The sequence below is a fragment of the Streptomyces europaeiscabiei genome (assembly GCF_001550375.1).
In the GTDB taxonomy this organism is placed as follows: domain Bacteria; phylum Actinomycetota; class Actinomycetes; order Streptomycetales; family Streptomycetaceae; genus Streptomyces; species Streptomyces europaeiscabiei.
In genome coordinates this window covers 1-115,343 of the sequence record NZ_LRTR01000829.1, presented here as the reverse complement: position 1 = coordinate 115,343, position 115,343 = coordinate 1, and the positions used below count along the sequence as shown (strand labels likewise).

The 115,343-nt window shown below is 68.7% G+C and carries 96 protein-coding genes and 17 pseudogenes; 48 read left to right on the top strand and 65 right to left on the bottom strand.

Translation table 11 applies throughout. The annotated features are described in order from the left end of the window. Positions 1-26: 26 nt before the first annotated feature. A complete protein-coding gene (locus AWZ10_RS41805) occupies positions 27-224 on the bottom strand; it encodes a hypothetical protein (RefSeq protein ID WP_060893712.1) in 198 nt (65 codons plus the stop codon). A 116-nt stretch (positions 225-340) separates the two neighbouring features. Between AWZ10_RS41805 and AWZ10_RS52005 the strand changes: the two genes are divergently transcribed. Then, the gene (locus AWZ10_RS52005; RefSeq protein WP_159058552.1) at positions 341-3,646 is read left to right on the top strand and encodes a hypothetical protein; all 3,306 of its coding nucleotides are present in this window, start codon (positions 341-343) and stop codon (positions 3,644-3,646) included. A gap of 578 nt (positions 3,647-4,224) precedes the next feature. On the opposite strand, the gene AWZ10_RS52000 is transcribed toward AWZ10_RS52005, so the two are convergent. The 3 genes from AWZ10_RS52000 to AWZ10_RS41765 all read right to left on the bottom strand — a co-directional run bounded on the left by AWZ10_RS52000 (position 4,225) and on the right by AWZ10_RS41765 (position 6,234). Continuing rightward, positions 4,225-4,545 (bottom strand): hypothetical protein, encoded by a 321-nt coding sequence (locus tag AWZ10_RS52000; RefSeq protein ID WP_159058551.1) that lies wholly within the window; start codon positions 4,543-4,545, stop codon positions 4,225-4,227. Positions 4,546-4,849: 304 nt separating this feature from the next. Continuing rightward, entirely contained in the window at positions 4,850-5,335 is a 486-nt protein-coding gene (locus AWZ10_RS41770; RefSeq protein ID WP_244172737.1) for a hypothetical protein, read from the bottom strand. A gap of 506 nt (positions 5,336-5,841) precedes the next feature. Further along, complete coding sequence (locus tag AWZ10_RS41765) at positions 5,842-6,234, bottom strand: nuclear transport factor 2 family protein (protein WP_060893704.1); 393 nt, start codon at positions 6,232-6,234, stop codon at positions 5,842-5,844. 124 nt (positions 6,235-6,358) lie between these two features. Here AWZ10_RS41765 and AWZ10_RS41760 point away from each other — a divergent pair, with 124 nt between their 5' ends. Then, positions 6,359-6,934: a PadR family transcriptional regulator gene (locus AWZ10_RS41760; RefSeq protein ID WP_060893703.1), complete on the top strand. Its 576-nt coding sequence runs from the start codon at positions 6,359-6,361 to the stop codon at positions 6,932-6,934. Between the two features lie 72 nt (positions 6,935-7,006). On the opposite strand, the gene AWZ10_RS55380 is transcribed toward AWZ10_RS41760, so the two are convergent. The 6 genes and pseudogenes from AWZ10_RS55380 to AWZ10_RS56120 all read right to left on the bottom strand — a co-directional run bounded on the left by AWZ10_RS55380 (position 7,007) and on the right by AWZ10_RS56120 (position 10,679). Continuing rightward, a complete protein-coding gene (locus AWZ10_RS55380; RefSeq protein ID WP_279616674.1) occupies positions 7,007-7,138 on the bottom strand; it encodes a hypothetical protein in 132 nt (43 codons plus the stop codon). 280 nt (positions 7,139-7,418) lie between these two features. Continuing rightward, the gene (locus AWZ10_RS41755; RefSeq protein ID WP_060893702.1) at positions 7,419-8,225 is read right to left on the bottom strand and encodes an SGNH/GDSL hydrolase family protein; all 807 of its coding nucleotides are present in this window, start codon (positions 8,223-8,225) and stop codon (positions 7,419-7,421) included. Between the two features lie 298 nt (positions 8,226-8,523). Beyond that, positions 8,524-8,888, bottom strand: a pseudogene (locus tag AWZ10_RS41750) (hypothetical protein). A gap of 37 nt (positions 8,889-8,925) precedes the next feature. Beyond that, positions 8,926-9,216, bottom strand: a complete 291-nt coding sequence (locus AWZ10_RS41745; protein ID WP_060893701.1) for a hypothetical protein — start codon at positions 9,214-9,216, stop codon at positions 8,926-8,928. Between the two features lie 76 nt (positions 9,217-9,292). Then, positions 9,293-9,991 carry a hypothetical protein gene (locus AWZ10_RS41740; RefSeq protein ID WP_244172736.1) on the bottom strand — a complete coding sequence of 233 codons (699 nt, stop codon included), beginning with the start codon at positions 9,989-9,991 and terminating at the stop codon, positions 9,293-9,295. 331 nt (positions 9,992-10,322) lie between these two features. Beyond that, positions 10,323-10,679 carry a hypothetical protein gene (locus AWZ10_RS56120; RefSeq protein ID WP_060893700.1) on the bottom strand — a complete coding sequence of 119 codons (357 nt, stop codon included), beginning with the start codon at positions 10,677-10,679 and terminating at the stop codon, positions 10,323-10,325. 41 nt (positions 10,680-10,720) lie between these two features. On the opposite strand from AWZ10_RS56120, the gene AWZ10_RS56115 reads away from it, so the two are divergent. After that, on the top strand, positions 10,721-10,936 hold the full coding sequence (locus AWZ10_RS56115) for a hypothetical protein (RefSeq protein ID WP_060893699.1): 216 nt from the start codon (positions 10,721-10,723) through the stop codon (positions 10,934-10,936). A gap of 85 nt (positions 10,937-11,021) precedes the next feature. Beyond that, complete coding sequence (locus tag AWZ10_RS41725) at positions 11,022-12,521, top strand: hypothetical protein (RefSeq protein WP_060893698.1); 1,500 nt, start codon at positions 11,022-11,024, stop codon at positions 12,519-12,521. 31 nt (positions 12,522-12,552) lie between these two features. Here AWZ10_RS41725 and AWZ10_RS41720 read toward each other — a convergent pair whose 3' ends face one another. The 4 genes from AWZ10_RS41720 to AWZ10_RS41705 all read right to left on the bottom strand — a co-directional run bounded on the left by AWZ10_RS41720 (position 12,553) and on the right by AWZ10_RS41705 (position 17,363). After that, positions 12,553-13,707 carry an IS630 family transposase gene (locus AWZ10_RS41720; protein ID WP_244172735.1) on the bottom strand — a complete coding sequence of 385 codons (1,155 nt, stop codon included), beginning with the start codon at positions 13,705-13,707 and terminating at the stop codon, positions 12,553-12,555. Positions 13,708-14,045: 338 nt separating this feature from the next. Next, a complete protein-coding gene (locus AWZ10_RS41715) occupies positions 14,046-14,690 on the bottom strand; it encodes a response regulator (protein ID WP_060893697.1) in 645 nt (214 codons plus the stop codon). A gap of 4 nt (positions 14,691-14,694) precedes the next feature. Beyond that, positions 14,695-16,050 (bottom strand): sensor histidine kinase, encoded by a 1,356-nt coding sequence (locus AWZ10_RS41710; RefSeq protein ID WP_244172734.1) that lies wholly within the window; start codon positions 16,048-16,050, stop codon positions 14,695-14,697. Positions 16,051-16,139: 89 nt separating this feature from the next. After that, entirely contained in the window at positions 16,140-17,363 is a 1,224-nt protein-coding gene (locus AWZ10_RS41705) for a hypothetical protein (protein ID WP_060893696.1), read from the bottom strand. A gap of 509 nt (positions 17,364-17,872) precedes the next feature. On the opposite strand from AWZ10_RS41705, the gene AWZ10_RS51995 reads away from it, so the two are divergent. Next, positions 17,873-18,289, top strand: coding sequence for a hypothetical protein (locus tag AWZ10_RS51995; RefSeq protein ID WP_159058550.1), 417 nt, complete (start codon positions 17,873-17,875; stop codon positions 18,287-18,289). Here the strand turns inward: AWZ10_RS51995 and AWZ10_RS41695 are convergent. Beyond that, positions 18,207-18,896, bottom strand: a complete 690-nt coding sequence (locus tag AWZ10_RS41695; protein WP_244172733.1) for an IS5 family transposase — start codon at positions 18,894-18,896, stop codon at positions 18,207-18,209. The two genes, AWZ10_RS51995 and AWZ10_RS41695, sit on opposite strands and share 83 nt — an antisense overlap. A gap of 47 nt (positions 18,897-18,943) precedes the next feature. Between AWZ10_RS41695 and AWZ10_RS51990 the strand changes: the two genes are divergently transcribed. From AWZ10_RS51990 to AWZ10_RS41685, 3 genes are all read left to right on the top strand, one after another. Next, positions 18,944-19,240, top strand: coding sequence for a hypothetical protein (locus AWZ10_RS51990; protein WP_159058549.1), 297 nt, complete (start codon positions 18,944-18,946; stop codon positions 19,238-19,240). 224 nt (positions 19,241-19,464) lie between these two features. Next, complete coding sequence (locus AWZ10_RS56110; protein WP_107417601.1) at positions 19,465-19,707, top strand: dsDNA nuclease domain-containing protein; 243 nt, start codon at positions 19,465-19,467, stop codon at positions 19,705-19,707. Further along, a complete protein-coding gene (locus tag AWZ10_RS41685) occupies positions 19,707-20,993 on the top strand; it encodes an IS256 family transposase (RefSeq protein WP_079104655.1) in 1,287 nt (428 codons plus the stop codon). Before AWZ10_RS56110 ends, AWZ10_RS41685 begins: the two co-directional genes overlap by 1 nt. Positions 20,994-21,287: 294 nt before the next feature. Here the strand turns inward: AWZ10_RS41685 and AWZ10_RS41680 are convergent, their stop codons facing one another. After that, positions 21,288-21,695, bottom strand: coding sequence for a nuclear transport factor 2 family protein (locus AWZ10_RS41680; RefSeq protein WP_060893692.1), 408 nt, complete (start codon positions 21,693-21,695; stop codon positions 21,288-21,290). Between the two features lie 56 nt (positions 21,696-21,751). Between AWZ10_RS41680 and AWZ10_RS41675 the strand changes: the two genes are divergently transcribed. Continuing rightward, a complete protein-coding gene (locus tag AWZ10_RS41675; RefSeq protein WP_159058548.1) occupies positions 21,752-22,378 on the top strand; it encodes a TetR/AcrR family transcriptional regulator in 627 nt (208 codons plus the stop codon). Between the two features lie 166 nt (positions 22,379-22,544). After that, positions 22,545-23,813, top strand: a complete 1,269-nt coding sequence (locus AWZ10_RS56105; RefSeq protein ID WP_079104654.1) for a CocE/NonD family hydrolase — start codon at positions 22,545-22,547, stop codon at positions 23,811-23,813. A gap of 116 nt (positions 23,814-23,929) precedes the next feature. Here AWZ10_RS56105 and AWZ10_RS41660 read toward each other — a convergent pair whose 3' ends face one another. The 3 genes from AWZ10_RS41660 to AWZ10_RS41650 form a co-directional block, all read right to left on the bottom strand. Continuing rightward, positions 23,930-24,799, bottom strand: coding sequence for a helix-turn-helix domain-containing protein (locus AWZ10_RS41660; protein WP_060893688.1), 870 nt, complete (start codon positions 24,797-24,799; stop codon positions 23,930-23,932). Positions 24,800-25,196: 397 nt separating this feature from the next. Then, a complete protein-coding gene (locus AWZ10_RS41655; protein ID WP_046707777.1) occupies positions 25,197-25,958 on the bottom strand; it encodes a DJ-1/PfpI family protein in 762 nt (253 codons plus the stop codon). Beyond that, entirely contained in the window at positions 25,955-26,941 is a 987-nt protein-coding gene (locus AWZ10_RS41650) for a GlxA family transcriptional regulator (RefSeq protein ID WP_408996020.1), read from the bottom strand. The genes AWZ10_RS41655 and AWZ10_RS41650 overlap by 4 nt, the downstream gene beginning before the upstream one ends. Positions 26,942-27,869: 928 nt before the next feature. On the opposite strand from AWZ10_RS41650, the gene AWZ10_RS41645 reads away from it, so the two are divergent. The 6 genes and pseudogenes from AWZ10_RS41645 to AWZ10_RS51090 all read left to right on the top strand — a co-directional run. Next, positions 27,870-28,898, top strand: a complete 1,029-nt coding sequence (locus AWZ10_RS41645; protein ID WP_244172740.1) for a tyrosine-type recombinase/integrase — start codon at positions 27,870-27,872, stop codon at positions 28,896-28,898. Continuing rightward, positions 28,895-29,221: a helix-turn-helix domain-containing protein gene (locus tag AWZ10_RS41640; protein WP_060893686.1), complete on the top strand. Its 327-nt coding sequence runs from the start codon at positions 28,895-28,897 to the stop codon at positions 29,219-29,221. The genes AWZ10_RS41645 and AWZ10_RS41640 overlap by 4 nt, the downstream gene beginning before the upstream one ends. Positions 29,222-30,219: 998 nt before the next feature. Further along, a complete protein-coding gene (locus AWZ10_RS54690) occupies positions 30,220-31,527 on the top strand; it encodes a hypothetical protein (RefSeq protein ID WP_244172731.1) in 1,308 nt (435 codons plus the stop codon). A 229-nt stretch (positions 31,528-31,756) separates the two neighbouring features. After that, on the top strand, positions 31,757-32,500 hold the full coding sequence (locus AWZ10_RS41630; RefSeq protein WP_244172730.1) for a HEAT repeat domain-containing protein: 744 nt from the start codon (positions 31,757-31,759) through the stop codon (positions 32,498-32,500). After that, positions 32,494-33,531: a MerR family transcriptional regulator gene (locus tag AWZ10_RS41625; RefSeq protein ID WP_060893684.1), complete on the top strand. Its 1,038-nt coding sequence runs from the start codon at positions 32,494-32,496 to the stop codon at positions 33,529-33,531. Before AWZ10_RS41630 ends, AWZ10_RS41625 begins: the two co-directional genes overlap by 7 nt. A 757-nt stretch (positions 33,532-34,288) precedes the next feature. Beyond that, positions 34,289-34,452, top strand: a pseudogene (locus AWZ10_RS51090) (aminopeptidase); the annotation flags it as partial. A gap of 46 nt (positions 34,453-34,498) precedes the next feature. Here the strand turns inward: AWZ10_RS51090 and AWZ10_RS41620 are convergent. Next, positions 34,499-38,632, bottom strand: coding sequence for an nSTAND1 domain-containing NTPase (locus AWZ10_RS41620; RefSeq protein ID WP_060893683.1), 4,134 nt, complete (start codon positions 38,630-38,632; stop codon positions 34,499-34,501). Between the two features lie 5 nt (positions 38,633-38,637). After that, the gene (locus AWZ10_RS41615) at positions 38,638-38,985 is read right to left on the bottom strand and encodes a CU044_2847 family protein (RefSeq protein ID WP_046703198.1); all 348 of its coding nucleotides are present in this window, start codon (positions 38,983-38,985) and stop codon (positions 38,638-38,640) included. A gap of 78 nt (positions 38,986-39,063) precedes the next feature. Between AWZ10_RS41615 and AWZ10_RS51085 the strand changes: the two are divergent. Continuing rightward, positions 39,064-39,871 (top strand): annotated as a pseudogene (locus AWZ10_RS51085) (IS5 family transposase). On the opposite strand, the gene AWZ10_RS41610 reads toward AWZ10_RS51085, so the two are convergent. Beyond that, complete coding sequence (locus tag AWZ10_RS41610; protein ID WP_244172729.1) at positions 39,863-40,345, bottom strand: hypothetical protein; 483 nt, start codon at positions 40,343-40,345, stop codon at positions 39,863-39,865. The pseudogene AWZ10_RS51085 and the gene AWZ10_RS41610 overlap by 9 nt on opposite strands. 21 nt (positions 40,346-40,366) lie before the next feature. Between AWZ10_RS41610 and AWZ10_RS41605 the strand changes: the two are divergent. Next, positions 40,367-40,822: pseudogene (locus AWZ10_RS41605) on the top strand (IS701 family transposase); the annotation flags it as partial. A gap of 582 nt (positions 40,823-41,404) precedes the next feature. Here AWZ10_RS41605 and AWZ10_RS41600 read toward each other — a convergent pair. Further along, positions 41,405-41,845, bottom strand: coding sequence for a YybH family protein (locus AWZ10_RS41600; RefSeq protein ID WP_060893682.1), 441 nt, complete (start codon positions 41,843-41,845; stop codon positions 41,405-41,407). Positions 41,846-41,920: 75 nt separating this feature from the next. After that, entirely contained in the window at positions 41,921-42,457 is a 537-nt protein-coding gene (locus AWZ10_RS41595; protein ID WP_199845821.1) for an allene oxide cyclase barrel-like domain-containing protein, read from the bottom strand. Between the two features lie 273 nt (positions 42,458-42,730). Here AWZ10_RS41595 and sigJ point away from each other — a divergent pair, with 273 nt between their 5' ends. Then, positions 42,731-43,669: an RNA polymerase sigma factor SigJ gene (gene sigJ, locus AWZ10_RS41590; protein WP_060893681.1), complete on the top strand. Its 939-nt coding sequence runs from the start codon at positions 42,731-42,733 to the stop codon at positions 43,667-43,669. A gap of 56 nt (positions 43,670-43,725) precedes the next feature. On the opposite strand, the pseudogene AWZ10_RS41585 reads toward sigJ, so the two are convergent. After that, positions 43,726-44,190, bottom strand: a pseudogene (locus tag AWZ10_RS41585) (IS6 family transposase); the annotation flags it as partial. Positions 44,191-44,499: 309 nt separating this feature from the next. On the opposite strand from AWZ10_RS41585, the gene AWZ10_RS41580 reads away from it, so the two are divergent. From AWZ10_RS41580 to AWZ10_RS41570, 3 genes and pseudogenes are all read left to right on the top strand, one after another. Further along, positions 44,500-45,399: a GNAT family N-acetyltransferase gene (locus AWZ10_RS41580; RefSeq protein ID WP_046703194.1), complete on the top strand. Its 900-nt coding sequence runs from the start codon at positions 44,500-44,502 to the stop codon at positions 45,397-45,399. 284 nt (positions 45,400-45,683) lie between these two features. Then, positions 45,684-46,556: pseudogene (locus AWZ10_RS56100) on the top strand (IS701 family transposase). 191 nt (positions 46,557-46,747) lie between these two features. Beyond that, positions 46,748-47,221 (top strand): hypothetical protein, encoded by a 474-nt coding sequence (locus AWZ10_RS41570; protein ID WP_060893680.1) that lies wholly within the window; start codon positions 46,748-46,750, stop codon positions 47,219-47,221. A gap of 57 nt (positions 47,222-47,278) precedes the next feature. Here AWZ10_RS41570 and AWZ10_RS41565 read toward each other — a convergent pair. From AWZ10_RS41565 to AWZ10_RS54675, 4 genes and pseudogenes are all read right to left on the bottom strand, one after another. Beyond that, positions 47,279-47,560, bottom strand: a pseudogene (locus AWZ10_RS41565) (transposase); the annotation flags it as partial. Further along, positions 47,499-47,660: a hypothetical protein gene (locus AWZ10_RS52670; protein WP_162948226.1), complete on the bottom strand. Its 162-nt coding sequence runs from the start codon at positions 47,658-47,660 to the stop codon at positions 47,499-47,501. The pseudogene AWZ10_RS41565 and the gene AWZ10_RS52670, both read right to left, overlap by 62 nt. A gap of 431 nt (positions 47,661-48,091) precedes the next feature. Next, positions 48,092-48,517 (bottom strand): hypothetical protein, encoded by a 426-nt coding sequence (locus tag AWZ10_RS54680; protein ID WP_244172728.1) that lies wholly within the window; start codon positions 48,515-48,517, stop codon positions 48,092-48,094. Positions 48,518-48,891: 374 nt separating this feature from the next. Continuing rightward, complete coding sequence (locus AWZ10_RS54675; protein ID WP_244172727.1) at positions 48,892-49,629, bottom strand: hypothetical protein; 738 nt, start codon at positions 49,627-49,629, stop codon at positions 48,892-48,894. 519 nt (positions 49,630-50,148) lie between these two features. Here AWZ10_RS54675 and AWZ10_RS41555 point away from each other — a divergent pair. The 6 genes from AWZ10_RS41555 (at position 50,149) to AWZ10_RS41530 (ending at position 54,504) form a co-directional block, all read left to right on the top strand. Further along, positions 50,149-50,634 carry a WapI family immunity protein gene (locus AWZ10_RS41555; protein WP_060893678.1) on the top strand — a complete coding sequence of 162 codons (486 nt, stop codon included), beginning with the start codon at positions 50,149-50,151 and terminating at the stop codon, positions 50,632-50,634. Positions 50,635-50,762: 128 nt separating this feature from the next. Continuing rightward, positions 50,763-51,218: a hypothetical protein gene (locus tag AWZ10_RS41550; protein ID WP_240439442.1), complete on the top strand. Its 456-nt coding sequence runs from the start codon at positions 50,763-50,765 to the stop codon at positions 51,216-51,218. 116 nt (positions 51,219-51,334) lie between these two features. Continuing rightward, positions 51,335-52,366, top strand: a complete 1,032-nt coding sequence (locus AWZ10_RS41545; protein WP_060893677.1) for a hypothetical protein — start codon at positions 51,335-51,337, stop codon at positions 52,364-52,366. A 66-nt stretch (positions 52,367-52,432) separates the two neighbouring features. Continuing rightward, positions 52,433-53,266: an IS5/IS1182 family transposase gene (locus AWZ10_RS41540; protein ID WP_060893676.1), complete on the top strand. Its 834-nt coding sequence runs from the start codon at positions 52,433-52,435 to the stop codon at positions 53,264-53,266. 523 nt (positions 53,267-53,789) lie between these two features. Then, a complete protein-coding gene (locus AWZ10_RS41535) occupies positions 53,790-54,095 on the top strand; it encodes a GntR family transcriptional regulator (RefSeq protein WP_159058547.1) in 306 nt (101 codons plus the stop codon). Between the two features lie 148 nt (positions 54,096-54,243). After that, positions 54,244-54,504, top strand: a complete 261-nt coding sequence (locus AWZ10_RS41530; protein ID WP_060893674.1) for an ImmA/IrrE family metallo-endopeptidase — start codon at positions 54,244-54,246, stop codon at positions 54,502-54,504. A 199-nt stretch (positions 54,505-54,703) separates the two neighbouring features. Here AWZ10_RS41530 and AWZ10_RS41525 read toward each other — a convergent pair whose 3' ends face one another. Then, a complete protein-coding gene (locus AWZ10_RS41525; protein WP_060893673.1) occupies positions 54,704-55,396 on the bottom strand; it encodes an endonuclease/exonuclease/phosphatase family protein in 693 nt (230 codons plus the stop codon). Between the two features lie 389 nt (positions 55,397-55,785). On the opposite strand from AWZ10_RS41525, the gene AWZ10_RS41515 reads away from it, so the two are divergent. Beyond that, positions 55,786-56,247, top strand: a complete 462-nt coding sequence (locus AWZ10_RS41515; RefSeq protein WP_079104652.1) for an Lrp/AsnC family transcriptional regulator — start codon at positions 55,786-55,788, stop codon at positions 56,245-56,247. A 72-nt stretch (positions 56,248-56,319) separates the two neighbouring features. On the opposite strand, the gene AWZ10_RS41510 is transcribed toward AWZ10_RS41515, so the two are convergent. The 5 genes from AWZ10_RS41510 to AWZ10_RS41490 all read right to left on the bottom strand — a co-directional run bounded on the left by AWZ10_RS41510 (position 56,320) and on the right by AWZ10_RS41490 (position 61,960). Continuing rightward, positions 56,320-57,750, bottom strand: coding sequence for an aldehyde dehydrogenase family protein (locus AWZ10_RS41510; RefSeq protein WP_079104651.1), 1,431 nt, complete (start codon positions 57,748-57,750; stop codon positions 56,320-56,322). Beyond that, positions 57,743-58,831 (bottom strand): homoserine dehydrogenase, encoded by a 1,089-nt coding sequence (locus AWZ10_RS41505; RefSeq protein WP_060893670.1) that lies wholly within the window; start codon positions 58,829-58,831, stop codon positions 57,743-57,745. Before AWZ10_RS41505 ends, AWZ10_RS41510 begins: the two co-directional genes overlap by 8 nt. A gap of 246 nt (positions 58,832-59,077) precedes the next feature. Further along, entirely contained in the window at positions 59,078-59,737 is a 660-nt protein-coding gene (locus AWZ10_RS41500) for a HisA/HisF-related TIM barrel protein (RefSeq protein ID WP_060893669.1), read from the bottom strand. Positions 59,738-59,780: 43 nt separating this feature from the next. Next, on the bottom strand, positions 59,781-60,770 hold the full coding sequence (pdxA, locus tag AWZ10_RS41495) for a 4-hydroxythreonine-4-phosphate dehydrogenase PdxA (protein ID WP_060893668.1): 990 nt from the start codon (positions 60,768-60,770) through the stop codon (positions 59,781-59,783). Beyond that, the gene (locus AWZ10_RS41490) at positions 60,767-61,960 is read right to left on the bottom strand and encodes a four-carbon acid sugar kinase family protein (RefSeq protein WP_060893667.1); all 1,194 of its coding nucleotides are present in this window, start codon (positions 61,958-61,960) and stop codon (positions 60,767-60,769) included. Before AWZ10_RS41490 ends, pdxA begins: the two co-directional genes overlap by 4 nt. Positions 61,961-62,070: 110 nt before the next feature. On the opposite strand from AWZ10_RS41490, the gene AWZ10_RS41485 reads away from it, so the two are divergent. After that, the gene (locus tag AWZ10_RS41485; RefSeq protein WP_060893666.1) at positions 62,071-62,964 is read left to right on the top strand and encodes a LysR substrate-binding domain-containing protein; all 894 of its coding nucleotides are present in this window, start codon (positions 62,071-62,073) and stop codon (positions 62,962-62,964) included. Between the two features lie 44 nt (positions 62,965-63,008). Here AWZ10_RS41485 and AWZ10_RS41480 read toward each other — a convergent pair whose 3' ends face one another. The 13 genes from AWZ10_RS41480 to solA (AWZ10_RS41420) all read right to left on the bottom strand — a co-directional run bounded on the left by AWZ10_RS41480 (position 63,009) and on the right by solA (AWZ10_RS41420) (position 76,959). Then, on the bottom strand, positions 63,009-63,743 hold the full coding sequence (locus AWZ10_RS41480) for an SDR family NAD(P)-dependent oxidoreductase (protein WP_046703182.1): 735 nt from the start codon (positions 63,741-63,743) through the stop codon (positions 63,009-63,011). Between the two features lie 53 nt (positions 63,744-63,796). Then, the gene (aspA, locus tag AWZ10_RS41475) at positions 63,797-65,209 is read right to left on the bottom strand and encodes an aspartate ammonia-lyase (RefSeq protein WP_046703181.1); all 1,413 of its coding nucleotides are present in this window, start codon (positions 65,207-65,209) and stop codon (positions 63,797-63,799) included. 162 nt (positions 65,210-65,371) lie between these two features. Further along, a complete protein-coding gene (locus AWZ10_RS41470) occupies positions 65,372-66,043 on the bottom strand; it encodes a haloacid dehalogenase type II (RefSeq protein WP_046703180.1) in 672 nt (223 codons plus the stop codon). A 39-nt stretch (positions 66,044-66,082) separates the two neighbouring features. After that, on the bottom strand, positions 66,083-67,021 hold the full coding sequence (locus AWZ10_RS41465) for an aldo/keto reductase (protein ID WP_060893665.1): 939 nt from the start codon (positions 67,019-67,021) through the stop codon (positions 66,083-66,085). Positions 67,022-67,023: 2 nt separating this feature from the next. Then, complete coding sequence (locus AWZ10_RS41460; protein ID WP_052769496.1) at positions 67,024-68,487, bottom strand: aldehyde dehydrogenase family protein; 1,464 nt, start codon at positions 68,485-68,487, stop codon at positions 67,024-67,026. After that, positions 68,484-69,437: a succinylglutamate desuccinylase/aspartoacylase family protein gene (locus tag AWZ10_RS41455; protein ID WP_046703177.1), complete on the bottom strand. Its 954-nt coding sequence runs from the start codon at positions 69,435-69,437 to the stop codon at positions 68,484-68,486. The genes AWZ10_RS41460 and AWZ10_RS41455 overlap by 4 nt, the downstream gene beginning before the upstream one ends. A 126-nt stretch (positions 69,438-69,563) precedes the next feature. Continuing rightward, positions 69,564-70,430 carry an ABC transporter permease gene (locus AWZ10_RS41450; protein WP_060893664.1) on the bottom strand — a complete coding sequence of 289 codons (867 nt, stop codon included), beginning with the start codon at positions 70,428-70,430 and terminating at the stop codon, positions 69,564-69,566. After that, entirely contained in the window at positions 70,427-71,323 is an 897-nt protein-coding gene (locus AWZ10_RS41445; protein ID WP_046703175.1) for an ABC transporter permease, read from the bottom strand. Before AWZ10_RS41445 ends, AWZ10_RS41450 begins: the two co-directional genes overlap by 4 nt. Positions 71,324-71,326: 3 nt before the next feature. Next, positions 71,327-72,466, bottom strand: a complete 1,140-nt coding sequence (locus AWZ10_RS41440; RefSeq protein ID WP_046703174.1) for an ABC transporter ATP-binding protein — start codon at positions 72,464-72,466, stop codon at positions 71,327-71,329. Beyond that, entirely contained in the window at positions 72,459-73,562 is a 1,104-nt protein-coding gene (locus AWZ10_RS41435) for an ABC transporter substrate-binding protein (RefSeq protein ID WP_046703173.1), read from the bottom strand. Before AWZ10_RS41435 ends, AWZ10_RS41440 begins: the two co-directional genes overlap by 8 nt. A gap of 83 nt (positions 73,563-73,645) precedes the next feature. Beyond that, complete coding sequence (locus tag AWZ10_RS41430) at positions 73,646-74,617, bottom strand: succinylglutamate desuccinylase/aspartoacylase family protein (RefSeq protein WP_046703172.1); 972 nt, start codon at positions 74,615-74,617, stop codon at positions 73,646-73,648. A 19-nt stretch (positions 74,618-74,636) separates the two neighbouring features. Then, positions 74,637-75,773, bottom strand: a complete 1,137-nt coding sequence (gene solA / locus AWZ10_RS41425) for an N-methyl-L-tryptophan oxidase (protein WP_046703171.1) — start codon at positions 75,771-75,773, stop codon at positions 74,637-74,639. A gap of 43 nt (positions 75,774-75,816) precedes the next feature. Beyond that, a complete protein-coding gene (gene solA, locus AWZ10_RS41420) occupies positions 75,817-76,959 on the bottom strand; it encodes an N-methyl-L-tryptophan oxidase (RefSeq protein ID WP_046703170.1) in 1,143 nt (380 codons plus the stop codon). Positions 76,960-77,230: 271 nt separating this feature from the next. Here solA (AWZ10_RS41420) and AWZ10_RS41415 point away from each other — a divergent pair, with 271 nt between their 5' ends. The 3 genes from AWZ10_RS41415 (at position 77,231) to AWZ10_RS41405 (ending at position 80,028) form a co-directional block, all read left to right on the top strand. Next, positions 77,231-77,974: an IclR family transcriptional regulator gene (locus AWZ10_RS41415; RefSeq protein WP_046703212.1), complete on the top strand. Its 744-nt coding sequence runs from the start codon at positions 77,231-77,233 to the stop codon at positions 77,972-77,974. A gap of 359 nt (positions 77,975-78,333) precedes the next feature. Further along, a complete protein-coding gene (locus tag AWZ10_RS41410) occupies positions 78,334-79,077 on the top strand; it encodes an IclR family transcriptional regulator (protein ID WP_046703211.1) in 744 nt (247 codons plus the stop codon). 201 nt (positions 79,078-79,278) lie between these two features. After that, positions 79,279-80,028, top strand: coding sequence for a DUF6585 family protein (locus AWZ10_RS41405; RefSeq protein WP_159014965.1), 750 nt, complete (start codon positions 79,279-79,281; stop codon positions 80,026-80,028). A 695-nt stretch (positions 80,029-80,723) separates the two neighbouring features. On the opposite strand, the pseudogene AWZ10_RS41400 reads toward AWZ10_RS41405, so the two are convergent. Together AWZ10_RS41400 and AWZ10_RS53240 are read right to left on the bottom strand one after the other, a co-directional pair. After that, positions 80,724-81,245: pseudogene (locus tag AWZ10_RS41400) on the bottom strand (winged helix-turn-helix domain-containing protein); the annotation flags it as partial. Positions 81,246-82,037: 792 nt separating this feature from the next. Continuing rightward, complete coding sequence (locus tag AWZ10_RS53240) at positions 82,038-82,199, bottom strand: hypothetical protein (RefSeq protein ID WP_208618649.1); 162 nt, start codon at positions 82,197-82,199, stop codon at positions 82,038-82,040. 40 nt (positions 82,200-82,239) lie between these two features. On the opposite strand from AWZ10_RS53240, the gene AWZ10_RS54670 reads away from it, so the two are divergent. The 3 genes and pseudogenes from AWZ10_RS54670 to AWZ10_RS51060 form a co-directional block, all read left to right on the top strand. After that, entirely contained in the window at positions 82,240-82,872 is a 633-nt protein-coding gene (locus AWZ10_RS54670; protein ID WP_244172726.1) for a hypothetical protein, read from the top strand. Between the two features lie 341 nt (positions 82,873-83,213). Next, positions 83,214-84,437, top strand: a complete 1,224-nt coding sequence (locus AWZ10_RS41385) for an esterase/lipase family protein (protein WP_060893659.1) — start codon at positions 83,214-83,216, stop codon at positions 84,435-84,437. Positions 84,438-84,551: 114 nt separating this feature from the next. Next, positions 84,552-84,677, top strand: a pseudogene (locus tag AWZ10_RS51060) (IS256 family transposase); the annotation flags it as partial. 385 nt (positions 84,678-85,062) lie between these two features. Here AWZ10_RS51060 and AWZ10_RS56095 read toward each other — a convergent pair. Then, positions 85,063-85,320, bottom strand: a pseudogene (locus AWZ10_RS56095) (NucA/NucB deoxyribonuclease domain-containing protein); the annotation flags it as partial. 218 nt (positions 85,321-85,538) lie between these two features. Between AWZ10_RS56095 and AWZ10_RS41375 the strand changes: the two are divergent. The 3 genes and pseudogenes from AWZ10_RS41375 to AWZ10_RS41370 all read left to right on the top strand — a co-directional run bounded on the left by AWZ10_RS41375 (position 85,539) and on the right by AWZ10_RS41370 (position 88,300). Beyond that, entirely contained in the window at positions 85,539-86,276 is a 738-nt protein-coding gene (locus tag AWZ10_RS41375; RefSeq protein ID WP_046703167.1) for a hypothetical protein, read from the top strand. 679 nt (positions 86,277-86,955) lie between these two features. Continuing rightward, positions 86,956-87,042, top strand: a pseudogene (locus tag AWZ10_RS54665) (hypothetical protein); the annotation flags it as partial. Between the two features lie 247 nt (positions 87,043-87,289). Then, a complete protein-coding gene (locus AWZ10_RS41370) occupies positions 87,290-88,300 on the top strand; it encodes a transposase (protein WP_060893661.1) in 1,011 nt (336 codons plus the stop codon). Between the two features lie 75 nt (positions 88,301-88,375). On the opposite strand, the gene AWZ10_RS41365 is transcribed toward AWZ10_RS41370, so the two are convergent. From AWZ10_RS41365 to AWZ10_RS41350, 4 genes are all read right to left on the bottom strand, one after another. Beyond that, positions 88,376-88,672 carry a hypothetical protein gene (locus AWZ10_RS41365; protein WP_005477573.1) on the bottom strand — a complete coding sequence of 99 codons (297 nt, stop codon included), beginning with the start codon at positions 88,670-88,672 and terminating at the stop codon, positions 88,376-88,378. Next, the gene (locus AWZ10_RS41360; RefSeq protein ID WP_234360654.1) at positions 88,669-88,866 is read right to left on the bottom strand and encodes a toxin-antitoxin system HicB family antitoxin; all 198 of its coding nucleotides are present in this window, start codon (positions 88,864-88,866) and stop codon (positions 88,669-88,671) included. The genes AWZ10_RS41365 and AWZ10_RS41360 overlap by 4 nt, the downstream gene beginning before the upstream one ends. Before the next feature lie 125 nt (positions 88,867-88,991). Next, positions 88,992-90,290, bottom strand: a complete 1,299-nt coding sequence (locus tag AWZ10_RS53235) for a hypothetical protein (protein WP_060893662.1) — start codon at positions 90,288-90,290, stop codon at positions 88,992-88,994. 408 nt (positions 90,291-90,698) lie between these two features. Continuing rightward, a complete protein-coding gene (locus AWZ10_RS41350) occupies positions 90,699-95,270 on the bottom strand; it encodes a hypothetical protein (protein WP_060893733.1) in 4,572 nt (1,523 codons plus the stop codon). Between the two features lie 690 nt (positions 95,271-95,960). Between AWZ10_RS41350 and AWZ10_RS41345 the strand changes: the two genes are divergently transcribed. Next, positions 95,961-96,191, top strand: a complete 231-nt coding sequence (locus AWZ10_RS41345) for a YrhB domain-containing protein (protein WP_267893517.1) — start codon at positions 95,961-95,963, stop codon at positions 96,189-96,191. A gap of 184 nt (positions 96,192-96,375) precedes the next feature. Here the strand turns inward: AWZ10_RS41345 and AWZ10_RS56090 are convergent. After that, positions 96,376-96,729, bottom strand: a pseudogene (locus AWZ10_RS56090) (toll/interleukin-1 receptor domain-containing protein); the annotation flags it as partial. 226 nt (positions 96,730-96,955) lie between these two features. Between AWZ10_RS56090 and AWZ10_RS56085 the strand changes: the two are divergent. After that, positions 96,956-97,309: pseudogene (locus tag AWZ10_RS56085) on the top strand (toll/interleukin-1 receptor domain-containing protein); the annotation flags it as partial. A 184-nt stretch (positions 97,310-97,493) separates the two neighbouring features. Here the strand turns inward: AWZ10_RS56085 and AWZ10_RS49270 are convergent. Beyond that, complete coding sequence (locus AWZ10_RS49270) at positions 97,494-97,724, bottom strand: YrhB domain-containing protein (protein WP_267893517.1); 231 nt, start codon at positions 97,722-97,724, stop codon at positions 97,494-97,496. A 690-nt stretch (positions 97,725-98,414) separates the two neighbouring features. Here AWZ10_RS49270 and AWZ10_RS41340 point away from each other — a divergent pair. The 4 genes from AWZ10_RS41340 (at position 98,415) to AWZ10_RS41325 (ending at position 105,309) form a co-directional block, all read left to right on the top strand. Next, on the top strand, positions 98,415-102,986 hold the full coding sequence (locus tag AWZ10_RS41340) for a hypothetical protein (protein WP_060893733.1): 4,572 nt from the start codon (positions 98,415-98,417) through the stop codon (positions 102,984-102,986). Between the two features lie 408 nt (positions 102,987-103,394). Continuing rightward, positions 103,395-104,693 (top strand): hypothetical protein, encoded by a 1,299-nt coding sequence (locus AWZ10_RS53230; protein WP_060893662.1) that lies wholly within the window; start codon positions 103,395-103,397, stop codon positions 104,691-104,693. Positions 104,694-104,818: 125 nt separating this feature from the next. Further along, complete coding sequence (locus AWZ10_RS41330) at positions 104,819-105,016, top strand: toxin-antitoxin system HicB family antitoxin (RefSeq protein ID WP_234360654.1); 198 nt, start codon at positions 104,819-104,821, stop codon at positions 105,014-105,016. Then, entirely contained in the window at positions 105,013-105,309 is a 297-nt protein-coding gene (locus AWZ10_RS41325; protein ID WP_005477573.1) for a hypothetical protein, read from the top strand. The genes AWZ10_RS41330 and AWZ10_RS41325 overlap by 4 nt, the downstream gene beginning before the upstream one ends. A gap of 75 nt (positions 105,310-105,384) precedes the next feature. On the opposite strand, the gene AWZ10_RS41320 is transcribed toward AWZ10_RS41325, so the two are convergent. The 3 genes and pseudogenes from AWZ10_RS41320 to AWZ10_RS41315 all read right to left on the bottom strand — a co-directional run bounded on the left by AWZ10_RS41320 (position 105,385) and on the right by AWZ10_RS41315 (position 108,146). After that, entirely contained in the window at positions 105,385-106,395 is a 1,011-nt protein-coding gene (locus AWZ10_RS41320) for a transposase (protein ID WP_060893661.1), read from the bottom strand. A gap of 247 nt (positions 106,396-106,642) precedes the next feature. Beyond that, a pseudogene (locus tag AWZ10_RS54660) lies at positions 106,643-106,729 on the bottom strand (hypothetical protein); the annotation flags it as partial. Positions 106,730-107,408: 679 nt separating this feature from the next. Next, on the bottom strand, positions 107,409-108,146 hold the full coding sequence (locus AWZ10_RS41315) for a hypothetical protein (protein WP_046703167.1): 738 nt from the start codon (positions 108,144-108,146) through the stop codon (positions 107,409-107,411). A 218-nt stretch (positions 108,147-108,364) separates the two neighbouring features. Between AWZ10_RS41315 and AWZ10_RS56080 the strand changes: the two are divergent. Then, positions 108,365-108,622 (top strand): annotated as a pseudogene (locus AWZ10_RS56080) (NucA/NucB deoxyribonuclease domain-containing protein); the annotation flags it as partial. Between the two features lie 385 nt (positions 108,623-109,007). Here the strand turns inward: AWZ10_RS56080 and AWZ10_RS51020 are convergent. The 3 genes and pseudogenes from AWZ10_RS51020 to AWZ10_RS54655 all read right to left on the bottom strand — a co-directional run. Continuing rightward, a pseudogene (locus tag AWZ10_RS51020) lies at positions 109,008-109,133 on the bottom strand (IS256 family transposase); the annotation flags it as partial. 114 nt (positions 109,134-109,247) lie between these two features. Beyond that, positions 109,248-110,471: an esterase/lipase family protein gene (locus tag AWZ10_RS41305; protein WP_060893659.1), complete on the bottom strand. Its 1,224-nt coding sequence runs from the start codon at positions 110,469-110,471 to the stop codon at positions 109,248-109,250. 341 nt (positions 110,472-110,812) lie between these two features. Beyond that, positions 110,813-111,445, bottom strand: a complete 633-nt coding sequence (locus AWZ10_RS54655; RefSeq protein ID WP_244172726.1) for a hypothetical protein — start codon at positions 111,443-111,445, stop codon at positions 110,813-110,815. Between the two features lie 40 nt (positions 111,446-111,485). Between AWZ10_RS54655 and AWZ10_RS53225 the strand changes: the two genes are divergently transcribed. Continuing rightward, positions 111,486-111,647, top strand: coding sequence for a hypothetical protein (locus AWZ10_RS53225; protein ID WP_208618649.1), 162 nt, complete (start codon positions 111,486-111,488; stop codon positions 111,645-111,647). A 792-nt stretch (positions 111,648-112,439) separates the two neighbouring features. Next, positions 112,440-112,961: pseudogene (locus tag AWZ10_RS41290) on the top strand (winged helix-turn-helix domain-containing protein); the annotation flags it as partial. Between the two features lie 695 nt (positions 112,962-113,656). Here AWZ10_RS41290 and AWZ10_RS41285 read toward each other — a convergent pair. Together AWZ10_RS41285 and AWZ10_RS41280 are read right to left on the bottom strand one after the other, a co-directional pair. Then, on the bottom strand, positions 113,657-114,406 hold the full coding sequence (locus AWZ10_RS41285) for a DUF6585 family protein (protein WP_159014965.1): 750 nt from the start codon (positions 114,404-114,406) through the stop codon (positions 113,657-113,659). Positions 114,407-114,607: 201 nt separating this feature from the next. Beyond that, positions 114,608-115,343: IclR family transcriptional regulator (locus AWZ10_RS41280; RefSeq protein WP_208618648.1), on the bottom strand; the 736-nt coding region annotated here is incomplete at its 5' end.

The following is a 115,343-nucleotide window of genomic DNA, read 5'->3' as shown; positions in this document are numbered from 1 at the left end:
ACCGAGTGTCCTTCACTGCCCTTCCGCTACCGCAAAACCGCGGCGAACGCTGCAGTGAGGGCGGCAACCAACGTGACGGTGCCGGTGAATGCAGTGGCCGCGTGGACCAGAGCCGTGGGATAGGTGGCGCCGTCGATGCGGGCCAACTTGCCCGCCGCAGCAGCGATCAGCAGAGCGACGATGACGACCACAGCGGTGGTGAGGACGACGGCAGTTGCAGTCAAGGCATGCTCCCGAGTGAGACGGTTCGTTGACGTCGCCCAATGTCGTGGAAAACGTGTTCGTCAGGGTTCGGGCTGAACGAAGATGAACCCTGATGAATCGTGCGGAGAGCGGGGGCGTGGTGGACGAGCAGGAGGGCCGAATCGCAGACGCGCTGGTCGGACTTAGATCGCGGCTTCAGGATGCGGTGGCGCGGGCAGGCCTGTCCCGTGACCAGCTCGTGTCGAAGACGGAGTTGAGTCGTACGACCCTGCACCACGCCTTACGCGACGGTGGGCATGTGCCATCGGCTCAAACGGTCGCGACGTTGGCGAAACAGCTTGAGCTTCCGGTACAGGAGTTGCTCAGGCTGAGGCGACTGGCAGTCGGCGAGCCGCGGTCGGACGACGCAAGCGCCGGACCCGGAAAGCCAATCGGACAGTTCGACCCTCACGCCTTGGAGGTGCACCCCGCCGGCCCCCGGGAGCTAGGGCTCCCCCGCTACGTGTGGCGGGATCACGACGATGTGCTCGAGGGCACCGTCTCGCAGGCTGCCGAGGGACGGAGCGGCTTGCTGATGCTGGTGGGCACTTCCTCCACCGGCAAGACCCGGGCCTGCTGGGAAGCCATCCAGCCGCTGAAGGAACAAGGGTGGCAACTGTGGCACCCATTCGACCCGACACGGTCAGAGGCGGCCCTCGCCGCCCTGGGGCAGGTCGGGCCCTACACCGTGGTGTGGCTGAACGAAGCCCAGCACTACCTGAGCGCTGGCTCCGGGGAGCGGATCGCCGCCGCGCTGCATACTTTGCTCACGGACCCCGAACGCGGTCCGGTCCTGGTCTTGGGCACGCTCTGGCCGGAGTACGCAGACGCGTACACCACAGTGCCTCGGCCAGGTCAGCCGGACCCGCACACGCGGGTACGCGAGCTGCTGGCCGGACGACTCGCAGCGGTTCCAGCCGGGTTCGACGATGCCGCTGTCGCTCAGGCGGAAGCGTTCGCCGCGGCCGGAGACAAGCTTCTCGCTCAAGCGGTGAGCAACGCTCGTGACGGTAGACTCCCCCAGATCTTGGCCGGAGCCCCGCAGTTGCTGCAGCGTCAAGCCAGCGCCTCTCCAGGTGCCAGGGCCGTGCTCGATGCGGCCATGGATGCCCGTCGCCTCGGCATCGGCCTGCACCTGTCCATGGGGTTTCTCAGCGAAGCGGCTGAGGACTATCTCCGCGACGACGACTTCGACCGGCTCAGCGACAACTGGTTCGAGCAAGCCCTGGCCGAACTGGGCACTCCCGTGCACGGCGACCTCGCTCCCCTGCGACGCGTGCGTCGACGGCGAATCGATCGGCTAGTGGAGGACGCCAACCGCTTCGGTGACTTACCACCGGAGGGACCGGCTTACCGACTCGCCGACTATCTTGAGCAGCACGGCCGAGAAACCCGTCGCCGACTGTGCCCTCCCGCCTCCTTTTGGGAAGCTACACACCGAAACATCGTCAGCCCCGACGACCTTGCCCAGGTCGCTCAGGCCGCCTACAGCCGCCATCGAACGCAGTGGGCTCACCGCCTGCGGAACAAGGCCGCTCTCGCAGGCGACGTAGGCGCCATGACTTGGCTGTTCGCCGAATACGAGAAGACCGGTGACCAGCAAGCGGCCGATGCGCTCCTCCAACGGGCTGCGGCCAGCGGTGACCCCGATGTTCTGAATTGGCTGTCCCGCCGACGAGAAGAAGCAGGGGATCACGACCGGGCGGTGCGGCTAGCCGTCGAAGCCGGGAAGGCTGGCGACACGCAGGCTCTCGTCTGGCTCGGGCACAGGAGAAGGCGAGCAGGTGACCGGCCAGGAGCAGAAGCGCTCTATCGGCAGGCATGGGGCTTCGGAGACATCCACTGCCTGCGTCATCTGGCTGGACTCAGCGAAGAAGCAGGAGACCACGACGGAGCTGATCTGCTCGCTGCGAAAGCCGCGGCCGTCGGCGACAGTAGGGCAGTGGCGTGGTTAGCCGACGTTCGTGAACGAGCCCAACCCGTCGAGGACACTGAGGAAATCCGCAGAACCGAGCCGGAGCCCACGACATCCGACAGAGTGCTGTGGTTGGTAAAAGCAAAAGCGAGGGCGGGAAACCACGAAGCGGCCCAGCGTCTTGCCGTGGAAGCCGCTGACCGCGGCGACATGCAAGCTTTGCGCTGGCTCGCGCAGTGGATGGATGACTGGAGTGATCACCAACTGGCCGAACCCCTCTACGAGCGAGCCGCAGAGGCAGGCGACGGGCAAGCCTCATGGTGGCTGGGGCACAGACGGGAAGAGTCAGGCGACGACCGGCAGGCTGAGTCCCTCTATCTAAGAGCCGCGCAAGCAGACGTCCCGGATGCGCTGCACGACCTCGCCCGCATGCGTGAAGAAGCCGGTGACCCAGGCCAGGCGGAGCAGCTTGCCTGCCAGGCAGCCGAGGCCACAGAGGAGTCGGCACGCTCCAGTCGCCTGAGGATGTACCACCATCCCAGCCCTCGACATCAGCTCGGGACTGCCCTTCATGCCGACGCCCTGTACGACGAAGCCGTCGCCTACAGGCCGAATACGAGAACATTGCTCTGGCTAGCCCGACGGCGATATAGGGCCGGTGACCACGACCGAGCCGAGCATCTCGCGCGTCATGCCGCCGAGTACGGCAATGTCACCGTGTGGTTCTGGCTCGCGCGCCTACAAGAAGAGGCAACAGCCTATGCGGAAGCGGAGCGCCTTCTCCGAGAAGTTGGAGAGCAACCCGACATCGACATGACGCCTTGGCTGGTTCGGCTGAAGGAGAAGTCTGGTGAGCGAGAACACGCTGAACAGCTCGCGTTGGGCAACCTCGTCGCCGGCCGACACGATGCACTGCAATGGCTTGCCGGTCGGCGAGACGATTCGAATGACTTTGAGACAGCCGATTGCCTTGTCCTCCGAGCCGCAGAGGCTGGCCTACCTGGCCCGCTGCAGGACCTTGTGCTGCGACGAGGAGCAATGGGCAAGCTCCAAGAGGCAGAACGTCTCGCCCTCAGAGCAGCTGATGCGGGCGGCCTCCTGTACCGACTCGCGAGCACTATCCGCCATAAATACGACGGCGACATTCGAGCCTTGCTCGAACGAGCTGCAGAGCTCGGCAGCATAAAGGCCCTGTGCGACCTTGCGATAGCAGAAGAGAAGGCAGGAAATTACGAACGTGCCGAGCGCTTGGCCCTCCAAGCTGCAGAGGCGGGCAACACACGGGGGTTGGAAGACCTCGCGAAATCACGCGAGGTAGCGGGCGACAGACGGGGCGCCGAGCGCTGCGCTCTCAAGGCTGCCGACGCCGGCAACTCGGCCGTCGTTGTCTGGCTGTCTCGCAGGCGGAGAGATACGACCGCCGACCAGGCTGAGCGTCTGTGGCCGTACGGCCTCAATCCGGACGGGACTCCAACCGCCCCCTGGTGAATCATAGGTGCGACGCGGATCGTGCTGAGCGGAAGTACTGCAGGGAAGCTTCACCTTGAACCGTACGCACAGCTTGGTGTCCGTGCTGGTGTCCATCGACGACCAGGTGAAGGACACCGTTTTGCCGACGCGCACCGCCTTTTGCGCGTCGGCAAACTGCCGGCCGTTCATGAACAGCCGCACCGTCCGAGCCCTCACGCTCTTGGGCGGGTTCACCCAAATCGCGGTGACCGAGTTCCACGAATTCCGGCCCTCCAGCCGGATGCAGACCTGCGGACCGCTCCAATGGTGCGTGCACGAGCTGGAGTCGGCCGACGCCGGCGCCGCCGTCGACACCACCCCCGTGAACGCCAGCACCAGAGCCATCACCAACCGCCGCCGCTGTCTCATGCCCGGCAACCCCCATAGGCACCCCGCGCGTCACGGCCAGCCCTCGAAGATCACCCGGCCGTGGCCACCCGAGAGCTGTCGCAGTACGACAACCGCGCGCCGAACGTGGCCTCTCGGACAGGCTCAACGCTCGGCGCGCGGTCCGACCGGCCATACACCTGACCGGCCGGGATGCACGAGCCTCAGCCTCAGCCGCGGTCACCTCGCAGATAGCTGACAGCCTTCAGAATGACGGGGATCACACCCACAATGAGCGTCATCACCGAGATCAACGAGATGGAGAGGGAGGAGTTCGAGAAGGCGACGTAGGCAATGACCACGGCAGTCACAAAGAGCAACATCACCATAGCGACAAGAATGTACAGAAACATGGTGATTGGTGAGGCCGCTCTCCGAACCTTCGCCCCTGACTCCTCTGGACTCGTCGACGTGTCTTCACCAGGCGCTTCGGCGACGCGCGGCGCGATGAGCTTCGACTGGGCTCGCGCACCGAAGACCGCGATCGGCACCGCGTAGATCAGCCCCGCGACGAACCGGACGACCAGGAGCCGGGCAAGCCACCGCTTTTACATGGCCAACCGCATGCCGACCGGCGGGCATCGTCGTTGTGCTCGACCTCAGAGGCTGGCGAGGAGGGAGGGGAGCCGGGCGGGGCCACGGAGCACCGGCGGCCGGGACCGTCCGGGGCCCGGACCGTATTGCCACCGTCACGGACGCGCCCGCGTGAGCAGACCACCCCACCGGTTACGGTGGCTGGGAGCACCAGCTGCCGCGATGTGGCTGAGACCGTCCACGGTTGATCGCTGGGGCCGATCAGCTCGTCAGGGTCGCCGGACGTTCGGCCCCGGCGAGAGCCGCACCGTTTGGCCTCCGGACCACCCTGCGGGCATCGGCTAGTTTGCACAGCAGCACCCGAGCCCGCACACGTACGTCCGGAACCTTCTTCGCCCTGGCCCCCCACCGGGTAACGGGCCGAGTGCTGCGGGAACGCACGATCTGCTCCACCGCCGGTGTCGACAGTCCTCGCTCCGTCATCTCGCAGTCGTCCAGCGCGAACCACTCGGTTTCCCGCGCGAACGCCTCGGTGCCGATACGAACCCGGCGGGCGGTTCCTTCACTGTCCAGCCGAATGCGATGGCCATACCAGCGATCGATCAGCGTGTCCCGGTCCACCGGCACCGACACCCCGAGCACCGGCTCGCGGTCGTCCTGGTCCCACGACGGCTCCACCGCCTGGTCCAAGTGCACCCGCAGCCCGCCACCTCGGAATCGGATGTCCACCACCGAGCCGATCGGCACCCCCTCCGGCCGCACGAACTCGACATCGGCCTCTTCGCCCCGGCTACGGAGCCAGTCGGCGGCCGCGGACTTCGCATTCCCTGTCAAGTCCGTTTGTTCAGTTGGGCGGACTGACTAGGAGTTGGCTGGACACTGCTGTTTGCCAGCAAGGCGCCGCCCTCGTCGGCGAGGGTGCCCAGCCCGGCCGGGCGCAAGACGTACCGCACGTATGCCGAAAGGCGTCCACGGCGCCGGCCCAGTCGGCGGGCAGGGTCACATCGTGCGGCCGGGTACCACGGCGCGATACAGGTGGTGCTCCTGGACGATCTACAGTGAGTCAGCGACGCCGAGCTTCTCGAACGGCCCGCGCAGCGTGTACGGCTGGCCTTCCGGCCGCCTCTGGACAGCTGGTGCAGCGCCGTCTCGACCTCGAAGCGGCCTCGTCGAAGGGTGGTGGCGCAGCCGCCGGGGACGTTGTGGCGCTCCGCCAGGAGGGTTGCTCAGTCCGTCGAAGTCGGTCGTCGTGGTTACTGTTCGGCGGCCTCTCGGGCGATCTGCTCGAACTGGGCGCCCATGGCCTCGCCGAGCGCCTGGGCGGCGGAGAGCGGGCGCACCATCACCGTGATCTCGTCGATTTTCCCGTCGTCGTCGAAGTGCAGGAAGTCGCATCCCTGGATCTGCTTGCCGGTGACAGTGGCGGTGAAGACGAAGGTGTGATCGCGGCCGTCGGGGTTGGCGATCTCACGGATGTAGGTGAAGTCCTCGAAGACGCGGAGCACGCCGCGCAGGATCGCCGCGGTGATGGCCTTGCCCGGGTACGGCTTGAAGGTGACGGGGCTGGTGAAGACGACGTCGTCGGCCAGCAGAGCGGCCACGGCGTCCAGGTCGCCGCTCTCGACAGCCTTGCGGAAGGGATGCATGAGCCCACCCCGTATAGTCAAAAATGTTAATAGGGTGGTAGAGAATAGAGGGGCCGTTAGGGCTTGTCTACAAGGGAGGGGCAACTGTTAGTCATGTTGTTGATTAATCTGTTAGCGCGCATCCATGGCTTTGCGGAACGCGGTGATGGCCGCGCTGTTGGAGGGCGAGGCGTCCGGGTACGACCTCGCGAAGGCGTTCGACGCCACCGTCGCCAACTTCTGGATGTCGACGCCCCAGCAGCTCTACCAGGAGCAGGATCGCATGGAGGCCGAAGGACTCGTCACGGCCCGCGTCGTCGAGCAGAAGCGCCGCCCCAACAAGCGACTGTTCTCCTTGACGGAGGCCGGACGGACGGCCGTCCATGCCTACACCGCCGAACCCTTGGGTAAACCGGCGGTGATCCGGGACGAGTTGCTTGTCAAGGTGCAGTGCCTGGACGCGGGCGACATGGAAGCGGTCCGGGCCGCCATCGCCGAGCGCATGGAGTGGGCCACCGCCAAGCTGGCCCGCTACGAGCGGCTCCGGCAGCGTCTGCTCGACGGGCGCTCCGAGGAGGCGTACTTCGCCGAGGCCGAGCGCATCGGCCCGTATCTCACCCTGCTGCGCGGGATGGCGTTCGAGCGGGAGAACCTCCAGTGGGGGGACTTGGCGCTGCGCAGGCTCGAACAGCGCACGGCCGCGCTCCGGGCCGACGGCTGACTGCGGCGGTCCGACTCAACACGGTTAGTCAACAAAGTGATGACCCGGGGCCGGTGTGAGCAGCCCGGCCTCTCAGGGGTCGTCGGTCTGTGTCCGAGCCAGGACCGGCTGCGGTTCCTTGTCGGCGGGATTGCGGTGCAGTCCCTTGCGGTCGGAGAACCGGGTCACGTCGGAGCCGGAGAGGCACGCGACCGCGAGTCCCAAGCCCAGAGATCACCCAGCGTCGGGGCAGTCCGGCGTCGCCCTGGGCGTCGTTGTGGAGGATGGAGCGGACGACGCCGGTGATCTGACGCAGGGGCTGGAACTCGCCGAGGGTGCGGTGTAAGCCGGGGAGTGCCTGGCGGGGGCCGTGGCGCCGGACGTCGGTGCCGCCATGGCGATGTAGAAGATCGTGATGAACAGCTATCCCCGGCATGAGCGTGCGCACCCCCGGTGAAGCGCAGTTCAGCACGAGGAGCCGCCGGCGTCGTCGCAAACCAGAGCATCACACCGATGGGGAGGTGTCCCCGGCGGGCGCGGCCACCGGAAGTAGCGCCGGCCGCTTGGCCTGGCGGCCGTCGCCGGAGGAGCGGCCACGCAGGCGGCGGCCGACCCAAGGGCCGAGGAAGGTGCCGGCCCAGCGCAGTTCGGCACCCACGGTCCTCCAGGCAGGGATGTCTGTCCCCTCGGCCGGAAGGGGAAGGGTCCACGTGTCGTCGCTGCCCGGCAGACCGAGCGCGTGGGCCATGGCAGCCGCGATGCGCGTGTGTCCCAGCGGGCCGGCGTGCAGCCGGTCAGCACTCCACAACCGCGGATCGGTCGCCGCCGCGTGCGCGGCCGTCTCCGCCACCACCACGCCGTGGCGGTCGGCGGCCTCCCGGATGCGCGCGTTGAGTGCGAGAACACGGTGACCGATCGGGCGGGCCAACGGCGTGATGCGCCCGACATCGGGAACCATGAGGGTCGCGACGGTGGCGCCCTGCGCGGTGAGGGCGGCGAACATCGCCTCGACATGGCCGGCCACCTCGTCGAGGTCGCAGCCCGGGCGCAACGCATCGTTGACCCCAGCCACCACGGTGGCAAGGTCGGGCCGCATCGCGAGAGCCGGAGCGAGCTGCTCGGCGCGCACCTGGCCGGCCTTACGGCCGCGCACCGCGAGGTTGGCGTAGAGCAGGCCGGGGCTGTGGCGGGCGACCTGCTCGGCGAGCCGGTCCGCCCAGCCCCGAAGACCACGGACGTCGTCGCCGTCCCCGAGTCCCTCGGTGTGACTGTCACCCAGGGCGACATAGCGCAGATACCCACCGCTCGACACGGGGCTGCCCGCCTCTCGTCAACGCTGCTGATGGAAGTGGCCACGGCCACCGCTAACCAACTAGACACCTAGTCATATTGTTGAGTATGAGGATAGCTGCAGGCTCACCTTCCTGCAAAGTGACGCCGCTCATGCAGGTGCTGAGGCCGTCGAGGGCGGTCCACCGCCGTCCACCGCCTTGGTCCGCCCCGCAGATCGTGTGGCAGTGGGTCGCATCGTCGGCGATGTGGCTGATCAGGGCTCTGGCTTGATGCGCCTGGCGCCACCTGGGCATCGCCCTCGAAGCGGGCCCGCAGCGTCATTCCTTGGACGGACGGAAGGCAACGACGTTGTCTGGGACCTGCGAGCGGGGGCCGACTGGCTTTGCTGGTGGGTGAGGACCGCAGCGGCGAGGGTGAGACGGGTGACCAGCTCCCGTAGTTCCTTGATCTCCCTTCGCTGGTTCGAGACGGTCTCTTTGAGCTTGACCACGGACTCGCGCAGTCGGCGCTCTGCTTCGGGGACCTGCTGCGCTTCGGTGCGTACCCGCTCGTAGAATTCGTTCTTCAGATCCGCGTGCCGCTTCATCAGCGCCATGCGGTGGACGTCGGCCTCGACGGCGAGGGCCGCGATGGTGAGACTCCCGTTGGAGGCGGTGGCCTGCCCGGCCAGGAGACGGTCCATCGCCTCGCGGATCCGCGTGCGCTCGTGGGTTGCTCGGTCATCTCAGGGCCTCGGCGGTCTCGGCGGTGGCGGCGTGGGTGACGGCGGCCTGGCGGAGTCGGGCGGCGTTGGCCCGCAGCCGGTTGCCGATGTGCATGGGTGCGTGTATGGCGAGCTGGTCGATCTCGTCGGCGCGATCACGCAGTTGACTGGCGTGGGTGTCGGTGCGGGCCATGTTTCCGCAGCCTGCCCGGCAGGCGAGCACATTCGGCGAGGTCGCGTTCGGTGCCGGTTCGCACAATGCCGTCTCGCGCTTGACTGCGCAGATCAGGAGGGCGTCGACGGTCACGCTTCCCCATGGGGATGGCGGTTGCGAGTGGATGGCCAACGGCAGGGAAAGGCCCAACCCCGCCTCTCCCTGCCGTTCACATGAACAGCAGGTCGACCGGCGGCCATGGGTAGCCCAGTTGCTCGGCATCATGCGAACCTCCCCAGACCTCGGCGGTGGCACGGGGATCGCCTGCGGTCAGCCGCGCTCCAAGGCGCTCGGCTTGGACCGATGGGGCGTCCGCGGAGATCGGGAGGGTCATCCCGAACTGGAGCCAGGGCAGATCTGCATCGGCCCGGTTACGGGGATGCCTCAGGACGACGTGAATTCGATCGGGTTCCTTGCGGAAGGCCCAGACGCCTTCCAACTCGCAGTCCCACCTGACGAGCCAGTCCCTGCGTCCCCTCAGCCCCGCCTCAAGCAGCCGCGCAACCGCTCCTGCCGGCCACTCCCAACTGCGGTCCTCTCCCGCTCGCAGGACCTCGGCCCCGTACTGACCTGCGGTGAACCGAAGCTCCGGCAGGTCGAAGTCCTGATTGGCCAGGTCGCGCCAGCCCGCCCAGACAACATGATCCCCGATACGCGTGACCGTCATGTACAGCGCGCCACAGCACTCCTCCACGCCGCACCCGGACCAAGCGAGACGAACCTCGTGGGGCGTCGCCGTGGCATGCAACGGCCCGTCCTGGCCCAGCAGATCCCTGGGGCCTACTCCCAGGTACCGGGAGCCTCCCACGCCACCGGGGACCACCTCGGCCAGAAGATCCCGGCCATTGACGATCGGGCGGACCTCCACGCCGCTCTCGTCGGGTGGAGGGCACGCGATGTTCAGACGGAGAAGGTCCGGTCTCGTGGTCATCGGCCAATGATCGGGGAGCTGGCTCGCAACTGTCATATGAATGCGCGTGGCCTCCGCTCAGGGCGGTAGTTCGGGCCGCCTTCAGGCACGCTGGCCCCGGACACCCCTCCGGAACGACGGGATGGCAGCCTGGGGAATTACGTGACCGTCCACAATGAGAACTGACAACGCTGGAACCGCCGTCACCCCTGCTGTCCCTGCCTTAGTGGTCGGCTCCGTAAGTCCTTCGGGGGTTGACGTCGGAGGCAGTTCTGTGTCTGGCGTCTGCTCAGATGTCGGGGGCGGCGAGGTGGAGATGGCAGGCACAGTCGAGTGCGTCTGTCCGGGCTGCCGGGGCCGCCGGTTCCGGAGCGAGGTCCTCGCGGTGCGCTACGACGGGTACGACATCGCGGAGGTGCTGGCCGCGACGGTGGACGAGGCGCTGACCGTCTTCCGGGGCGTACGGCAGATCGCGGCCCGGCTGCAACGGCTCTCGGACGTGGGCCTCGGCTATCTCCCGCTGGGCCAGCCCGCCACCACCATCTCCGGCGGCGAGGCCCAACGCCTCAAGCCGGCAAAGGAGTTGGGGCGCCGTGCGACCGGCCGCACCCTCTACCTCCTCGACGAGCCGACCACCGGCCTGCACGCCACCACACCGCCCGCCTGCTCGACGTACTCCAACGCCTCGTGGACGCGGGCCACTCGGTCGTCACGAGCGAGCACAACCTCGACGTCATGCGCGCCTCGGACTGGATCAACGACCTCGGCCCGGCGGGCGGCGCCGGGGGAGGGCGGGTGGTGGCCGAGGGAACACCGGAGCAGGTCGCGCGGGCGGCGGAGGAGGAGGACGGGGGCGGTTCCCGGACGGGTGGGTTTCTGCGCGAGTTGGAGCCCGATGTCTGAGCCCGATGTCTGAGGCCACACTGCTTCGATTCGACGGGACAATAAATGCCTGAAAGCCAGGGCCTGTTGCGGTCACAATGCTCCTGTGAAGCATGCCCATGTCCTGAGCGGGCTTGCCGCCAACGCCTCCCTTCCGCCCGAACTCGTCGACCGTCTGATCGAACTCGCGGTCGCCGACACCGACGCCGACTTCACCGATGACCTCGCCGAACGCCCCGACCTCACCCACGCGCAGGCGCTCGCGCTGTACGTACGCGTCCCGGAGAGCGGCCCACAGCTCGCGTGCGAGGGCCGGCTGACCGTCGCCGACGTCGATCCGGCAGCCGATCCGGACACCGCTCTCGCGCTGCTCGGCGAGGGGCGCGGCGATCCGGTGTGGGGCCGGGTCCTCGTGGCGGACCCGGATTTCTGGCGTCGGCAGCGGCTGGCCCGGTGTGTGGGCCTGCCGCCCGATGTCGTCGAGACGCTCGCCGCCGGTCCGGATGTGCGGGTGGTGGGGGAACTCGCCCTGTGGACGACGGATCGGGCGCTGGCCACGAGGCTCGCGGGGCATCCGAACGCCGAGGTCCGCAAGTACGCGGCCTGGAACGAGGCAACGCCACCGGCCGTACTGGCGGCACTCCTCGACGACAAGGAACTGCCTCCCGTACAGCGGTGCTCGGTCTGCGGCGTCGAGGAGACCGGCTGCGAGGTGCTGTCGTACGAAGTCTGTGGCGGCACGCACGAGACCGCCGTGTACGCCGTACGTCACGGGGCCCTGAGCAACCCCGCCACCCCCATCGAGGCCGCGATCCCCTTCGCCGACCACCCGTCGGAGAACCTGCGCTTGGCCCTCGCCGAGCACCCCGACCTGCCCCCGGAGGTGAGCCGACGGCTCGCCACGGACCCCGACGTGCGCATCCGGGCCTGCATCGCCGAGAAGGCGGCCGGCGACGACGCCCTGATGCGCGTACTGGCCGAGGACGAATGCCCGGACGTACGGCGCCGACTCGCGCACAACCCCAACGTGCCCCTCGACGTCCTCGTTCGCCTCATCGCCACCACGAAAATCGGCCCCACCCTGCTACCCCGCGTCGAGGCCGCGTCCCCGGCCGAGGTCGGGAAACTGGCCCACTCGACCGACTCGACCGTGCGGATGCTCGTGGCCCTGCGCCGCGACCTGCCCGCCGAGATACGCGACGCCCTCGCCACCGACCCCGACGCGAAGGTGCTCAAGAGCATCGCCCCGCACCCCGGCCTCTCCGAGGCGCGACTGCGGGCCATGGTCGACCGGCACGGAGTCCAGGTCCTGGCGGCGGTGGCGGCCAACCCGGACGCGTCCGGGGCACTCCTGGAACACCTCGCCCACCACCGTCCGCCGGTGCACAAGGCGTTCCGCGCAATCGCCGTCCACCCCCACGCGACCCCGCGGGCCCTGCTCGCCTGCCTGACGGACGGCCAGGCGAGGCCCATTGCCGCGGGCCATCCGGCCCTCCCGCCCCAGGGGATCGTGGAGTTGCTCGCCGACGATGACGGTCATGTGGCGAAGGCGGCGGCGGGCAATGCTTCGCTGCCGGGTGCGGTGATGCGAAATCTGGTGCCTTAGCGGTCGGCTCCGTAAGTCCTTCGGGGGTTGATCAGGTAGCTGGCTCGGCGGAGGATTCTTCGTGGTGATCGGTGGTGTGCCGGTCGAGCCTGGCCAGCAGATCGTCCAGGTCGGAGGTGGTGAACTTCCACTGGAACGGCTGTGCTGTGGCGTTGTAGCGGTCTTCGAAGGCCCCAAGCCGGTCGGCGACCTGGGCGAGGTCGGTGAAGTCGTTGGGTGAGACGACCTTGCGCTGTACGACGGAGAAGTAGATCTCCACCTGGTTCAACCACGAAGCATGCACGGGGGTGTGGACCATCACCGCGTTGGGGAAGGCGGCGGCCAGGCGGTCGGCGGCCTTCTTGCCGCGGTGGGAGGAGCCGTTGTCCACGATCCAGAACACGCGCTTCGCGCTGGCGTAGGGCTCGGTGCTCATGACCTGGGCGACCATGTTCATGAACGGGTCGATGCCGGTGCGTGGCTCGGTGCGGCCGGACACTTTCGCGGCGTGGACGTCGTAGGCGGCGAGGTAGGCCAGGGCGCCGCCGCGTCCGTAGGTGTGGTTGACGCGCATCGCGCGGGCCTGGCCGGGGGCGAGGGTGGGGTGGCAGCGGCAGCGGGCCTGGATGGAGGTCTTCTCGTCCGCGCTGATGACGTACTCGTCCTCGCCGAGCCGGACGCCTCGCCAGGTGCGGGCGTACAAGCCGAGCACCCGCTCGGCCTTGGTCCGGAAGCCGGGGTCGGTGATGAAGATCCAGGACTGGTGCTGCCAGGGCTTGAGCGCGTCGTCGGTGAGCCAGCGGCGCACGGTGGAGGCGGAGACCCAGCAGGCGATCGCCTGGGCGACGACCTCACGGGCCAGTTCCGGGCACGACCAGCCCGCCAGCGGCACGCCGCTCTCGGCTGGCAGCCGGCAGGCCAGGGCCTTGACCTGGGCCACCTGCAACGCGGTGAACGACGGAGGCCGCCCTGACCGCTCGCGGTCGGACAGACCGGCCGGACCGTGCTCGACGAACCGGCCGCGCCAGCAGCGGACCGTGTCCAGATGCAGCCCCGTCTCACGGGCGATGCGCGCGTTGGAGCGTCCGCGTGCGGCGTGCAGTACCACCTGCGCGCGCATCCGCAGCCGGTGCTCGGTCTTGTGGCCGTAGGCCATCTTCTTCAGTCGCTCGCGCTCGGCGGCGCAGGAGACCGGCCACCTGGTCATCACGACCGCGCGCGCGATTCTCGACGCCCTCGCCGACACGGCGCCCGCCACCACCTGAGCAACGCCCGCCGGGGGCCCGCCACCGGGCCCCCGGCCCTCCCCGAACGCACCCACTGAAAGGGGCACGAGATGTTCACTCCCCGCCGCATCGGACCGACCCTGGTCGACGCGCTGCCGCACGTGCGGGCCAAGAACCTGCAGCCCGGCGACCTGATCGCCCACCGGGGCCGTCCCGGATTCGACGAGGCCGGAGGCCGCCCCGTCATCCGCATCGACCCCTCCAAAACCGAAGGGCGAGTCCGCAGATGTCTCAGCTGCTCGGGACCGGGGGCCGGGCGTCAGCCGTGCAGCCCCGCTTCCTGTGCCAGCACCGCCGCCTGGACGCGGTTGGTGCAGCCGGTACGCGTGAGGATGCTGCTGATGTGGGCCTTGACCGTGCCTGAGCTGAGGTGAAGCTGTGCTGCGATCTCGGCGTTGGAGAGGCCGGTGCCCAGTAGCCGGAGGATGTCCCGTTCGGCCGGTGTCAGGTCCGCGATCCGACGTGACGCGGCGTCGCTGCCGTGGCCCGACCGGGTCCGGAAGTCGATGAGTTGGCGGGTGACCTGCGGGGCGAGGACCGGTTCTCCGGCGGCGGCGCGGCGTACGGCGGCGATGAGGTCGCGGGGTCCGGTGTCCTTGAGGAGGTAGCCCACGGCTCCGGCGCGCAGGGCGCGGGTGACGCTCGGTTCTTCGCCGAAGGCTGTCAGCATGACCACTCGGGTGCGGGGCGAGAGGCGGGCGATCTCGGCGGCGCCGGAGATGCCGTCGCCGGGCATCCGGATGTCGAGGAGCGCGACGTCGACGGGGTGGGCTCGGCAGGCTTCGACGGCCTCGCGGGCGTCCTGCGCCTCGGCCACGATACGGACCTCGTCGTCGTTCTCCAGGATCAGCCGGATCCCGGTGCGCATCAGCGCCTCGTCATCAGCGATCAGGACTCGGATCATCGGCTCAGTGTAGGACCGCCATGATCAGCAGGGCGAGGGTGCCGCCGACTGTCGGGAGCAACACCAGCATCGCTGCGCAGCCCCCGCCCAGGAGGCGGGGCCAGGTGAGGACCTCCGTGGACAGGGGGGGCCGGGAGCCCGCCCATGCGGACACCGGCTCGGACGAAGTGGCGTACACGGGCGGCACATCGGGCCGGGCGGGCATACGGGCGGAAAGGACGAAGCCGCCCTCCGGACGCGGTCCGGCCTTGAGGGCGCCACCGAGCAGGGTGATCCTCTCCTGGAGCCCGACGAGCCCGCTCCGGTTCCCGTCCCCGGGCGGACTGGCCACCGGTGGGGCATCGTTGACGACGGTGACCGTCACTGTGTCCCCCTCGTCGTGGAAGGTCACGCGGACAGGCGCTCCGGGCGCGTGCTTCAGGGAGTTGGCGAGTCCTTCGCGGGTGACACGGTGGACGGCCTGCCGAGTGCGGGCGTCCGCGTCCGCCGGCCCGGTCGCGTGCCAGTGCAGTTCGGCGTCGGCCCCCGCGCTCCGGGAGTCCGCCACGAGGGCCGAGAGATCCTCGCGGGTCCCTCGCTCGGCGGTCTCCTTGTCCGACTGGTGGCGGAGGACGCCGAGGATGCCGCGCAGCTCTTCCATGGCGGTTCCGGCGGTGGTGTGCAGGAGTTCGGCCTGGGCGACCAGCGGGGGCGCCTGTCGTTCGGCAGCGAGCTGGAGGGCTCCGGCGTGCATCGAGATGAGGCCGATGCGGTGGCCGAGCAGATCGTGCATTTCCGCGGCGATGCGCGCCCGTTCCTCCATACGGGCCGCCTCGTCGGTGAGGAAGCGGGCCTGTTCGAGGTAGGCGTTGCGTTCCCGCAGCAGACCGGTCAGCGGACGGCGACGCCCCAGCATCAGGCCGGACAGCGCGGGCAGCACGATGAACAGCGCGCTCATGCCGACGCCCGCGGCCAGGTACGGCATCTTCGGGAGTCCGCTGAGGGATTGGGCGGCGATCGACGCGAGCACGGAGCCGGCAGTGCTCGCCCCGATCACCCTCCAGGTGCGCAGTGCGGGGGCGATGCGGCGTGTGGCGGACCACACGACGCACGGCACCACCATCGTCGCCCACATGTTGTCCCCGGCCATCAAGGGCACGCAGCCCAGGACCGCCAGGGCCGGGTACATACGCCGTGCGGGCACGAGTAGCGCCGCCCACACCCCCAGGAGAGCAGAGGAGACCGGATGGACCGGCGGTACCAGCGGAAACGGCGCCAGAGTCCACAGCAGGACCAGGCCGGCGAGTACGGACTCGGCGACGACTGTCCGCCGGGGCGCGGCGCGCACCGCGTCCTGGATCGCGGTGGCCTCGCGGCGCATCCGCCTCCATGGTCGCAGTGCCGGGATCATGGTTTTCCTCCGTATGGGCGCTGTTCTCATCGGCTGTTGTCGGGCGAACCGCTGCGGGCTCAGGCAGTTCGGGCCGTTCCTCCGGGGACCTGGAGCTCGGGCTCCGCCCGCAGGCCGGCGACGTCCACCCCGCTCTCGGTCAGTACCCGCTCGATCTCCGCCGCGGACTCCGCATCCGTCCCGGTCTTGTCCAGCAGGGCGGCCAGCAGGTGGGTCGTGCCGACCGTGGGCGAGTTCTGAGCGGAAGCGGTGAACTGTGTGACATGCAGGAGCCGTTGTTCGAAGTCGGCGGCGCCGGGGATCTCCGGGGGCTCCCCCTCCGCGACCCCGGTGGAGGGAACCAGCACTCGGGTGACAGCATCCTGCCGGGCGCCGTGTCGGCGCAGCAGTTCCGCCCCCTGGTTCGCTCCTGTCAGCTCATCGGGCAGCTCACGTCCCGCGATGGTCAACGACCGGTCCAGCGTCAGGATTCCCAGCAGTGTATCGATGGGCTCCTGCTCCGGCGCCCCGCGCCGCACTGCCCCCCGTAGCGCCTCCGCGCGCACCGCGCTCACGACCGAGGAACCGAATCCCGCGCCGCCCCCCAAGATCCAGGCGGTGAACTTCCGGGTCAGCGGATTTCCGCTCTTCCCGAACGTCCCCGACTGGCGCAGCATCACCACCGAACCGGGCTCCGGCGTGCTGTCGCTCCCGCGCAAGGCGTCGAGCGCAGCAGAGGCGGCGGAGACGTCCAGCTTTTCGACCACCATGGCCTCGCGAGCACGCGAATCGGGCAGCTTGACCAGTGCGTGCGCCACATGGCGGACGCGCACCGCAAGGGTGCCCTCCTCCCGTGCGGTCTCCAGCGCCTTGCGCAGGCAGCTCCGCAACGCACCGGTCATCGGCGGGAGTTCGATGCCTCGCTGTTCCTCTTCCTTCTTCTTCCGGTTCTTCCAGCGCAGCCTCTTAGCCTGCTCCTGCCGGACCTCCCGCCAGAATGCGTCGATCTCCCGCGCGTCGTCCGGGGCTTCCGCCGCACCGTCACCCGCGTCGTCACTGACCCACACGGAGGTCCCCCGGCTCCCGATCGACCCGCCGAGCGAGCCGGCGGCCTTCATTCCGGGGGCGATCGCGGAACCTGCGGCCGAGTCGCCCGACACCAGCGCGTTCAGCACGCTTTCCGTACCGACGTCCTCGCGTTCCTCCTTGGCCACCTGGCTCATCGTCGCCAGCAGCAGCTCGACGACGTCTCGCTCGAACTCGGTGGTCGCGCCGGCGTTGCGGTCGGAAGTTCGCTGATCCATCGGGGCTTCCTCTCCCTGGTGTTGCTTGGTGAGAAGGACGCTAGCCCGCGTACTCCCGGCTCCGCGACGGCCGACCGGCCATGCTTCCCGTCCGATCGGCCGGGTTCTCTCGTCCTGGCGGGCGAGGCCCTGCGGATCCGACACGGCACCTCGGGCGGATATTTCGTGAGCATCTGCCAAAGTCTGCGCCGGCACCGGGAACGCACCTGTGACCAGGCATGTACGTCTGCGCAGAGTCAGTGCGTTGTGGCAAAGGGAGTCCCTGTTCGGTGAGCAGGGGCTTCTTCGTGTGCGGGGAATGATCGCGGAGGGGTGGGGGCAGGCAGCGGACGGCTTGCTGTTGATCGAGGAGGGTGCGATGCCGTCGGTGCTGGGGCTGATGGAACGGCGTGAGGCGCGGGCGAGGCAGGATCTGGAGTCCTGGACGGAGGTCCTGGAGCAGGCTCAGGCCGGAGGTGGATGCCGCGCGGGAGCGGGTCGAGCGGGCCCGGGTGGGGCGTGAGGAGCTCGTGTCGGTGCTGGCCGAGGCGAGCCCGGTGAATACGCCGGCTTCCGTGCCGTCTGGTGGTGAGGCGGCTGCCGCTGGGGGATCGAGCGGCTCCGGTGCGGGCCATGGTGAGCGGCCGCCGGTGTGGCGGTCGGGCATGGGTGAGGAGGTGCTCGGCGGTGTGTATCGGGAGGTGTTCGCCGCTGCGGTGGCTGCTTCGGGGCCGGTGAACGGGGTGGAGCTGACGCGGGTGGTGGGCCGGGAAGCGGAGATCAAGAACGAGGTGGAGAAGATCCGTCACCGTGCCTACGTGCTGGAGAAGCGGGGCTGGCTGGTGCGGGCGAAGGACGGACGGTTCATGCCCGCGCCCGGGGCAGCCGGCCGGGGCGCTTCTCCGGCCAGCGCGGAGCGTCTGCGGCCAGACGCTGGGACAGCCTGATGACAGCAGCCCACCACACCATCTGGGCGTGGTGGTCGGGGCGGCGTTCGTGGTCGCGGTTGAGGCGGCGTGAGCGGGCCAGCCAGCTCAGCGTCCGCTCCACCACCCACCTGCGGGCCAGTACGACAAATCCGCGTTGCCCGTCGCAGCGGCGCACGACCTCGATCCGGACTCCGTGGCGGGCGAACGCCTTCGCCAGCGCCGGACCCTGGTAGGCACTGTCGACCCACACCAGCTTCAGCAGCCGGCCCGGCTGGTCCATGAACGTCTCCAGCAGCGCGGGGGCGGCCCTGGAGTCGTGCACATCGGCCGTGGTCACGGTCACCTCCAGGAGCAGGCCCTCGGTATCGGTCAGGATGTGACGCTTGCGCCCGTCACGTGACTTGCCGCCGTCGTATCCGCGACTGTCCTCGCCGACAGTCTCGGAGGCGTCCACCGACTGACTGTCGATGACTCCCGCACTGGGCTCGGCGTTGCGGCCGATGCGTTCCCTCGCCGAACATCGCAGGCGTTCGTACAGCTCACGCACGTAGTTGTAGGACCGCAGCGGCGGAAGAAGTCGTAGACCGCCCGCCAGTACGGAAAATCGACCGGCAGAGCCGTCCACTTCACGCCGTTGTCGACCAGGTAGCGCACCGCGTCCAGCATTGTCTGGTGGCAGTACGCCTCGGGGCGCCCGCCCCGCTTCAGGAGCCAGGCCGGCACCGGCATCGCGGCGCCGGGGTGCCGGTGATCCTGCTGGAGATCGCCCCCCGTACTGAGGACGCCGACGACCTGGTGCACAAGCTGCGCCGGTATTGGGAGTGGGGACGGCCGCTGGCACCGGACGCGGACAAGCACACCGTGAACCTGGTTCGCTCCCGACCGGACGCGATCGCGAGCATCCGCGGTTCGGCGCCGGCGAATTCACGGGCGGCGCCGACGTCGTTGGCCTGGACGGCCCGGAGGTAGTTGAAGGGAACGGCTGGTCCGTGCCTCCTGAACCGCTCGGAGGTAACGACCGTCAAGGGCGGTGAGACGGGTAACTTTGTCGCTGATCGTCATGCGTATTGCCACACTCTGTTACTGGGTGGTGCACTTGGCCGCCTTGGATGATCTAGGGGTGTGGGTGCGAGCCACAGGGTCGTCAGTCAGTTCTGTGTCGCCTTACGGGCGCCTGACGTATCGGGGCGCCGATGTCTGCAGCGCCGGCTGACGGCGGACGCCGAAGTCGGCGCGGCTTCGCCTACCAAGACGCGGTGACGCTTCTGGACTGCCTCGACATGCACGAGGGCCTGTGGACTCAGGTCTCTTGGGAGGACCTGGAAGACATCGTCTGTAGGGACGGTGACGCGCCCGCATACCGTCAGGTGAAGACCATTGAGGAAGCGGGTCTGCACGGTGAGCGGTGTAACTCCCGAGCTGGAAGCGACAGTTGATGACTGACGTGACGAGTGACACCGAGGCCGGGAAGGCCGCTGTGGGTGCGACGAGTGCCGTGGATGACGGGCTGGTCGCCGAGTTGGTTGCCCGGGCTCAGGCCGGTGGGGTGAAGCTCACCGGGGAGGGCGGCCTGCTGCAGCAGCTGACGAAGCGGGTGCTGGAGTCGGCGCTGGAGGGCGAGCTCACGGATCATCTGGGGCACGAGCCCGGTGAGCGGGCCGAGGGCGGCAGGGAGAACTACCGCAACGGGCACCGGTCCAAGACGGTGATCACCGAGTCGGGGCCGGTCGAGATCGCGGTGCCGCGGGACCGGGCGGGGTCGTTCGAGCCGCAGCTGGTCAAGAAGCGTCAGCGGCGTCTGGGCGGGGTGGATGAGATGGTCCTGTCGTTGTCGGCGAAGGGGCTGACGCACGGGGAGATCTCCGCGCATCTCGCCGAGGTGTACGGCGCGGAGATCTCCAAGTCCACGATCTCCACGATCACCGACAGCGTGATGGCCGGCATGACGGAATGGCAGAACCGTCCGCTGGACAGCGTCTACCCGGTCGTCTTCATCGACTGCGTGAACGTGAAGGTCAGGGACGGGCAGGTCGCCAACCGGCCTGTCTATATGGCGGTGGCGGTCACTGCCGAGGGGCACCGGGACATCCTGGGCCTGTGGATCGGCGACGGCGGGGAGGGCGCGAAGTACTGGCTCCAGGTCCTGACCGAGGTCAAGAACCGCGGCGCGGCCGATGTCCTGATGTTGGTCTGCGACGGTCTGACCGGCCTCCCGGACGCCGTGAATACGGTCTGGCCTGCGACGATCGTCCAGACCTGTGTCGTTCACCTGCTGAGGAACAGCTTCCGTTACGCGGCGCGCCAGGACTGGGAGAAGATCGCGAAGGCGCTCAGGCCCGTCTACACCGCGCCGACCGAGGAGGCCGCGCTGGAGCGGTTCGTGGAGTTCACCGACGCCTGGGGCGGGAAGTATCCGGCGATCGTCCGGCTCTGGGAGAACGCCTGGGCCGAGTTCGTGCCCTTCCTCCAGTTCGACGTCGAGATCCGCAAGATCGTCTGCACCACCAACGCGATCGAGAGCATCAACGCGCGGATCCGCAAGGCCGTCCGGGCCCGGGGACACTTTCCAACCGACCAGGCCGCCCTCAAGTGCGTCTACCTGGCCGTCATGAGCCTGGACCCGACCGGCACCGGACGCAAACGCTGGACCATGCGCTGGAAGGCCGCGCTCCAAGCCTTCGACATCACCTTCGACGGCCGGCTCACCGCCGGACGCCGCTGAACTAAATCGACTGAGTTCCACCGTTCGCTACACAGACCCGCCGTTCGATGAGAACTCATTGCCCTCGGGATCGCGCAGCGTCACCCAGCCGCGGGCCCCGGGACCGCGGGATCTTCGTAGATGGTGGCGTCGAGGCCGTCGACCCGTTCGACTTCGTCATTGCGGGATCGCCCGTCGGGCTTCCCATCGAGGTGGATCCCGGTTCGTGGCCGCGCGCGGCTCGGACGAACAGCGGGCACCGGGGGGGGTAACGGGCATGCTTCGCCGGCCGAGGACTGGGGCGGCCTGGTGAAGTCAAGCGCCGAGCGCCGACAGCATCCGCCGCACGTCCCAGTACCCGCGCATCGAGACGATCCGCCGGTCGTCGCCGATCGTGTAGACGAAGACGCCGTCGTAGTCCGCGACAGCGCCGTCGGCGAAGGTGACGGTGACGGTGGCGACGACGGCGGCCTCGGCCCCCGCGGCGTGCACCGCTGCGATATCGAAACGCACCCGGTTCGGAGCGATAGCCACCTGCCAGAAGCCGTCGAGCGCATCCCGGCCACGCAGGCCGGAGCCTTGCGGGTCCAGGGGCGAGCCGCCGACCGGGTCATGGAGCACCGCGTCGTCGGCGTAGCAGGCCGACCAGGCTGCACGGTCACCCGCGGTTACCGCGTCCATAGCGGCGCGAGCGGCCAGGGCCGCCGGATGGGTGGTGTTCATGGTTCCTCCAAGCCAGACTTGCTTGACACGCGTCAAGCTAACGGTACGCTTTACAGGTGTCAAGCACACCGTTCCGCATCATCGAGGCCACCCGACGGCTCATGGCGCAGCGAGGGGCCCGGATCGCCATGGCTGATGTGGCCCGCGCGGCCGGGATCTCCCGCCAAGCGGTCTACCTGCATTTCAGCTCCCGGGCCAGCCTTTTCGTAGCCGTTGTTCGGCACATGGACGATCAAGAAGACATCCGGCGCCGATGCGAGCAGGCTCTCGCTCACGACGACCCGGCCGAGGCTCTGGAAGCGTTCGTTATCGCCTGGCTGCGCTACGCCGCGAAGATCCACCCGGTGGCCTCGGCGCTACTAGCCTCCCGGCACGAGGACCCGGACGCCATGACCGCCTGGAACGACCGCATGGGCGAACTACGCGCGGGCTTCTTGCACGCCACACAACGCCTGGCGACCGCCAGCCGGCTGCGGTCCGGCCTCGACCCAGCCACCGCCGCCGACCTGGCCTGGGCGATGACCTCGATCCCCGTGTGGGAACAACTGACGATCGACCGCGGCTGGACGCCCGACGCGGTGCGGCAGCACCTGGCCGACGCGGTAAGCAGCGCGGTGACAACGGCGCACGGCGCGCCGAAGCCAACCCATTCCCACCGCCGAAAACCCGTACTACCCCCGTAAGCACCAGAATCTTAGTGCCCTGATCTGGCCGCGATCCGGGCGTCGGCTCGCCTCTGCCGATTACTCCCTGTGAGCAGTGGTGGGGTCAGCGGGCTCGCCGCCGTCATGGCGCTTCGGTCGCGGGCCTCTGCAGATTTGGCATACGCGCCTCTGCACTCTTAGCCGTATGCCGACACTCAGCTTCACCCGCACCGCCGCGGACTGCCACATCAGCCCCGCCACGCTGTCCCGGACCGTGCAGCGGCTCGAGGCCGCTACCGGACACAGACTTCTGGAACGCGGCCCGCACGGAGTATCCCTGACCCACCACGGCCGCTCCTTCCGCCGTTACGCAACAGAAGCCCTGGACCTATGGGCCTGCTACCACAACGGAGACACAGTCGACGACCTCAGCGGGCACCTGCGGGTGTTCGCCTCCGTCACGGCTTGCGAAAGCCTGTTGCCCGACCTGCTCACTCCGCTCCGCACCACGCACCCGCGCGTACGCATCTCCTTACGCACCGGGGACGCCGCCTCTGCCCTCGCCCTTCTCGACCAAGGCGAGACTGACCTCGCCGTCGCAGCCCTCCCCGACCGCATCCCCGCGACCCTGCTCACTCGGCAGATCACACACACCCCGCTCGTCCTCATCCAGGCCGCGGCCCTGACCGCCGAGCAGGCACCTGACCTCAACAAGCCCTTCGTCCTGCCCCGTCAAGGACTTGTCCGCACCGCAGCCGACCATTGGTTTCGAAGCCTGGGTATCCACCGCACATCGCCGCCGAGGCCGACGGTCACGAAGCCCTGCTCACCCTGGTGGCCCTCGGCTACGGCACAGGAATCATCCCCGACCTCGTGCTGCAGCACAGCGGCGTCCGCACCAGACTTCGACAGCTGCCCACCCCCTCCGGCCCCGGCCAACTCGCCATCGGGATCTGCATCCGACGGGCCGACCTGCATCGCCCCCTTATCGCCGCCGCCTGGGCAGAAACCCGGCCTGGTCAAAGCAACCGGTCAGAGCATGCGGCCCCGTCGTAGAGAGGATCAAAAACACCTACTCACCTTCACCGGCGCACCGCTCACCGACGACCTTGAGGTGATCGGCGAGGTCACCGCAGACATCTGGGTGCGCGCGGACCGTCCCAGCGTCGATGTCTTCGTGCGACTGTGCGACGTCGATCCGAACGGCAAGTCGCTCAACGTGTGCGACGACCTCGTTCACCTCGACGTCGGCGACGACACCACCTGCGCGACGGTTCGGCTCTCACCGACCGCATACCGCTTCAAGAAGGGACACCGACTCCGCGTGCAGGTCTCCGCCGGCGCCTTTCCCCGCTTCGCCCGCAACCTCGGCGGCGGTGAACCCGTCGAGAGCGCAACAGCACTGCACAAGACGAACATTGAAGTCTGCCACGACGAAGCGCACCCCTCTACGGTAACCATCCCGGCACGATGAATGATGATTGCCGCGCCCCAGCGGGCGGTGGACCGGGCGAGGCAGATCGTGCTGGCGTACGCGCCGCTCATGGTCACGGTGCGGCAGGTCATGTACCGGCTGGCCCACGACGCCTGTCAGCCGTCCGCGGTGGTAGGAACGGTGTCTGCGGGCGTGCGGGTGGAACCGTCCAGGGAGGCGAGCAGGCGCAGGCGGTCTTCGGCATCGCTGCCGGGGCGGGCGTGATAGGTGACGAGGGTCTGTCCTCGGGTACCGGGGATCAGCAGCTTCTCGTAGTGCAGGTCCAGGGTGCCGACCTGTGGGTGTAGTAGTCGGCTGGTGCCGGTGGCCTTGTGTTTGACGTCTTGGCGTGCCCAGAGCTTGCGGAAGCGGTCGCCGCGTACGGAGAGTTCGCCCACGATCTCGACGAGGCGCGGATCGTCGATGTCCGGTCCGGCGACAGACCGGAGGTAGGGCACGATGCGGGCGGTCATCTCGTCCCAGTCAGCGTGCAGGGCGCGCAGTTCCGGTTCCAGGAAGGCGGCGAGGATGCTGTTGTGGCCAGGAGCGTTGAAGGTAGAAAGGGCGATGGCCAGGGCGTTGGCGGCGAGTACGTCCATGTAGGTGCCGTGGACGTACGCCGGGGTCAGCGGCCACGTGTTGATCAGGGTGCGGATGCCGTCACCGGCCTTCTCGGGGCGAGGGCGTCTGCGGCGGGTGCTGGGGGAGGCGGCGAGCTGGAGGAGGTAGGCGGTGGCTTCCTCGTCCAGTTGCAGTGCGCCCGCGATGCTGACCAGGACCTGTTCCGAGGGGTGCCGGTCGCGGCCTTGTTCCAGGCGCACATAGTAGTCGGAGCTGACGCCGGCGAGGAACGCGACTTCTTCTCGGCGCAGGCCCGCCACCCGCCGGTTGCCGGTGTCGGGGATACCCGCCGCGGCGGGTAGGACGAGTTCCCTGCGGGCGCGTAGATATGTGGCCAGGGGGCCCGGGTCACCGGTGGCTGTCATGCGTTCCAGGGTAGGCAGGTGTCGCCCCGTCCGGGTGGCCCTGCCAGTCCCAGTCTCAGCCGGTCCTGGGCGGCCTGCCATGGCTGCCGCACAGTGGCAGAGCACGGCCGAAACCGGCAGCACCAGTCGATGAGCATGACCATGGCGCGGCGGAAGCCGTGGGAGGTCAGTGACGAGTTGTGGGCGGTGATCGAGCCGCTGTTGCCGAAGCATGAGCGTCTGGTTTCGTAGGTTGGAGCTGACAACACTTGTCGACGGTTTCCGGCAGCACTTAGCGATCACTCGGATCGGAAATGTCGATGAGAAGTGACAACACCGGAGCCGTAACCGATCCAGGCCCTGGGCCTGGGGGCGGTGAGGCGGGCGGTGCCTGTCCGCTCAACGGCTCGCGCTTCGGCTACACCTGCGAGGCGGCGAGCAACTGCAGTGCCTTTTCCTTCAGTCGGGGACTGGCCTCTGCGGCGTTGCCGGAGTCGAAAGGGGGGTGGGGGTCGTATTCGACGGCGAGTTGGATCGCCTTGGCCGTGTCGTCGTCTGTGATGAGGGAAGCGAGATACAGGGCCATGTCCACTCCCGCCGACACCCCGGCCGCAGTGATGATCTTCTCTGAGCGTACGTAGCGCTGCGGCAGGTAGGTCACGTCGAACGTGGACTGGAGGTACTCGGCGGAAGCCCAGTAGGTCGTCGCCCGCCTTCCGTCCAGCAGCCCGGCCGCGGCGAGGATGATGCTGCCGGTGCACACGGAGGTCGTCCATTGGCTGTGCCGGTGGATCTGGCGGATCCAGCGCAGGAGCGCCTCGTTGTTCATCGCCGCGACGGTGCCGCGGTTGCCCGCGCCAGGCACGAGGAGGACGTCGAGACGGTCCACATCGTCGATGGACTGCTCAGCGACCACGGCCACGTCCGCTGTATCCGTGCGGACCGCGCCGCGCTTCTCGGCGATCATCGTCACGGTCGCGTCCGGCAGCCGGGACAGCACCTCGGCCGGACCGGTCGGGTCCAGCAGGCTGTAGCCGTCGTACAGCAGGATCCCGATGTTCGGCCCCGCGCCGCCCCGCGGAACGGCGTGTGCCCCCGTCGGGGCCGCAGCCGTGGCGGCCAGGGCGGCCGTGGCCACAGTCCCCCGGAGTACGTTTCTGCGTGTCGTCGAATGCCTCATGGCCCGGGAGTCTTCTGCCCCGGCGCGACGCGCGCAGCCGGCATGTCCGGCATCCTGCGAATCCTGTCCCCCGTGTTCCCATAGTGGTCCAGGAACGCCTGCCGCAGCGTCTCCGCCGACCCGAAACCGCAGCGACGGGCGATCGCCGCCATGGACAGTCCGCTGGACCGCACCAGATGTGCCGCTGCTTCGGTGCGCGCCACGCGCACGGCCCGTGCCGGAGTCGTACCGAGGTGCGCGGTGAACAGGCGTGTCAGGTGCCGGGGGCTGACTCCCGCCCGCGCTGCCAGGGTGGCGGGTGTGAGGTCCTCGGCCAGATGACCGGCGATATGGCCCACCAGGTCCCGCACCAGCCGGTCCTCCGGCGGAGGAGCGGCCAGGAACATGGAGATCTGCGACTGATCGGCCGGCCGGTGCAGGTGGGTGACGAGTTCCCGGGCGACGGCACGAGCCAGCGTCGGCCCGTGGTCGTCCTCGATCAGCGCCAGGGTCAGGTCGAGTGCGCTGGTGACCCCGGCCGAGGTGTAGACGTGGCCGTCGCGTATGTAGAGAGGAGCGACGTCCACGGCCACGGCGGGGTGACGCTCGGCAAGTCGTTCCCCCCATCCCCAATGGGTTGTCACCCGCCGGTGGTCCAGCAGCCCGGCGGCGGCGAGCACAAAGGCACCGGTACAGACAGAGGCCACCCGTCGACTGAAACCGGCCAGTCGGCGCACCTGGCCCAGTAGGCGCTCGTCCGACGCCGCGTCCTCACAGCCGATGCCGCCCACCACGAACAGGGTGTCCAGATGCCCCGCGACCGTCTCCAGCCCCTGCCCCGCTCCCATCAGAATCCCCGCCGAACTACGGGCGACCCGACGGCCCAGGGTCCCCAGCTCGATGGAGTACGGCGGCTCGGCACCGTACCGGTTGGCGATGTCTAACGCGCCACTGGGACAGGCGATGTCGAGAATCTGCGCACCGTCGTAGGCGACGATCAGCACGCGCCGCTTGTTGTCCATGCCCCGATACCAGCACATCCCTCAACGCCACCTGCGGGCGCGGCAGCGATGGTTCAAGACCGTGGACGGCTTCCTGGAAGCGGGCCGCGTGGCGCGGACGGACCGAAGTCCACCTCCGCCTCGGCCCCGGCCTGTGGGCCTGCGGAATGAACGCGCGCGTACAAGTCGACCCTGGACTTCGGTGGTGCCATCGCAGCCTCATCCCGCACAGCACGTGCATGCTCCCACCGCAAACCCCCGGGCGTTGCCAGAACTCAGAGACATCGTCCTCCGGCGAAACCGGGCGTTCCCCGCTCTGAGCAACAAGTGGTGTCAGCTCCCACGTACAAAACCAATCTGCCGAGCGGGGTGTGACGGTTCTCGAATCCAACACCACCGAGCGGTCCCGCCGTCAGACGGGACCGCTCTCTTGTCGAAGGAGCCTCAACCTTGATCGTTTCCATAGTCCGGAAAAGGGCCAGCGGGCCTCATCGAAATCCTTGCCCGCACACTCCGCGACTGCGGCCGCGAGGTCGAAGTCGAGGACCTACGCGTCCACTTGCCGCGCGTGCTCAAGACGCCGCCAACGTCATCGCGCACCCCAGCTCCACCCATGAAGCCACCCGATGAAGCGTTCTCTTCCGCCGCTGCGGCCACGCGCCCGGCGCCCTCAGCCTCGAGGAGCGGGATGAATTGCATCTGATGCAACACCGCGCGACGTAAGAGAATGGCCGTTTTCCCCGGCCGGGGGCTCATGCCCTCGGTCGGGCCTGGACGGGTCGAGGTCCTTGACCAGGACCCTAGCATGCAAATTCAACAATGTTGCATCTGATACAACATCTCTATGAGTACTCAAGCGCCGGGATCCGCTCATCTCGTGTTGGCAGGGAACGTCGTACATCTCGACCCCGGCCCAGCCGTGTTCAAGGCGATGCTTGAGGGCTGGGCACGCCAGCAGTCGGCTCGCTTCCTGAGATCAGCGACGATCGACCCGCGGATACGCCTACTTGAGCGCTTCGAGGAGTTCTCCGGCCAGTACCCATGGCAGTGGTCGCCCGCTGAAGGCGAGGCGTTCATCGCCCACCTGCGAAGCGGTGTCAAACCGATCCAGATGTCCACGGCCCGGACGTACGAGGTCACGATCGGCCTGTTTATGGAGTACCTGCTGGACGCCCGCTATGGGTGGGGGCACACCTGCCTGGAGCGCTTCGGGGAAGCGCCGCAGGCGGTGTTCCACGAGGGCAACTCGGTTCTCCACACCGTCGAGTACGAAGGCGATCCACGACGACGGCCGCTGACCTACGACGAGGTCCAGGCCCTGTTCGATGCTTTGGACGCCCGGCCCGGCAAGATCCGGGCCAGTGGCCGTAAGGGAGCCCTGGGCGCGCTACGGGACGCCGCCGTCATCAAGACTGTCTACGCTTTCGGAACGCGTCGCACCGAAACCTCTCGCCTGGACCTGACCGACCTGCGGCGAAACCGCAAGGCCCCGCAGTTCGGGAACTTCGGCACCCTGATGGTGCGATTCGGCAAGTCCAAGAAGGGGGCACCACCCAAGCGGCGGTCGGTCCTGACGATCCCGGAGATGGACTGGATCGTTGAGACGTTGCAGCACTGGCTGACCGAGGTGCGCCCGCAGTTCTCGCCCGGCCGACACCCGGCACTGTGGATGACCGAACGCGTCGGACGGCTGTCGCCCCGGTCGATCAACGAGGCGTTCGTCACCGCTCGTCAAGACGCTGGCCTCGACGAAGACCTCGATTTGCACTGTCTCCGGCACTCCTACATCACGCATCTGACCGAGTTCGGCTACCCCGCGCGGTTCGTCCAGGAACAGGTCGGTCACTCGCATGCTTCCACCACGGCGATCTACATGGGGGTCTCGAACGAGTTCCGCAACACACTGTTGGAGGCTTCGATGAAGAACCGGCTGGGCGACTACTGGGACGTGACACCGTGATCAAGAAAATGGGTTACCAATGGCAGCTGCGGCAGCTGATGGCCGAGCGGCAGATGTTCCAGACCTCGGACCTGGTGCCCCTGCTCGCGGAGCGGGGTATCGTCCTCTCGCGCGAGCAGATCTATCGTCTGGTGACGCAGCCTCCGCAACGGATGAGCATGGACACCCTCGTGGCGCTCTGCGACATCCTCGACTGCACACCGAACGATCTGATCAAGCCGGAAGTCGTCAACGCCCAGCTCCGCAAGACCGCGGACGGCGAGGCGGGGGCGACGCCGATTGCCGCACCTCGCAGCGTCGTTCGCCGCCCCGGGAAGAAATGAGACGTCCTGCGGCAGCCCCGCACCTCCGCAGGCGCGAGCTCGCCGAGGCGCGAGCACGACTGATCGCCCGAGTTGTCCAAACGGTTGGTCCGGCCGTGACCGCGGAACAGGTTCAGTCGGCTCTCGAGCACGTGAAGGCCTGGTCCTCCCAGGCGGCACGCGTGCTGGATGCCCACTTCACCGAGAACCCCGCCGCGCTGACCGCTCCCTCCCCGCACTGCCCGGCAACCCTGCCCCGTCTGCTTCAGCACCTCCAAGCCCTCGGTCACGGCGACAGCATCACCCCACTTGGCTGTGCCATCTGCGGCGAATCCACCCGCGAACTCGACCGCCTGTCTTCGCAGGGACGCTGTTGCAGTTGGTGCTCCGAACGGGACGTGGCGAAGCTGTGCGCGCGCTGCGGCCAGAACGGGCGGATGATCGCCCGCCGACCAGAAGGGTTGGTCTGCAACCGCTGTTACCGCCAGGAGGCACAATTCGTCGGCGCGTGCGCGGGGTGCGGCCGGCACGGCACACACGCCAGACGAAAGAGGAACGGGGTCGCGGTCCTGGTGTGCTCCGGCTGCCTCAGAACTCCGGAGCACGAGTGCGTCCGGTGTGGTGTCACCGGACCCGCACATGCCAACCCCAAAGGAGAGGGCCCCGTCTGCAAGCGCTGTTACCGCGCACCGGAACGTGTGTGCGGGAAGTGCGGCCAGCTCCGCCACATATCGAAGCGTGGCGAGAGCGGCGAACCCGGGCTCTGCGAAACCTGTCGCGTCATCGAAGGCGTTTGTACTGCCTGTGGCCGTTTCCGCCGGGGAAGGCACGTCCGGGAGGTGGGCGGAGCCTTCCGCTGCAACAGCTGCCGTCCTCGTCGACTGCACCAGTGCGGAGACTGTGGCCGCACGGACCGCAGCCTGGCCTCCTGGCCGGCCGGTCAGCTCTGCCCTACCTGCTACGGACGTCGACGCCGCAACCCGGCCGCCTGCGCACTCTGCGGCACCACTCGGGTGCTGGTGGGATCGACCGAAGCCGGCGGCGAGGCATGCGGCCCCTGCTGGGGCATCGACGTCGACTTCGCCTGCCGACACTGCAACTACCCCGGCGACATCTACGCCGACGGATGCTGCACGCGGTGCGTCGCCAGCGACAGGGTTCACGATCTCCTCAGCGGTGAGAACGACCAACTTGTCCCCCAACTCGTCCCGCTGGCGGAAGCACTCATCTCGGCCGCTTCCCCCCGCTCCGTTCTCAACTGGCTGAGCCGCAGCGGTGGCCAGCTCCTGGTGAGCCTGGCCGCAGGCCAGGCTCAGATCACTCATGACCTGCTGGACGACCTCCCTCAAGACCACGACACACGCGCGGTCCGGAACATCCTCGTCACCACACAGATCCTGCCCACCCGAGACGAGTTCCTGGCCCGCCTGGAGATCTGGCTCCCCCAGGTTCTCGAACCCCTCCCAGCCCACCATCTGCGGATCATCCGCCCCTTTGCCGAGTGGTCCATCGTGCGCGAGGCCCGGCGGAGATCCTCCCGAGGCCGCTATCTCCAGTCCACAGCAGGCGTGGACCGGGGCAAGATCCGAACGGCCATCGAGTTCATGGCCTGGCTGGACGCGAACGACCTCGCATTCGCGGACCTGACTCAGCCCCAGCTCGAACTGTGGCTGGTCACAGCCCCACCGACCCGCCGCAAGGCAATCGGCGCATTCATACGCTGGACGAACGCCCGCCGACTGACCCACCGGCTTGAAGCCCCCACGCGACCGCGAGCGCAACCGAGCGTGTTCCATGACGATGACGAACACCATGACCAACTCCTTCGGTGCCTCACCGACCAGGCTCTCCCTCTCGACGTCCGCATCGCAGGAGCATTCGTCCGCCTCTATGCCCTACCGGTCACCCGAATCGTTCACCTCACGACGGACTGCTTTCAGCGCAATCAGGACGGTTCCTACATCACGTTCGACAAGGCACCCGTCCTACTTCCTCCGACACTGGCCCGCCTCATCGAACAGCAGATCGCCAGCCCCCTGACGCGCTCCATGCTGCAAGCAGCCCCCGGCAGCGGACCGGTGTTCCTCTTCCCCGGGCCATTGGTACATCAGCCTCGGCGCCCCCACGGACTGGCGATGCAACTCCTTGGGCTCGGGTTGCCGACTCTCGCCGCACACAACACGGCGATGATCGCCATAGCCGCTGATCTTCCGCCGATCGTCGCCAGCGACCTCTTCGGCATCCACGTCAGCACCGCGATCGAGTGGGCCGTACTGGCGCAGGACAGCTGGGCGGACTACCTGGCGGCCCGGAAAGCCACCGAATAACACATGGTCGGAACACTGACTCTTCACCAGTAGACCAGGCCGCCGTCGACGCGTTCCGCGCGATGCTCACCGCCCGCAAGAACCCGCAGCCCTGAACGCCGCGCTGTGACCAGGACGCCGCCGTATTCGCCGGCCACTAACTTGACCTTGACACGGTGACAAGGTTTTCACTTGGGCGCAGGAGGTGGTCCCGATCAACACGACCGACGTAACCCCGCAGAACACCCGTGTGACCAACGCCCTGGGCGCCGAGGACTCGTCGGTCCGGCTTCAGACGGCCCTGGCGGTCGGCTCGAACCCCGACCCCGTGTTTCTGGAGACGCTCGTCGAGCGGTGCGCGGTCGAGCCGGACTTCTTCGTACGAGACATGCTGTCCTGGGCGCTGACCCGCCTCTCGCCGGAGATCACCCTGCCCTTGATCCGCCAGGAGATCGACTCCGAGCGCACCCAGGCCCGCAGCCAGGCGCTGCACACGCTCTCCAAGATCGGCGACAAGAGCACGTGGGCCTGGATCACCCGCGACATGCTGCGCGACGCCGACGACGAGGTCGCGCGGACCGCGTGGCGCGTCGCGGTCGTCCTCGTGCCCGAGGGCGAGGAGAAGGACCTGGCCGACGAACTGGTTCTGCAACTCGGCCGTGGCGACCGCACTGTGCAGCTGAGTCTTAGCCGGGCCTTGGCCGACCTCGGTGACGTGATCAGGTCGGCCCTGGAGAGGGCCGCGGAGAGTTCCGACCCGGCGGTGGCCGCGCACGCCCGTGCCACCGAGTTGCTCCGGCAGAACCCGGAGACCGGTTTCGACGTGGCCCTCGACGAGGCGAAGCGAGTGGTCGCACTCGGTCCGGAACGAGCCGCTGCCGCCGCGGCTGCGTCGGCAGGCACCGAAACCTCGGAGGCCGCCGAGCCCGCGGAGACGACCGAGTCGATGGAGGCCGCGAAGGCTGCAGAGGCATCGGAGGACGGGGATTGCTGATCGGCGATGTGGCCCGCCGCTCCGGGGTGAGCACCCGGATGCTCCGGCACTATGACGCCCTGGGGTTGGTGCGGCCCACAGGCCGCACTGGCGGTGGCTACCGCGAGTACTCCGCCGAGGATGTCCGCAGGATCTTCCATGTGGAGAGCCTGCGGTCCCTCGGGCTCTCGCTCAAGCAGATCGGGCGCGCGCTGGAGGACCCGGCCTTCACGCCGTCCGCCCTGGTCAGCGACCTCATCCGGCGGACTGAGGACCGCCTGGCGCGGGAACAGGAGCTGCTCGAGCGGCTCCGTGCGATCGACGCGTCGGCGCCCACCGACTGGCAGGGAGTGCTGCGCATCGTCGCACTCATGCGGGAACTCAACTCGCCCAGCGCCGCGCGCAGACAGCAGGCCGTCCTGGCCCGGCCGGAGGACGTGTCGGTACCCGCCGACCTGCTGGCTGGGGCGGTCCTGACCGAATCAGACCCGCACGTCGCAGGCGCCCTGCGCTGGGCACTCGCCCGATCGGGCGGCGATGGTGTGGCAACACTGTACGCCGGCACGCACTCGGGGGACGCCGACATCCGGCGGCGCGCGGTGCTGGCGATCGCCGAGCTGCCAGAGGCTCCGGGTGCTACCGCGGTGCTCGCGGACGCCCTCGGGGACCCGGACACGACGGTGCGCAGGCACGCTGCTCTGGCTCTGGGCAGGCAGGGCGTGGCCGCGGCCGTGCCCACACTCGTCAGCATGGTGGTGGAGGGCTCCAACGACGTGGACGCGGCGGAGGTTCTGGGAACGCTATCCCTGGACCCCCGGTGCACGGACTGGATCACGACCGCCCTGGTCGACGAACTGGCCGCGCCCACCGCGGACTCCGTGACACGGATCCGCCTTACTCAGGCGCTGGTCGAGCTCGCGGGAACCACCGCGCAGGAGGTCCTGCGCCGACTGGCCCACGACGACGACAGCGCTGTCGCCCTCGTCGCCTCAGCCCTTGTCGGAGTTCTCAAAGAGAGGTCCCTCGAAGACCAAGCTGACGAGCATTCCTGAAAGCGCGATCTGAACGAGGCATCAGCCATGGCCTCTCAAGGCGCTTCACGAGAGGCTCGCCTGGGAGGCAGAAGGTGTCACGGGCATAGCTGGACGGCAGTGTGTGCACACCGCAGGTGCGTCTCGGCCCGGGAATCGCCGGGTGAGCGCCTCTGCCACCCGGACGCTGGCAGAGGGTCGGTGCTCATACGTCGATCCTCCAGGCGGCCGAATAGCGCAGCCCTGGAAAACTGCCCCTTCACCAGTAGACAGGCCGCCGTCGACCAGTTCCGCGCGCTGCTCGCCGCCCTGCGCGACCCGCAGCCCTGGCCCCCCGGCCAAAGCCAGGACCTCGCCGTCCGGGTCAGCCCGTTCGTAGAACGCGCTCACCCGCGCCCAGGCGACGACCACGGACCCGACATCATCGCCGTCACCCTGCAACACCCCGGCGGCGGTGGAAGGCCCTGCGGAGACGCGCATGTTTGCTTCCGGGTGCCGCGCACGGCGTCTGCGGTAGTGCAGCAGCACCGGGCCTTCGACGCGGCCGTCAGCCGGGCGTGCCGCCGGACAGCCCACTTGTCTGGGACGCATGTGGTCCCGCCGACCACTCATGCTGGGCGCCACGGCCTCGAAGCCCGCGTCGCCGCAGGGGATTGTGTCGTTGGGGATCGATGGGGACCACGGTGGTGATTGGTCCACATCCTCGGGCAGGAGGTGGAAGTTGACCCAGTGCGGCTCGACGAACCTCGTGACGTCTTGAGCTCGCACCACGGCGCCGAACGTGGCCGGCCTGGTCCCCCGACCAGAAGGCCCTGGCCACAGCCAGGCCTGGAGCGGGCCGGGGCCGCCCCGGCCGCGGTCCAGGAGAACCCGTCAGCGGCCAGGCCCCTGGCCAAGCTCGACGTGCGGGACGTGGAACGCGAGCCGCAGCTGCGGCCGTGAGGTGAGGTGGCTGGTGTTGACGGCGGGTCCGGTGGAAGGCCCGCCGTCAGTCGGACGGGCAGACGGATGCGTCTGATTCGTCGGGGAGGTAGGCGGCGCGCTCGTCGGAGGTAAGGGGGCGGTTGAAGGTGCGGCAGATCTGCTTGATCGCTTGGGCGGGTTTGACGGAGGTCCCGACGTCCCACAGTCTCGCTGTCCCGTCATAGCCGGCGGCGGCGAGGGTGCGGCGGTCTGGGCTGAAGGCCAGTGCGCTCACTCCCTCGGTGGCGCCGACGAAGCTGGTGCGGGCCTTGCCGGTGGCCGCGTCCCACAGGCGTACGGTTCCGTCGTAGCTTGCGGTGGCGAGGGTGTGCCCGTCAGGATTGAACGCCACACCCGTCACTGCGTAGGTGTGCTTGGTCAGAGTGGCGCGCGATTTGCCGGCGGCCGTATCCCACAGGCGCGCTGTCCCGTCGTCGCTTGCGGTGGCGAGGGTGTGGCCGTCAGGACTAAAGGCCAGTGCGGAGACCGAGTTGTCGTGCCCGGTGAGTCTGGTGCGGGTCTTGCCGGTGGCCACTTCCCAGAGCCTTGCGGTGGAATCCGCGCTACCGGTGGCGAGGGTGCGGCCGTCCGGACTGAATGCCACCGCGCTAACCGACTCGTTGTGCCCGGTCAGTTCGGTGCGGGTTTCGCCAGTGGCTGTGTCCCACAGGCGTGCTGTTTTCCCCTCGGCGCTACCGGTGGCCAGGGTGCGGCCGTCTCGGCTGAAGGCCACCGTCCACACCTGTCCATCGTGTCCTTTGAGTGTGTGGCGGGATTTGCCGGTGGCGGGGTCCCACAGGCACACAGTGCCGTCTTCGCTTGCGGTGGCGAGGGTGCGGCCGTCTCGGCTGAAGGCCACCGCGTTCACATCGCCATCGTGTGCTTCGAGTGTGCGGCGGATTTTGCCGGTGGCCGGGTCCCAAAGACGTACGGTGTCGTCGTAGCTTGCAGTGGCGAGGATGTGGCCGTCGGGGCTGAAGGCCATGGACGCCACCGTGTCGGTGTGCTTGGCCAACGTGGTGCGCGTTTCGCTTGTGTCCGCGCTCCACAGCCGTACCGTCTTGTCACGGCCTGCCGTGGCGAGGGATCGGCTGTCCCGACTGAAGGCCAGGGCAACAACTACGTTGGCGTGCCCGGTGAGGGTGGATCGAGGCGAACCGGTTGCTGCGTCCCACAGCCGTACGATGCGATCGCTGGCAGTGGCGAAGGTCTTGCTGTCGGGACTGAAGGTGATGATGAGCGCCGTCTCGTACGTGAGCGTGGTGTGAGACTTGCCGGTGACAGCGTGCCTCAAGCGAGTGTCGTAGCCGTCGGTGGTAGCGAGGGTGTGGCCGTCGGGGCTGTAGGCGACTGACGTCACCGGCTGCGTGTGTTCTTTGAGTGTGGTGCGGGTTTTGTGGGTGGCCGGGTCCCAGAGGCGTACTGTCTTGTCGGCGCTACCGGTGGCGAGGGTGTGGCCGTCGGGGCTGTAGGCGACTGATGTCACCTGGTCCGTGTGTCCCTTGAGTGTGGTGCGGGTTTTGCCGGTGGCCGGGTCCCAGAGGCGTACTGTCTTGTCGGCGCTACCGGTGGCGAGCGTGTGGCCGTCGGGGCTGTAGGCGACTGATGTCACCTGGTCCGTGTGTCCCTTGAGTGTGGTGCGGGTTTTGCCGGTGGCCGGGTCCCAGAGGCGTACTGTCTTGTCGGCGCTACCGGTGGCGAGCGTGTGGCCGTCGGGGCTGTAGGCGACTGATGTCACCTGGTCCGTGTGTCCCTTGAGTGTGGTGCGGGTTTTGCCGGTGGCCGGGTCCCAGAGGCGTACTGTCTTGTCGGCGCTACCAGTGGCGAGCGTGTGGCCGTCGGGGCTGAACGCCACTGCACGCACCTCGTCGGTGTGTCCGGACAAGCGGCGATGCACAGGCAGGGCGGCAGCGCTTCGCAGACTCTCGACGGCCTCGGTCGTGTGGCTGCTGCGGTACGCCTTGACGGCCAGCAGCGAGGCGAGTTCGGGATTCGTGCCGATGAGTTCGTTTGACTGCTCGGCAAGCTGCCGCGACAACGCCGCCTCCCGCGCATCGATCACCGTTCTCCACTGCCAGATCGCACCCCCCGCCGCCATCAGCGCAAGAGCCAGCAGCCCTCCAAGGATCACATTGAGCCGCCTGCTGCGGCGGATGGAGGCCCGTTGGCGCTGCCTGCTGGCGTCGAGGTACGCCGTGATCTCGGCCGGCAGCCGGCGTCGCCGCGACCATTCGAGGCCCTCGGCCAGCGCTGTCCCGCCCAGCAGGTCCCCCGGGTCCTTCTCCGCTGCCCAGTGGGCCTGCCTCTCGCGGGTGTGCTCGAGCCATTCCTGGAAACGGTGGTCCTGATCGACCCATGCCCGCAGCGCGCCCCAGTCTCGGATCAGGGCCTCGTGGATCAGTTCGGCCACCGGTTCCCCTGAAGGAGCGCCGGGGCGCTGCGGTGCCCGGAGTGTCTGGGTGGTGATGATGCGATGGCGCGTTAGGGCGGCGATGACTTCGTCGACGGCCGTCTTCTCGCCGTCGGGTGTGTCGCCCGGGTCGGCCGCCAGCTCGCGCAGCTCGCCAAGGGGGACTTGCGTGCGGACGGCCGTGATGTTGTGGCTGGGGTCAGCGGGATGCACCAGCGAGGTCAGCGCGCGCTGGGCGATGGCCCGTTGCTCGGGGGACAGATCGCTCAGGGCGCTGTCGCACCACGTGGTCACGCTTCCGCTGACCGCTCCGATGCGGCGGTACGCCTCGTGGGTGAGGTAGCCGTCCTGCCGCCGGAGCCACAGCTGGCTGAGCGTCATCTCCAGCAGGGGCAGCACGGTGACGGGTGCCTCGCGGGTGATCGCCGCCTCGGGCGTGGTGGCCAGGACGTCGGTGATGATCTGCTCCGGCAGCCCCGGCTGGAAACGGAGCCCCACGTCCAGGGCGGGCAAGGTGATGATGTCGTGCAGGTCCTGCCGGCTCAGGGTACCCGGCACATTGAGGAGTCCGGGCATCGCGGCCTCCAGCAACCCGGGCTCCTTGGCCGCCAGTTGAGGGTAGAAGTCGTCGCGCATGACCAGGATCACGCTGAGCTGGGCATGGGAGCCGACCGCCGTGGTGATCTGGTCGGCGACGGTCAGCTGGAGCCCTTGCGGGCCATTGCCCGGCTGGGTGAACAGCTCTTCGAACTGGTCGATGATCACCAGGATGCGCTCACCACCGGGCTCGGCCGCGAGCCTCCGGCCGACCGCCGCCGCGATCCCGTCCTCGGCCGCCCCGGGCAGCCCGGCTCGCTCGATCTCCGCGAGCATGTCCTGCCTCGGCCGGGTGAGCACGGGCAACCACCGGTCACTGCCCGGCAGTTCCCCCGCGGCCAGCGCCCGCAGTACACCCGCCTGAAGCAACGACGACTTGCCCGACCCCGACGGCCCGAGCAACAGGGTCAGCCGCCGCTGCTGGGCGAGGTTCGTCACGACCTGCCGTACCGCCTCCTGACGGCCCTGGAACCACCGCGCATGCTCCACCGTGAACGGCTCCAGCCCCCGGTAGGGGCACACCTCCCGCTCGGCCAGCCCCGGGAGGATCTCCCGCAGCACCTGCGTCGGAGTGACGTACGCGATGCCCTGTCCTCGTTCGTACTCGTCGGGGGCGGTGATCTCGGTGAGCATGCCGATGACCAGGCCGGTCACCTCGTCGAGGACGAGTCCGCCGCTGAACCCGGTGGTGAGGTCGTTGGCGGCGGTCAGCTGAAGATGCGCACCCCTGCCGTCCGAGCTCGGCAGTAGATCACCAGTCACGCCGAAGCCGAAGTGTCCCTCCGGAGGAGCCTGGGCGGGGAATCCGAACGAGCGCACCTGGTGACCCCGGCACCCCTCTGCGGAGCCGAGCGGCAGCGTCCGCAGACCTGCCGACGGGGTGCTCAGCCGGATGAAGGCCACGTCCTCGCGTTCGGCGGCACGCCACAGCTCGGCCGGAACGTGCCCCTCCACCCGGACCGCGCCGTCCACGTGGGGGAAAGCCAACAAGACCGTCCGACCGGGCCCGGCCCCGGCCGCCGCGACGACATGCGCACAGGTGACCACGAATCCCGCCCCGGCCACGGCCCCGTCGGGCCCGAGGACCTGCGCCACGGCAGGGAGCAGGTCCGCCGCCAAGCCGTCGCCCGGCTCCTTCTCCGCGCCGGTCACCGGGATCAGCCCGTACTCTCGCCCACGTGCGGGTGGCCGGCGCCGTCACTCTTCCACGCCATGGTCACCTTCAGGTGGCAACTGGCCTGACTCTTGGTGATCACGGCTCCGGCCTCCATCGCGAGGTCGACGCCGAACTCGACGGTGATCTCGTCCGGCCGGGCCTTGCGTAACTGGTCAAGTGTGGCGCGGGCGGCCTCGGTGACTGGTTCCAGTGCCCCTTGCAGAGTTCCCGGCAGCTCGCGCACGGCATCGCCGACGCGGCCGGCCTTCACGGGCCCGTCCCCCACGGCCGACTGCTCGACCAGCAGGTAGCCCCCGTCGTCCAGCGCGATCCGGGTCAGAGGTGCCAAAACGCCTCCTCCGCTTCTCGCGTGTGCTCTCCAGGGACACCCAGCATCCGCAAGGACCGGCAGGTATCGCATCTTCGAGTGGGCCGTACGTGTGACGTGCTGTTTCGGCGGGTGGTGCCGCCAACGGAGGTGATACGTCCGCAGGGTGGTGGCCGGCGGCGGGCCGGTGACCGCGAGGCGCTGGCCGCGATCATCTTCGTGGCCACCTCGGGCTGCACTTGGCGGCAGCTCCCACCGGTGTTCGGTCCGAGCTGGCAGACGGTCTACCGACGGTTTGCTCAGTGGAGCCGGGCCCGCGTCTGGGCAAGGCTCCACCGCGTCGTCCTGGACGAACTCGGCGCCCGCGGCGAGCTCGACTGGCACGGTGCGCGATCGACTCCGTCAGCCTCCGGGCAGCAAAAGAGGGCCACTGACCGGACCGAATCCGACCGACCGCGGCAAGCTGGGATCGAAAATTCACCTGATCACGGACCGGAACGGACTCCCACTGTCGCTGGGCATCTCGGCTGCCAACATGCACGACAGCCAGGGCCTTCAGCCGCTCGTGCGTGGCATCCCGCCCATTCGTTCTCCCCGCGGACCCCGTCGCCGCCGCCCGGCAAAGCTGCACGCCGACAAGGGCTACGACTATGACCACCTGCGCCGATGGCTCCGCAAGCGGGGCATCCGCCACCGCATAGCCAGCAAAGGGGTCGAGTCCTCGCAGCGGCTCGGCCGCCACCGATGGGTTGTTGAGAGGACCGCGTCCTGGCTCGCCGGCTGCCGTCGGCTCCACCGCCGCTACGAACGCAAGGCAGAACACTTCCTCGCCTTCGCCGGCATAGCCGCAGCCCTCATCTGCCACCGCCGACTCGTCCGTGCGGACAAGCAGGACCAGTCAGCGTGAAGCTCCGACACTGCTGACCCAGACAGCGAAGGGCAAGATCTCCGGCTCGGTCTCGGTCTTCCCCGAGAGGCACTGCACGTCGTCCAGGTCCGACCAGGCGATGAAGCCCGGCTCGCTGTCGGCCAGAAATCCCTCGGCGACCGGACCGAGGTCGTCGGAAGCCACATAGGTACCGCTGAACGGCAACGCATCCGGGGGCACAGAACCGGTCGAGCACCGAAGCTGTCCTGCCTGCTTGTCGTGCCACACATAGAACGTCGCCACCCCGGAGAAGCGCAGATCGCGAATGCGTTTCCGGATGGCAGCAGCAGTCCGCTCGAAGGCCGCCACCACCTCGGCGACGGACAACGAACTCCTGTCCTCGTCAGCCGCACCCAGCGACCAGGTGTTGGTCTCCCACTCCACCCGCCGGTCAGCCGGCTCCAGCACCAGAGGCTCGTCCGCCACCTCAGCAATCCACGTCAACAGCACCACAGCAGTATCCCTGCACAGCTCGAGCTGTTTCCCGGCCTGCCCCGGCAGAAGTGGAAACGCCGTTCCTGCGGCGAGGGAGCCCATGGCCGGCGGATCTACGACTGGGCCCGCGTCGAGGTGAGGCCCTGGCACCGCGAGGACCGCCGACACTGGGTTCTCGCCCGCCGCAGCGTCAGCCGGCCCGAGGAGATCTCCTACTACATCGCCTACTGCCCCGCCCAGACCACGCTGGACGAGCTGATCCGCATCGCAGGCAGCCGCTGGGCTGTCGAGGAATGTTTCCAGACCGCGAAGCAGGAATGCGGCCTGGACGACTACCAGGTCCGCCGCTATCCCGGCTGGCACCGCCACATGACTCTGGCCATGGCCGCCCACGCCTGCCTCACCGTCCTGCGGGCCCGAGAGCTGGACACGGACAAAGCAGAAACGGATCCTCCCAGCTCATCCACCTCAGCCTCGCCGAGATCAGACGCCTGATCACCCGCCTCACCGGCCGCCGCCCTACCCCGGTCGACGACATCCTGCACTGGTCACACTGGCGACGACGACGCCAGTATCAAGCCCGCATCAGCCACTACAAACGACGCGGACACAGCCCATGACAACTGTCCAGCAATCAGAACAAGCACCGTTGCAGTACTAGGGTCGGTGCTCATTGACCTCACGTACATGAGTTCTGGATCTTGGCACCGTTCTCGGCAGGGGTCCCACCCCCCAGCACGGCCTGATTCCGTGTCCCCGGAAGGCAGGTATCGGATCGGCGAAAGCCACCTTGGTTCCGGTGACGGCGGACGAGTGGATCAACCGCGTCGTCGCCGGCCCGAACGGCGATGGCGACTTCCACGACGGGGTCCGCCTGATCCATGGACACTGGCTACTCCTACGGCTCCGACGGACGTGAACTCCTTGCTCTCAGTGATTGCGCCGGCCTCGACGACGGCGCCGGCGCGGTCGGTGGGGTGCACCACATAGTTCGGTCCGGAACTCCCGGCCCGCGTAGAGAAATTTCGATGCAAAGCGTGGACAGTTGCCTGGTATTGCTCGAACTCCCGTGATCTGTCAGGGTTCGAGGTCGACCGCTCCTTTGCCGCTCGCGATGTCGAACGGCACCGAGACCTGGTCGTGCGTGATCAGCCAGGTCCCGTCGATCTTCCGGAAGCAGTACGTGACCCTGACCCACATACCGCTCATCGCCGTCCCGTCCTTCAGCGTGCCGCTGAGACGAGCAAAGGCGTGCCCGAAGGCCACGTCATCACCCACGGTGAGGGTCAGCTCGCGAACGTCGTAGGTCACGCTCTCGAAGAACGCGAACACGGGCGCCCAGTTCTTGAGTTTCGCCTCCATCCCCACACTCTGGAGCGGCGGCTCGATGTCGAAGGACACGATGTCCGTTGCGTACAGCGTCTTCAGGCCCCCGGGATCCTTGGCCTGGAGTCCCTGGGCGATCATGTCGACTTGCCGGCGGATCTCGGCTTCGTCCATCTCGCGTTGCGTAGGCATCGCGACCTCACGTTCCCTTTCGTGGTGAAACCTTGGCTTCTCACACGCTCCGCGCTGCGGATTGCGCTCCACCTATCAGCGCAGAATTTCGGCCCGCACCCTCTCTTTCGGCGTTGCGATGTCCCAGTAGCGAACGGTGCCCCGCGCTTCACGGAAGTCGCCCGTACCGCCGGTGATCGCCATGTCGAGCAAGCTCGTTCCGCTCCCCCAGAGCGACTGCATCGTCAGAGAGCCGCGCTTAAGTTCCATCGTGATCAGGCACTGGGTCGTGAGTTCGTCGCCCTTGATGTGGATGACCTGGCACGACCCGCCCCCGTGTCCGACACTGCGGCCGTCCTTTATCGCGGTGCCGGAGTAGACGTACGTATCACCCAGGCTCGGCCCTTTCGGGTCGAGATCGGTATACGCGTACTGATCGTTCTGAACCTTGAGTTCGAGGACCTCGACTTGTCGCCTTTCCGGGGTATCGGCGTCTGCGCTATTTACGGAAAAGACGCCGACCAAAGCGGTAACCAGCGAAATGGAGAAGAGTTTTGTGAGCGACGCTCGTGTGTTGTTGTTCGTCCGTTCCCTGTCATGCACGCCGACGGATCCCAGTCTTCTGGTGACCATGATGGAAACCTCCTCATTTGCTCAAGCAGTTTCTGCTCCTGGTGGGCGTTGCCGGTTAGCGGGCGCCGGAGGGGCGACCTCGTGGCCGGCCCTGGAGCACCCGGTAGGTACGCCGACGAGCTGAGCGCCAACGTCTCGCTGGGCGATGTGTTCGTCTCAGCGGTTCGACAACACAGCCCCGCGGAATGTGAGGCTGGTGCGTCGCCTCACATTCCGCGGGGCTGTGTTGTCGAACCGGTAAGGGTAGATACGACGAAGGGAGCCTTCGGCACCATGAGCACCCGATCCGAGCCAGGACACGGCCTGCCCGATCCGCGCCTGGACGCGCTCATGAGCGAGCGGCGCCAACTGATCAATCGCGCGTACCGGCTTCTGGGCTCCCTGGCCGAGGCCGAGGACGCCGTCCAGGAGACCTACACCCGCTGGTACGCCATGTCTCGGCAGCAGCAGGACGCCGTCGAGAACCCCGGCGCCTGGCTGACGACAGTCGCCGGTCGCATCTGCCTCAACCTGCTCGGCTCGGCACGGGCTAGGCGAGAGACCTACGTGGGCGAATGGATCCCAGAGCCACTGCCCGAGAATTCGGAGTGGATCTTTGGGCCGGCGGACGGTGCGGCGGCCGATCCGGCCGACCGGGTCACCCTGGACGAGTCGGTCAATCTGGCCTTCTTGGTCGTGCTCGAATCGATGACCCCGGCCGAACGCGTCGCTTTCATCCTGCACGACGTCTTCTGCCACTCGTTTGCCGAAGTGGCCGAGATCGTCGGCCGTACCCCGGCGGCATGCCGCCAGTTGGCCTCCTCGGCCCGCCGCCGCATCCGGGCCGCGCAGTCTCCCACGACTTCGGCAGCCCAACGCGCCGCCGTCGTCAGGGACTTCAAGCAAGCCTGGGAGGCCAAGGACATCGACGCCCTGATCGGCCTGCTCGACCCCGATGCTACGGCGATCGCCGACGGCGGTGGCCTTGCCATCACCTTCCCACGCCCCATCGAAGGCGCCGAGCAGATCGCGCACGTCTGGCGAGAGATCGCCCGTCGCAAGCCCGACACCATGACGTTCCTGGAACGGACGGTCAATGGTCAGCCCGGTCTGGTGGCCCAGCAGGACGGCGTCATCGTGTCGGTGTACGCGTTCGAGGTCGCGGACGACCGGATCAAGCACATCTGGGTCGTACGCAACCCCGAGAAGCTCCATCGCTGGACGACGGGTTGAGGCGTGTTTACCTACCGTCCGGTCCGCTCACAGCCGCCGCCCAGCAGCGGAACACCTTCAAGGCCAGGGGCGACCTCGCGATGGGCGGCGCCGTAGGAGCGGAGCTTGTCCGTGACGACCACCCTCGGCACCGCGCTCGTCTTCTTCATCAGACGGCGCAGGAAGCGCCGGGCCGCGGCCTTGTCCCGGCGGTTCTGCACGAGGATGTCCAGGACGTTGCCGTCCTGGTCGACGGCCCGCCACAGGTACTTCCGCTCACCGTTGATCTTGATGAAGACCTCGTCCAGATGCCACTTGCCCCCAGGCCGGGGCCGGCGGCGGCGCAGCGAATGGGCGTACTGCTGCCCGAATTTCATGCACCAGCGGCGGATGGTCTCGTAGGAGACGCTCACCCCGCGCTCGAGCGTCAACTCCTCGACCTCACGGAAGCTGAGCGGGAAGCGGAAGTACAGCCACACGCAGTGGGAGATCACCTCGACCGGGTACCGGTGACCCGTGTACGACAGCGACGCGCTCCCCACGAACGATCCCCCTCCACCATGATCAACCCGGCGATCGTCTCACCCGCCCAGCCCACGTGACAGCGCCCGCTCGAACTCAACCGCCGCGGGAACGCTTGACCACATCAATCGCGGGTCAGGGCGTAAGGAAATCCGTGGACGGGCCCGCGGTAGATCACTTAGTGTGTGGCTCCACGCCCTGAGATGGCTGGAAGGAGGCGAGTGCCGTGCGGTTCACACCTTTCCAGCGCTCCCTCTTTCCGCTGTCCCGGCGTGGTTCGTGAGTTCTGACCGGGAGCGCTCCAAGCAGCCTGTATCCCGGAGGAATCCATGACCGATCCGGTCATCCGCGCGCTCTCCGCGAGCGACGCTCATCTCTTCGACGCACTCCCCGACCCCCTGGGCGCCCGTGAAGGCCATCGGCGTACCCAGTTCCGCCCCGACTGGAAGCGCGTCGCCCTGCGCGACGGCGAGGTCGTCGCACGCGGCGCGTGGTGGGGCGGCCCCGACGACTCGGAGCCCGTCAACATCAACTGGTTCGACGTGGCCGAGGGCGAGGAGGAGGCCGGCGCCGAGCTCCTGCGCTCCGCTCCCTGGCAGGTCGAACTCGAGATCAACCTGCCCGGCGGCTGGCGGGAAAAGACCGACCTGCGCGCCGGCGCCGAGGCGCGCTTCGCCGCCGCACGAGCCGCAGGGTACGAACTCCTGGTGGAACGCTTCCTGTACCGCTGGACCCCGGAGCGAGGTCTGCCCGAGCGGCCCGGACGCCTGCGCTTCAGCGCCGAACCCGACGACACCGTGTTCTTCGACGCGTTGCGCCGCATCCACTCCGTCACCCTGGACGCCCACGCGCTCAGGGCCATCGAAGAGGGCGGCCTCGACCAGGCCGCCCGGGAGGAACTCGACTTCTTCCACTGGTGCCCCTCCCCACGGGAGTGGTGGCAGATCGCGCACACGTCGGAGGGCGACCTGGCCGGCATCCACATCCCCGCCCACAACCCCTCCGGCCCGACCATCGGCTTCATCGGAGTCGTCCCGGAACAGCGCGGTCGCGGCTACGCCTACGACCTCCTCGCGGAGTGCACCCACCTCCTCGTCGAGCAGGGCGCGGAGTTCGTCAGCGGAGCGACGGACCAGGGCAACTTCCCCATGGCCGCGAACTTTGCCAAGGCTGGCTTCCCCGTCATCAGTGAACGCATCAACTTCCACCCGGCGGGCCAAGCGGCCTAGCGAGGAGTAGCACGCGCTGAGGGGTCCGGTCCGAGCGCAGATCCGGACCCCTTGTCAGCGACATTCGGGATCTGCGCTGTGGCCAGCGGCCACCATCTCGCCGTCAGACCACGTACCTCACGGTGATCAACGATGGACGCACCCGTTTCTCGGACCAGCCCCACCAGCAAGATCACGATCTACAGCTGGAGTACTACCGGTAGTTCAAATCCGGCGGGGTTGACGACGGGTCGAGTTGGTCGTAGGCCGGTGATAGGGGCCAACTGCCGTGCTGGGGGCTGAAGATGACCGCTTGCCGTCCGTGTCCGCCTGCGCCGGGGCCGCTGGAGGACTACGCGGCCCAGTTCGACGACCTCTTCTTCAGCCTGGCCCAGCGGCGTGGTTTTCGTGAGTATCTGACGCGGCGCTGCTGGCGCCGCGAGAGCGGAACAAGACGATCACCTGCCTGGCAGGGGCGGAGCCGGTGGCCGGTGCGGGGAAGCCGGGGATACAGCGGCTGCAGTTCTTCCTGTCCGAGTCGCCCTGGGAGGCCGAGCAGATCAACGACCGGCGGCTTGAACTGCTGCGCGAGGAGCCGGCGACGGCTCCGCACGACGGCGGGGTCATCGTGATCGACGACTCCGGGGACCGTAAGGACGGAACCGCGTCCGCGAATGTGGGCCGGCAGTGGCTGGGCCGACTGGGCAAGACCGACAACGGCATCGTCACGGTGACCACGGTGTGAACCGAGGGCCGCGTGTACTACCCGCTGGATCGTGCGCCTCTACGGCCTGCGGCCGTGGATCGAGCAGAGCTACAAGCAGATCAAGGACGAACTGGGCTGGGCCGACTTCCAAGTCCGCTCCGACCGCGCCATCCGCCGCCACCAGACCCTGGTCAACTGCGCCTTCTCCTTCTGCTGGGATCAGTGGTTCACCCCATCCAGGCCCCTGGGCGCCAGCGCGCCGGACCTGTGCTCCGACGAGGGGCCAGAGAGGGGGACCAACCGGACACCACCAGCCCCAACAGCCCTGCTGGCCCAGGGCCTTACGGGCCATCCGTTCCTAGCTCACCCCCGCCATCACCCTCAACCGATGATGGCGAGCCTGGACGGACAAGGACCCACCCTCCGAGCTCCAAACCCTGATCGACGCGGTCACCACCGGACACGACATTGACCTCTACCGCCGAATTTAACGAACTACCGGTAGTACGTCGTATCCCTCGCGAACCCGGACACGAACGGCAGTGTCCCACCGGCGTCCGGCCGGGACAGCACGCTGTCCCGGCCGGACGCCGGTGGGCCCCAAGACCAGCCCCGGAGCCAACCCCCGAAGGACTTTCGGAGCCGACACTTTAGGCTGCGGGCGTGAACTACAGCGAAGTTGAGGCGGACATTCTCCGGCTGATCGTCGAAGCCACCGAGGGCAGTGTTCGTGCCTTCGGAGAGCAGACGGTCACCCGTCTGGTGCGGCCGGAGCTGCTGCGCGGTGCGGCCGACGACGAACTCACCGAAGACGCCCGGGCGGCACTCACCACCGCCTGCGTGGACGTCCTGACGATCAGCGCCGCCGAGCTGCACGACGCGCTTGCGACGATCGATGACGGCATCCTGGTCGATGACGATCTGGACACCGGAGTCCTCACTGCCATCAGCGCGTTGGCGCACTGGAAGAGCTACTTGGAGCAGAACCGGCGCGGCGAGCTCTACGAACTCGCCGTCCGTTCCATCGAGGACGTCGACCACGAGGTGTCCGCCGATCTCGGCCATTTCCTCGCCACGCCGGAGATGGCGGCCGAGTACGAGCGCATCCGCCAGCTGCTGGACCCCGGCGCGAAGTAGGGGCGCCGGACCCACTATGTACGGTCCAGGAATCTAGCCCGTGATCTTCCCGACCCGCAGCACCGAGGCGTCGAACCCGGGATCATCCAGCTCCAGGCCGAGCCTGCATTTCAGGTCCATGCCGTACCGCACCCGATGCGCTGCCGCCCGGTCGGTGAGGTTCTCGGCGAACTGCAACACCGTCACCAGCGCCAGCTGGCCCGGTGACCAGCCCGGCCGCCCTCCGGATCCGAACGCCTCGGCGAACTCGGCGTCCGCGAACAACTCGCCAAGCTCGTCACGGACCCGCATCGCCAACGGATACGGGCCCCATGCCGCCACAGCCCGCGCCACCTGCACGGTTGTAGTACAGGCGCAGGCCCTCGCGGCTCGCGTCGCACAGGATGGCGTGGGCCTTCTGGATCAGCGTCGTGTAGAGCTGCGGCACCGGCGCCTTCACGAGTTCGTCGATGACGGCCTCGTAGTCGATGCCGAGGTCTCCCCAGTCCTTGCCCTGCTTGTCGAGCCAGAGGGTGACGTCGGAGAAGAAGACGGCCTTGCCCGGCCCGTCGGCGGGGTCGCGGGCCAGGCCGGTCGCGAGGTCGAGCGCGGTGCCGGCCTCCTTGCTGACGAGTCTGCGGGGCGATGGCCAGGGCGCACTCTCCCCAGCCGTCTTGGGTCTGCTCCGGCCAGGGCAGCCCCAGCACGAGCCAGCCGTCCGGATGCAGCAGCGGGTTGCTCACCGCGTTCTTCCCCCTCGATGGTGACGTCCATGATCTGTGCCGACGTTTCCGCCCGGTGGTGACAAGGCGGCCGCCGGCCAGCCGTACGCGGCCGGGCCGGATGGAGCCGTGTTTTCTGCCCCGGCCGCCGCGGAGTCAGGGTGGGCCTCTAGCGGCGGCGTCCGAACAGGCGGCGGTTCTTCTTCGCCTCCGCTTCAGCCGCCTCGCGCGCGGATGTCTCTTCCGCCTGGCGGCGCGCGACTCGGTCGGCTTCGGCGCGGTCGGCGGCTTCGTGCGCGCACGGCCCGAACAGGTCGTCTCTCTCACTGCGCCACGAGGACTGCCGGGTCAACTGCCAGCGATCGTCGGTGAACTTGTTCCCGCAGCGCGTGCACACCGGCCGCTGCGCCTCGCGTTCTGCCTGGCGGCGGCGGGCCTCTTCCCACTGCACCGCGTACAGCCGGTCGCCGTCGGGGTTGTCCAGGGCCTCGAGGAGCGTCTGCCATTCATCGCGCCCGAGCCTGCGCCACACCGGGCCCGCGGCGCCGGCCGGGTCGGCGGTGATCCGCTCCAGTTCGGTGACGACCACGGGCACCGCCTGGTGGTAGTCGACGGCCGTGATGCCTGCAGCCTGTCCCGGGTACGGCTCGCCGGCGAAGTAGGCGCGGGCGGTCTGCTCCAGGCGTCGGATCCGGGCTGGCGCGTTGCGCAGCGGTCTTCCCGGTGAACACGAACGCCACCGGCACGTAGCCCTCGTGGCCGGGCGCCAGGTAGATCCGCGACCACAGCCTCAAGGCGTGCACCGCCGCGCCCCGGGCCGTCCGCGCCTTGTCCTTGTCGGCCTTCGGTGCCAGGAGCTCGAACCACAGGTGTAGCGGCGCAGCTTGGCCACCAGGTCGTCGACGGGCTCGTTGACGCGGTCGACCTCCAGGAGCATCGCGGGCACTCCGGCGTCCGGGGCGCGCTTTGTCAGGTCGGCGTACTGGGTGTAGCCGTAGGGGAGCTTGTGGCCGATCTCGGTCTGCCAGGAGAGCGGGGTGCCGAACCCGGCCCCGGTGAGTACGGCGGCGGTCGAGGTGACGGCTGCGGCGTGTTCGTCGTAGCCGTCACCTCGACCGGCTCGCCGTCGGCGTCGTACTCAAGCTTGCGCAGCGCGGAGATCCGTACGTCCTTCGGCAGCAGCTGCTTGGCTTCCTTGTGTCCTCGCTCGGTGAGCACCCACAGCTGATGGCCCCACTCCAGACGCGTCTCCACCCGGACCTTGCCCTGTTCCTTGAGGGCGTTGAGGGTGTCCCTCGTGATCCGGTCGTGTGAGTCGCCGGGGCGCAGCATCCGCCACAGCTGATCGGCGGTAGCCCTCTGGAAGATCCCGAGAGCCTTCAGCACTTCCTTCCTTCGGGTGCGGGTGGGCTTCCATGTCTGGCTCGAAGACTTAGAAGGGTTGTCGAACGCGTCGAGGGACCTTGTCCGTTGGGGCTGACCTGCGGATACGCGTCCGGCGGGCGAAGTGGCCGTGGAGGGGGTGATGGAGGGGGCCGGCTGCGCTTGGTCCAGGTGCCCGCCGGGCGCCTGGTCGTCGGTGGCGCGCGGCTCGTGGGCGGGGTCGGGTGTGAAGTCGGCGGGCACGGTGTCCTCGGTTTCTTCCGGCCTGCTGGCCGGGTCGGCGGTCATCGCCCGTACGCGGATCTGCGCACGGGCCGGTACCACCGTGAGAAAGCACCCCTTGTCCGTCGCCTGACGGTCCCCGACGATCGGTGTCCGTTTCTGCCTCGACTAGGCAGCGGCTGAGCGGTTTGTCCGTGACCGACGTCATGGGCAGCACCCTGCCGAAGCACGGCCTCTGTCCACAGGGCCGGGCCCGCACCGTAGGGCGACCGGCCAGGCGCAGCAGTCACCCGGCCCGCGAACAGCAAGGAGTTCGTCACGGAGACGACGTCGCCGAACGATGCGCCGGCCCGAACCGCAGGAGTGGAGATCGGATGAGTCTTCGCCAACCTGAAGTCACAGGTCAAAGGGCTGGTGTGACTGATTCTCGGGGTGCTCACGCTGGTCGTGGGCGGGAGTGCACGGACGAGATCATCTGACGGAGCCGCGCTTGTCTCTGAAACGGAAGTCAGTCCAGGCGGGTGCTCTGACCGGTGCACCTGGGCTGCGAGGCAGTCCGTCCTGCTGGCCAAGCACGTAACTCACTGGCAGTGCCTGTTCAGCACATGACATTCTGACTCGGTGCTCCTGAATGATCCCGCAAGCAGTGTCGATCTCCGCCCCGTGCGCTATCAGTTCGCCGCGGTCCGGGGTGACTCGTTCGACGACAACTGGCTGGTCATTGCTGGCACAGTGACGACTCCGGAGGGCAGCTGGTCGTTCGTCGATCCGTGTTTGCTCACCCATGAGGCACGCGGGGTGGCCGTGTGGCTGCGCGCGGTGGCTGCGGGGGCGGTGGCCGTAACCGAACCTGATGCCGAAGGCGAGCTGTCACCGGGCGCTTCGTTCATTGAGCCGCTCGTGGCCTTCAGTCTCGCCGGTCGGAGCGAAGGTGGAGCCGCGGTGATTCGCATTCATCTGTCCTTGCAGGCAGCGCCCCCGTGGCAGCAGGGTGACGACCGGGCTGGCATCCACCAGTACGTCGTGGAGGTCAGGATGGACGCTGCGGCGCTGCTTCACGCGGCTGATCAGTGGGACCTCGCTCTGGCTTCCTTCCCGCCCCGCTGATCACCGTTCATGAGCGATAACCCGACGTACATTTACGCAAGATCCACCTCAGCCGGGGCGGCACCAGACACTCCCCGTACCGCTGATTCCTGCTCGCAGTGCCCGGGGAGTCTTCTACGATCCGGTGCATGGATCCCGAGCTGCTGGAACGGATCACCGCGCGGCGCGCGGACCTGGACGAACTCGAGGAACAGCTGGCCAAGGAGCTGGCGGAAATACGGGCGGAGCGGGACGAACTCGCCGTCGCCGAACGTGTCCTTGAGCGGGTGAGCGAGCAGCTCGCCGACGAACGCGCCTCGACCGCGCCAGTTCCTGGGCAGGTGGGCGGCCGAGCGGTGATGCTGATCCCGCACCGCGAGCCGGGCGTGGAGGAGACCATGCTTCCGCCGGACTACCAGCGCATCCTCGCCGCCGCGCGACAGGCCGCCGGACCGGTCATGACTCGGCAGGTCGGCGAGATGCTGGGAGTGGACGTCAGTGTGCGGTCCAAGCTGGAACCGCTGCGGGGGAAGCTGGTCAGACTGACCGCGGCTGGCTGCGGAAACTACCCGACGGCCGGTTCACCACCCGCCTATGAGCAGTGACGCAGCCGCCTGGGTGGCTCTGCTCCACGAGAACGGATTCTGACAGCGCCAGTGCGGGGGCGTAGCTGCCGTGGGTGTTCGGTGACCGGGGATGCCAGGCGTCTAAGGTCGCGTCCATGACGAGGACCACGCCCCCGCGCCCTCTCGATGTCGAGGCGCTCTTCCCGGAACTGGCGGCCTTCCGGGGGACGACAACTCGGCTCCATCCGCGGCCGGGCAGACCAGACCATTCGGCCAGTTCCGTGGGCGGTCCTATGCTGTGGCCGGCGGACGAGCCGTGGCCGGTGTGCGGCGAGGCCCACAGCCGTGGGCGTGGTCGACGCCCGGCCGACATCCACCGCTATCGGCAGGTTCTGGCTTCCGCGTGGGCCCGCGAGCAGGCTCCCGGCCCGACGGACGAGGAACGGGAGCTCCTGGGCGAGCTGCACCAGGAGCACCGGATCCCCGGGGCATCCGAGATCGACCCGCTGCCGATGATCGGCCTCGCGCAGCTGTACAGGCGGGATGTACCCGACCTGCCGGCTGGGCCGGGCGACTGCGATCTACTTCAAGTGTTCTGGTGCCCCTTCAACGCGCACGGCCCGGGCCGGTATGACCTGGAGCTGCACCTGCGCTGGCGGCGGTCGTGGGAGGTCGGCGAGGTGCTGACCGCGCCGCCGCAGCCGCTGGTCGTCGGGTCCGACGGCTTCGTGCCCGAGCCCTGTGTGCTGCACCCGGAGCAGGTGGTCACCTACCCGTTTGCCGGCCTTCTGCCGGAAGAACTGTGCGCCCGGATCGACGCCTGGGAGGAAGCCCTTGACGAGGAAGCCGAACAGTCGGCGGACGAAAGCACGACAGAGCTGCTCGGCTACCAGTACGACCTGTCCATCCCGCCCGGCTGGCACGTGGGCGGCTTCGCTTCCTGGCACTCGACCGACCCGTATCCCATGGATTGTCTGACCTGCACGGCACCGATGCACCTGCTGCTGACCATCGACAGCTCGGAATGGGACGGCGGCAGCGGCAGCTGGAAACCGCTGGAGGACCAGAACCAGCCCACTCACCGCTGCGCCACGCCCACGGAGATCACTGTGGGCCGCTGGGGTGAGCTCAACGTATTCGCCTGTCCCAACGAGCCCGGGCATCCGCACCGCTGGAGCATCCAGTAGCTTGTCGTGCCCCTGGGGAAGCGCGGCAAGCGTAACCGCGGCGCCTCCGGCGGCCGTTGGAATTGTGTGACGAATACCAAAGAGCGCGCCGAGGACACCTGCCCGGTTGTCTACCAGTGCCGTCTGCCGCTGTCCACGCGTACCGTCAACCATCTCGCCGATCTGCTCAGGCGCCATCTGAAGGCGATTCGGTCCCGATGGCGGATCCTGCAGCCGGGGAAGATCGCGGTGATCGTCCTGGCCGTACTGCGACACGACCAGCGCCTGGCCGACATGGCTGGCGGCAACGACGTGTCCGAGTCCACCGTCCGCCGCTGGCGGGACGAGCTGATCAGGCTGCTCGCCGCCCAGGCACCGCGTCTGGACCGTGCCCTGAGGAAGGTCGCCAAGCAAGGCGAAGAGGTGGTCCTCATCGACGGCACCCTCATCTCCACCCAGCGCCGCACCGGCAAAGCCAACAGGCGGAACTACTCCGGTAAAAACCACCATCACGGCCTGCACTTCCTCGCCCTGACAGACGAGAAGGGCCGCCTGATCTGGATATCCGCCGCCCGGCCCGGCCGCACTCACGACATCACCGCCGCCCGCCACGACCACATCCTGGCCCACCTGCGCGCCGCCGGCCTCGGAGCGCTGGCGGACCTCGGCTTCCGCGGCCTGGACAACGACGCACGCGACCCCGTGATCATCACCGGCTTCCACGCCAGCCGCACCCACAAGCTCACACCCGGCCAGAAGACCGCCAACCGCGTCCTCGCCGTCGGACGTGCACCCGTCGAGCACGGCTTCGCCCACCTCAAGAACTGGCGGACCCTCACCAAGCTCCGCACCGACCCCGCCCATGCGACACGCCTCCTGCGCGCCTTGCTCGTTCTGACGAACCTCGAAGTCAACCGCTGACAGACGATCTGCTCCGCAGACAGCCGCCGACGACCAGCGTGAGCACCCCGAGAACCGGTCACACCAGCCCTTTGACCTGCGAATTCAAGTTGACGGAGGCTCATAGCGCACAATCTCGCCCCGCTGGCGGACCAGCCGTGACGGCGGCGGAGAAGGCCCCGGAGTGCGAGCACGGCATGCACCTGCTCTGGCCCCGGCGTGATCCGGCGGGAGGGCGCGCCCTCGTGGGAGGCACCGCTGATGACGCTGCGCTGCGACTGCTGGTGCCACGGCTGGACCCCTCGACCCAGGCGAGCCCCCCGATCCTGACCGATCGGGAACGAACATCCGCCCATCCCTGCACCCCATGAACTCTGGTGCGGGCGGGGCCAGGCCCGGGAACATACGTCCAGGCCGGGGCCGCTCCATGCAACATCATCGAGACCGGCACCGACTCCTACCGACTGGCGCACGTCAAGGCCCAGCAGGAGAACAGCTGATCACAGCCGTCACTGCCACGGTCGCGCTCGGTACGGTGTCAGCCATGGCGGAACGAGGCGAGATGCAGGGCGGGGAGGAGCGGGGACGGCTGGGCGGCACCGTCGAGCCGCCGCCGAATGCGCCTTTCGGTACGGTGCGGGTGGTCACCGGCACGCAGGCACGGCAGGTGAACGACCAGGAGGCGCAGGACTTCGGCATCTCCACCGAGCGGGCCTGTCTGGAGATCGAGCGCGTCTTCTACGACGCCGACGACGACGTGCTGCGGCACACGGTCACCGTCGACTACAGCGGCCACCCGTACGTGACCCGATACCAGCCCACCCTCGAGGACCTCGCACGGCGCGAGTAGCCGGCCCGCCGTGGAGCCCCCACGAGCCGAAGTCCGGCGCCTGAACCAACACCCCCTCAGTCAGTAGCACGGCGTTCGTCGTTCAGGTGGGCCATGGCGTAGCCGCGTTCGTCGGGATGACGGCCCGGTCACCCATCTCGTCCGGCGCATGGAAGCGCACGGCATCGTGGTGGTACTGCCGGCGGAAGCCGATGATTCCGCCGCGACGGTCGATGCGTTCTCCGCGCGTTCGGCGCGCCCGTTGGTGGTCCTCACCCGTAACCGGGCCAACGACGTCTACCGCCATCGCTTCACCGCGGCACACGAACTCGGCCACCTGATGCTGCACGGCGACGCCACCGGCGACAGCACGCCAGTGCTGCGACTGGTGTGCGAGCGTTCACGGATTTCCTCACGACCGAGGCCTTGAGCGTCCCGTAATTCCCCAGGCCGAGGTCCCCTCTCGACGGGGCGCTCCTTCGGGGAGCGTGGTGAGGGCAGCCACGAGTTCGAAACCCCACTCGGGCGAACGAAGGGCTCCACCACTGACGGTGGAGCCCTTCGTCATGCCGTGATGCCGGTGGACTTCTGGGCTCGCGCCGCGAGCTCAAGGCCTGCGCGGCCGTCACTCAGCGTAGTTGGAGCACGCTCCGGACGCCGGCGTGGTCGGAGGGCCACAGGCCTGACGGGGTGCGGTCTGCCTGTGTGTGGCCCACCAGGGTGACCGTCAGCGCGTTGACGCTGCCGCGGAGGAGCACGTAGTCAATGCGCTGGCTGAGGCTGGAGGTGGGGTTGCGCAGGTCGGGAGTCTGGCAGCAGGTGAAGCCGGGGTTGCGGCCGCGGGTTGCGGTCCAGGCGTCGGTGAAGCCGGCAGCCAGCAGGTGGCTGTAAGTCTGGGTGGCGGTACCCGGTGTTGCGCCGACTCCACCGGCGGCCGAGTTGAGGTCGCCGAGGAGGACGGTGGGAAGTCCGGTGTCCAGCGGGCCGTCGAGCAGTTCGTCGGCCTGCGCCTCCTGGACAGTGCGGGAGAGGGGATCCAGATGGGTGCTGACCACCCGAGTGGTGTGCCCGCGCAGGGTGGCATCGGCAGCGACCCAGCCGCTCAGGAACCGGAGGGGGTCATTGGGCGGGCAGCCCAGCACCGGGCTGCAGATGGGGACGTGGTTCTGGAACTGCGCCCACTTCGGGTTGGCCACGGAGAAGACCCGCGCGGGCAGGTCGGTGCGGGCCAAGAGTACGTTGCGGTCGGTGAGGCGGATGTCCTGCAGGCCGGCAGGCGTGGACCGCGGTGCCTCGAAGTCGCTGAGTCCTACGGTGGCCACGGCCGCATAGTGCTTGCTCTGGGCGGAGAGCTTGTCGAGGAGGATCTGCAGGAAGTCGTACTCGATGTGGGTGGCGCTGCCCGGTCCGGCCGGGGTCTGGCTGCGCCAGAGTACGGCTTCCTGCAGACCCAGAGGTGGGGGTCGCTGTCGGCGATCTCGCCGGCCAGCGCCTCGGCGCTCGGCGCCCGAGACCCTTGACTGCCCTCCAGGTCACCGCCATTATATGTGCCACATCCTGGCATATCATTCCACTCTTCGGCATTCAGCTCTCAGAGGGATCCTGCCGATGTGAGGTGAGGCCTCGAAGGCAGGTTTGAGCGGGTGTCGCCACCGCGCCGCATGCCCTGGGAAATGCAACCTCGCCCGATTCGCGAAGGAGACGGTCCGCTGTGGATGCCATCGACGAAAAGATCATCACCGAGCTGACCCGCAACGGCCGCATCTCGCATTCCGAACTGGCGAGCAAAGTGCTGTTGTCCCGCAACGCGGTGCGCCAGCGCATCGAACGGCTTGAGCGCGAGGGGCACGTCGCCGGTTACACCATCGTCCGAGCTGGCGGTGACACCAGCGACGTGGTGTCGGCGCTCGTACTGGTTTACCGCCAGGACCGTATGCGTGGCGGCGATGTCCTGGCCGCGCTCAAACGCATTCCGGAGGTCGCCATCTGTGAAATCCTCAGCGGCGACTTCGACATCATGGTGCGCCTGGAGGCGGCCTCGCTGGAACGCATACGGAACATCTGGGAGGACATCGCCGAGATGCCCGGCGTACGGGACACGGTCACGGCGCTCACCTTGTCCAGGGTTGTCAACCGGCCGCGAGGAGAGCGGAGTTCTGTGGCGGCGGGGTGAGCAGCGCGGTGGCCTGCTCCCGGCCACTGCGCTGCAGGACGGATCTTCAGTGTCTCGCCACTCGCGCTCGGGTCATTGGACCACGTCAGTGAGGTGGTTGATGCAGACGACTTTGGGCTGGGTCATCTCCTCGAAGGCGAAGCGCACGCCCTCGCGGCCCATGCTGCCGTACTTGAATCCGCCGAACGGCATGGCGTCGAAGCGGTAGTCGGACGAGTCGTTGATCATGACTCCGCCGGCTTCCAGCAGCCGGGCCGCGTTCAGGGCGTGGTCCAGGCGCGAGGTGAAGAGGGCCGCGTGGAGGCTGTAGTCGATGGCGTTGGCCTGCTCGATGGCATCCTCGAAGGACGTGAACGGCTGCAGCGCGACGACCGGGGCGAACACCTCCTCCTGCCAGATCGAGCAGGTCGTCGGGACGTCTTCCAGGACGGTCGGCGCGTACAGGGAGCCGTTGGCGTCGTTGCCGCACAGCAGCACCGCGCCCTCGGCCACAGCCGTGTCGACCTTGGCCCGGGTGGCGGCCGCGGCCTCCTGGGTGATCATGGGGCCGACGTCGGTGCGCTCGTCGAGCGGGTCGCCGACGCGCAGCAGCGCGGTACGGGCGACGAAGGCGTCGCGGAAGCGCTCGTAGACCTTGCGGCCGATCAGGATCCGCTGGGTGCCGATGCAGTTCTGGCCCGCGGCCCAGAACGCGCCGGAGACGCAGGAGGTCACGGCCTCGTCCAGGTCGGCGTCGTCCATGACGATGACCGGGGCGTTGCCGCCCAGGTCCATGGCGAGCTTTTTCAGGCCGGCCGTGCGGGAGATGGCCTCGCCGGTGGTGAATCCGCCGGTGAAGGAGACCATGCGCACGTCGGGGGCGGCCACGATCGCGGCGCCGATGCCGGCATTGCCGTTGACGACGGTGACGATCTCCTCGGGCAGGCCGGCCTCGATGAGGGTGTCGACCAGGCGCAGCGCGGACAGCGGCGTCAGCGCGGACGGTTTGAGGATGACCGCGTTGCCGCCGGCGATGGCTGGGCCGAGCTTGTGGGCGACCAGGTTGAGGGGGTCGTTGAACGGAGTGATGGCGGCGATGATGCCCAGCGGTTCGCGGGTGAACCAGCCCTGCCGTTTCTCCGAGCCCTCATAGGAATCGAAGGGGATGACCTCGCCGGCGTTGCGCCGTGCCTCGGCCGCGGACAGGGACAGGGTGTTGACCGCGCGGGCGACTTCTTTGCGGGCCTGGGTGATGGTCTTGCCGGCCTCGCTGACGATCAGCTGGGCGAAGGACTCGGCGCGCCGCTCGATCAGGCGGGCGGCGCGTTCCAGGACAGCTGCCCTGGAGGCGCGGGACAGCGCGGCCGCGGTGCGGCGCCCGCACCTGGCCTGCTGCAGGATGCCGCCTGCGGCGCCCGCGTCGACGGTGGGCACCGAGGCGATGACCTCGCCGGTGTAGGGGTTGCGCACGGGCGTCGTGTCGGTGCCGAGTTCGATGCCGGGCGGCACGGCGGTGTCAGACACGGTGAGTCTCCTTCAGAACGGGGCGCGTGGGGGCGGTGTCGTCGTCCGTGTGCCGCTGGTGGATGGCGATGATGTCCGACAGCAGGGCGTAGGCGGTCTCGATGCGGCCGGCGCCCGGCCCGCAGACCGTGACGGTGCCGAGGAGGTCGGTGTGGAAGGCGACCGCGTTGAGGGGGCCGGAGATCCCGGCCAGCGGGTGCTGGGCGGGCAGGGCCAGCGGAGCGACGCGGGCATCGACGCTGCCGTCCGCATGGCGGGTGGCGGAGCCGACCAGCTTCCAGCGCAGCCCCTTCGAGGCCGCGTCCCGCACCTCGTGCGGGGTGATCGCCAAGATGCCCTCGCAGAAGACGTCCTCGCGGCGCAGGTCGGCGCCGAGGACCTCGTTGGCCAGGATCATGACCTTGAGCTGGACGTCATGGCCCTCGATGTCCGCGGTGGGATCCGCTTCGGCGTACCCGAGCTCCTGCGCTTCGGCGATGGCCGCCGAAAGCTCGATGCCCTCTTCGAGGCGGCCCAGGATGTAGTTCGAGGTGCCGTTCATGACACCCTGGACGCCGGTGATCTGAAGGCCGCCGAACATGCGCTCGGCGGTGCGCAGGATGGGGGTGCCGCTGAGGACCGAGCCCTCGAACTCGAAGCCGACACCACGCTCGGCAGCCAGCTGCTTCAGTGCGCGGCCGGCGAGTGCGACCGGTCCCTTGTTGGTGGTGCACACATGCTTGCCCGACTCCAAAGCCCAGCGCACATGAGAAAGGGCAGGCTCGCCGTCGGTGGGATTGGTGAACGTCGCCTCCACGACGATGTCGGCCGGGACCTCACGGATCACCCACTCGTTGCGCGGATCCGCACTACCACCGGCCAGGCCCGCGAAGTTGAGCTCCCCGGGCTCGCCGGCCAGCAGCGGCGCCAGATCGATGCCGTCGGTGTCCACCAGGGAACCGGCCCGCAGATCGGTGATCGCCACCACCCGCAGGGAGAAGCCCAGCTCCTTGGCCAGGCGCTCCCCGCTCTGGGATATGAGCTCGGCAAGCGCGCGATTGACGCCACCGAAGCCGATGAGGGCGAGATCGTATCGGCCCATGAGATCGCTCCTTCGCAGTCCGCCGCCTCCACGGTGCGGCTGCTCAAAGCCTCACTGTCCGGCCTGTCACCCGCTCCATGCCGCAACGACCGCACGGCATGTCGATCTGCACCGTTGTGATGACGATTCGCCCACCCTGGGTCCGGCGACTCACGAGGCCGTGCAGTGACGGCAAAGCGGCAACCACTCCCGCACGCACGGGGCGCTGTTGGCCGCTTCCTTCTGTTTTTCCGGGGTCGGTTCTCGCTACAGGCCCACGACGGGGGCTAGTTGGGAGCGGAGGGTGCCGGCGTGGGGCTGCAGGGTGCCGTCGAAAGCGGCGGATCCGATGGTGAAGGCGTCGGCTCCGGCTGATGCGAGTGCCTGTATCTGGTCTCTGTTGGTGATGGAGCCGGCGACGACCAGACGGCCGGTGGTGGCGGCGCGGGCGGCGCGGACCAGGTCGAGAGGGTCTGCATCGGTGGCGCGGTAGGCGAGGAGGTCGACGCCGGCGCAGCCGGCGGCCTCGGCTCGTCGGCAGTCGTCGGCGATGCGGTCCGCGTTGCCGGCCAGGCGGGTGGGGTGCCCCAGGGGTTCTCCGGCGAAGGGCAGGTAGCCGATGGATGTGCCGTACAGGAGGTGGAGGGTCTCCTCGATCCAGGTTCCTCCCATCAGCCAGTCGACGCCGAGTTCGGTGGCCGTCCGTACGGAGGCAAGTGCCTGGTCCCGGTGGGTGCTGACGACTTCGAGGTAGGTGGTGGCGCCCATGTTTTTGATGCGGGTGTGGAGCTTGGAGAGGGTGTCGGGGTCAACACCGATGTCTTTGAATCCGATGTGGGTGATGCCGAGGTCCTCGATGGTGTCGAGGACCTCGAGGCAGTCGGTGACGGTGCGGTCGTCGCGGGTGAGCATGAAGATGAAGTCCATGGTGTCCTTCGGTTCCTTTCCGGGGCTGATGTGAGTCGGTGGGTCAGGGGCGGCCCGGTGCCCCTGAGGACAGGCGGTCGGCGTGGGTCAGGGCGGCGAGCAGGCTGGTGTGGTCGGCCGTGCCGAGACCGGCGATGTCGAAGGCGGTGCCGTGGTCGACGCTGGTGCGGACGAACGGCAGGCCGATGGTGATGTTGACGCCGTGTTCGATCCCGAGGTACTTGACGGGGATGAGGCCCTGGTCGTGGTACTGGGCGACCACGGCGTCGAAGGCTCCGGCACGGGCTCGCATGAAGACGGTGTCGGCGGGCCAGGGTCCGCTGGCCTGGATGCCTTCGCTCTGCGCGGCCTGGATGGCGGGGGTGATGATGTCCAGGTCCTCGCGGCCGAAAAGGCCGTTCTCCCCTGCGTGGGGGTTGAGGCCGGCGACGGCGATGCGGGGGGCGGGCAGGCCGCTGCGCTGGAGTGTGCGGTGGGTGAGGCGGATGATGTCGAGTACACGCGGGGTGGTGATCGCGTCGATAGCGGTACGCAGTGACTGATGCACGGTGACCAGGACGATCCGCAGTTCGTCGGTGGCCATCATCATCGCGTAGTCCGTGGTGCCGGACAGGTCGGCGAGGATCTCGGTGTGACCGGGGAAGGGCACGCCGGACATCCGCAGCGCTTCCTTGTTGATCGGCGCGGTCACCAAAGCCCGTACCTCGCGGGCCATCGCGAGCTGGATACCGCGGCGGACATACTGGAAGGACGCCGCTCCGGCTCGGGCGTCGAGTGTGCCCCAGGGCAGGTCGGCCGGAAGGCCGTTCTCGGCGAGGACGTCCACCGTGCCGGGTGCGAACGTCGCCTCTTCGACCGATGAGATGGGGCGGAGTGCGAGCTGGGTGTCGGCGGTCTTGTTGGCGCGGTCGAGGACGTCCATGTCGCCGATGACGATGACGGGCACGGTGCGCCGGGGATCGGCGAACGCTTTGAGGGTGATCTCGGGGCCGATTCCGCAGGGGTCGCCCATGGTGATGGCGATCGGGGTCATGTGTGCTCTCCTGGGTCGGGGCGTTGTCGGATGAGGTGGCACAGGCGCAGGAGCAGGGCGTCGTCGCCGAAGCCGCCTGCCTTGATCAGCACGGAAAGGGGGAGTGAGCCGGTCAGGGATCCACGGACGACGCCGGGTTCGGGTTCGTCGAGCAGGTCGATGCCGGTAGCGCCGAGGGGCTGGAGCACGGTGGTGGCCGTTTCTCCCCCGGTGATGACGAGTGCGTCGACCGTGTGGTCTTCGGTCAGCGCCTTGACGACCGCTGCCTGGGAGCGGGCGAGTACTTGCGCGGTCTGGGGCGTGTGGCGTTCATCGGGTGTCTGCAGGGTGAGGATGGGGGCCGTCAGGTCTCGCAGCGTCTCCACGGCCGGGGCCGGATCGGCGCTGACGGTGACACCCTGGGCGTCCGCCCTGGTGTGCAGCGTGGCCAACTGCCGTCGGGTCGCCGGGTTGGTGCTGCCGACCACGATCAGTGGACGTCGGGCTCGGGCCGGCAGTGATGCGGTGCTGCCCGTAGCGCGTGCACACCTTCGGGCCAGGGCGGCCGCCAGACCCGGGGAGCCGACCCACAACACGTCGTCAAGCCGCGGCACCGCTGCCACCAGACTGTCGAGGTCGCCGTCTTCGGTGGCGGAGCAGACGATCAGGTCACCGTTTTCGATCAGTTCGGGCAGCTCGGCTGCGCGGTCCGGCAGCGCGAGAACGGCCTTCGGGAACAGCATGGTGAGGTCCGAGCAGCGCACGGGGTGTACCGGGTCGCGGGCATAGTCGCTCTTGTGGACCGGTACGCCCCGCACGTACTGGACCCCCTCCACCGTCACTCTGCCCTCCGCGGGGAAGGCCGGAGCGATGACGACGGCCCGCCTCCCCGATCCCGCCCATGCAGCCCGGACCTCTGCCGTGACATGACCGCGCAGGGTGGAATCCACGGTTTTGAAGAGCAACTCGGAGCCGGCGAACAGGCGGGCCGCCCGCCACGTACGCGAAGCGGCGGCCTCCTCGTCCAGCACCCGGCTCCCCAGGTCGACCGCGCTCACGCCCACGGCGTGCCGCGGCACGCTTGCTGGGGTGGTGAGCAGTATCCGGGCGTCGTGGCCTGCCTGGCGGAACGGCCCGGCACCGTCCCCCGCGCTGGTGAGGTCATCCGCCAGGATGACAATTTCCTGCCGTACGCCGTTGCGGGATGTCATGCCCCACCTCTCCGTCAGCCGCTCTTCCCTGTGACCAGATCAATAGTCATTCAGATGAAAGAGCAGGACAAACGATTCATTCTCACAAGACCTGTGAGTAGAATTCACGCATGCGATGGCCGGACCTTCCTCCTCTGAATACTCTGCTGCCCTTCGAGGCGACCGTCCGGCACGCGAGCATGACCGCGGCGGCACAGGAACTGCACGTCACGCACGGCGCGGTGAGCCGACAGATCCAGAACCTGGAACGGTCCCTTGGAATATCACTGTTCGAGCGGCAGACACGCGCCCTGCACCCGACCCCACAGGCACGCCAGCTGGCGGCCGTCGTGCGGGACGCACTCGATCAGCTCGATGCGGCAGCCCGGCAGATCACACACCGCACACCCGCAGGACCGCTCACCCTCTCGTGTGAGCCCACACTCCTGATGCGATGGCTCATTCCCCGGCTTCCCGATCTGGCCGTGAACGTGCCGGACGTCGCCGTCCACCTGTCCGCGGGCGGCGGCCCCGTCTTCTTCGAGCGGGACGACATCGACCTCGCGATCCGCCGGGACGACTTCCCGTTCCCCGAAGAGGCGAGCCGGACCCGCCTGTTCGCAGAGCGGATCGGCCCCGTCTGCCGACCCGATCTCGCGGCCCGCCTGACCGGCTCCGCCAGTGTGTCGCAGGTAGTCCTTCTGCACACCGACACACGTCCGCGGGCGTGGGACGACTGGCGGCGTATCACCGGCATGGAAGCAGAGCCCGCCTCCCAGCAGACCCTTGAACACTTCTACCTGACCCTCCAGGCGGCCGCGGCAGGCGTCGGGGTCGCGATCGCCCCGTATGCCGTTGCCCGCGACGACCTGGAGCGAGGGCAACTCGTCGCACCCTTCGGGTTCGTCCCCGACGGCACCAGCTACCACCTCCTCAGCCGTCAATCACCCGAGCAAGACGGACGCGTCCACCGGCTGACGGCATGGCTGCGGGCCCAGACGAGCCAGCTCGAGAACGATTCCTAGGGCATTCCCAGGACACGATTCCGGTGTATTGGGGACAGGCGTATTCAGAACGCCGTGTAGCCGCCGTCCACGGGAAGCACGGCGCCGGTGACGTATGACGACTCGGGGCAGGCGAGGAAGAGGACCGCGTCGGCGACCTCTTCGGGGGTGGCAAGCCGGCGGAGCGGGATGGAGTCCTCCCTCACGCGCCGGTAGGCAGCGGGATCCGGACGTCGCTGGAACGAAGCCTCGATGATCGGCGTCGCGGTCAGACCTGGCGCCACCACGTTGACGCGGATGTTGTGGGAGGCCCATTCCATGGCAGCGCCGCGCGCGAGTGCGATGAGGCCGCCCTTGGCTGCGGAGTACAGGGTCTGGTTCGGCATGCCGACCATGCCGAGGCGCGAGCTGACGCACACGATCGACGCTCCCGGCTCGGGAGCCAGCGGCATCAGGTGTTTCATGACCAGGAACGCGCTGAGCAGGTTGCCGTGGAGCACGTCGCGCGCGGCGTCGTAGGTCATCTCTTCGAGCGGGCTGGAGGCCTGCAGTCCATGGCAGAGGACGACCACTCCCACGTCGCCCAGGTGGTTCGCTGCTCGGTCGGCGAGCTCGCAGACGAAAGCCTCGTCGTTGAGGTCGCCCGGGAGGTAGAGGTCCTCCGGATGGTTTTCGGGCAGCTCGGGCCGCCGTCCGGTCAGCAGGAGATTCGCCCCCTCCCGGCGGAAATGGGAGGCCACAGCCTGACCGATCCCACTTGATGCACCGGTGATCACGGCGTTGACGTCCTGGAGTCTCATGTTCGTTCCGATCCAAGAAGTGGTGGTTTCGTCGTCGAGCGTGGGCTGTCTGTTCAGGCCAGCACCTGGCCGCGGCCTGCGACGGTTTCGGGCTGCAGCAGGTCCGCGAGCGTCTCAACAGACAACAGTCCTCTTTCCAGGACGAGTTCGGCGACGCCGCGGCCGGTGGCGAGTGCTTCCTTGGCGATGTCGGTGGCGGCCGTGTATCCGATGTGCGGGTTGAGGGCGGTGACCAGGCCGATGGAGTTCTCCACGCTCGCGCGCAGCGCCTCCGTGTTGGCGGTGATGCCGTTCACGCAGCGCTCGGCGAGGGTGAGGCAGGCGGCGCGCAGGTGGGCGATGGACTCCGACAGGGAGTGCAGGATGATCGGCTCGAAGGCGTTGAGCTGGAGCTGTCCGGCCTCGGCGGCCATGGTGATGGTGACGTCGTTGCCGATCACCTCGAAGGCGACCTGGTTGACGACCTCGGGGATCACCGGGTTCACCTTGCCCGGCATGATCGACGAACCTGCCTGCACCGGCGGCAGGTTGATCTCGCCGAGCCCGGCGCGCGGCCCCGACGACAGCAGCCGCAGGTCGTTGCAGCTCTTCGAGAGCTTGACCGCGACCCGCTTCAGCACCCCGGACATCTGGACGAACGCCCCGCAGTCCTGGGTGGCTTCGACCAGGTTGGCGGCGGTGACCAGCGGCAGCCCGGTGATCGTGGAAAGGTGACGGCGGGCCGACTCGGCGTATCCGGCGGGGGCGTTGAGGCCCGTACCGATCGCGGTGGCGCCGAGGTTGATCTCATGGATCAGCTCGACCGCCTCCGCGAGGCGGCTGCGGTCCTCCTCGATCATCACGGCGTACGCGGAGAACTCCTGCCCGAGCGTCATCGGCACCGCGTCCTGCAACTGCGTACGGCCCATCTTCAGCACATCGCGGAACTCGACCGCCTTGCGGGCGAAAGCCTCCTGCAGCACGGTCATCGCCTGGAGCAGCTCATGCACCGCGAACACCGTCGCGACCTTGACGGCGGTCGGGTAGACGTCGTTGGTCGACTGACCGAGGTTGACGTCCTCGTTGGGGTGCAGGTGCCGGTACCGGCCCTTCCCGTGGCCCAGGAGCTCCAGCGCCCGGTTCGCGATCACCTCGTTGGCGTTCATGTTCGTCGAGGTCCCCGCACCACCCTGGATGACGTCCACCACGAACTGCTCGTGCAGCTTGCCCGCGCGGATCTCCCGGCACGCCTCGACGATCGCGCTCGCCTTTCGCGGCTCCAACAGGCCCAGTTCCTCGTTGGCGAGGGCGGCGGCCTCCTTGACCGCGGCCAGGGCGTCGATCAGATGCGGGTGGGCGGAGATCGGAGTGCCGGTGATGGGGAAGTTCTCGGTGGCGCGCAGGGTGTGAATGCCCCAGTACGCGTCGGAGGGGACGTCCCGGTCTCCGAGCAGGTCGTGTTCGCTGCGGGTGACTGAGGCGGTCATGGCGGGAGGGGCCTCCTTTCTCGGAGCACTTCAGGCATGGGTGGAAGGGCGGCAGCATCACTGCGTAATCGGCCCCCGTGACGACATCCCCGTGACCGTTTGCGGACACGTCCCCGCAGCCTCACCGCCGACGTGGGTGCTGTGGCGCCGTGTCGCCGCGGGTCAGCAGCCGAGCAGCTTCGGCAGTTCCGTCAGGTCGGGCAGCTCGTCGTAGGGCTGGTAGTCGGCGCTGCCCGGGCGGCCGTAGCGGTTGATCCACACGCGGCGCTTGAGGCCGAGCCCGCGGGTGGGGATGAGGTCGTACTCCCAGCCCTGGGCGGTGTGGATGATCTGGGACGGCTCGACACCGATGGCGTGGAAGGCGTGCTCGAAGGTCTGCCGGTCGGGCTTGTAGGCACCGGCCTGCTGGGCGGTGATGACGTGGTCGAACTCGACGCCGATGTTCTCGACGTTGCGTGCGATCAGGTTGTCGTTGGTGTTGGAGATGATGGCGATCTCGTACTTGGTCTTCAGCTGTCGCAGGGCGTCGGGGACCTCCGGAAAGGGGCCGAAGGTGGGGACGGCCTCGACGAGGGCGTCGCCGTCGCACTCGCGGTACTCCAGGCCGTGCAGGCGCATGGCGTTGCGCAGGCTGGAGTGCAGGATCTCGTGGTAGGGGCGGTAGGCCTCCAGGACGGCCTGGAAGCGCATGACGCGCAAGTCGTCGAGGAACTCGTCGACGTCCAGGTTGTCCAGGTCCAGCCGGCCGGAGTCGGCAAGGATTTTCAGGGTGGTGGGGCCGAGCTGGAAGTCGATCAGGGTGCCGTAGGCATCGAAGGTGACGATCTCTCGCACGGGTGCAGCCTCGATTCGCGGATGTCGAAGAGCTGGGCTTTAGACGATGCGCTCGCCGGGGGCGACGATCGCGTCGAGTGCGGCCAGGTCGGCCGCGTCGGGGACCCAGCCGGCCGCCGCCGCGTTGGCCGTGACCTGCTGGGGAGTCATGGAGCCGCAGATCATGGAGGCGACTGCGGGGAGCGCGGCCAGGGCGCCCACGGCGACCTGGAGGAGGGTCAGGCCGCGCTCGACGGCGTACGCGGTGAGGGCCTCGACTCGGTCGAGGGCGGCGTCGGTGAGCCAGCCCTGCCGCCAGGACAGCCTGCTGCCGGGCGGTGGTTCCTCGCCGCGCCGGTACTTGCCGCTGAGCAGGCCGTTGGCCAGCGGGTAGTAGGGCAGGAAGCCCACGCCGTGGCGCAGGCAGGCAGGGATCAGGTCGTTCTCGGCCTTCCGGTCGAGCAGGTGATAGCGGGCCTGGCTCGAGACGAAGGCACCGGTGAGCTGCTCGGCCGGAAGGTTGGAGCACCCGAGGTACCGGATCTTGCCCTCGGCCACGAGTTGTTCCAGCACGGTGACCGTCTCCTGAAGCGGGGTGACGCCGTCGGTCTCGTGGTACTGGTACAGGTCGATCCGGTCGGTGCCGAGGCGTCGCAGGGAGGCCTCGACGGCGTACCGGATGTAGGGGCCGGCGCCGCGCCGGCCGTACAGGTCGGCCTCGGTACTCATCTGCATACCGAACTTCGTGGCGAGGACGACGTCGTCACGGTGGCCCTTGAGGGCGGCGCCGAGGAGGCGTTCGCCGTCGCCGCGTGAGCCGCCGCCCTTGCCGAGTCCGCCGTACACGTCGGCGGTGTCGAACAGTGTGATGCCCGCGTCGAGGGCGGCCTGGACGACGGCCTTCGTACCGTCCTTGTCGAGGCGGCTGCCGAAGTTGTTGCCGCCCACGCCGACCACCGACACGGTCGGGCCCCGCTCTCCGATGAGGCGGTACCTCATGCTCAGTTCCGGAATCCGATGCAGACGTTCTTCGTCTGCAGGTAGCTGGACAGGCCCTCGATGCCCTTCTCCCGGCCCCAACCGCTGTGCTTGTAGCCACCGAAGGGAAGCTCGACGCCCGTGCCGACACCGGTGGCGTTGACGAAGACCTGACCGGCCCGGATGCCCTCGGCCAGACGCATGGCCTTGTCGATGTCGCGGGTCCACACATAGGAAGCGAGGCCGTACGGACTGTCGTTGGCGATCTCCAAGGCCTCGGCCGCGTCGTCGAACTCGATGACGGTGACGACAGGACCGAAGATCTCCTCACGCGCGCAACGGGCCTGGTTGTCCAGTCCGGTCAGCACGGTCGGCTCGACGTAGTACCCGTCGGCCAGCTCAGGGTCCGCAGGGGCGCCTCCGCCGGCCCGCACAACGGCGCCCTCCTCCCGCGCCAGTTCCAGATAGCCAAGGACTCGGTCCCGTTGCCGCGCGGCGACGAGCGGGCCGACATCCGGGTCGGTGAGACCCGGGCCGATACGCAGGGAGGCAGCGTGTGCGACGAGCTTGTCCAGGAACTCCTCGGCGCCGCGCTGGAGCAGCAGCCGTGTACCGGCCGAGCAGGTCTGCCCGGCGTTACCGAACGCGGAGGCGGCCACGGCTGCCAGCGCCAGGTCGAAGTCGGCGTCGGCGAAGACGACGACCGGGGACTTGCCGCCCAGCTCCGTCACGGAGGGCACCACGTTGGCGGCGGCGGCCTGGGCGACCTTGATGCCGGTCGGCACCGAGCCGGTGAAGGTGACCTGGTCGATGCCGGGGTGGCCGGCCAGGGCCGCGCCCGTCTCAGCATCGCCGGGGACGACGTTCAAAACACCGGGCGGGAGGCCGCACTCCAGGGCGATCCTGCCGATCTCCAGCGGGGTGAGAGGTGCCTCCGGGGAGGGCTTGAGGACCACCGTGCAGCCTGCGGCCAATGCCGGAGCGGAGCCCCGAGCGGTGTTCTGCAGTGGGTAGTTGAACGGGATGATCTGGCCGGAGACACCGATCGGCTCACGGACGGTGTAGTCGATCAGACCGGGGCCGAGCGGGATGGTCGTGCCGCCGAGCTTGTCGGCGACACCGGCGTAGAACTCGAAGTAGCGGGCGGCGGCCTCCACGTCCCGCTGGGCCTGGCTGAGCGGCTTGCCGACGTCCTGGCTCTCCAGGCGGGCCAGCCGTTCGCCCTGGTCGCGGATCGCCTCGGCGATCCGGTAGAGCAGTCTGCCCCGGTCGGCGGCGCGCATCGCGGCCCATTCGGGTGCCGTGAAGGCCGCGCGCGCCGCCGCTACGGCCTGGTCCACGTCCGCCTTGCCGGCCAGCGCGACCTCGGTGATGGCCGTGCCGTTCGACGGGTCGACTGCGGTGAGCGTGCGGCCGTCAGCGGCCGGCACCTGCTTGCCGTCGATCAGCAGGTCCATGTGCCTTGTCTGCTCTCGTTCGCTGGTCACGGCCGGATCTCCCCTTCAACGGCACCGAAGATGACTACTTCGTCGCCGGGGCGCACGGTCCGGATGCGGCGGACCCAGAGCACGATGCCGTCCTGCGGGGCCGACACCTCTTCGAGGGTGTTGCCGTAGTGGTCGGTGATGGTGGCGATCAGGTCGCCCTCCTTGCAGTTCTCCCCCGGCTCGGCGTGAGCGACGAAGAAGCCGCCGGCGGCGGAGCGGGCGAAGGTGCCGGAGACCGTCGTGTAGGAGTCCCGCAGCTCCGCCTCGCCGTCGGTCATGCGGAGTCGGCGCATGATGTTGCGGATCGAGTTCATGTGGTGCGCGACGTTGACCTCGCGGTACGTGGCGCCACCGCATTCGATGGTGATGGCGGGCTTGCCGGCCTCGAGGACGGGGTGGCGGATCGTGCCGCCCCACTTGCCGCCCTTCCAGACCAGTTCGTGCCCGGCGGCGAGGGCGATGTCCGTCGCCAGGTCCTCGTATCCTCCCTGGAGGATGACCAGCGGGGCGATCTCGCCGTAGGCGCCGCCGGTGTGCAGGTCGACCACGGCATCGACGGCGGGGACGACCTGCTCGACGAAGGTGGCGGCCAGACGCTGGGAGTACGAGCCCTCCGCGTCGCCGGGGAAGATCCGGTTGAGGTTCAGGTGGTCAAGGCCGCTGGCGCGGGCGGCCGCCTCGAAGGCGGGGGTGTTCATACAGGGGATGCCGACGACAGTGCCGCGCAGGGTGGCAGGGTCGATCTCGGCGAGGACGCGGCGGATGGCCTCCTGGCCGTCGTACTCGTCGCCGTGCACGCCCGCGTCCACGCACAGGACCGGGCCGTCCTCGGTGCCGTTGACGACGATCAGAGGTATGCCGAGCTCAACGCCGTAGCTGCTGGTGCCGACGGGGATCAGACCCTGGGCGCGCTCGCCGGGGGCGACGGTCAGCGGACCGATGGAGTACATGTGGTTCCTTTCCAGAACGTGCGTCAGATGGAGCCAACGCTTCGGCGAGGCGGGACGACGAGGTGGTCTTCCCCGCGGAGCCGAGCGATTCGTGGGTGGTCAGCAGGTGCCGTTGAGCAGTGGTGGTCATACGGCCTCGCCCCCAGGAGTCGCGACCCCCACCGTGTTCTCGACCGACAGCAGGGAGTCCTGCCGTCCGGAGCCGAGCCAGCGCACCAGGGCCACCAGACCGAGGGCCAGGACCGCGAAGGCGATGAGAATGGCGCTGATCGCGGTCACGCTGGGGTCGATGTCGAAGGTCAGGGAGTTGTAGACCTGCACCGGCAGGGTGACGGTGTCGACGGAGGAGAGGAACTGGGAGATGTAGAACTCGTCGAAGCTGGTGATGAAGGAGAAGATCGCCGCGGCGATCATGCCGGGGGCGGCGAGGGGGAAGGTGATCCGCCGGGCGATGGTCATGCGGCCGGCGCCCATGCTGGCGGCGGCGTCCTCGAGGCGTTCGTCGATGCCTCGCAGGGTCGCGATCAGGATGAGCACCGCGATCGGTGAGGCGAGCACGGTGTGGCCGAGGGCGATGGCGAGCGGGCTGCCCAGCATCGCGGCGGGTTCGAAGAGCAGGAACAGGCCCAGGGCGGTGACGATCTGCGGGATGAGCAGCGGTCCGAGGACCAGGGCGTAGACCGCGGAGCGCAGCGGGAGTTCGCTGCGGGTCAGGGCGGTCGCCGCAGTCACGCCGATGATCAGTGAGAACACGGTGCTCAGGCAGGCGACGAACGCGCTGAGTGTCAGGGCGGTCGGCCATTTGCTGCCGTCGGCGAACAGCGCCTTGTACCAGTTCAGCGTCCACGCCTCGGGAGGGAAGGCGGCGAAGGCGTTGTTGCTGAAGGAGGTGACGATGATGACGACGATCGGCAGGGCCAGGAATAGCAGGATCACGGTGGCGATGGCGGTCAGGGCGATCCGCCCGGCCATTGTGCTGCGCAGTTGCATCATGACGCGCTCCTCTTCCTACGGCTGGCGCCGAGGGAGCTGACGAGCTTGACCAGCAGCAGTCCGGCGAGGGTGAGCAGCAGCAGGATGACTCCCTGAGCGGCCGCCCCGTTCCACTGGTTTTCCTTCGTCACCTGCTGGTTGATGAGGGTGGCGATCATCGTCTGCTTCGGGCCGCCCATCAGGGCGGGGGTGATGTAGTAGCCCAGCGACAGGATGAAGCTGAGCAGTCCGGCACTGGCAAGGCCAGGGGCCACCAGGGGCAGGTAGATGCGGCGGAAGATCGTCACGCGTCCGGCGCCCATGCTGGCCGCGGCCGCGAGCAGGCGGCGGTCCACGCCGCGCATCACGCCGTAGAGCAGCAGAACGGTGTAGGGCAGCATCATGGAGGTGGTGCCGATGACCACGCCGAGTTCGTTGTAGAGCAGCTGGAACGGTGCCCCCGGTACCGGCAGGCCGGTCAGGGTTTCGTTCACCAGGCCCTTGTCGCCGAGGAGGATGATCCATCCGTAGGTGCGTACCAGGGCGCTGATGAAGTGCGGGACGACAACGATCAGCATGGCCAGTGCGGCCCACAGGGGCTTGAGCCGGGAGATCGCGTTGGCCAGGATGAACCCGAAGACGAGGCTGAACAGCGCCGTCTCCGCGGAGATCCGCAGCGTGGTGAACAGGACGGAGAGGTTGACCCCGGTCAGCGCGTCGGCGTACCAGTGCAGCGTGAATGACCCGTTGGCGTTCTTCAGGCTGAGGAAGAGTGTGCTGAAGATCGGGTAGATGAACAGCACCAGCAGGTAGACGACGACCGGCAGTGCGTAGAGGACCCCGGCCCGGGTGCGGCGGGAGGCAAGGAGCTTGCGCGGGGGCGCGGGTGCTTTGGTGGTGAGGGTGGCGGCCATGGCTCACCCTGCCTGTTCGGTGGGGAAGAGGTTGACGTCGTCGGGGTCGGTGGTGATCCCGACGCGTTCGCCGGTGACGGGGCCGCGGCCGGCCGGTACTTCCAGGCGCAGCAGCGGTGCGTCAGTGCCGTCGATGCGCACGCCGGCGCGGACCAGGGTGCCGACGTAGGTGGCGGTCTCGACCGTGCCGGTACAGAACCCGTCGTCGGTGGCGCAGGCCCGCAGTCGGCCGGGTTGCACGGCGACCTTGACCTGGGTGCCGGAGACGAGGTCGTGCCGGCGCGCCTTGATCAGGCCGGCACTGCTGTCGATGCGGATCAGGGTGTGCGCGTCGGTGTGCTGCTCGATGCGGCCGGGCAGGAAGTTGGCCGCGCCGAGGAAGTCCGCGACGAACGGGGTCCTGGGCCGTTCGAACAGCTCCCGGGGCGTGTCGAACTGCTCGATGAGGCCGTTGCGCATCACCGCGATGCGGTCCGACATGACCAGCGCTTCTTCCTGGTCATGCGTCACATAGATGACGGTCAGGCCGAGTTCCCGCTGGATGGCCTTGATCTCGACCTGGAGCTGGTCGCGGAGTTTTTTGTCCAGCGCGCCCAGCGGTTCGTCCATCAGGATGACCGGCGGGCGGTAGACCAGTGCCCGGCACAGGGCGACACGCTGCTGCTGGCCGCCGGACAGCTCACGCGGCTTGCGGCCGCCGAAGCCGGACAGGCCCGCGATCTCCAGCGTCTCCCCCACCCGCCTGCGGATCTCGTCCTTCGGCACCCCGCGCAGCGTGAGCGGAAAGGCGACGTTCTCGCTCACGCTCATGTGCGGGAACAGCAGGTACTGCTGGAACACGAAGCCGAGGTTGCGTTTTTGCGGGGCGAGCTTCGTGACGTCGCGGTCTCCGACGGTGATGGTGCCGGAGTCGGGTTCGCAGAACCCTGCGATCATCATCAGGGTCGTGGTCTTGCCCGACCCCGAGGCACCGAGGAAGGTGACGAACTCCCCCGCAGCGATCTCCATGGACGCCTCGTCGACCGCGACGACGTCCCCGTAGGTCTTGCGCAGGGCCACCACCGACAGCGCTTTGCCCGTCGCTGTGGTCCGAGCGCCTGCGACCGGTGTGACGGACGGTGCGGCGATACCGAATTCAGCCACGAGCCCACTCCAGCCAGCGCTTGGTGACGGCGGCCTCGTTCTTCAGCCACCAGTCCATGTCCGTGTCGAAACCCTTGTCGTAGTACTTCGGCGCACCCGCGAGTGCGTTGCGCTGGTCCTCGGTGAGCTTGGCGTAGGCCACCGGGGAAGACGGGTTCGACGGGAAGAACTTGACGAGGTTGGCCTGGATCTCGGGACGCAGCGAGAAGTCCATGAGCTGGTAGGCGGCGTCCACGTTGGCCGCGCCCTTGGCGATGGCATAACCCTGGAACTGGCGGCGCATACCGTTGAGCTGCCGCTCCACCGGGACGCCCTGCTTCTGCAGATCGGCGACCCGGCCGTCCCAGACGGTCGACATCGTCACTTCCTGGCGGCTCAGCAGCACACCGGGCAGCGGGCCGCTGTCCCAGAACTTCTTGATGTCCGCCCGCAGCCGGGTCAGCACCTTGAAGGCACGGTCCACATCCAGCGGGTACAGCTTGTCCATCGGGACGCCGTCGGCCAGCAGCGCGAACTCCAACTCCGGCAGGTCACCGTCCGGGCTGACCATCGCGCGGCCGCCCTGGAATGCCTTGGTGTCCCAGAAGTCCGCCCACGACTCGGGCTTGCGGCCGTCGAAGGCGTCGGTGCGGTACGCGATGCACTGGCCGTAGAAGGAGTTGCCGATGGCGTGCTCGGTGATCTGGTTGTCGGGGATCTTCGCGCTCTTCAGGCTCTTGACCCGGCCGAGGTCCAGCGTCTCCAGGGCGTCCTGCTTGACATACTTGAGGTGGGACATCATCGCGTTGTTGATGAGGTCGCACTGCGGGCGGCCCTGCTTGATCTGCGCGAGCAGCGGGGCGTCGTCCAGGTTCAGCACCTTCACCTGGATGTCGGTCTCCTTGGTGAAGGGCGTGTAGATCGCCTTCTGCACGGCCGCGCCGTAGGAACCGCCGCTGTCGCGGACGACCACCGTCTTGCCGCCGCCCTTGCCGCCTCCGGCCGACGCACGGCTGGTGCCGGTGCCACAGGCAGCGAGGGACGGAAGAGCGGCGAGGGCGGCCAGGCCGCCTGCTCCGCGCAGGAGCGTTCTACGGCCGATCACGGGATCACTCATGACAAATCTCCTGGAAGTAGCGCATTGAGGGCCAGCTCAGCGGGATAGGGGGAATCAGGGGGGTCGATGGGGTATGCAGCGCGTCAGTCGCGGGGGACGGCGATCTCGGCGAGCAGCATGCCGAGGCGGACAGTGAGCCCGTTCATGCCGTAGATGACCGTTCCGGTGGTCGGGGCGGCGACCTTGTGCTCGGTGCCGTCGGCCGGGTCGATGACGTGGCCGATGGTCTGTCCTTCGGTCACCTCGTCGCCTGCGATCGCGTCCGGGTACCACAGGCCGGCGACCGGGGAGACGATCTCGCCCGTCCAGACCCACTCGCGGGGCTGCAGGGTGACCGGTGCGAGGTTCTGCGGGGCCTCGATGACACCGAGGTGGTGCAGCAGCCGGTACAGGCCGTCGAGGAGCCTGCGCACGATGGCAGGGTCCCGGTCGCCGAGCTGCCCGGTCTCGATGAGGATGCCGGGGATGCCCTGGCGGTTCGCCGCGGCGTGGCTGTTGCCGCCGTCCGGGAGGGGGCGGGGCATGACCCGTTCGTAGCCGACGGCGTGGGCCATTGCCTTGATCTTCGCGGCCAGCTCGGCATCGGAGGTCACGCGGTAGCCGACGAAGTCGAGCAGGTGCTGGTCGATGCCGCCGCTGTGCAGGTCCACGTAGGCGTCGGCGCCGTTGACCACGTACTCGAAGAGCCAGGCCGCCATCCGCTCGGTGGGGCCGCCCTCCTTGTCGCCGGGGAATACGCGATTGATGTTGACGCCGTCGAGTGGGGAGATGTTGAGCCTGCCCCCGTAGACGGCCGGCGGGTTGGCCACGGGGCAGATCACCAACTGACCGGTGATGTCGTCCGGTTCCAGCAGCCCGGCCAGATGGGTGGCGCCGTCGATGCCGATGAATTCGCCGCCGTGGACACCACCGGTGATCACGACCCTGGGTCCGGGACGGGAGCCGTTGACGAGGATCAGGGGAACGTCCGCTGTGGTGGTGCCCAGGTCAGCGGTCAGGCTCCCGCGGGTCTTCTGGCCGGGCTCGGCCCGCAGCGGGCCGATGGTCAAGGTCATGTCTTACCTCGTAGTGAACTCAGGCCTCGGTGCGGCCGTTTGTGGTGATGAATTCGATCGGCTGGGAGGTGCGGCCCTCCAGCGCGAGGTCAGCGGCGATGTCGCCCATGGCGGGTGAGATCTTGAAGCCCTGACCGGAGAAGCCGGCCAGCAGGACGATGTCGTCGCAGCCCTGCAGGGGGCCGACCAGCGGCCGGGTGCTGCCGGTGTAGCCCTCCATGAAGACGGACAGCCGTACCGGGTCGGGGTTCAGGCCGGGCAGGTAGCGCCCCACCGCCATGGTGAAGGCCTGCAGTTCCTCCGGTGCGACGGTCCGGTTCAGCCGGTTCGGGTCGTCCACGGGCTTGTGGTACGCCTGGGGCAGGCCGAGCTTGACAGCCAGGCCGTCCGGGGACGGGATGCCGTAGAAGGGGAACTCGCCGCAGCGTATGAAGGCGGGACGCTCGGTATCCGCCGGGTGGTCCTGATGAGGCAGGAACCAGGCGCTGATCGCGCGGTAGATGCTCACCTCCCACGGCAGGTCGGGCAGCAGGTCGCCCACCCACGGGCCTGGGGTGACGACCGCGGCGTCGAAGCGCTCCGCTTCGGTGTCGGTGCGGATCTCCACGCCTCCCCCGGCAACGGGAGTGATGTCCCGCACCGGGGTGTAGCGGCGGATCCGGGCACCGAGCTCCTCCGCGCGCCGGGCCGCGGTCTGGACCGTCAGCTCGGGGCGGACGAAGCCCGCGTGGGAGTCGAGGACCACCAGGTCGCCGTCGTCGACGCGGAACTGCGGGAAACGCTTGGCCATCGCCTCGGTGTCGAGCACCTCATGGTCGAGGCCGTGCTCAGCGATGCCGTCCATGACGGTACGCATCTCGGGGTCGTCGGCCGGCCCCATGACCAGGGCTCCGGTGAGCCGGCGCAGTTCCCGCCCGGTCTCCGCCTGCAATTGCTGCCAGAGGGCGTCGGCGTGCCGGACGAGCGGAACGTAGCGGCCGTCGTGGGTTTGCACGCTGCGGAAGACCCTGGTCTCACCGCCTGCGGCGCTGCGGTCGTGACCGGGGGCGAAGCGGTCGTAGGCGACGACCTCGGCGCCCCGGGCCGCCAGTCGCCAGGCGGCCTGACTGCCCATGGTTCCCGTTCCGACGACAGCGACGCGCTTTCTGGTGGCCATGTGGTTCTCCCTGTGCATGTACCGGGTGGTGGCCGGGCGGGGTTCAGGCCTCGGTGCGGCCGACGGTCGACATGAAGTCGATGGGCTGGGAGGAGGAGCCCTCCAGCGCCAGGTCCGCGGCGATGTCACCGAAGGCCGGGGAGAGCTTGAAGCCGTGGCCGGAGAACCCGGCGAGCAGGATCATGTTCTCGTTGCCGGCCCCGGGCAGCGGACCGACCAGCGGTCGGGTGCTGTCCGTGTAGCCCTCCATGAAGACGGACACGCGGGTCGGGTCCGGGTGCAGGTCCGGCATGTGACGGCGGATCAGCTCCGCGTAGATCTCCAGCTCCTCCGGCTGGACGGTGCGGTCCAGGGCGTTGGGGTCGCCGGCCGGGCGGTGCAGGTCCTTGCTGAGCCCGAGCTTGACGGAGATGCCGTCCGGGGAGGGCAGTCCGTAGCAGTGGGTGGGGGTGGTGCGGATGAAAGCGGGACGCTCTTCGCCGAACCAGGCGTCGGTGGTGGGCACGAACCAGGCGCTGATCACGCGGCGGATCTGGACATCCCACGGCAGGCCGGGGAGCAGGTCGTTGACCCACGGGCCGACGGTGACGACGACCGCGTCGAAGTGCTCGCTTCCGGAGTCGGTGTGGATCTCCACCCCGCCGTTCACCGGCGTGATCTCCCGCACCGTCGTGTAGCGGTGGATCGTGGCACCCAGCTGCTCGGCGCGGCGGGCTGCGGTCTGAACGGTCAGCTCGGGACGGATGACACCGGCGCGGCGGTCGAGCACGACGGCGTCGCCGTCTTCGAGCCGGTACTGGGGGAAACGTTTCGCCAAGGTCTCGGCGTCGAGCACTTCGTGGTCGAGGCCATGCTCGGCTATGGACTCGAGGACGGTGGCCATCTGCTGTTCCTCGGTGGACCCCATGAGAAGGCATCCCGTGAGGGTGCGCAGTTCGCGGCCGGTTTCCTGCTGGAGCTGCTCCCAGAGGACGTCGGCGTGCTGGAGCAGCGGAACCCATCGGGAGTCCTCGAAGTGGGCGCTGCGGAAGATGCGGGTCTCACCGCCGGCAGCGCTGCGGTCGTGGCCGGGGGCGAACCGGTCGTAGCCGACGACCTCGGCGCCCCGGGACGCGAGCCGCCAGGCGGCCTGGCTGCCCACTGTTCCGACTCCGACGACGGCGACGCGCTTCCTGGCTGCGGACACAGGGCTTTCCTTTCGTACCGCCGGGCCGCATGCTGGGCCCCGAGCGTGAGGATGGTCGATTTGCGGCGGCTTGGAGGGGCGAGCCCTGGAGGCCTCGATCGCTCGCATCCGTCCGGGTTCGGGGATCCCCCAACCCTCGGAACTTTTCTGCCGTGCCACATTGTGGAATGCTGTGCTAGGATCTGGCACAGAGAATGACAGTGGCTCCGAAGGGAGTCAAGAGGGCGTCCAGCAGAATTTCTAGGGATTAACAGGGAGAAACCGGATGGAAATGAAGAGCGTCACCAGGTCACTGCGCATCCTGGAGGCGGTCGCCCAGCACCAGCCGGTCACCGTCGGGGAACTGACGAAGATCTTCGGCCTGCCGAAGTCGACCGTGCAGCGCACCCTGGTCACACTGGCCGAGGCCGGCTGGCTGCGGGCCAACCGCAAGGACACCACCCGCTGGGAGATCGGCGCCCGCGTCCTCGCCGTACGGCCCGCCGCACTTCAGGGCTCCAGCCTGCTCACCGCCGCCCGCGAGCCGATGGTCCGCCTGCGCGACGCCCTCAACGAGACAATCCACCTGTCGGTACCGGACGCCCTTCAGTGCATGGTCGTGGTGGACCGCGTCGACTCCGACCACCCGGTACGCACGTTCCACACCATCGGCGACACCTCACCCCTGCACGCCACCGCGGTGGGGCGGGCGGTTCTCGCCCACCTGCCGAAACAGGACGTCGAGGAGCTCATCGCGCAGGGGCTCGAGCGCTTCACCGACACCACGCCCGCCGATCCCGAAGAACTGCGCGCCGAACTGGACCGGATCCGCACCGACGGATATGCGGTCAACCGCAATCAGTACCGGCCCGGTGTCTGCGCCATCGCCGCACCCGTCCTGGACGAGGCCGGCGCCCCGCTCGCCTCCGTCGCCGTCTCCATGCCGGACTCCCGCTTCGACGCCGAACGGCTGCCCGAGTGGAGCCGCATGGTCGCCGAGACGGCCGCGGAGATTACGGGCCGTCGACGCGGCTGAATGCCAGACGGAAGCACTTGACAGCCGCACGGCGACATCGGCCCCTCACGCACGAGCGTGGGGGGCCGACTCGTATGACCCACGACCGTCACCGCTCTGTGCCCGACCGGGGGAGCGGGCCCGGCACAGAGCGGCTGTATCGCGCGGCTCGGTAGGCGGGTCAGGGCACTACCGCTGTCCATCGCCGCGCGGACGGGGGATGTGGCACCTCCACGGCGCCGGCCCGATGCCTGGTCCGATCATGCGTGCCGCATTGTGGAATGCTGTGCTAACATCCGGCACGAGCTTGCCCGAGGCTCCGGAGAGAGTCAAGAAGCGAAACCGAGCCTTTTACCCGTACCGCGAGGCCCCAGATGGAGATGAAGAGCGTCACCAGGTCACTGCGCATCCTGGAGGCGGTCGCCCAGCACCAGCCGGTCACCGTCGGGGAACTGACGAAGATCTTCGGTCTTCCGAAGTCGACGGTGCAGCGCACACTGGTCACACTGGCCGAGGCCGGCTGGCTGCGGGCCAACCGCAGGGACACCACCCGCTGGGAGATCGGCGCCCGCGTGCTGTCCGTGCGGCCCGCCGCACTTCAGGGCTCCAGCCTGTTCGCCGCCGCCCGCGAGCCGATGGTCCGCCTGCGCGACGCTCTGAACGAGACGGTGCACCTGGCGGTGCCGGACGCCCTTCAGTGCATGGTCGTGGTGGACCGCGTCGACTGCGATCACCCCGTGCGCACGTTCCACACCATCGGCGACACCTCACCCCTGCACGCCACCGCGGCCGGACGCGCCGTCCTGGCTCATCTGCCGCATTCCGAGATCGACCAGTTCTCAGCGGGCGCGCTGGAGGGGTACGGCAAGGAGACCATCACCGACCCGTCGGAACTGCGTGCGGAACTGCGTCGCGTCAGGCACCGCGGTTACGCCGTCAACCGCAACCAGTACCGACCGGACGTGTGCGCCGTGGCCGCGCCCGTCCTGGACGCCGGCGGCTCACCCCTGGCCGCCGTCGCCGCCTCCATGCCCGACTCCCGCTTCGATCCCGCCGGCACGGCCGAGCTGGGACGTATGGTCGCAGACACCGCGTCGGAGATCACCGCCCGCTACCTGGGCTGACGGCGGTAGGGCCGGACCGGCAGCCCGCAACGCAGCTGCCCGTGCCACCGAGTCGCTGTGAAGACTCTGGGTGTTGGCGCCGGAGGCGCTTACTGACAGTGGGCCCACAGGCGTGGGGCGTGGCCGTGGTCGGAAGATACGTAACCGATCTACGTAGACTCACGGTTGTCACGCGTGGACGCGGACTGGAGGCTCGTCCTCATGACTCCAGTCACCCCCGTGTCTCCCGAGGTCGCCGACCTGGCCGCCCGGCATCGGCTAGGGCCGGTCCAGGGCGTGTTCGCGCCGAAGCGCCTCCGTCGCGCGGTGTTCGCCGCCCATGTCTTCAACTGCCTCATGCTCATGCCGTTCTTCCTGGTCCCCGGGCTGTTGTACTACTGGTTCTGGATGCGCCGTTTCCCCGACTTCAGCCGGAAGCGGGCCGCCCAGCGGCTGCACCTGTTCGAGGAGGGGCTGGTCGTGCACCCGCCGTCCGGCGGCGAGCCGGTCGCCCTGCGTTGGGACTCCCTGCGCCTCCAGCAGGAGATCACCCAGCTGATCGTCTACGGCCGCCCCCACCCGACCAGATACGTCTACTCGGCAAGCGCCCCCGGCCAGGGGTCGGTGCGGATCACGGAGTTCTATGAGGATCCCGACGCCTGGGGTCCCTGGATGCAGGACGCGGTGGTCCGCGCGCAGGAAGCGGCCGTGCTGGAGATGCTCCGCGAGGGCGGCACGGTCCGGTTCGGAGCGCTCTCGCTCTCCCGCACGGCCGTGTCAGCCCCCGGGAAGGGCAGCCTGCCCTGGCCGAAGGTCCGGGAGGTCCAGGCCTCGGGCTTCCTGGTCCGCATCATGACCACCGGCTCCTCGAGCGACCCTGTCCGCTGGTCCCACCACCCGGCCAAGGACATCACGAACCTGCACTTGTTCCTGGCGGTCGCCCACAACCTGCGCGAGCAGTCCGCCGCCTGATACTCCAGCCGGACTTCTGTTCCTCCTGGTCAAACCGCTTGGTGGAGGGGAGCGTAGCGGGGGTGTGGCATGGGTGGGACGCATCGCCACCGGAGAGAAGGCCGACGGCGCGCTCCGCGCGAAGGGCCTCTGCCAGACGCAAGCCGAGGCCCGCACCCGGGAAGCCCAGAAGACGCCCCTGACGGACGATCACGTGCTACCGATCTCTACCCTGCCCAGCACGAGTACCCCAACAAGACGGCACACCAGCCCCGCCGACCAGCAGAAATCAGGCTGGCGGGTCCTCACTCTGTCTCGTTTGTCGAAGTAGGAGCCCGACTGTGTCCCTGCGACATCGCCACGAGTACGCCGTAGTCCTTCCTCGTGGCCTCCCGGTTGGCTTCGAAATACCGCCCTGGGAGTTCCCTGCCATCTCATGACAGGTACGCATCGCTCTCGGCCCAGATCCGCCAGGTTCGAGCCGGTACATCATTAAGAGACGTAAAGACGCCGGTTCCTCGCGTACTCCTCTCCGTTCCGCTCGCCGGACCCGCACCATCTGGCAGTGCTGGTACGTCCCGGCTTTGTCAGGGCCGCTCCCGCCCTTCCCGGCACCACCCGAGTCAGGCTGCCCTCAGCTCCACCTCCCCGCTACGACGGGTTGGAGGCGAGGGTCTCTCACCCTCGCCCGAAACACAGCGCCTCACGGCGCAACTCGAAGCAGATATAGCCCCCACAGGCCGCCCGGGCCCTTTTACCTCCGCCCAGGTCGCCTCCTTCCACACCTTCACCGACTCCTCGTCACGCTCGGCGACCCGCCGTGCGGGGACCTGCGGGCTGAAGCCGAGCCGGTGCATCAGCCTCGTCGCCCCGGAGACGCTGTAGGAGACGTGGAACTTCCTGCCGATCAGCGTGGCCACCCTCGCCGCGGTCCACACCTGGTCCTCCGTCCAGCCGTGCGCGGCCGGCCCCTGCTCGAGATACCTGGCGAGCCTTTCCAGACAGCGTGGCGACAGGCGACACCGGCCCCCGCTCGGTCCTCGCGAAAGCAGCTCGTCGGCACCGCCTTGCCGCCACAACTGCTGCCACCGGTAAGCCGACTTCAGACTCACACGCAGCTGCCGGGCCACCTCGGGCGGTTTGACCTGCTGCGCGAACAGCTCCGCCGCTTGTATCCGCACCGCTTCCCGACGCCGCCGTGCTGCAGGCGTCAGCCCGCCCCCATCCGCGTATCTCACACCCCACGGACTACCGACAACACCACACCCGCATCGGCAAGTTCAGCAAACATCACCCTAACGAGCCGAGATCAGTAACAACACCCAGCGAGCCGCGGGCCGCCCGATCACCTTCTCGGCCCCGTCGGTGCATCGGAGGCCCCCAAGGGCCGAGGATGTACCGACCCGTAGGCGCGGAGAGCGGCAACGCAAGGGCGAGGTGCTGATCCACCCGCTCCTGGCCAGCTCCACTTCGCTCGCCCACATCGTCAACCACCTCAAGGAACATCGACACGTGCGTTGGCCGCTGAACTTCCCCACCGGCCACATCCGGCCCCCGCGGGCCCGCGACGCCCGGACAGGCACCGGCTTCGACCGACCCGGACTGCGTCGAGGAAGCCCCGGCCCTCGAGGCCCAGCCCGTCCTCCGGATAGCCGACTGAACCGCCGCCCCACCCGCACGACCACGGCGCTCTCCAGACCAGGAGTGCGCCGTCGTCGTTCCCGGCCGGGAGGGGGCAGCGCGCCGGTAGCACCAGCTACACCGGATCATTCTGGAGCAGCAGAACCAGCGTCACCCGTCGCACCTCCTGGGGCCGGCCTCCGACCCGTGCAGCACCCTTGTGCTACGCGGGCCCATGCAAATACTGCGCTGCATCCACGACACCACCCTGCCGCCATCCGACGACCACCACCAGGTCCCCGCCGCAGGCCGTCGCCTCACACCTGACAGCCTCACAGCGCACCCCGTCCACCGGGGAAAACGGGGTGTGTGGCTCACAGCAAAAGTCGGGTCTCAGTGAACGGCGACGGTCACAGGACGGTGCCGTGCAGCGCGCGGCGGTCCCCGGACATCGCGTAGCGGCGGGCGGCGAGGCCGTGCTCGATGGGCTCGCCGTTCTGCTCGCACAGCAGCGCCAGAACGCCGGTCGCCGCCTCGGTGTCGGATAGGTAAGCCGGCGCGACTTCGAGCATCAGCTCGCCGATCGCGTGCGCGCTGGTGAAGAGGTCGTCGGTGAGCTGGCGCCCTGCGGCGACTACGGGATCCGCCGACGGATCGACGGGGGGGCGGAGGCGGGGCGATGCGGACGTCGCCGACGGCCTGGCGGACCACCGCGCGCACCGTCGGCTCATCGAGGGCCGTCAGGCCCCTGTGGGCGAGCGCGGCGAGGCGCCGGGTGATCAACTCCGCGACGACGTTCGCGCGGCCGGAGACGGCGATCAGGGCGCGCTGAGACAGGCCGTAGTCGAGCGCGGCCGCAGTGGCCGGGTCGGTGTCTCGCGTGCGAGACGTCTCGGTGCCGGCGGCGACGGCGCCGTGGATCGCGGACAGGGCGCGGGCGACGTCCAGGAGCCGGTACGCCTGGGCGCGGCTGATGCCGAACTCCGCGTCGCAGTACGCCTCCCAGTTGCCGTGTCCGAGCGGCACCCAGACGCGGGCGGCGTGCGCGTCGCGGACCCGGGCGGCGAGCACCGCCGCGGAGCGCCGGAGGTCGTCCATCGCCTCGCGCAGCCCGGCCGTCATCTCCCGGGCCTGCACCGCGCTCAACGGCGGCCGCGCCGGTTCGGCGACGTCGTCCTGGTCCTGGTCGTGCTCGCCCATGACTCCATCGTCCTCCGCGGCGGCGGGCCGGACCAGGGCGTGTGAACTGTCCTCTGACACTTGATCTTGGCCGTTTGTCACTCGATCTTGACCATTCCCCGGATCGTGTATGCCAGTACTTCGGGATCGCCAGGCAGCCACACCATCGCGCCGGTGCGCGACGGCAAGACCGTCACTGGTCCGATCGTGATGTTCTCCGTCGCAAGCCTGGCCAGCCCCCAGGTTCCTCGCCGACCGAGTAGTCGCACCGATGTCCCCCGGGCTAAACACTTCCTGCAGGGCATTGCATCATTTGTAATGAACTCCGCAGGTCAAACGGGTGGTGCAGGCATTTCACCCCTCATGATGTGGTCGTTCCCCCACCCCTCCTGCGAGGAGACACGGCCATGTCCGAGACCACCGAGCCCGAGATCGGCCCGATCAGGATCGGCGACCCGCTCGACGCACCCACCCATCCGATCGACGTCCCCGATCACGAGGTGTGGGACGACATCGACAAGGGCTTCGCCTGGGTCTTCCACGCCGGTGACGACCACCGCCTCACCCGGCCGGTGATCATCGCCGACGGCTTCAACCACGGCAAGAGCGAACTCGACAAGCTCTACCAGTTCCTGGACGGTGAGGACTATCCCTTCCTCACCGAACTCCGTCGAAGCGGCCGGGACGTGATCCTGCTCGGCTTCGACAACCGCACCGCGTCCATCCTGGAGAACTCGAAGGCGGCCGAGGCCACCATCCGCAAGACCATCCAGCTCCGCGAGGGCTCCGAACGGCTGATCGTCGGCGGCTTCAGCATGGGCGGGCTAATCACCCGATACACCCTTGCTCGGATGGAGACCGACTTCACCGAGGACGAGCACCAGACGGGCGTGTACTTCTCGTTCGACACCCCGCACCGCGGCGCCACCATCCCCATCGGCGTCCAGGCGTTCGCGTACCTGCTCCCGCCAGTGAACTTCAGGCCCCACCCCTTCAGGCAGCAGATGAACAGCGCAGCGGCCCGTCAGATGCTGTGGCAGCACTACGACGAGGCGACCAAGAAGACCGGGGTGGCCCCCGAGCGCACGGCGCTGCTGAACGAGCTGGCGCGGGTCGGCCAGTGGCCGCAGATTCCGCGCAAGCTGGCCGTCGCCAACGGCCGCGGCGACGCCATCGGGCTGCCCGACGTAGGGCCCGGCGAGGTCGCCCTGCGGGTCGACGTCCGCTACCCCGGCACCACCTTCTACGCCCAGGCACAGGGCGACGACGTGACGGTCGCCTACCTGTACCGGAAGTTCCCGGAGACCGAGCAGACCATCACGACCAGCGGCTTCCCGGACCTGGACGGCGCACCCGGCGGGACGCTTGCGACGTACGAGATCCTCGCCAACTCCATGATCGAAGCAGGCGGCGAGGCGGACCTGCGGCACCCGAAGGTGTGCTTCGTCCCCTCGGTCAGCGCGGTCGACATCCTGGACTTCGAGCGCCAGGAAGACCTGTACACCAGGGTCGACAGCCTGGACCCCTCCCAGAGCAGCGTGGACGCGTTCCACTGCTCGTCCACGACGACCCCGCACACCCTCCCGACCGAGGAGCTGTGCACCTGGCTGATCGGGGAGTTCGACCGCTGACCCCTGGCCCGCCCCGGAACAATGGACGCCGCCCTTCGCCACATCGACGGGATGAGGCGGCGTCCGCAACACCTACGGCCAGGTCAGCAGATCACAGGGGTGCTCTCACCCTTCCTGGCCGAGGGGCTGCGGGAGTCGACCGAGTCGTGGGCCGACCTGCTGCGCGATTGCCGCAGGGGCGGCACGTGTGATCCGGAGCCGGTCGTTGGTGACGGAGCGATGGGCTTCTGGAAGGCGCTCGCCAAATGATCGCTCGCAGGTCAACCTGTGCTCACCCTGCGGGATTTGAGGAGTCCACTCCGATGCTGTGGCACGGCTGGACGGGGGTTTCGGGCCGGCCCGCCACCCTGGACGTGATGCTGTCCCGCTCGCCTGTGAAGGCGGGCGGGACAGCATCATGGTTGCGTCGTCACTTCAGTGCGCTCGCACTGAGGCTCCGTAACTGTCGGTCTGGCGGAGTACCGCCACATCCTGGGCCGGTGCCGGCCAGGCCTGGATGAGGTACTGCCGGGACCGGTGCACGACAAGTCACTGATGTCGAACTGGTGGTACTGGACGGGGACGTTTCCCTTGCCCCGTTCCATCTCGTCACTCATCTCGCAGTCCTCTGCCAGGCACTGGATGCCTACTTGATCCACATCAGGAACTTGTCCTTCTCAATGATGCGGATATGCAGGTAGAACCGGCCCACGGCCTTGCCGCCTTCCTCATTCTGTTCGCCGTCGATCACGTGTCGGCTGAATTTGCCGCCGCCGGTCTTGGCGCCCTGCCATGTCGACGCGAAGAGGCACTCGTCGCACTGCTTGCCCTTCGGCTGTTCCAGGCTCGACGGACACGCCGTTCTCCAGTTGGTCTTGATCTTGGCCTTGTGGCTTCGTTCACTTTCAGCAGCAGCGTTTGTCCAGCAGTTTGGAGGCGATGGATGTTCTCAGCGCCCTCAGATGCTCACGCGAAATGACAGCGCTTCCGCTGAGTCGGTTCATCCGGAAGGGCCGCCGCCCGGCCGGAGGCCCTTGCGGACCAGTGCCATCAACTTCCGGTCAACGACGGCGGGATGAAGCTGTATCGCGAGTGCCGAGAACCTGTGTGCTATGAACAGGCATGGCATTGAAGATCGAGCGAACTGACACGCGTACGTGGCCGGATGAGCAGCTGAAGGAGCTTTTCAGTGAGGGCTTTCCGGAGTTCATCAGCGCTGACCGCCTAGTGAAGGAGTACATAGGCAGGGTCGGTGCGTGGTTCGCCGGTCTGGACCTCACGCTGGTGGATGAGCACGAGGCGCCGGTCGCATCGGGCTGGGGTGTACCAATCCACTGGGACGGCCTGACCGAGACGCTCCCCACCGGGTATACCCAGGCCCTTGTCCGTGCGGTCGAAGGGCGTGAGCAGGGGACCGAAGCCAACACCCTGGTTATCTGCGGAGCTGTCGTCACCCCGTCGCTCAAGGGGCGCGGACTTGCGGGAGAGACCCTCAAAGCTTTGCGTCAGACCGCCGAAAAAGCTGGCTTCGTCCAGGTCATCGCGCCGGTCCGCCCGACGATGAAGGCGCAGTATCCGTTGACACCCATCGAAACCTTCATGAGGTGGAGCCGTGAGGACGGGATGGCCCTTGACCCGTGGATTCGGACCCATCAGCGCCTCGGTGCCGAGATCCTTTCGGCGGCTCCCGCTTCGCAGACGATGACCGGCTCGGTTGCTGAGTGGGAACAGTGGACGGGAATGGCCTTCCCCGAGTCAGGTGACTACGTGATTCCAGGAGGATTGAGCCTGCTTCGGGTCGACCGGTCCTCCGATCATGGCGTGTATCGCGAGCCCAATATCTGGATGCGGCACAGCTGAACAAGGCAGCACGCGTGCCGACGCAAAGCATTTGGTTGGTGGCCCGGCGCCGCCGGTGAGGCGTCGGGCCATCGGCACGGGACGTCAGGTATCAGCCTGTCTTGGCGGGTTCCTCAGCTCGTGCTCGGGTGCTGGCGAGGCGGTAGGAGTCAGTGCCGGTCACGTTCTTGACCTGCCGGGCCCCGCGCGGACCGATCCGCGCGGACCTGGTGGGCGATGTCGTCGAGCGGGCCTGCCTGCGAGCGGGGCTGCCCCGCGTGGGTCCGCACCGGCTTCGGCATGCCCTGGCCGGCGAGATGCTGCGGCAGGGTACCGGACTGACCGCGATCGGCCAGGTGAACTTTCCCCAAGGCCGGGTAGTTAGCGTTTCTGCAGGTCACGCAAGTCAGTTGAAGGTGTGCCCGACGTAGAGCAACGGAGCTCGTTGGTACAGGCAGTCGACCAAGACAGCTTGTATCCGAGGAGCTCCGTTGCCGTCTCATCATGTCCCGCCAACTCCTGTGATGGCCATCACCCGTACGGTCACTGTGGCCGCCGGGAGGTTCGCTGCCGGACAGCTCGGTGGCCTGACTCCTTTCCTACCCTTCGAGTTGGTGGATGCCGTCCTGGAGGAGACCCGCGCGGTCCAGTAGCGTCTTCGGGACTTGCCCTCACGGGTCGGGTGTACTTCGTGGTGGCGATGTGCCTGTTCCCTGAGGTTGGCTACCGGCTGGTGTGGGACAAGCTGACCTGCGGAATCGGGCGTGTCCGGCCGGCCCCCAGCGCGAAGGGTCTGCGTGATCTGCGCCGCCGGGTGGGCTGCGCCCCGATGAAGGCCCTGTTCGAGGTGGTGGCCGGAGCGCTGTCTGAGCCACGGACGCCCGGCGTGCGCTTCGGCCCGTACCGCACGGTCTCCTTCGACGGCTGCAGCTCGATCAAGACCCCGGACAGTGAGCGCAACCGGGGCTGGCTGGGGCGGTGCCCGCACGGCGGCTATCCGCAGGTCGAGCTCATGACGCTGGCTGGGTCCCGAGATGCTGGTGCTGTGGGACCGGGGCTTCGACAGCAACGACTTCCTCGCCGCCGTGCACGCCACCGGCGCCCACGTGGTGGGCCGCATCCGACAGCGCCGCCGCCCGCCGGTCCTCACAGCCCTCCCGGACTCCTCGTACCTCTCGGTCATCGGCACTGTCGCCGTGCGCATCATCGAGGCTCAGGTAAGCGTGACGTGCGCCGACGGCAGTACCTTCGACGGCTCCTACCGGCTGGTGACCACCCTGCTGGACGCCCGGCGCTACCCCGCCGACCGTCTCGTGCGCCTCTATCACGAGCGTTGGGAGCACGAGAGCGCCTACTACGCCCTGCGCCACACCATTCTGCGCGGGCGCGTCCTGCGCTCATGCGACCCAGGCGGCGTCAAGCAGGAGATGTGGTCCCTGCTGATCTGCTACCAGCTCCTGCGTCGGGCCATCGCCGAGACGGCTCAGTCGCGGCCGGGCACCGACCTCGACCGATGCGGATTCACGATCGCTCTCCACACCGCCCGCGACCTGCTGGTACGCGCGGAAGAAGTCTTCGAGCAGGGCATCGGGGCCATCGGACGGCGGATCCTGACGGAGCTGGCCCCGCCGAGTCGGCCCCGCGTCAGTACCCGCAAGGTGAAATCGCCGACCTCGCGCTACGCGGAAAGGAAGATGGACGGCCGCCCCGACCAGAGCCGGACCGTGACCTCCGTGACGATCGCGCTCCTGCCACCCCCGTCCCCTCGCCCCGCGCTGCCGGACACCACGGTCCCCGACTACGTCGGCCCCGGCCAGATCAGCAACCGCACGACCCGCGTCCTCGCGGTCCTGCAGGCAGAGCCCGAGCGGCAGTGGCGGGCCAGAGAGATCGCCGAACTCCTCGGCGACGTCACCATGGTCGCCACCTATCAACAACTCGCCCGCTGGACCGAAAGAGGGCTGATCAAGAGGGTTCGTACCGGCCGCTACGCGGCAGCCGCACCAACGAGGACCGCCACCTTGCGTGACCTGCAGAAACGCTAACTACCCGGCCTTGGGGAAACTTCAAGGGTTTCAGTAGCGCAAGATCCGGACACTGCGGCACGTGAAATACGCAGGCTAGAGGTCGAGGACGGCGCGCAGCGCCTGGTCGACACGTGCCATCGCCTCGGGGGCGACCTCGCCGAGAAGCTTGGCGCCGTCGAATCGGGTGGCCCGCAGCTGCTGCATGTTGACCGCGACGGCGGTGCACGGGACCGGGTCGCCGATCACGACGGACATAGCCGTGTCGGGGAATCTCCCGGAGGGGTGCAGCACGATCACGACCACCGCGCCGTAAGCCTCTTCCAGGCCGGTCAGGGAAACGATCAGAACGTTGCGCTCGTCGGGGAGGACCCAGACCTCGCCACGCTTCACAGAGTGTCTCCCTCGCCCGCGAGATCGTCTCCGAGGCCGAGGCCGGCGAGCTGGTGCGCGGCATCGAGGGTCGCGGCGCGGCGGGCGGCGCGGACTATCCACGCGTTCACGCTCATGTTGGCGCCCGAAGCCGCCGCCTTGATCGAGGGGGCCAGTTCATCAGGGATGCGCAGCGTCATTGTGGTGACAGACATGAATGCAGAATAGCCACCGTTTCACGGTGGCGTCATCCGGTGGCACGAGGTGAGCCCGCGCGGCGGCCCTACGGCGGGCAGACCGCTTCTCGCCGGGCGTGATGACCGCCGGTGCGCTTCGGTGTCTATGGATGGCTGTGGCACACGGACCAGACCTCTTCGAGGAATGCCGGGTAGTCCTCGCCGTAGGTGACCACGCCCGCGTACACCGCGTCCAGGGCGGCCTGGAGCGGGTCGGCGTGGGCGGCATCGGCCAGTGCGGGCAGGGCCATGTGCGGCTGCGACATCCGCAGGGACGGGTCGGGGGCCCCGATGACGACGGCCATGGTGTACGGGGCCGGGCTGTCGTCGGGCTGCGGTGCGGGCGGGCTCGGCGGTTTCGCCATGGCAGCCGCGGGGCCCACCACTGGCGGTGATTCCTGTGAGGGTTTTAGCAGAGGCTCCTGGCCCCCTGGGGGAACGGGCGGGTGGTAGGGCGGCCGTTCGGGCGGGATGGCCCGGCCGACGGTCCTGTTCGGGACACGCGGGTCCGAATCCAGTACCCGCCACAGGCGGTCCGGGTCGTCGAAGGGCGGCGGCAGCGGACGGCCGGCGGCCAGGGCCGTGAGGGCGTCGGAGATCCAGTCCAGGCCGGTCAGACCGGCCCTCTCGCAGGCCCGGCGGGCCGCGAGCAGGGCCACCGAGCGCTGGGTGGTGGGGCCGGCGGCGTCGATGGCGTGCAGGAGTGCGGGGTCGAAATCACGCAGGCCTCGGACGTTGCCGCCGACGGCGCGCAGAGCCTGGCTGGGCAGCTGCCCACCCCATTCCCACCGCTCGTGGGCGAGCAGGCGTTCTCGTTCTGCTTGCTGCTGGGTGAGGCGGGCTTGGTGTTCGGCTGCGGCGCGTTCGGCGGGTGTGGGAGGGGGCGGCTGCTGTCGGGCGTAGTCATGCCAGTAGGCGGCGTTCTGCGAGGTCTGCTTGAGTACCTGGTCGGGCCGCGGCGACGCGGGCCAGAACTGCAGCAGGTATCTGTCGAGTTCGGGTTCGTCGTCCGAGCGGGTGTCTTGCTCGCGTGCCGCGTCCATGCCTGTGGCGCAGTAGCGCACCCGGTAGTCGGTTTCTTCCAGGTCCAGCTCCCAGGTGTCCTCGCCTGCCCATTCCATGAGCACGCTGGTGGCGGACAGTGGGCGGAAGGACACCTCCACGACGTCCTCCCATGCCGGGTCCAACGGCGGGGCCTGGTCGTGGACTTCGACGGTGAAGGGGACGCTGCCGGTGTGCAGCCCGGTCGTCAGCCACAGCGCCCCGGGAATCGCCGCCCCGCACAGTCCACTGCTCTGCCCGGCGAACGCCTCCGCGAGACCGGGACCGAAACCGTCCGGGTCACTCTCGACATAGATCTGGCCGTAGTGAACATGTACCTCGCCATCGACGGGCCTGCGCACTTCACACCCTCCCCGATACGAGTGTGCGCCGGATGCGGCAGTCCCTCATAGGTGGCACGGAGATGGCGCCTTGTGACGGGCGGCGTCGGCCGAGGCCGGTGAGCGGCGAGGCTGCCTGGACCATGGTGGGCGGGCCTTCTTCCTGAGATGGGGCAGGGGTGTGCGGCGGCCGACGGCGGGACGGCAGCCACGCTACCGGCTCGGTCCCGGGCCGGCTGGGAGAAGTACAGTTACTTCCCAGGCCACAGGCTGTACGCCGTCACTTTTCGACACGGTTGCGCCCGGGCCCCCTGGATCTGGTCGTGCGTGCGACGGCCGACCGTCGGCCGTCCGGCAGGGGAGGATGCCCGGGAGGCGCTGCGGTCGCTCGTCTTCGGCCGTTGCGGTAAGTGCCGCCGGGCACCGCGATCACCCTCCTTGCCGGGACGGCGACCTTTTCCAGGCCTGGGTGAACAGCTCGTGCAGCGGGAGCGGGGAGAGCAGGCGGCAGAACGGGCCGTATATGTCTTTGCCGTTGGAGTTGGGGGCGGCGTACGGGGTGAGTTTGGCCGTCTCCAGGGGGAGGTGTGGGGTCTTGAGGTCGGTCCAGGGGCCCGGGATGAAGGCGGTACGGCCCGCGCGGGGGCGTTTGCCGGTCTCGGTGAGGCCGCTGGTGGCGAGGGCGGACTGCGCGGCTTTGTGGCGGGCCGGGGACCAGGCGTTCCAGCGGCGGATGTTGCGGTCCGTGGGGTGGGCGAGGGTAAGGAGCTGGAGGTGGAGGGCGGCGGCGTCCTCGTCGAGGGAGAGGGCGGTGGCGACCTCGCCGACCAGGGCCGGGACGCTGAGGAGGGGATTAGCTTCGTAGGAGCCGGGCGGCACCGGGGTGGTGGCGGCGCGCTGGACCATGCGGGCCAGGCCGCCGTCGGGGGTGTAGAGCTGGGTGACGTCGGGGGTGGAGGCTCGGAGGAAGACGTTGCCGTTCGGGACGGTGACGACGAGGCTGCCGTTGTCGTACGCCGACGGGAGCGTGTGACCGTCCGGCTGGTAGGGCCTGCTGCGCAGGTGGAGCCGGCCTTCGTACGGCTTGAAGGACGGGGCCGTCGCCACGGATGCAGCCTGGTCCGGGCGGGGGGCCAGGGGGATCAGGTACGTCGGGGAGTCCAGCAGGGTGCGCAGGTCTTGGTACAGACCGGTGGCCCAGGTGACGGACGGGTCGCCCACGGGGCGTTCGGTGAGCGCCCAGGCCAGGGCCGTCGCCGGGACCACGTGCGGCAGGTCGTCGGGGTGTATCCAGGAGCCGGTCGTGCCGTCGGACTCGTCGCGGTGCAGGGAGAAGTGCCCTGAGACGCTGCCCTCGGCCAGTGTGAACCCCTTGTCCTGGGCGGGGATCGCCTCGCCCCTCGCGAGGCGGTGGGCCCAATCACCGGTGATGCCGAGGTCGGTCTCCAGGCCGTCGGCCAGGTGCTCGTCGACGTACGGGGTCCGCCCGACGCGCCCGGTCCAGGCGTCGGCCATGCGCTCGGCGGCGGCGACCATACCGTCCTCCGTCCAGAGGCCGGGCAGTTCGGCCGGGTCGTCGGGCAGGCCCGCCGCGAGGACGGCCAGTCTGCCGGAGGACCCGAGCCGGTATTCGCCGTATGCCCAGGCCAGGCTCTGGCTCGCGTTGTACGGCGCCGACCGCAGCAGTTTGTCGTACTCCTTCCCGGCGCCGTAGGGCAGGCCACCCAGCGTCAGGGCGGAGATGGCCCGCCGTACGCCTGTGCGGCGGGAGAACGCCTCCAGCGCGGCGGGCGAGAGGGGCAAGGGGCCCCGCGCCGCGAGGAGTTCGAGCAGTCGGGCGAGACGGGTACGGTCGTCACGGGTGAGCGTGACGGTCGTGCACCCGGTGGCCTCCGCGGGTGCCGGGTCCGTGGCCCGCTGGACGAAGCGCTCCCCGGTGTCACCCTTGACACCCGGGTCGTCCGGTGGTCCGGATGCGATCACCCGGCCCTCCGCCCGGTGCGCCGCGAGCGCGGACGCCGGTGCCTGCCCCGTGCGCCAACTGCTGCCGCCCTCTGCGAAGGGCTGTTCGCGCCAGGTCTCCAGCAGGGCCAGCAGACAGGCCCGTTCGGAATCGGCGGTCGTGGACATGAGCGCTCGCCAGGCCACCGCGTCGATCGAGCCGAGCAGCACGGTCCAGTCGACGGGCCGGGCCGCAGGCGCGAGACGGCGGGTCTCGTCGTCGATCTCGCCGCGCAGGTGGCGGCCGTCGGCGGCCAGAGCGGTGAGCATGGCGGGCTGCGGCTGGGGCCTGGGAGCCTTGTAGTGCACGGGTTCGTCCCGCAGGCCGCGCAGTGCGGTGGTCAGCTCCGTGTCCGGTACGGGGTTCTTCAGCGTGACGGCGGGTGCGGACCGCATGACGCCGACCCGCCGGGAGAGCTCCTCGCGGCGGCGCCGCACGTCGGCGGCCAGGCGGACCGCGCGCAGCACGCCGTCACGGAGGTCGGGGTCCGTCAACTCCGGCATTACCTCCAGCAGTACGTCGGTGAGGCTGGCCGGGGAGTCGAGGAGACGGCGTACGGTCTCGTCGTCGACCGCACGCAGCGCGGCCGAGGCCGCCGGGTCCCGGGGGACGAGGAAGTGCCAGTACGCGGGCGGGGGGAACGGCATGGGTCCGGCGGCGGCCGGCGGCTTGTGCCACGGGTGCTTGGGGTCCGGGAAACCGCGGACCTCCCACAGCAGCGAACCGTCTTCGACCGCGGCGCATCGGACGTTGATCTGCTCCGCCAGCACGCCGTCCTCGCCGCCCTCGGGCAGCCGCAGGATGCCCCATGGGTCCTGGCCCTGCCGTGAGACCCGGTAGGTCGCCTCGCGCCCGTCGATTCCCTCCAGGACGAACCGGTCGGGTGCGTTGTTCCGGTACTTCGTACGGAACAGCACCCGGAAACCGACCAGGGAACCGGCCTGTCCCAGCGGGGACTCGGGGGCGCCCGGCGGCATCGGGGCCAGGGAGAGGGTCTCCTTGAAGACCGCAGTGCCCGGGGGCAGGGTGCCCGTGCCGGGGAAGTCCGGCAGGGTGGTGTCCTCGGTACGGGCGCCGGTGGTCGGGTCGACGCGGGCCCATCCGTCCCCGTACACCTGCGCGCTCCACACCCGCTTGCCGTCCGACATCTGTAGTTCGTGGTTGTCGATGCCCTCGCGGCCGCCGGGGCGCAGCACCCGCTCGCCGTCGTGCCGGCCGTCGCCGTCGGCGGTCTCGAACTGGAAGCCGAGGGCACCGTCGATGGAGCCGCCGTACGGCACCATGCCGCTGGCGTTCTCCGGCTCGAAGACCTCGTCGGGGGCGTCCGCCCAGAAGGCGCGGTCACTGCAGTAGGGGTTCGTGTCCGTCGTCCAGGCGACCAGGAACTTCCCGCCCACGTAGTGCACGGTGTGCAGGGTCGCGTCGTCCGGGACGCGGTAGGTGCAGGAGGCGCGGCGGCCTGCGTGGTCGACGGCGATGGCCCGGTCGCGGGAGTACAGCGTCAGCACGGGCCAGGTGCAGGTCACGGCCGTGATCTCGGCGAGGGGCAGTTCGGTGAGGGCGTCCTCCAGCGCGGGCCAGCCCAGTTCCTCCGGCAGCCCGGCCCGCAGGGCGCGGGTCAGCGGGCCGGTCAGGTCGAGGGAGGCGAGGGCCTCCTCGATGCCGTCCAGCGCGGTGGCGGTGGGGCGGTCCAGGAGGGTGGTCAGTTCGTCGATCGCCTCGTGGGCCGCACCGAGCCCGCCGCCGCGCAGGGCGTCGAGCAGGCTGTTGATCCGGGTCAGGACCTCGGCGGCGATGCCCTCGTTGCCCGGCAGCCGGGTGATCGCCGTACCGCCTCCGCCTCCGCCCCGTTCACGGCTGTGCAGGCCTTCATGGACCGTGCCCTCCAAGCGGCGGCCGAAGACCGGATGCGCGGCCACCGCCTTCAGATCGCGGCGCGAGCGGTCGCCCCAGAACTGCAGCAGGACCGTCTCGCCCGGGTCGTGCACCTCGATGCCCTCGGCCAGGCAGGCGTCCAGCAAATCCGCGTCGATATCGGTGAGGTGCCGCCACTTGGTCTCGTGCAGCCGCACTGGCTCGCCCGCCGCGCGCAGGCGCGGGGCGAACAGCGCCAGCAGCTCGAACAGCTCGGGCGGCATGGGCTGACGGGAGACACCGCCGTACGGAACCTGGCGGTACGCGTACTCTCGGGCGAACCGGCTCAGCCAGGCGCTCAGCCCGCCGTCCGGGGTGATGCGCCCCGCCGCCACCGACTCGGCCGCTCCGGAGCGCAGCAGCAGACGCACCCAGGGGGCGGAGTCCGCCCGCGTCGGCGGAAACAGGTCCAGCAGCACCGCCTGCACGGCGTCATCCTGCGGATGCTTGGCCATCACGGCCGCCGCCGCGTCCAGCAGGGCGTTCGGCACTGCCTTGCCGTGTGCCCCGCGCAGCGCCACGCCCAGCAGCCGGGCCTCCTCGTCCGTGCCCAGCCCGGCGGCCCGGGCGGAGGAACGGATCAGCTTGGCCAGGTCGGCGGGGAGGTCACCGGGAGAGGCCGCCCAGGCCTCCAGCAGCCGTATGGTCTCCTGGTGCGCCCGCTCCGGCGGCAACGTTGCCGCCAGTCGGCCCTGATGGGTCGTCAACTCCTTGGCGGGCAGCGCACCGGCCCGCGCGAACATCAGCACGTTCTCCCGGAGCCGGTCCGTGTCCACGGGCAGCGCGTGGTCCCGCTCGGCCTTCCGGGCGAGGGCGTAGGCGCGGCTCGCCTGCTTGGGGAACGAAAGGCTCATGCGGTGGGCGACGGAGTCCCAGAACGGCGGCAGGTGCGCCGGGGGCAACCGCCGTGCCCGCCAGGTCATGTCGTCCAGAAACCGGCCCGGCTTCTCGTGTGTCCGGAACAGGCCCGACTCGGCTGCCTCCATCAACTCGCGCGCGGCCGGCTCGGCGCCCGCGTCGTGGGTGAGGACCCAGTCGACGTACGGCACCAGGGAGTTGGGTTTCGGAGGCAGCGTGACGGTCATGCGGAAGATCGTGACACGCGCCACTGACAGTCAGGCATGATCCGCCCCCAGAGGCCTGGCCGCCCTCGATATCCCGCTGTACAAGAGGATTCCCACACCACTTCGCTCAGCCATAGATCAACATGCAGGTAGCCGGCGGCGCGCTCCACGGCGCGTGAGAGGCAGCGCTGCGCCGAGTTCCGTGCGCGGTTCCGTACAAGGCCCCCCGTCCCGCCCGTTGTGACCGTGGTGCGAGCAAGATGGGCGTCCTCGCCTGTCGGGACGAATCCAAGGAGGCGCCCCCTCGGGCTTTCCGGCGTAGGGGTGCGCCTCTTGCTGTGTGCTGCGGGGCCTCCGCCGGAGCGCGGGCAGAGCAGTGCATCGGTCGATGACCTGCTGTACGTGGGGCCGGGTGTAGGCCCCGGACAATCAGCCGGTGAGGACGGCGTACGGGTCCGGGGCCTGGGGCGGGTGTCCCGTCACCCCATGGGCTAGGCGATGGGGCGAGTGGTCCGCCCTCTATGCGGGTGGCTCGTCCAGGTGAATCCGCACCGCCGCGATGAACGCGTCGAGTGTGGGTTTGATGGCGGCGGAGGCATCTACGATGCGGCGGGCTTGAGGCGGGGGGTCGCATGGGCCGCCACTGCTGCCGCAGCGTGCCGAGCTGGTGTCGGGTGAGCAGGCCCGCGTCTCTTGTTCGCCGTCCGGCTCGTGGAGGCGCAGCTGGAGCGTGAGTCGCAGGGGCAGCTGCGAGTGACACATGTCGAGGAGCACGAACTGGTGTGGGTTGTCGCCTACCAGTCGGCGGAGTACCTGCGGACGGGAGACCCCTCTCGGATGCTGGTGGGTGGTGGCCCGTTTCTCGTCGATCGCGTTGCACGACCCTGCTGCACCTCGCCGCCCTCCTCCCAACGGCACTCAGTGCAGCGCACCCCGGCGTAGTGGTCTCCGCGGTCGTAGTCGGTCGCACCCCACTGTTTCGAACTTGGCTGGCGGGGCGCCGCAGTTGGGGCAGATCACGTAGACGTCGGCTCCGTGAAAGAACACGGCCTCGATGGTCGCCTCGTCCAGGAGCTGTTGGACGCCTTGAAGGAATCCGGTGGTATCGACCCAAGATCTTGTTGACGGCGGTCTGGTCGTCGTCATCGGTCACGGAGACCCAGTACAGGGGGCGGAGGAGCGCCGGGAGTGGCGTGTCGTCCAGGCAGACCGGGATGATCCTGAGTCCGTCTTCCAGTCGCCGGATGATCGCAGTCTCCAACTCGGACTTGACCCACTCCGACGTGCTGGCGCGCTCGGACCAGCAGACGAGCACGGTGTCGACCGTGTCCAAGGCGACCCCGACTTTGCCAGGAATGGAGTCGCCGGGGCTCAGTTCCCACTCATCGAGCCAGATGTCCACGCCGCCCAACCGCAGCTTCGTGGCGAAGGAGCGAACGGCAGGCTTGTCCTTATGGGTGTGGGAAACGAACGCGCGCACTGCTGCGCCTTGTCATCCCAAAGACCTAGGACCAGATTATCGTCAAGATGACATTTTCGCATCTGCATTCAGGCACTCCGACTCCGGCCTCGGGGAACAGCGGAGCAGCCGATATCGGCTGCTCCGCTGTTCCCCGAGGCCGGAGTCGGAGTGCCTGAATGCAGATGCGAAAATGTCATCTTGACGATAATCTGGTCCTAGGTCTTTGGGATGACAAGGCGCAGCAGTGCGCGCGTTCGTTTCCCACACCCATAAGGACAAGCCTGCCGTTCGCTCCTTCGCCACGAAGCTGCGGTTGGGCGGCGTGGACATCTGGCTCGATGAGTGGGAACTGAGCCCCGGCGACTCCATTCCTGGCAAAGTCGGGGTCGCCTTGGACACGGTCGACACCGTGCTCGTCTGCTGGTCCGAGCGCGCCAGCACGTCGGAGTGGGTCAAGTCCGAGTTGGAGACTGCGATCATCCGGCGACTGGAAGACGGACTCAGGATCATCCCGGTCTGCCTGGACGACACGCCACTCCCGGCGCTCCTCCGCCCCCTGTACTGGGTCTCCGTGACCGATGACGACGACCAGACCGCCGTCAACAAGATCTTGGGTCGATACCACCGGATTCCTTCAAGGCGTCCAACAGCTCCTGGACGAGGCGACCATCGAGGCCGTGTTCTTTCACGGAGCCGACGTCTACGTGATCTGCCCCAACTGCGGCGCCCCGCCAGCCAAGTTCGAAACAGTGGGGTGCGACCGACTACGACCGCGGAGACCACTACGCCGGGGTGCGCTGCACTGAGTGCCGTTGGGAGGAGGGCGGCGAGGTGCAGCAGGGTCGTGCAACGCGATCGACGAGAAACGGGCCACCACCCACCAGCATCCGAGAGGGGTCTCCCGTCCGCAGGTACTCCGCCGACTGGTAGGCGACAACCCACACCAGTTCGTGCTCCTCGACATGTGTCACTCGCAGCTGCCCCTGCGACTCACGCTCCAGCTGCGCCTCCACGAGCCGGACGGCGAACAAGAGACGCGGGCCTGCTCACCCGACACCAGCTCGGCACGCTGCGGCAGCAGTGGCGGCCCATGCGACCCCCCGCCTCAAGCCCGCCGCATCGTAGATGCCTCCGCCGCCATCAAACCCACACTCGACGCGTTCATCGCGGCGGTGCGGATTCACCTGGACGAGCCACCCGCATAGAGGGCGGACCACTCGCCCCATCGCCTAGCCCATGGGGTGACGGGACACCCGCCCCAGGCCCCGGACCCGTACGCCGTCCTCACCGGCTGATTGTCCGGGGCCTACACCCGGCCCCACGTACAGCAGGTCATCGACCGATGCACTGCTCTGCCCGCGCTCCGGCGGAGGCCCCGCAGCACACAGCAAGAGGCGCACCCCTACGCCGGAAAGCCCGAGGGGGCGCCTCCTTGGATTCGTCCCGACAGGCGAGGACGCCCATCTTGCTCGCACCACGGTCACAACGGGCGGGACGGGGGGCCTTGTACGGAACCGCGCACGGAACTCGGCGCAGCGCTGCCTCTCACGCGCCGTGGAGCGCGCCGCCGGCTACCTGCATGTTGATCTATGGCTGAGCGAAGTGGTGTGGGAATCCTCTTGTACAGCGGGATATCGAGGGCGGCCAGGCCTCTGGGGGCGGATCATGCCTGACTGTCAGTGGCGCGTGTCACGATCTTCCGCATGACCGTCACGCTGCCTCCGAAACCCAACTCCCTGGTGCCGTACGTCGACTGGGTCCTCACCCACGACGCGGGCGCCGAGCCGGCCGCGCGCGAGTTGATGGAGGCAGCCGAGTCGGGCCTGTTCCGGACACACGAGAAGCCGGGCCGGTTTCTGGACGACATGACCTGGCGGGCACGGCGGTTGCCCCCGGCGCACCTGCCGCCGTTCTGGGACTCCGTCGCCCACCGCATGAGCCTTTCGTTCCCCAAGCAGGCGAGCCGCGCCTACGCCCTCGCCCGGAAGGCCGAGCGGGACCACGCGCTGCCCGTGGACACGGACCGGCTCCGGGAGAACGTGCTGATGTTCGCGCGGGCCGGTGCGCTGCCCGCCAAGGAGTTGACGACCCATCAGGGCCGACTGGCGGCAACGTTGCCGCCGGAGCGGGCGCACCAGGAGACCATACGGCTGCTGGAGGCCTGGGCGGCCTCTCCCGGTGACCTCCCCGCCGACCTGGCCAAGCTGATCCGTTCCTCCGCCCGGGCCGCCGGGCTGGGCACGGACGAGGAGGCCCGGCTGCTGGGCGTGGCGCTGCGCGGGGCACACGGCAAGGCAGTGCCGAACGCCCTGCTGGACGCGGCGGCGGCCGTGATGGCCAAGCATCCGCAGGATGACGCCGTGCAGGCGGTGCTGCTGGACCTGTTTCCGCCGACGCGGGCGGACTCCGCCCCCTGGGTGCGTCTGCTGCTGCGCTCCGGAGCGGCCGAGTCGGTGGCGGCGGGGCGCATCACCCCGGACGGCGGGCTGAGCGCCTGGCTGAGCCGGTTCGCCCGAGAGTACGCGTACCGCCAGGTTCCGTACGGCGGTGTCTCCCGTCAGCCCATGCCGCCCGAGCTGTTCGAGCTGCTGGCGCTGTTCGCCCCGCGCCTGCGCGCGGCGGGCGAGCCAGTGCGGCTGCACGAGACCAAGTGGCGGCACCTCACCGATATCGACGCGGATTTGCTGGACGCCTGCCTGGCCGAGGGCATCGAGGTGCACGACCCGGGCGAGACGGTCCTGCTGCAGTTCTGGGGCGACCGCTCGCGCCGCGATCTGAAGGCGGTGGCCGCGCATCCGGTCTTCGGCCGCCGCTTGGAGGGCACGGTCCATGAAGGCCTGCACAGCCGTGAACGGGGCGGAGGCGGAGGCGGTACGGCGATCACCCGGCTGCCGGGCAACGAGGGCATCGCCGCCGAGGTCCTGACCCGGATCAACAGCCTGCTCGACGCCCTGCGCGGCGGCGGGCTCGGTGCGGCCCACGAGGCGATCGACGAACTGACCACCCTCCTGGACCGCCCCACCGCCACCGCGCTGGACGGCATCGAGGAGGCCCTCGCCTCCCTCGACCTGACCGGCCCGCTGACCCGCGCCCTGCGGGCCGGGCTGCCGGAGGAACTGGGCTGGCCCGCGCTGGAGGACGCCCTCACCGAACTGCCCCTCGCCGAGATCACGGCCGTGACCTGCACCTGGCCCGTGCTGACGCTGTACTCCCGCGACCGGGCCATCGCCGTCGACCACGCAGGCCGCCGCGCCTCCTGCACCTACCGCGTCCCGGACGACGCGACCCTGCACACCGTGCACTACGTGGGCGGGAAGTTCCTGGTCGCCTGGACGACGGACACGAACCCCTACTGCAGTGACCGCGCCTTCTGGGCGGACGCCCCCGACGAGGTCTTCGAGCCGGAGAACGCCAGCGGCATGGTGCCGTACGGCGGCTCCATCGACGGTGCCCTCGGCTTCCAGTTCGAGACCGCCGACGGCGACGGCCGGCACGACGGCGAGCGGGTGCTGCGCCCCGGCGGCCGCGAGGGCATCGACAACCACGAACTACAGATGTCGGACGGCAAGCGGGTGTGGAGCGCGCAGGTGTACGGGGACGGATGGGCCCGCGTCGACCCGACCACCGGCGCCCGTACCGAGGACACCACCCTGCCGGACTTCCCCGGCACGGGCACCCTGCCCCCGGGCACTGCGGTCTTCAAGGAGACCCTCTCCCTGGCCCCGATGCCGCCGGGCGCCCCCGAGTCCCCGCTGGGACAGGCCGGTTCCCTGGTCGGTTTCCGGGTGCTGTTCCGTACGAAGTACCGGAACAACGCACCCGACCGGTTCGTCCTGGAGGGAATCGACGGGCGCGAGGCGACCTACCGGGTCTCACGGCAGGGCCAGGACCCATGGGGCATCCTGCGGCTGCCCGAGGGCGGCGAGGACGGCGTGCTGGCGGAGCAGATCAACGTCCGATGCGCCGCGGTCGAAGACGGTTCGCTGCTGTGGGAGGTCCGCGGTTTCCCGGACCCCAAGCACCCGTGGCACAAGCCGCCGGCCGCCGCCGGACCCATGCCGTTCCCCCCGCCCGCGTACTGGCACTTCCTCGTCCCCCGGGACCCGGCGGCCTCGGCCGCGCTGCGTGCGGTCGACGACGAGACCGTACGCCGTCTCCTCGACTCCCCGGCCAGCCTCACCGACGTACTGCTGGAGGTAATGCCGGAGTTGACGGACCCCGACCTCCGTGACGGCGTGCTGCGCGCGGTCCGCCTGGCCGCCGACGTGCGGCGCCGCCGCGAGGAGCTCTCCCGGCGGGTCGGCGTCATGCGGTCCGCACCCGCCGTCACGCTGAAGAACCCCGTACCGGACACGGAGCTGACCACCGCACTGCGCGGCCTGCGGGACGAACCCGTGCACTACAAGGCTCCCAGGCCCCAGCCGCAGCCCGCCATGCTCACCGCTCTGGCCGCCGACGGCCGCCACCTGCGCGGCGAGATCGACGACGAGACCCGCCGTCTCGCGCCTGCGGCCCGGCCCGTCGACTGGACCGTGCTGCTCGGCTCGATCGACGCGGTGGCCTGGCGAGCGCTCATGTCCACGACCGCCGATTCCGAACGGGCCTGTCTGCTGGCCCTGCTGGAGACCTGGCGCGAACAGCCCTTCGCAGAGGGCGGCAGCAGTTGGCGCACGGGGCAGGCACCGGCGTCCGCGCTCGCGGCGCACCGGGCGGAGGGCCGGGTGATCGCATCCGGACCACCGGACGACCCGGGTGTCAAGGGTGACACCGGGGAGCGCTTCGTCCAGCGGGCCACGGACCCGGCACCCGCGGAGGCCACCGGGTGCACGACCGTCACGCTCACCCGTGACGACCGTACCCGTCTCGCCCGACTGCTCGAACTCCTCGCGGCGCGGGGCCCCTTGCCCCTCTCGCCCGCCGCGCTGGAGGCGTTCTCCCGCCGCACAGGCGTACGGCGGGCCATCTCCGCCCTGACGCTGGGTGGCCTGCCCTACGGCGCCGGGAAGGAGTACGACAAACTGCTGCGGTCGGCGCCGTACAACGCGAGCCAGAGCCTGGCCTGGGCATACGGCGAATACCGGCTCGGGTCCTCCGGCAGACTGGCCGTCCTCGCGGCGGGCCTGCCCGACGACCCGGCCGAACTGCCCGGCCTCTGGACGGAGGACGGTATGGTCGCCGCCGCCGAGCGCATGGCCGACGCCTGGACCGGGCGCGTCGGGCGGACCCCGTACGTCGACGAGCACCTGGCCGACGGCCTGGAGACCGACCTCGGCATCACCGGTGATTGGGCCCACCGCCTCGCGAGGGGCGAGGCGATCCCCGCCCAGGACAAGGGGTTCACACTGGCCGAGGGCAGCGTCTCAGGGCACTTCTCCCTGCACCGCGACGAGTCCGACGGCACGACCGGCTCCTGGATACACCCCGACGACCTGCCGCACGTGGTCCCGGCGACGGCCCTGGCCTGGGCGCTCACCGAACGCCCCGTGGGCGACCCGTCCGTCACCTGGGCCACCGGTCTGTACCAAGACCTGCGCACCCTGCTGGACTCCCCGACGTACCTGATCCCCCTGGCCCCCCGCCCGGACCAGGCTGCATCCGTGGCGACGGCCCCGTCCTTCAAGCCGTACGAAGGCCGGCTCCACCTGCGCAGCAGGCCCTACCAGCCGGACGGTCACACGCTCCCGTCGGCGTACGACAACGGCAGCCTCGTCGTCACCGTCCCGAACGGCAACGTCTTCCTCCGAGCCTCCACCCCCGACGTCACCCAGCTCTACACCCCCGACGGCGGCCTGGCCCGCATGGTCCAGCGCGCCGCCACCACCCCGGTGCCGCCCGGCTCCTACGAAGCTAATCCCCTCCTCAGCGTCCCGGCCCTGGTCGGCGAGGTCGCCACCGCCCTCTCCCTCGACGAGGACGCCGCCGCCCTCCACCTCCAGCTCCTTACCCTCGCCCACCCCACGGACCGCAACATCCGCCGCTGGAACGCCTGGTCCCCGGCCCGCCACAAAGCCGCGCAGTCCGCCCTCGCCACCAGCGGCCTCACCGAGACCGGCAAACGCCCCCGCGCGGGCCGTACCGCCTTCATCCCGGGCCCCTGGACCGACCTCAAGACCCCACACCTCCCCCTGGAGACGGCCAAACTCACCCCGTACGCCGCCCCCAACTCCAACGGCAAAGACATATACGGCCCGTTCTGCCGCCTGCTCTCCCCGCTCCCGCTGCACGAGCTGTTCACCCAGGCCTGGAAAAGGTCGCCGTCCCGGCAAGGAGGGTGATCGCGGTGCCCGGCGGCACTTACCGCAACGGCCGAAGACGAGCGACCGCAGCGCCTCCCGGGCATCCTCCCCTGCCGGACGGCCGACGGTCGGCCGTCGCACGCACGACCAGATCCAGGGGGCCCGGGCGCAACCGTGTCGAAAAGTGACGGCGTACAGCCTGTGGCCTGGGAAGTAACTGTACTTCTCCCAGCCGGCCCGGGACCGAGCCGGTAGCGTGGCTGCCGTCCCGCCGTCGGCCGCCGCACACCCCTGCCCCATCTCAGGAAGAAGGCCCGCCCACCATGGTCCAGGCAGCCTCGCCGCTCACCGGCCTCGGCCGACGCCGCCCGTCACAAGGCGCCATCTCCGTGCCACCTATGAGGGACTGCCGCATCCGGCGCACACTCGTATCGGGGAGGGTGTGAAGTGCGCAGGCCCGTCGATGGCGAGGTACATGTTCACTACGGCCAGATCTATGTCGAGAGTGACCCGGACGGTTTCGGTCCCGGTCTCGCGGAGGCGTTCGCCGGGCAGAGCAGTGGACTGTGCGGGGCGGCGATTCCCGGGGCGCTGTGGCTGACGACCGGGCTGCACACCGGCAGCGTCCCCTTCACCGTCGAAGTCCACGACCAGGCCCCGCCGTTGGACCCGGCATGGGAGGACGTCGTGGAGGTGTCCTTCCGCCCACTGTCCGCCACCAGCGTGCTCATGGAATGGGCAGGCGAGGACACCTGGGAGCTGGACCTGGAAGAAACCGACTACCGGGTGCGCTACTGCGCCACAGGCATGGACGCGGCACGCGAGCAAGACACCCGCTCGGACGACGAACCCGAACTCGACAGATACCTGCTGCAGTTCTGGCCCGCGTCGCCGCGGCCCGACCAGGTACTCAAGCAGACCTCGCAGAACGCCGCCTACTGGCATGACTACGCCCGACAGCAGCCGCCCCCTCCCACACCCGCCGAACGCGCCGCAGCCGAACACCAAGCCCGCCTCACCCAGCAGCAAGCAGAACGAGAACGCCTGCTCGCCCACGAGCGGTGGGAATGGGGTGGGCAGCTGCCCAGCCAGGCTCTGCGCGCCGTCGGCGGCAACGTCCGAGGCCTGCGTGATTTCGACCCCGCACTCCTGCACGCCATCGACGCCGCCGGCCCCACCACCCAGCGCTCGGTGGCCCTGCTCGCGGCCCGCCGGGCCTGCGAGAGGGCCGGTCTGACCGGCCTGGACTGGATCTCCGACGCCCTCACGGCCCTGGCCGCCGGCCGTCCGCTGCCGCCGCCCTTCGACGACCCGGACCGCCTGTGGCGGGTACTGGATTCGGACCCGCGTGTCCCGAACAGGACCGTCGGCCGGGCCATCCCGCCCGAACGGCCGCCCTACCACCCGCCCGTTCCCCCAGGGGGCCAGGAGCCTCTGCTAAAACCCTCACAGGAATCACCGCCAGTGGTGGGCCCCGCGGCTGCCATGGCGAAACCGCCGAGCCCGCCCGCACCGCAGCCCGACGACAGCCCGGCCCCGTACACCATGGCCGTCGTCATCGGGGCCCCCGACCCGTCCCTGCGGATGTCGCAGCCGCACATGGCCCTGCCCGCACTGGCCGATGCCGCCCACGCCGACCCGCTCCAGGCCGCCCTGGACGCGGTGTACGCGGGCGTGGTCACCTACGGCGAGGACTACCCGGCATTCCTCGAAGAGGTCTGGTCCGTGTGCCACAGCCATCCATAGACACCGAAGCGCACCGGCGGTCATCACGCCCGGCGAGAAGCGGTCTGCCCGCCGTAGGGCCGCCGCGCGGGCTCACCTCGTGCCACCGGATGACGCCACCGTGAAACGGTGGCTATTCTGCATTCATGTCTGTCACCACAATGACGCTGCGCATCCCTGATGAACTGGCCCCCTCGATCAAGGCGGCGGCTTCGGGCGCCAACATGAGCGTGAACGCGTGGATAGTCCGCGCCGCCCGCCGCGCCGCGACCCTCGATGCCGCGCACCAGCTCGCCGGCCTCGGCCTCGGAGACGATCTCGCGGGCGAGGGAGACACTCTGTGAAGCGTGGCGAGGTCTGGGTCCTCCCCGACGAGCGCAACGTTCTGATCGTTTCCCTGACCGGCCTGGAAGAGGCTTACGGCGCGGTGGTCGTGATCGTGCTGCACCCCTCCGGGAGATTCCCCGACACGGCTATGTCCGTCGTGATCGGCGACCCGGTCCCGTGCACCGCCGTCGCGGTCAACATGCAGCAGCTGCGGGCCACCCGATTCGACGGCGCCAAGCTTCTCGGCGAGGTCGCCCCCGAGGCGATGGCACGTGTCGACCAGGCGCTGCGCGCCGTCCTCGACCTCTAGCCTGCGTATTTCACGTGCCGCAGTGTCCGGATCTTGCGCTACTGAAACCCTTGAAGTTTCCCCAAGGCCGGGTAGTTAGCGTTTCTGCAGGTCACGCAAGGTGGCGGTCCTCGTTGGTGCGGCTGCCGCGTAGCGGCCGGTACGAACCCTCTTGATCAGCCCTCTTTCGGTCCAGCGGGCGAGTTGTTGATAGGTGGCGACCATGGTGACGTCGCCGAGGAGTTCGGCGATCTCTCTGGCCCGCCACTGCCGCTCGGGCTCTGCCTGCAGGACCGCGAGGACGCGGGTCGTGCGGTTGCTGATCTGGCCGGGGCCGACGTAGTCGGGGACCGTGGTGTCCGGCAGCGCGGGGCGAGGGGACGGGGGTGGCAGGAGCGCGATCGTCACGGAGGTCACGGTCCGGCTCTGGTCGGGGCGGCCGTCCATCTTCCTTTCCGCGTAGCGCGAGGTCGGCGATTTCACCTTGCGGGTACTGACGCGGGGCCGACTCGGCGGGGCCAGCTCCGTCAGGATCCGCCGTCCGATGGCCCCGATGCCCTGCTCGAAGACTTCTTCCGCGCGTACCAGCAGGTCGCGGGCGGTGTGGAGAGCGATCGTGAATCCGCATCGGTCGAGGTCGGTGCCCGGCCGCGACTGAGCCGTCTCGGCGATGGCCCGACGCAGGAGCTGGTAGCAGATCAGCAGGGACCACATCTCCTGCTTGACGCCGCCTGGGTCGCATGAGCGCAGGACGCGCCCGCGCAGAATGGTGTGGCGCAGGGCGTAGTAGGCGCTCTCGTGCTCCCAACGCTCGTGATAGAGGCGCACGAGACGGTCGGCGGGGTAGCGCCGGGCGTCCAGCAGGGTGGTCACCAGCCGGTAGGAGCCGTCGAAGGTACTGCCGTCGGCGCACGTCACGCTTACCTGAGCCTCGATGATGCGCACGGCGACAGTGCCGATGACCGAGAGGTACGAGGAGTCCGGGAGGGCTGTGAGGACCGGCGGGCGGCGGCGCTGTCGGATGCGGCCCACCACGTGGGCGCCGGTGGCGTGCACGGCGGCGAGGAAGTCGTTGCTGTCGAAGCCCCGGTCCCACAGCACCAGCATCTCGGGACCCAGCCAGCGTCATGAGCTCGACCTGCGGATAGCCGCCGTGCGGGCACCGCCCCAGCCAGCCCCGGTTGCGCTCACTGTCCGGGGTCTTGATCGAGCTGCAGCCGTCGAAGGAGACCGTGCGGTACGGGCCGAAGCGCACGCCGGGCGTCCGTGGCTCAGACAGCGCTCCGGCCACCACCTCGAACAGGGCCTTCATCGGGGCGCAGCCCACCCGGCGGCGCAGATCACGCAGACCCTTCGCGCTGGGGGCCGGCCGGACACGCCCGATTCCGCAGGTCAGCTTGTCCCACACCAGCCGGTAGCCAACCTCAGGGAACAGGCACATCGCCACCACGAAGTACACCCGACCCGTGAGGGCAAGTCCCGAAGACGCTACTGGACCGCGCGGGTCTCCTCCAGGACGGCATCCACCAACTCGAAGGGTAGGAAAGGAGTCAGGCCACCGAGCTGTCCGGCAGCGAACCTCCCGGCGGCCACAGTGACCGTACGGGTGATGGCCATCACAGGAGTTGGCGGGACATGATGAGACGGCAACGGAGCTCCTCGGATACAAGCTGTCTTGGTCGACTGCCTGTACCAACGAGCTCCGTTGCTCTACGTCGGGCACACCTTCAACTGACTTGCGTGACCTGCAGAAACGCTAACTACCCGGCCTTGGGGAAAGTTCACCTGGCCGATCGCGGTCAGTCCGGTACCCTGCCGCAGCATCTCGCCGGCCAGGGCATGCCGAAGCCGGTGCGGACCCACGCGGGGCAGCCCCGCTCGCAGGCAGGCCCGCTCGACGACATCGCCCACCAGGTCCGCGCGGATCGGTCCGCGCGGGGCCCGGCAGGTCAAGAACGTGACCGGCACTGACTCCTACCGCCTCGCCAGCACCCGAGCACGAGCTGAGGAACCCGCCAAGACAGGCTGATACCTGACGTCCCGTGCCGATGGCCCGACGCCTCACCGGCGGCGCCGGGCCACCAACCAAATGCTTTGCGTCGGCACGCGTGCTGCCTTGTTCAGCTGTGCCGCATCCAGATATTGGGCTCGCGATACACGCCATGATCGGAGGACCGGTCGACCCGAAGCAGGCTCAATCCTCCTGGAATCACGTAGTCACCTGACTCGGGGAAGGCCATTCCCGTCCACTGTTCCCACTCAGCAACCGAGCCGGTCATCGTCTGCGAAGCGGGAGCCGCCGAAAGGATCTCGGCACCGAGGCGCTGATGGGTCCGAATCCACGGGTCAAGGGCCATCCCGTCCTCACGGCTCCACCTCATGAAGGTTTCGATGGGTGTCAACGGATACTGCGCCTTCATCGTCGGGCGGACCGGCGCGATGACCTGGACGAAGCCAGCTTTTTCGGCGGTCTGACGCAAAGCTTTGAGGGTCTCTCCCGCAAGTCCGCGCCCCTTGAGCGACGGGGTGACGACAGCTCCGCAGATAACCAGGGTGTTGGCTTCGGTCCCCTGCTCACGCCCTTCGACCGCACGGACAAGGGCCTGGGTATACCCGGTGGGGAGCGTCTCGGTCAGGCCGTCCCAGTGGATTGGTACACCCCAGCCCGATGCGACCGGCGCCTCGTGCTCATCCACCAGCGTGAGGTCCAGACCGGCGAACCACGCACCGACCCTGCCTATGTACTCCTTCACTAGGCGGTCAGCGCTGATGAACTCCGGAAAGCCCTCACTGAAAAGCTCCTTCAGCTGCTCATCCGGCCACGTACGCGTGTCAGTTCGCTCGATCTTCAATGCCATGCCTGTTCATAGCACACAGGTTCTCGGCACTCGCGATACAGCTTCATCCCGCCGTCGTTGACCGGAAGTTGATGGCACTGGTCCGCAAGGGCCTCCGGCCGGGCGGCGGCCCTTCCGGATGAACCGACTCAGCGGAAGCGCTGTCATTTCGCGTGAGCATCTGAGGGCGCTGAGAACATCCATCGCCTCCAAACTGCTGGACAAACGCTGCTGCTGAAAGTGAACGAAGCCACAAGGCCAAGATCAAGACCAACTGGAGAACGGCGTGTCCGTCGAGCCTGGAACAGCCGAAGGGCAAGCAGTGCGACGAGTGCCTCTTCGCGTCGACATGGCAGGGCGCCAAGACCGGCGGCGGCAAATTCAGCCGACACGTGATCGACGGCGAACAGAATGAGGAAGGCGGCAAGGCCGTGGGCCGGTTCTACCTGCATATCCGCATCATTGAGAAGGACAAGTTCCTGATGTGGATCAAGTAGGCATCCAGTGCCTGGCAGAGGACTGCGAGATGAGTGACGAGATGGAACGGGGCAAGGGAAACGTCCCCGTCCAGTACCACCAGTTCGACATCAGTGACTTGTCGTGCACCGGTCCCGGCAGTACCTCATCCAGGCCTGGCCGGCACCGGCCCAGGATGTGGCGGTACTCCGCCAGACCGACAGTTACGGAGCCTCAGTGCGAGCGCACTGAAGTGACGACGCAACCATGATGCTGTCCCGCCCGCCTTCACAGGCGAGCGGGACAGCATCACGTCCAGGGTGGCGGGCCGGCCCGAAACCCCCGTCCAGCCGTGCCACAGCATCGGAGTGGACTCCTCAAATCCCGCAGGGTGAGCACAGGTTGACCTGCGAGCGATCATTTGGCGAGCGCCTTCCAGAAGCCCATCGCTCCGTCACCAACGACCGGCTCCGGATCACACGTGCCGCCCCTGCGGCAATCGCGCAGCAGGTCGGCCCACGACTCGGTCGACTCCCGCAGCCCCTCGGCCAGGAAGGGTGAGAGCACCCCTGTGATCTGCTGACCTGGCCGTAGGTGTTGCGGACGCCGCCTCATCCCGTCGATGTGGCGAAGGGCGGCGTCCATTGTTCCGGGGCGGGCCAGGGGTCAGCGGTCGAACTCCCCGATCAGCCAGGTGCACAGCTCCTCGGTCGGGAGGGTGTGCGGGGTCGTCGTGGACGAGCAGTGGAACGCGTCCACGCTGCTCTGGGAGGGGTCCAGGCTGTCGACCCTGGTGTACAGGTCTTCCTGGCGCTCGAAGTCCAGGATGTCGACCGCGCTGACCGAGGGGACGAAGCACACCTTCGGGTGCCGCAGGTCCGCCTCGCCGCCTGCTTCGATCATGGAGTTGGCGAGGATCTCGTACGTCGCAAGCGTCCCGCCGGGTGCGCCGTCCAGGTCCGGGAAGCCGCTGGTCGTGATGGTCTGCTCGGTCTCCGGGAACTTCCGGTACAGGTAGGCGACCGTCACGTCGTCGCCCTGTGCCTGGGCGTAGAAGGTGGTGCCGGGGTAGCGGACGTCGACCCGCAGGGCGACCTCGCCGGGCCCTACGTCGGGCAGCCCGATGGCGTCGCCGCGGCCGTTGGCGACGGCCAGCTTGCGCGGAATCTGCGGCCACTGGCCGACCCGCGCCAGCTCGTTCAGCAGCGCCGTGCGCTCGGGGGCCACCCCGGTCTTCTTGGTCGCCTCGTCGTAGTGCTGCCACAGCATCTGACGGGCCGCTGCGCTGTTCATCTGCTGCCTGAAGGGGTGGGGCCTGAAGTTCACTGGCGGGAGCAGGTACGCGAACGCCTGGACGCCGATGGGGATGGTGGCGCCGCGGTGCGGGGTGTCGAACGAGAAGTACACGCCCGTCTGGTGCTCGTCCTCGGTGAAGTCGGTCTCCATCCGAGCAAGGGTGTATCGGGTGATTAGCCCGCCCATGCTGAAGCCGCCGACGATCAGCCGTTCGGAGCCCTCGCGGAGCTGGATGGTCTTGCGGATGGTGGCCTCGGCCGCCTTCGAGTTCTCCAGGATGGACGCGGTGCGGTTGTCGAAGCCGAGCAGGATCACGTCCCGGCCGCTTCGACGGAGTTCGGTGAGGAAGGGATAGTCCTCACCGTCCAGGAACTGGTAGAGCTTGTCGAGTTCGCTCTTGCCGTGGTTGAAGCCGTCGGCGATGATCACCGGCCGGGTGAGGCGGTGGTCGTCACCGGCGTGGAAGACCCAGGCGAAGCCCTTGTCGATGTCGTCCCACACCTCGTGATCGGGGACGTCGATCGGATGGGTGGGTGCGTCGAGCGGGTCGCCGATCCTGATCGGGCCGATCTCGGGCTCGGTGGTCTCGGACATGGCCGTGTCTCCTCGCAGGAGGGGTGGGGGAACGACCACATCATGAGGGGTGAAATGCCTGCACCACCCGTTTGACCTGCGGAGTTCATTACAAATGATGCAATGCCCTGCAGGAAGTGTTTAGCCCGGGGGACATCGGTGCGACTACTCGGTCGGCGAGGAACCTGGGGGCTGGCCAGGCTTGCGACGGAGAACATCACGATCGGACCAGTGACGGTCTTGCCGTCGCGCACCGGCGCGATGGTGTGGCTGCCTGGCGATCCCGAAGTACTGGCATACACGATCCGGGGAATGGTCAAGATCGAGTGACAAACGGCCAAGATCAAGTGTCAGAGGACAGTTCACACGCCCTGGTCCGGCCCGCCGCCGCGGAGGACGATGGAGTCATGGGCGAGCACGACCAGGACCAGGACGACGTCGCCGAACCGGCGCGGCCGCCGTTGAGCGCGGTGCAGGCCCGGGAGATGACGGCCGGGCTGCGCGAGGCGATGGACGACCTCCGGCGCTCCGCGGCGGTGCTCGCCGCCCGGGTCCGCGACGCGCACGCCGCCCGCGTCTGGGTGCCGCTCGGACACGGCAACTGGGAGGCGTACTGCGACGCGGAGTTCGGCATCAGCCGCGCCCAGGCGTACCGGCTCCTGGACGTCGCCCGCGCCCTGTCCGCGATCCACGGCGCCGTCGCCGCCGGCACCGAGACGTCTCGCACGCGAGACACCGACCCGGCCACTGCGGCCGCGCTCGACTACGGCCTGTCTCAGCGCGCCCTGATCGCCGTCTCCGGCCGCGCGAACGTCGTCGCGGAGTTGATCACCCGGCGCCTCGCCGCGCTCGCCCACAGGGGCCTGACGGCCCTCGATGAGCCGACGGTGCGCGCGGTGGTCCGCCAGGCCGTCGGCGACGTCCGCATCGCCCCGCCTCCGCCCCCCCGTCGATCCGTCGGCGGATCCCGTAGTCGCCGCAGGGCGCCAGCTCACCGACGACCTCTTCACCAGCGCGCACGCGATCGGCGAGCTGATGCTCGAAGTCGCGCCGGCTTACCTATCCGACACCGAGGCGGCGACCGGCGTTCTGGCGCTGCTGTGCGAGCAGAACGGCGAGCCCATCGAGCACGGCCTCGCCGCCCGCCGCTACGCGATGTCCGGGGACCGCCGCGCGCTGCACGGCACCGTCCTGTGACCGTCGCCGTTCACTGAGACCCGACTTTTGCTGTGAGCCACACACCCCGTTTTCCCCGGTGGACGGGGTGCGCTGTGAGGCTGTCAGGTGTGAGGCGACGGCCTGCGGCGGGGACCTGGTGGTGGTCGTCGGATGGCGGCAGGGTGGTGTCGTGGATGCAGCGCAGTATTTGCATGGGCCCGCGTAGCACAAGGGTGCTGCACGGGTCGGAGGCCGGCCCCAGGAGGTGCGACGGGTGACGCTGGTTCTGCTGCTCCAGAATGATCCGGTGTAGCTGGTGCTACCGGCGCGCTGCCCCCTCCCGGCCGGGAACGACGACGGCGCACTCCTGGTCTGGAGAGCGCCGTGGTCGTGCGGGTGGGGCGGCGGTTCAGTCGGCTATCCGGAGGACGGGCTGGGCCTCGAGGGCCGGGGCTTCCTCGACGCAGTCCGGGTCGGTCGAAGCCGGTGCCTGTCCGGGCGTCGCGGGCCCGCGGGGGCCGGATGTGGCCGGTGGGGAAGTTCAGCGGCCAACGCACGTGTCGATGTTCCTTGAGGTGGTTGACGATGTGGGCGAGCGAAGTGGAGCTGGCCAGGAGCGGGTGGATCAGCACCTCGCCCTTGCGTTGCCGCTCTCCGCGCCTACGGGTCGGTACATCCTCGGCCCTTGGGGGCCTCCGATGCACCGACGGGGCCGAGAAGGTGATCGGGCGGCCCGCGGCTCGCTGGGTGTTGTTACTGATCTCGGCTCGTTAGGGTGATGTTTGCTGAACTTGCCGATGCGGGTGTGGTGTTGTCGGTAGTCCGTGGGGTGTGAGATACGCGGATGGGGGCGGGCTGACGCCTGCAGCACGGCGGCGTCGGGAAGCGGTGCGGATACAAGCGGCGGAGCTGTTCGCGCAGCAGGTCAAACCGCCCGAGGTGGCCCGGCAGCTGCGTGTGAGTCTGAAGTCGGCTTACCGGTGGCAGCAGTTGTGGCGGCAAGGCGGTGCCGACGAGCTGCTTTCGCGAGGACCGAGCGGGGGCCGGTGTCGCCTGTCGCCACGCTGTCTGGAAAGGCTCGCCAGGTATCTCGAGCAGGGGCCGGCCGCGCACGGCTGGACGGAGGACCAGGTGTGGACCGCGGCGAGGGTGGCCACGCTGATCGGCAGGAAGTTCCACGTCTCCTACAGCGTCTCCGGGGCGACGAGGCTGATGCACCGGCTCGGCTTCAGCCCGCAGGTCCCCGCACGGCGGGTCGCCGAGCGTGACGAGGAGTCGGTGAAGGTGTGGAAGGAGGCGACCTGGGCGGAGGTAAAAGGGCCCGGGCGGCCTGTGGGGGCTATATCTGCTTCGAGTTGCGCCGTGAGGCGCTGTGTTTCGGGCGAGGGTGAGAGACCCTCGCCTCCAACCCGTCGTAGCGGGGAGGTGGAGCTGAGGGCAGCCTGACTCGGGTGGTGCCGGGAAGGGCGGGAGCGGCCCTGACAAAGCCGGGACGTACCAGCACTGCCAGATGGTGCGGGTCCGGCGAGCGGAACGGAGAGGAGTACGCGAGGAACCGGCGTCTTTACGTCTCTTAATGATGTACCGGCTCGAACCTGGCGGATCTGGGCCGAGAGCGATGCGTACCTGTCATGAGATGGCAGGGAACTCCCAGGGCGGTATTTCGAAGCCAACCGGGAGGCCACGAGGAAGGACTACGGCGTACTCGTGGCGATGTCGCAGGGACACAGTCGGGCTCCTACTTCGACAAACGAGACAGAGTGAGGACCCGCCAGCCTGATTTCTGCTGGTCGGCGGGGCTGGTGTGCCGTCTTGTTGGGGTACTCGTGCTGGGCAGGGTAGAGATCGGTAGCACGTGATCGTCCGTCAGGGGCGTCTTCTGGGCTTCCCGGGTGCGGGCCTCGGCTTGCGTCTGGCAGAGGCCCTTCGCGCGGAGCGCGCCGTCGGCCTTCTCTCCGGTGGCGATGCGTCCCACCCATGCCACACCCCCGCTACGCTCCCCTCCACCAAGCGGTTTGACCAGGAGGAACAGAAGTCCGGCTGGAGTATCAGGCGGCGGACTGCTCGCGCAGGTTGTGGGCGACCGCCAGGAACAAGTGCAGGTTCGTGATGTCCTTGGCCGGGTGGTGGGACCAGCGGACAGGGTCGCTCGAGGAGCCGGTGGTCATGATGCGGACCAGGAAGCCCGAGGCCTGGACCTCCCGGACCTTCGGCCAGGGCAGGCTGCCCTTCCCGGGGGCTGACACGGCCGTGCGGGAGAGCGAGAGCGCTCCGAACCGGACCGTGCCGCCCTCGCGGAGCATCTCCAGCACGGCCGCTTCCTGCGCGCGGACCACCGCGTCCTGCATCCAGGGACCCCAGGCGTCGGGATCCTCATAGAACTCCGTGATCCGCACCGACCCCTGGCCGGGGGCGCTTGCCGAGTAGACGTATCTGGTCGGGTGGGGGCGGCCGTAGACGATCAGCTGGGTGATCTCCTGCTGGAGGCGCAGGGAGTCCCAACGCAGGGCGACCGGCTCGCCGCCGGACGGCGGGTGCACGACCAGCCCCTCCTCGAACAGGTGCAGCCGCTGGGCGGCCCGCTTCCGGCTGAAGTCGGGGAAACGGCGCATCCAGAACCAGTAGTACAACAGCCCGGGGACCAGGAAGAACGGCATGAGCATGAGGCAGTTGAAGACATGGGCGGCGAACACCGCGCGACGGAGGCGCTTCGGCGCGAACACGCCCTGGACCGGCCCTAGCCGATGCCGGGCGGCCAGGTCGGCGACCTCGGGAGACACGGGGGTGACTGGAGTCATGAGGACGAGCCTCCAGTCCGCGTCCACGCGTGACAACCGTGAGTCTACGTAGATCGGTTACGTATCTTCCGACCACGGCCACGCCCCACGCCTGTGGGCCCACTGTCAGTAAGCGCCTCCGGCGCCAACACCCAGAGTCTTCACAGCGACTCGGTGGCACGGGCAGCTGCGTTGCGGGCTGCCGGTCCGGCCCTACCGCCGTCAGCCCAGGTAGCGGGCGGTGATCTCCGACGCGGTGTCTGCGACCATACGTCCCAGCTCGGCCGTGCCGGCGGGATCGAAGCGGGAGTCGGGCATGGAGGCGGCGACGGCGGCCAGGGGTGAGCCGCCGGCGTCCAGGACGGGCGCGGCCACGGCGCACACGTCCGGTCGGTACTGGTTGCGGTTGACGGCGTAACCGCGGTGCCTGACGCGACGCAGTTCCGCACGCAGTTCCGACGGGTCGGTGATGGTCTCCTTGCCGTACCCCTCCAGCGCGCCCGCTGAGAACTGGTCGATCTCGGAATGCGGCAGATGAGCCAGGACGGCGCGTCCGGCCGCGGTGGCGTGCAGGGGTGAGGTGTCGCCGATGGTGTGGAACGTGCGCACGGGGTGATCGCAGTCGACGCGGTCCACCACGACCATGCACTGAAGGGCGTCCGGCACCGCCAGGTGCACCGTCTCGTTCAGAGCGTCGCGCAGGCGGACCATCGGCTCGCGGGCGGCGGCGAACAGGCTGGAGCCCTGAAGTGCGGCGGGCCGCACGGACAGCACGCGGGCGCCGATCTCCCAGCGGGTGGTGTCCCTGCGGTTGGCCCGCAGCCAGCCGGCCTCGGCCAGTGTGACCAGTGTGCGCTGCACCGTCGACTTCGGAAGACCGAAGATCTTCGTCAGTTCCCCGACGGTGACCGGCTGGTGCTGGGCGACCGCCTCCAGGATGCGCAGTGACCTGGTGACG

Coding starts and splice junctions, on each gene's coding strand:
- AWZ10_RS41370 (WP_060893661.1), top strand. CDS start 87,290: ATGCTGGTGCTGTGGGACCGGGGCTTCGACAGCAACGACTTCCTCGCC.
- AWZ10_RS41485 (WP_060893666.1), top strand. CDS start 62,071: ATGCGATGGCCGGACCTTCCTCCTCTGAATACTCTGCTGCCCTTCGAG.
- AWZ10_RS41505 (WP_060893670.1), bottom strand. CDS start 58,831: ATGGGCCGATACGATCTCGCCCTCATCGGCTTCGGTGGCGTCAATCGC.
- AWZ10_RS41710 (WP_244172734.1), bottom strand. CDS start 16,050: ATGCGCCGCGAGGCCACCGCGATCCAGGACGCGGTGCGCGCCGCGCCC.
- AWZ10_RS41385 (WP_060893659.1), top strand. CDS start 83,214: ATGTCCGAGACCACCGAGCCCGAGATCGGCCCGATCAGGATCGGCGAC.
- AWZ10_RS41375 (WP_046703167.1), top strand. CDS start 85,539: ATGGCATTGAAGATCGAGCGAACTGACACGCGTACGTGGCCGGATGAG.
- solA (WP_046703171.1), bottom strand. CDS start 75,773: ATGGCCACCAGAAAGCGCGTCGCTGTCGTCGGAACGGGAACCATGGGC.
- AWZ10_RS41550 (WP_240439442.1), top strand. CDS start 50,763: ATGGATCCCGAGCTGCTGGAACGGATCACCGCGCGGCGCGCGGACCTG.
- AWZ10_RS41430 (WP_046703172.1), bottom strand. CDS start 74,617: ATGACCTTGACCATCGGCCCGCTGCGGGCCGAGCCCGGCCAGAAGACC.
- AWZ10_RS41415 (WP_046703212.1), top strand. CDS start 77,231: ATGAAGAGCGTCACCAGGTCACTGCGCATCCTGGAGGCGGTCGCCCAG.
- AWZ10_RS41535 (WP_159058547.1), top strand. CDS start 53,790: ATGGCGGAACGAGGCGAGATGCAGGGCGGGGAGGAGCGGGGACGGCTG.
- AWZ10_RS41595 (WP_199845821.1), bottom strand. CDS start 42,457: ATGGTCACCAGAAGACTGGGATCCGTCGGCGTGCATGACAGGGAACGG.
- AWZ10_RS41330 (WP_234360654.1), top strand. CDS start 104,819: ATGTCTGTCACCACAATGACGCTGCGCATCCCTGATGAACTGGCCCCC.
- AWZ10_RS41350 (WP_060893733.1), bottom strand. CDS start 95,270: ATGACCGTCACGCTGCCTCCGAAACCCAACTCCCTGGTGCCGTACGTC.
- AWZ10_RS41600 (WP_060893682.1), bottom strand. CDS start 41,845: ATGCCTACGCAACGCGAGATGGACGAAGCCGAGATCCGCCGGCAAGTC.
- AWZ10_RS41305 (WP_060893659.1), bottom strand. CDS start 110,471: ATGTCCGAGACCACCGAGCCCGAGATCGGCCCGATCAGGATCGGCGAC.
- AWZ10_RS41655 (WP_046707777.1), bottom strand. CDS start 25,958: ATGAGGCATTCGACGACACGCAGAAACGTACTCCGGGGGACTGTGGCC.
- AWZ10_RS41320 (WP_060893661.1), bottom strand. CDS start 106,395: ATGCTGGTGCTGTGGGACCGGGGCTTCGACAGCAACGACTTCCTCGCC.
- AWZ10_RS41315 (WP_046703167.1), bottom strand. CDS start 108,146: ATGGCATTGAAGATCGAGCGAACTGACACGCGTACGTGGCCGGATGAG.
- pdxA (WP_060893668.1), bottom strand. CDS start 60,770: ATGACCCCGATCGCCATCACCATGGGCGACCCCTGCGGAATCGGCCCC.
- AWZ10_RS41340 (WP_060893733.1), top strand. CDS start 98,415: ATGACCGTCACGCTGCCTCCGAAACCCAACTCCCTGGTGCCGTACGTC.
- AWZ10_RS41455 (WP_046703177.1), bottom strand. CDS start 69,437: ATGTACTCCATCGGTCCGCTGACCGTCGCCCCCGGCGAGCGCGCCCAG.
- AWZ10_RS41765 (WP_060893704.1), bottom strand. CDS start 6,234: ATGCATCCCTTCCGCAAGGCTGTCGAGAGCGGCGACCTGGACGCCGTG.
- AWZ10_RS41545 (WP_060893677.1), top strand. CDS start 51,335: ATGACGAGGACCACGCCCCCGCGCCCTCTCGATGTCGAGGCGCTCTTC.
- AWZ10_RS41680 (WP_060893692.1), bottom strand. CDS start 21,695: ATGAACACCACCCATCCGGCGGCCCTGGCCGCTCGCGCCGCTATGGAC.
- AWZ10_RS41715 (WP_060893697.1), bottom strand. CDS start 14,690: ATGATCCGAGTCCTGATCGCTGATGACGAGGCGCTGATGCGCACCGGG.
- AWZ10_RS41530 (WP_060893674.1), top strand. CDS start 54,244: ATGGAAGCGCACGGCATCGTGGTGGTACTGCCGGCGGAAGCCGATGAT.
- AWZ10_RS41645 (WP_244172740.1), top strand. CDS start 27,870: ATGCTTGAGGGCTGGGCACGCCAGCAGTCGGCTCGCTTCCTGAGATCA.
- AWZ10_RS41405 (WP_159014965.1), top strand. CDS start 79,279: ATGACTCCAGTCACCCCCGTGTCTCCCGAGGTCGCCGACCTGGCCGCC.
- AWZ10_RS41660 (WP_060893688.1), bottom strand. CDS start 24,799: ATGACAGCCACCGGTGACCCGGGCCCCCTGGCCACATATCTACGCGCC.
- sigJ (WP_060893681.1), top strand. CDS start 42,731: ATGAGCACCCGATCCGAGCCAGGACACGGCCTGCCCGATCCGCGCCTG.
- AWZ10_RS41480 (WP_046703182.1), bottom strand. CDS start 63,743: ATGAGACTCCAGGACGTCAACGCCGTGATCACCGGTGCATCAAGTGGG.
- AWZ10_RS41720 (WP_244172735.1), bottom strand. CDS start 13,707: ATGACCAGGTGGCCGGTCTCCTGCGCCGCCGAGCGCGAGCGACTGAAG.
- AWZ10_RS41580 (WP_046703194.1), top strand. CDS start 44,500: ATGACCGATCCGGTCATCCGCGCGCTCTCCGCGAGCGACGCTCATCTC.
- AWZ10_RS41705 (WP_060893696.1), bottom strand. CDS start 17,363: ATGGATCAGCGAACTTCCGACCGCAACGCCGGCGCGACCACCGAGTTC.
- AWZ10_RS41685 (WP_079104655.1), top strand. CDS start 19,707: ATGACTGACGTGACGAGTGACACCGAGGCCGGGAAGGCCGCTGTGGGT.
- AWZ10_RS41450 (WP_060893664.1), bottom strand. CDS start 70,430: ATGATGCAACTGCGCAGCACAATGGCCGGGCGGATCGCCCTGACCGCC.
- AWZ10_RS41760 (WP_060893703.1), top strand. CDS start 6,359: ATGGCTTTGCGGAACGCGGTGATGGCCGCGCTGTTGGAGGGCGAGGCG.
- aspA (WP_046703181.1), bottom strand. CDS start 65,209: ATGACCGCCTCAGTCACCCGCAGCGAACACGACCTGCTCGGAGACCGG.
- AWZ10_RS56110 (WP_107417601.1), top strand. CDS start 19,465: ATGTCTGCAGCGCCGGCTGACGGCGGACGCCGAAGTCGGCGCGGCTTC.
- AWZ10_RS41445 (WP_046703175.1), bottom strand. CDS start 71,323: ATGGCCGCCACCCTCACCACCAAAGCACCCGCGCCCCCGCGCAAGCTC.
- AWZ10_RS41465 (WP_060893665.1), bottom strand. CDS start 67,021: ATGAGGTACCGCCTCATCGGAGAGCGGGGCCCGACCGTGTCGGTGGTC.
- AWZ10_RS53225 (WP_208618649.1), top strand. CDS start 111,486: ATGCTCGAAGTCGCGCCGGCTTACCTATCCGACACCGAGGCGGCGACC.
- AWZ10_RS53240 (WP_208618649.1), bottom strand. CDS start 82,199: ATGCTCGAAGTCGCGCCGGCTTACCTATCCGACACCGAGGCGGCGACC.
- AWZ10_RS41360 (WP_234360654.1), bottom strand. CDS start 88,866: ATGTCTGTCACCACAATGACGCTGCGCATCCCTGATGAACTGGCCCCC.
- AWZ10_RS41500 (WP_060893669.1), bottom strand. CDS start 59,737: ATGGACTTCATCTTCATGCTCACCCGCGACGACCGCACCGTCACCGAC.
- AWZ10_RS56105 (WP_079104654.1), top strand. CDS start 22,545: ATGCCGACACTCAGCTTCACCCGCACCGCCGCGGACTGCCACATCAGC.
- AWZ10_RS41435 (WP_046703173.1), bottom strand. CDS start 73,562: ATGAGTGATCCCGTGATCGGCCGTAGAACGCTCCTGCGCGGAGCAGGC.
- AWZ10_RS41410 (WP_046703211.1), top strand. CDS start 78,334: ATGAAGAGCGTCACCAGGTCACTGCGCATCCTGGAGGCGGTCGCCCAG.
- AWZ10_RS41490 (WP_060893667.1), bottom strand. CDS start 61,960: ATGACATCCCGCAACGGCGTACGGCAGGAAATTGTCATCCTGGCGGAT.
- AWZ10_RS41285 (WP_159014965.1), bottom strand. CDS start 114,406: ATGACTCCAGTCACCCCCGTGTCTCCCGAGGTCGCCGACCTGGCCGCC.